Raw genomic sequence first — 110,199 nt, 5'->3', positions numbered from 1 at the left:
CGACGCCGCGCTTCACCTGATCGATCATCCGGATGCACCCGTCACCAAGCTGATGGACTTCGTGCAAGGTCCGGATTTCCCGACCGGCGGCATCATCGTCGACAGCCGAGCCTCGATCCTCGAAGCCTACGAAACGGGACGCGGCGGCTTTCGCGTCAGGGCGAAATGGAGCCAGGAGGACCAGGGCAGGGGCACCTGGAACATAGTCGTCACCGAGATCCCCTACGGCGTCCAGAAGGCCAGGCTGATCGAAAAGATCGCCGAGCTCTTGATGGCGCGCAAGCTTCCGTTGCTCGAGGATATCCGCGACGAGAGCGCCGAGGACATCCGCGTTGTGCTGGTGCCGAAGAGCCGCTCGGTCGATCCCGGCATCATGATGGAATCGCTATTCAAGCTGACCGAGCTCGAAAGCCGCTTTCCGCTCAACATGAACGTGTTGTCGCGCGGCAAGGTACCGAACGTGCTGTCGCTGAAAGGCGTGCTCAAGGAATGGCTGGAGCACCGCCGCGACGTCTTGATCCGCCGCTCCAAGCACCGTCTCGGCGAGATCGAGAGGCGGCTGGAGATCCTCGCCGGCTATCTGATCGCCTATCTCAACATCGACGAGGTGATCAGGATCATCCGCGAGGAGGACGAGCCCAAGCAGGTGATGATGGCCCGCTGGTCACTCACCGACACGCAGGCCGAAGCCATCCTCAACATGCGGCTGAGGGCGCTGCGCAAGCTCGAGGAATTCGAGATCCGCGAGGAATTCAACGGCCTGACCGGCGAGAAGAAGCAGATCGAGGCATTGCTTGCGTCCGACGCCAAGCAGTGGGCGACGATCAAGTGGGAAGTCGCCAATGTTCGCCAGAAATACGGGCCCGAGACCGAGATCGGCAAGCGCCGGACCGAGTTCGCGGACGCGCCCGAACATGACCTGACCGATATCGCCCATGCCATGATCGAGCGCGAGCCGGTCACCGTCGTCGTTTCGGAAAAAGGCTGGCTGCGGGCCATGAAAGGTCATCTGACCGACCATTCGGCCCTGACCTTCAAGGAAGGCGACAGCCTCAAGCTCGCCTTCCACGCTCAGACGACCGACAAGGTGCTGGTCTTCACCACCGGCGGCAAGTTCTACACGATCGGCGCCGACCGGCTGCCGGGCGGGCGTGGCCATGGTGAGCCGATCCGCATCATCGTCGACATGGACAACGACCAGGATATCGTCACCGCCTTCGTCCATGACCCCAAGCGCAAGCTGCTGCTGGTTTCGCATGACGGCAACGGTTTCATCGTGCCGGAAGAGGAGGTCGTCGCCAACACCCGCAAGGGCAAGCAGGTGATGAACGTCAAGGCGCCCGACGAGGCCCAGCGCTGCGTGAGCGTCGCCGGCGACCATCTCGCCATTGTCGGCGAGAACCGCAAGATGCTTGTGTTTCCGCTGGCCGAGATCCCGGAGATGGGACGCGGCAAGGGCGTGCGCCTGCAGAAATACAAGGATGGCGGTGTCCTCGACCTCAAGACCTTCACGCTCGCAAGCGGCCTATCCTGGCAGGATTCGGCAGATCGCACCTTCACCAAATCGCGTGACGAGCTTGCCGAATGGATCGGCGCCCGCGCCTCGGCCGGTCGCATGGTGCCGAAGGGGTTCCCGCGCACGGGCAAGTTCGGGTAGCGCGCGAAGGAGCGTGACCTTTCGGGGGCGGTCAGGCGAGGTGGTGAAAGGGAATTCGTGTTTTCGCGCCTGGCGGCGCATTTTGTTCTTGCTTTGTGCCGGCAGCTATGCTACTAATTTCGCTATGGTGCTGATTCGCACCGACGACCCGCCCGCCAAGGCGGGTTTTTTGTTTCGGGCTCCTTTCGACCAAATTGGAATGCCGTCACGATTGCTGCACTATATCAGTGCATAGGCTTCGCCATGGGAAAGCGCGGGGATAACGCATCTGGACGACACGGGGCGTTGGGGAGGTAGTCGCTTGAAGGAAGTCAGGATCCAGAAGCCGGAGCGGCAGCAGCGCCTGTTTGGCCTGTCGACGCCGCTCAGGGCCGCTGTCATTCCGCCGCTGTCGGCGGCGCGCTGGCTCCTGGTGCTGATCGTCGCCGCCGGAGTTTATTTCTTCCACGGCTTCCTGTTCCCGGTCCTTGCCGCCCTGGTTATCGCTTTCGCCAGCTGGCCGCTCTATCGGCGGCTGCTCGCCGGCGTCGGCGGCAACCGCACGATTGCCGCGACGCTTGCGATCCTGTTCATCCTGACCTTCCTGGTGGTGCCGATCGCGCTTGCCGGCACCTATGCCATCAACGAGGTGCGCGAATGGGTCGGCTGGGCGATCGAGACCAACCGCTACGGCGCGCCGACGCCGCACTGGATCGCCACGCTGCCTGTGGTAGGCGAATGGCTCAATGAACAATGGACGGTCAACGTTGGCCACCCAGGCGGTATCGGCGAACTGATCCAGCTGATCAGCGGCGCCAATATCGGCAGCATCTATCGCGGCGTGCTTGCCGCCGGCGGCAGCGCCTTCGGCCTTTTGCTGACGCTGCTGTTCATGATGATCGCGCTGTTCTTCGCCTATCGCGACGGCGAGCATTTCGCCGGGCAGGTCGATCGCCTCGGCGAACGCATCCTGCCGGCCAGATGGGAACGGATCTCACGCGTGGTGCCGGCGACGATCTCCTCCACCGTCACCGGCATGACCGTTATCGCCATCGGCGAAGGGCTGGTGCTGGGCATCGCTTACTGGTTGGCCGGCGTGCCGTCGCCGGTGACGCTCGGCGCACTGACCGGCATCATGGCGCTGATCCCCGGCGGCGCGCCGCTGTCGTTCACGCTGGTCTCGATTTACCTCGCCGCCAGCGGCTCGCCGATGGCCGGGCTGGCGCTGTTCATCTGGGGCGCCGTCGAACTCTTCGTCGTCGACAAGACATTGCGCCCGAAGCTGGTTGGCGGACCGATAAAGCTGCCCTTCCTGCCGACTTTCTTCGGCCTGATCGGCGGCGTCAAGACAATGGGTTTTCTCGGCCTGTTCATCGGCCCGGTGCTGATGGCCCTGCTGGTCGCGATCTGGCGCGAATGGCTGCGCGAGGTGGAACTGACCGATGAACTCGCTGCCGCCGAACCGGCGGAGCAGGAAGATGCACCGCCGCAGATCGAAATTGTCGCCGAACGCGCCGCCGCGAAAAAGAATCAGGCCGGGTGACTGACGGCGAGCGTGGCGCGGCGCTTACGCCCCTCGTGCAACTGCCAGAGCGAATGGCCGATCAAGGTGACGATGAGGATCGTGCCGCCGATCAGGCTGTTGCGCGACGGGGTCTCGGCGAAGATCATCCACACCCAGACCGGCGCCAGCACGGTTTCTAACAGGTAGAACATCGCCACTTCCGGCCCGGAAATGTATTTCGGACCGTTGGCGAGGCAGAAGAACGAGATCGGCATGATGACGGCGCCGTTGAAGACGATCCACCACGGTGCGTTGACGTGAAAACCCACCTTGGAAACCATCAGGGCGGCGATGGCCAGTGGCAGCACGACTCCGATCAGCGCGGTGAAGCCCATATCCTTGCCGCTGGCGCGCGAGATGGTGATGGCCGCGGCGATCATGAAGGCGGAGCATAGTGCCATCAGGTCGCCGAAGAGATGCCCGGTTCCGACGGAATCACCGACAATCATCACGACGCCGGCGATCATCAATGTCAGCGCTGCGACCGTCAGGGGCTGTGGCCTCTCCTTCAGGAATAGCCACGACAAAAGGGCCGCGAACATGGTGGTGAAGGCCAGGATGAAAACGAGGTTGGCGGTCGAGGTGTTGTAGACGCCGGTGATGAAGGCGATCGAGCCGAGTCCGTAGAGGGCGGCAACGATGAGCCCTGACCAGCCCGGGATAAGCTGCGGTGCCTTTGCGCTCAGCGAGCGCCAGATGGCCCAGATGACGAGCGTGGCGACGAAGGTCGTGCCGGTGCGCAAGAGCAGGATCGTCCATGCCTCGCCGTCGGCGAGCCGGATCAGCGGAATGTCGACGGTCAGCGTCAACCCGCCGATGGCGGTGATCAGAAGGCCTCTCTGGTGGTCGTTGTGGGAAGACATGCAGCAATTCTCGCGATAGGCCTGGAGGCGCAAATTGACCCACCCGGTCTTCCAGCCGATCGGCCGGAAGTCCAGCGGCATCCTCCTCGAAACAATTTAAGGGTGAATACCGAAAGCGGAAATCAGCGCAAAACCGCTTCGTGATTGTAGCGTTCCCAGCCTTTCGGGCCGAGATGCTCCTGCGGCTGGAAGCGCATCTTATAATTCATCTTGCGCGAGCCGTTGACCCAGTAGCCCAGGTAGACATGGGGCAGCCCCATCGCCCTGGCGCGGGCGATGTGGTCGAGGATCATGAAGGTGCCGAGGGAACGGTCCTCGAAGTCCGGGTTGAAGTAGGAATAGACCATCGACAGGCCATCGGCCATCTTGTCGGTGAGGGCCACGGCGATCAGTTCGCCCTGGCCCTTGCCGGTGATGAAGCTATCAGGTCCGCGGCGACGGTATTCGATGACCTTGGTGTCGACATGGGTATCCTCGACCATCATGGCGTAGTCGAGCACGGTCATGTCGGACATGCCGCCACGGCGGTGGCGGGCGTCGAGATAGCTGCGGAACAGCGAATACTGCTCGGTGGAGGGTTCGGCGTCGTGCATGGCGCCGACCAGATCCGAATTATGCTGTATGACGCGTTTCATGTTGCGGCTGGCGGTGAATTCCTGCGCCAGGATGCGCACCGACACGCAGGCGCGGCAGGTCTCGCAGGCCGGCCTGTAGGCGATGTTCTGCGACCGCCTGAAACCGCCCTGCGTCAACAGATCGTTCATCTCGGGGGCCTTGTCGCCGACCAGGTGAGTGAACACCTTGCGCTCGAACTGCCCCTCGAGATAGGGACACGGCGAGGGCGCGGTCAGAAAGAACTGTGGCGACTGGGTCGGGTGCTGCGTCATCGAGCCTTGGAAACACTCCTGCGAATCGCTCTACCTTTGGCGCGGACGCCGAAAAATTCAACAGGATTGTGAAAGCCTGGGTGATTGGACGTCTTCACTTTTGCGCGCAAAGGCCGCGGCCGCGCTTCAAAGCCGCTCAGCGGCCGCTGCGGCTGACGACCGTGCCGAGCAGCAGGTCGTGCAGCGTGCGCTTGCGGTCGGAAAACAGGCTCACCAGCAGGACCAGCGGCGAGAGGATGACATTGCCGGCCCAAAACAACACCGAATGGACGACGGCGGTCAACCCGTCGATGCGGCTGCCGTCTAGCCGGTCGAGCCGGATGCCCATCATCTTCATGCCGGTGGTGGCCTGATCTTTACTGCCGAGCGTGTTCCAGATGTAGAGGATCGCGACGGCCGGCACGAGAATGGAAAACAGCATCCAGCCGAGGCCGAGCGTCAACAGCCCGAACAAGAACACCAGGATCGCGAATGGAATAGTGAGCAGCGCGACGATGAAATAATCGATGACGAAGGCGAGAATGCGCCGCGTGCGCACGCCCTCATAGGCGCGAACGTCTTCGAGCCTGCTGGTGATGATTTCGCCGTCGAGAACGCGAGCGTTCATGTCATTTCCTCGTAATCGAACCCGGGTTAATGCACGGGCCGCGTATTGATGAAATGGTGAAGGTTCGCGGTGGAATCAAGATCGAACCGTTCGCCACCGTAGATGGTGACGGAGTGCCCGGCGCCGTCTGACTTGTTGAATTCATGGCGCGGATAGCGTTAGCTTGCTGCGGCGCAACAAAAGGTGCCGAGCCGAGGGGACGGGGCGACATGGACTACGACATGCTGGTCATCGGCAGCGGCCCATCCGGGCGCCGCGCCGCGGTGCAGTCGGCCAAGCTCGGCAAGTCGGTGCTGGTGGTCGACAGAGGTCGTCGTCTTGGCGGCGTGTCGGTACACACTGGCACCATACCGTCGAAGACGTTGCGCGAGACGGTGCTCAACCTCTCGGGCTGGCGTGAGCGCGGCTTTTATGGACGCGGCTACCGGGTCAAGCAGGACATTTCGGTCGGCGATCTGGTCGAGCGCCTGCACAAGACGCTCGACCATGAGGTCGAGGTGCTGCAGCACCAGTTCATGCGCAACACGGTCAAGAGCGCTCGCGCCGCGGTAAAATTCCTTGGCCCCAACAAGGTGAGCCTGACCACCGACACCGGCGACTACAGCGAGGTTGGCTTCGCCCATGCGCTGATCGCGGTCGGCACACGGCCGCACCGGCCGCGCGACGTGCCGTTCGACAAGGCACGGATATTCGACAGTGACGAGATGCTGGAGCTCGACCGGCTGCCGCGCACGCTGACGGTGATCGGCGCCGGCGTCATCGGCGTCGAATATGCGACGATCTTTTCGGCGCTCGACGTTCCGGTGACGCTGGTCGAGCCGCGCAATACCATATTGGATTTCGTCGACCGCGAGATCGTCGACGACTTCATCCATCAGATGCGCGACCGCGGCATGACCATCCGCTTAGGCAGCGCCGTCAAGGAGATCGCCTCCAAACCCGATTATGCCGAGGTGATGCTGGCAGACGGCCGCACCATACGTTCCGAGATGGTGCTTTATGCTGCCGGGCGTACCGGCAATGTCGGCAGCCTGGGCTTGGAAGCGGTCGGCATCGAGTCCGATTCCAGAGGCCGCATCAAGGTCGATCCGCAGACCTTCCAGACCAGCGCGTCCAACATCTATGCCGCCGGCGACGTCATCGGTTTTCCGAGCCTGGCCTCGACCTCGATGGAGCAGGGCAGGGTGGCCGCTTGCCACGCGTTTGGCGTGCCGTTGCCGCCGCCGCCCGAAACCTTTCCCTACGGCATCTACGCCGTGCCGGAAATCTCCACCGTCGGCCAGTCGGAGGAGCAGGTGCGCGAGAGTGGTGCTGCCTACGAGGTCGGCGTGGCGCGGTTTCGCGAGACATCGCGCGGCCACATCATGGGCGTCAATACCGGCTTCCTGAAGCTTCTGTTCTCGATCGAAACACGCCGTCTGCTCGGCGCCCATATCGTCGGCGAGGGCGCGACCGAACTCATCCACATTGGCCAGGCGGTCATCAATCTCGGCGGCACCGTCGACTTCTTCGTCAACAACACCTTCAACTATCCGACGCTGGCCGAAGCCTACAAGATCGCCGGGCTGGACGCCTGGAACCGCATGGGGCGAGGATAGCTTCGAGGCTCATCGATCTGACGTTGCAACGGCGACCGCAGGATCCGCCAGCCATTGCCTGACGATCTCGGCGTCCGGATCGCCGATTTCATGGCCGGAGGCAATGGTGTGGGTCTCGACCTTGGCGCCATGCGAACTCAGCAGGGCGGCCAACACCGGCGCGAATGGCGCATAGGTCAGGTCGGCGGCGCCGGCGATGATCAACGCCCGCGCCTTCGACAGGTCGGCCGGCGGCACCTCGTCAAGCACCGGCATCGGACGCAGCAATGCGGCGCGCTCGATCAGGCCCGGATGCAGCAGCATGACGCTTGAGACCAGATTGGCGCCGTTCGAATAACCGACAAAGGTCGCGCGGCTGAGATCGAAGCGGTGGCGCTTCGCGATGCCGTCGACGAAGCCCGCGAATGCGTCCGCCTCCGCACGGATGCTCGTCTGTTCGAAACGCGTCGGGGTGATTCGTGTGAACCAGCGGAACCCGCCCTCCTGAGGGATGCGGCCACGGACCGCAACCAGCGCCGCATGCGGCGCGATTTGCCGACCAAGCGGCAGCAAGGTCGTCTCATCGACTCCCGATCCATGCTGCAGGAACAGCCAGTCACCGGGTAAATTGGCGGGTCGATGGAGCCGGTAGAAAAAGCCTGAATTTTCCTGCAAAATACCGTCTTCGAGGCTCTCCTCGGCCATAGTCACATCCTTTTGATTTCGCGTTACTTTCGTTAATTTGCCGGCTTCAAAACGAAATATTTTCAAGCTCCGCGAAAGTTGATTGAACCGGGCGCATTTCAGTCCGTTTCTTTGCCGATATAATCCCCCCGCGGGAGGGATCGAAGCAGTGTGCGCCGGGTGGTCGCATGCCGGCATGAACAACCAGCTTTAAGGCCTTTTATCGATGACCATGCCAGTTTCGCCGGAACGCGATACGCGTATTGACGTGTTCCGGGCTCTCGCCCTCCTGACCATATTCATCGACCATGTGCCGGGCACCGTTTTCGAAACCCTGACCTACAAGAATTTCGGGTTTTCGGATGCGGCCGAGGCCTTCGTGCTGATCTCCGGCATGTCCGTCGCTCTCGCCTACGGCACCAAATTCCAGCCGGGAAACCGGCTGATTGCAACGCTGAAAATGTGGCGCCGCGCCGGCGTGCTCTATGTCACCCACATCGTCACGACGATGGTGGTCATGGCTATCTTCTGCGCGGCGGCGGTGTTTGCGAAACGGCCGGACCTTCTGACGCTGATCAACATCGAGCCGCTCGTCAGAAACCCGCCACAAGTCCTGGTCGGCATCGTCACGCTCGGCCATCAGCTCGGTTACAACAACATACTGCCGGTCTATGCAGCGCTGCTGTTGATGGCGCCGGCCTTCCTGCTGTTCATCAGCTATCGGCCACTGGCGGCGCTTGCCGTATCCGCAGCCCTTTGGCTGCTTGCCGGAATCTACCAGATCGCGCCACCGAACTACCCGGAGCCCGGGTTCTGGTTCCTCAATCCGCTGTCATGGCAATTGCTGTTCAATATCGGCATGGCCAGCGTGTTGCATGTGCGGCGCGGCGGCACCATCCCGGTCAATCGCTGGCTGGTCGGCGCCGCCGCCGCCTATGTGCTCACGGCGCTCGTCTGGGTGCACAGCCCACTGTGGGGGCATGTGTCATGGCTCGACCTGCCGGTGGTGCTGACCGGTTTCGACAAGACATTCCTGTCGTTGCCGCGACTGCTGCACATCCTGGCGATGAGCTACCTGGTCGTCGCCTTGCCTTCCGTCTCGAACCTGTTCCGCACCGGTCGTGACAATCCGCTCGCCATATTGGGCAAACGCTCGTTGCCGGTTTTCATTGCCGGAACGGTGATTGCCATGGCGGCGCAAGTGATGAAGCTGATCAACCCGGGCGGCATTGCCTATGACAGTCTGCTGCTCGCCGCCGGCATCGCCATGCAGTTCGCGCTCGCCTTCTATCTGGAGTGGCTGTCTGCCATCGGCTGGTCCGGAAAGGGCAAGCCGGTCCGCAACGAGGCGGCCCGCTCGTCCTTTGAAATTGGGCCGATGGCCGCGCAAGCGAACCGATAAACCTGGACGCTCGATCTGCCGGCCTCAAGCTATGCTCGGCGGCGGTCCGGACGATGCCCTGACGACAAGTTCGACGTCGAGCGTTTCTCGCCGCACCGTGCCGTCGAAGTCGAGGATTCTTCGCGCTGCCCGGCGGCCGATCTCGGCGATCGGCTGGGCGATGGTGGTGAGCGGAGGCTCGCAAATTGCGGCTTCAGGCACGCCGTCGAAGCCGACGACGGAAACATCGCGGGGAACCGCGATGCCCCATGCGTTGAGCCATTCCAATGCCACCATTGCGATCCGGTCCGACATCGCCAGGATGGCGGTCGGCGGTTCCGCCGAGGCGAAGATGGTTTCGAGACCAGCCCTTGTGCTCGCCTTGTCGTTTTCGGTCTCGTAGACCGGCACCTTGGCGGTGTCGACACCGAACCTGGAAAGCTCTTCGAAATAGCCGAGGAGGCGGTCACGGGTTCCGGTATACGACGCTGTCCGGACCTGCTCGGGCGAGACAAGACCGGTGCTGTCGTCGGCGAAGGCCAGCGACAACACGGCGAAGCGGCGATGTCCAAGTACCGCCAGATGGTGCGCCGCCAGCCGGCCGCCGGCAACATTGTCGATACTGATCGCCGAGACCGTGTCGTCCTGCGAGCCGAACTCGAGCGCAACGAAGGGCAGCTTTCGTTCGCGCGTCAGCTCGACGAGACGCGGACCGCCCTCGATGCAGAACAGGATGAAGCCGTCGACCAGGGCGCTCTGGATGTTCCAGGCAAGTTTTTCCTCGTTGCCAGCCGACACCAGAGCAATTCCCGCGCCGGTGGCGTCGCAGGCCTCCGAAATGCCGGCCATCATCACGCGGGCAAAGGGGTCGTCAAAGAAATAGGACAGCGGCTCGGTGGTGGCGACGCCGATCGCATTGACCTTGCCGGCACGCAGCAGGCGGCCCTTGGGATCGGGGCCGGCATAGCCCAGCGCCTCGGCCGCCGCCTTGACCCGCTCGCGGACTTCCTCGCGCACGATTTCGGGACGGCTGAAGACATTGGAGGCAGTGCCGTGTGATACGCCCGCGGCTTTGGCGATGTCGGCCAGCCGGATGGGCCTCCTGCTGCCTTCGGTGAGTGATGCCATGTGTTTGTCTCCGGGATTCCGGTCCAACAGTATCGCCGATTACCTAACACCTTCCTTGGATCGATTCAAATTTTTGCTTGACATTTATGGTGCGGCGCGTATTCTTTGAATCGATCCAAGAGCGTTTTTCGTTTTACCGATTGGATCGATACAAGAGGAGAGTGCCATGCACCCCGTCAATTATCTGTTCGAGGACATTTACCGGAACGACTGGAGCATCCGCTCGAGCGCGGAGGCCCGGAAGCGGCGCGACAGGACCGGTCCGTGGATTCGCGACCTGCGTTTCCTGAAGCGACGCGAGTGGAGCTGATTGGCAGCGCATTTTTTCGCCTGCTGATTGGATCGATTCAAATAAGCTAGAGGAGATTAAGCCATGCACCCGGTCAAGCATCTGTTCGAAGACATCTATCGCAATTATTGGGGCATCTCGCCGGCTACCGAACGGCCGGAGCGACGGCGTGTGGTCAAGACGACCAAGCGCGACGGGCAAGTCCGGCTCGAACGTCCGCGAGACTGAGCTGGCAAGACAGAGCTCGTGGATCGAGCGCGGCTGGTGAAAGAGCAGCGGCCGCCATTGGTTGTCGCATCAATGGCGGCGCGGGCGCACCAGCGCCGAGGCGGCCATCACCAGCCAGCCGCCGATCAGCAAGGTGCCGCCGATCGGCGCCGACATCGGGAACAGCCGCGAGCCGAGGAAGTCGCGAGCGAGGAGATCTCCCGAGAACAGCAGAAGCCCGACGAGGAGGATGAGGCTTCCGCTTCGCAGGATGGTATTGCCACCGAGCAGCCCGACGGCAAGCAAAACCGGCGCATGCATGAGCAGGAAGGATGCGGCCGTACCGACGAAAGCGCCGCCGAGATGCGCCGACGCCGCCGAAAGCGCCACGCCGGTTGCGCCGCATAGGCCGCCGGCAAAAATCAGAATGCGGCTGCCTGCCGCGTGTTCATCCGTGCTCATTTTCCAGGCCTCCGTAATTGCTGGCGACCGCCTGAGATAGCGCTGCGCGAACCGTGTCAGGATTTGCCGGCTTCCGCCAGCATGTCGCGTTCGCGGCGCGACTGGACCAGCCAGTTATAGGCCGCTCCGCCCGCCATGAGCACGGATGTGCCGAGAAACACCGCGCGCATGCCGAAATGGCCACCAACGAAGCCGCCGAGCAACGGTCCGGCGACCTGCCCGACATATTGCGCCGAGATCGACAAGCCCAGCACATTGCCGCCGACGCCGTCAGGCACATTGTGGCGGATGACGCTGGTGATGCAGGGCAAAAGACCGCCAAGCGCCAGGCCCATCAGGAAACGCAGGCCGACGAGCTGCCAGCCTTGCGTGACGAAGGCCTGCGGGATCAGGAGCAGCGCCGAGACTGCGAGCGCGGCAACGATGACGTTCCAGTGGCCGATACGGTCGGCGAGCTTGCCGAGCCGCGACGCCGACAGGATGGCGCCGAGCGCTGCCGCCGACATGACGATGCCGGAGACCAGCGTGACCTGGCTCGGATCTTCGATGAGCTGCTGGACATAGACGGTGATGATCGGCTCGATCGACATGGTGGCGAAACTCAACAGCGTCCCGGTCGCCAGCATGGCGACGACGGGGCGCTTGTCGGGAATTTGCGACCAGCCGCCTTTCGCCTTTTCTTCTGACGCGGCCTTGGCGGCAACCGGGCGAGGGGCCTCCTTGATCAGCAAGGTGGTTGCCAGAAAGGCCAGGAAAATGACGCCGCCGGCGAGCAGGAATGTGGCGCGGATGCCAATCAGCGGCGGCAGCGCGCCGCCGAGCAGCGGGCCGACCAGGGCACCGGCCGTGATTCCGGCTGACAGCACGCCCAGCGCCCAGCCGGAGCGATCCTTCGGCGTCTGCATGGCAACGAGGATGGTCGAGCCCGAAGAATAGCCGCCGGCAAAGCCGATCAGCAGGCGCAAGAACACCAATTGCCAGACAGTCTGCACCATGCCGGTCAGCGACATGCACAGCGCCATGCCGAAACTGGCGCGCACCAGCATCAGTTTGCGGCCGTAGCGGTCGCCTAACCGCCCCCACAGGGGTGCGACCAGCGCGGCAGCAAGGAAAGTGGCGCCGTAGGCGATGCCCGACCACTGCACGATCGCCGCATGGCCCTCGGCGCCCAGCTGTTCGACGTAGAGCGGCAGGAACGGCAACAGCAGCGTCATCGCTGCGAGCGTGCTGAACGAGCCGGCAAAACACACGGCGAGATTGCGGCGCCAGTGGACGTTATGCGTGCCTTGCACGGCGAGGGTGGCGTCTTGCGGCATGTCAGAGACTGCTGTGGTTGGGTTGCTGCGGATACCATTTTGGGATACCAAACTGGTATCCGTCATGGACGCAAGGCTGGTCGCTGTCAATGCGGTCCCTGCAAAGTGATCGCCAGTAATGGCCGGTGAGCAGAGGGCTAATGAACCGGCTCCAACAAACGGAACGCCAATGTCGCAGATGCAGAACGTCGAAAAGCAGCTTCGCGAGATGATCCTCGGGCTCGAGATCGGTCCCGGCGAGCGGCTGACGGAGCGCTGGGTCGAAAGCCGCTTCGGCGCCTCGCGCACGCCGGTCAGGGCGGCGTTACTGCGGCTCGAGACCGAAGGCCTGATCTGCCGCGACGGCCGCGGCTGGACGGTCTCGCCCATCAATCTTGCCGAGCTGGAGCAGATCGCCGTCTATCGCGAGGCGGTCGAGGTCGCGGCAGTCAGGCTGACTTGTGCCTTGCAGGACAGGGGTGCCGTCGAAATCATCGAGGCGATGCTCGATTCCTGCGACGACCAGACGCCGCGCGAGGAATGGCATCGTGTCGGCATGGATTTTCATATCGAGCTGGCGCGCCTGTCAGGCAACGAGTTCCTGTTCAGAGCGGTTCGTGATGCGATGACGCGCCTGTCGCGCGCCCGCTGGCTCGAGGTTCGCGACGAGGCAGCGCTTGGCCGTGCCTGGGCCGAACACCATGACATTCTGTCGGCGGTGCGGGCCGGCGATGCCGACGGGGCCGCCTGCCTGCTTTCATCTCATATCGACGGTAGCCGCGACCGGCTGGTGACGTCGTTGCGCAACGACCGGCGCGGCCTGCGCGCCAGGGGATTTGCCGTCGTCGCTTGAGTGAGGATCGGCGGCCATTGATCACGAAAAAGGCAGATGAGCGAAGAAAGCTACTTTCGGTCTCGCTTCGCAAATGCCGATGGCGTAAGAGCGGCGATGGAAAACAACCGATTTGACACACCCGTGACCGTCAAGGGCGCGGCGGGAAGCAATCAGCTCTTGCGTACGGCCCGCGAGGCTTCCGACTACCTCCTCAACAATTGGCCCGGCAAGCGCAGCCCCAAGCACCGCGAAGCGCTGCAAGCCTGTCATGATGCGCTGGCCGGCGACAAGCCGGCCATGAACGCAAGACGGGCCTTCATTGCCGCCGCCCGCGAAGTGAACGTCTTCGTCAGCGACAAGGCGCCGGCCTGAGGCATAGCGGGGACTTGATCGAGACCCGGGCCGCCTGACAGGCCTGATATCATCACTCGGCCGTTTCGGTGTTGGTTTGGGACTCGCTTTCGCCCTCGGGCTTCGAGCGCTCCTTGGCCGCGACCTTGGCAGCCTGCTTTTCCGCCTTCTTGGCAGCCTTCTGCCGGTCGCGTTCCTTGCGTTCCTGACCGTAGTTCGGTGCTCGTGCCATATCGTTTCCTTTCATTGTGCTTGGCCTTTGCCTAGGAGCATTGGGCCACAAACACAACACCGCAAGGCACGATCGGCTCCATATCTCGTCGCAGTCCGGGGAGCCCCGCTTCAGGGCGTTTTTTCAGGCGCCGTCCCGGTCGAGGACGAGATCGGCGGGCCCGAACCGGTCCTTTGCCGTGAATTGCTGGTGCCAGTAGGGATAGAGCACGGGCGGCCCGCTGACCACGTCGAGGCGTGTGCGCTCCTCATCGCCGAGCACCAGGCTTGCAGCAGCGATATTGTCCTTGAAATGCGCTTCGGTTCGTCCGCCGATCACCAGCGAACTGACGGCGGGCCGGCCAAGCAGCCAGGCAAGCGCCACCTGCGCCGCCGACACGCCGTGGTTGTTGCCGATATCGATCAGCACGTCGACGATCCGCCACAGCCGGTCCTCGTCGCGGATCGGCGGTTCCGACCAGCCACTGAGCTGGCGGGCGGTCGGCTGGTCACGGTGGTATTTGCCGGACAGCAATCCGCCGGCGAGCGGGCTCCAGACCAGCACGCCGAGCCCTTGGTCGACCGAGATCGGCAACAATTCATACTCGGCCTCGCGGGCTTCCAGCGTGTAGTGGATCTGCTGGGTGACGAAGCGCGGCTGGTGATGACGGTCACTGATACCGAGCCCCTTCATCACCTGCCAGCCGGAATAATTGGAACAGCCGACATAGCGGACCTTGCCCTGCGCGACCAGCGTGTCGAGCGCGGCGATGGTTTCCTCGAGCGGTGTCAGGCCATCCCACTCGTGCAGGAAATAGATGTCGATGACATCGGTCCTGAGGCGCTTCAGGCTCCTCTCGCATTCGCGGATCAGATGATAGCGCGACAGGCCTTCATCATTGGGGCCTTTGCCGATCCGCATGCGCGCCTTGGAGGCGATCAACACGTCGCCCTTGCGCTTGCCGCCGAGCGCCTCGCCGATGATCTCCTCCGACACCCCGTCCGAATAAACGTTGGCGGTGTCGATGACGTTGATGCCGGCATCGATGCAAAGGTCGATCATCCGGCGCGCCTCGTCGAGGTCGGTCTTGCCGACCGCCGAAAACGCGCCGCCGCCGCCGAACGTCATGGTGCCCATGGTCAGCGTCGAAACCTTCAGCCCGGAACGGCCGAGAGTGCGGTATTCCATGTCGTATCCTCATGATTTTATCGGGAAAGGGCGTTTCAAACGACAGCCCTGAATGAACCGGGCATTTGTAGGATAATTCGTTCCGCTTGTCGCCCGTGTTGCAGGGCAACATCGATCACATCTTACGGATTGGACGCGCAGCCAGCGCAACAGCGGCTGCAATAAAACCGTCATTGCCGGCCTATACTAACATCGGTTCAGCGCTTCGATTTCCGGCCGCCGGGCCGGGCGGCAGAGCGCCTGACAGCGGCCGACACGGCCTGTAAGCGGAGCAGCGCAAATGACCGAGATAAAACAGAATTCCCCGGCCAGGGACTGGCTGGAAGCGGAACTCGCCGACACGCTCGACGAAGATTACGAGCTGGAAATCTCTGAGCCGGCGCTGTCGATGGAGATCGCCAAGATCTATAAGAATGCGCATCCGCCATCGATCGACCGCCTGCAATATTTTCGCGATCTGATCACGCTGCAATCCGAATTGATCAAGCTGCAGTCCTGGGTCGCCTATCACAAGAAGAAGCTCGTCGTGGTATTCGAGGGCCGCGACTCGGCGGGCAAGGGTGGCGTCATAAAGCGCATCACCCAGCGGCTCAATCCGCGCATCTGCCGCGTCGTAGCACTACCGGCGCCGACCGAGCGCGAGAAGTCGCAATGGTATTTCCAGCGCTACGTTCCGCATCTGCCGGCCGGCGGTGAGATCGTGCTGTTCGACCGCTCCTGGTACAACCGCTCCGGCGTCGAGCGGGTGATGGGCTTTGCCCAGCCGGATCAGGTCGAGGAGTTCTTTCGCGACGTGCCGGATTTCGAACGCATGCTCCTCCGCTCAGGCATTACGCTTGTCAAATACTGGTTTTCGATCACCGATGAGGAGCAGCAGATGCGCTTTTTGATGCGCATCCACGACCCGATGAAGCAATGGAAATTGTCGCCGATGGACCTCCAGTCGCGCGTGCGCTGGGAGCAGTACACCAAGGCCAAGGAAGAAACCTTCGCCCGCACCAACATCCCGGAAGCTCCCTGGTTCATCGTCGAGGGCAACGACAAGAAGCGGGCGCGGCTGAATTGCATCGACCATCTCCTCAAGCAAATGCCCTATGAGGAGGTGCCGCACGAGGAGATCACACTACCGGAGCGCGTCTTCAATCCCGAATACGAACGTCAGGTGCTGCCGCGCGAACTGTATGTGCCGGAGAAATACTGACTAAAGCAGCGAGGAGGGGCGCTGCCTCCGTGGGCAGCGCCCTGCAACAAGCTAGGCGCGCTCGATGATGACATGCGTGGCCTTCGGCGTCGCGACCTGCTCGCTGCAGCGGTAGCCGAGCTTGGGCATGTCGATGCCGGCAAAAAGGCTCTCGCCTGCGCCGAGCAGGACAGGTGAGATCGCCAGATGCATCTCGTCGATGAGCTTTTCCTTGAGATACTGCCGGATCGTAGAAACGCCACCGCCCAGCCGTACATCCTTGCCGTCAGCCGCTGCTTTCGCCTTCTCCAGCGCTGAGTGGATGCCGTCGGTCACGAAATAGAAGGTCGTGCCGCCCTCCATGACAATGGGATCCCGCTGATGGTGCGTCAGCACGAAGACCGGCACGTGGTATGGCGGATTGTCTCCCCACCAGCCTTTCCAGCTCTCGTCAGGCCACTCGCCGCGGATCGGCCCGAACATGTTGCGGCCGAGGATCCAGGCGCCGACATTCTCGAAGCTGCGCGCGGCGAACGCCTCGTCAGTGTCCGTGGTCCCGCCATCCTTGCCGAGAACCATCTTGCGGAAGGTGCGGGTGCCGAACATCCATTCGTGCAGGGCTTCCCCGCCAACACCCAGCGGGTTCTTCAGGTCTTGGTCGGGACCGGCGCCGAAGCCGTCGATCGACAAGGTGAAAGCGCTGACGCGAAGTTTGGACATGAGAGCCTCCTTGATAACCAATTGTGAGATGCAAGCAGTTATCGGGTAGCTTAACTGATTGCATTTTGCAAGCGGTTTTTTGAATCGCCGGGGCCAATCGCTTCCAAATCATGTTGGAATGACCAATCTCAATGTTGGCGCCGCCCCTCATCCGCCTGCCGGCACCTTCTCCCCGTATAGTGACGGGGCGAAGGGGCTGGCCGCAACCTCGGCGATGGTTTTGCAACGCTGGAGATTGGCGAAATCTTTTGCGAACGCGTCTTTCTCCCCGTCACTATACGGGGAGAAATGCCCGGCAGGGCAATGAGGGGCAGCGCAAACCTGAAGCGATTGCCTGCGGTGGCCATGTCGCGCTTTGGACGAAGGAACGTTACTCGATGTGGGCGCTACGGAGGCGCATCACCCCTTCAGCATCTCAGCCACTTCCGGCGCGAAATAGGTCAGGATGCCGTCGCAGCCGGCGCGCTTGAAGGCCAGCAGCGATTCAAGCATCGCCTTTTCCCCGTCGATCCAGCCATTGGCGGCGGCGGCCTTGATCATCGAATATTCGCCCGACACTTGATAGGCGAAGGTCGGCATCTGCAACTCGTCCTTCAGCCGGCGGATGATGTCGAGATAGGGCAGGCCGGGCTTGACCATCAGCATGTCGGCGCCCTCGGCGAGATCCTGCTCGGCCTCGCGCACCGCTTCGTCGGAATTGGCGTGATCGATGTAATAGGTCTTCTTGTCGCCCTTGAGCAGGCCGGCGGTGCCGACCGCCTCGCGGTAGGGGCCGTAAAAGGCGGATGCGAACTTGGTCGCATAGGACATGATCGCTACATCCTGAAACCCATTGGCGTCCAGCGCATCGCGGATGGCACCGATCCGGCCGTCCATCATGTCCGAGGGGGCGATGATGTCGGCCCCTGCCGCCGCCTGGATGACGGCTGCTGCCGTCACCTGCTCCACCGTTTCATCATTGACGATAATGCCGTCGCGCAAGATGCCGTCATGGCCATGCGAGGTGAACGGGTCCAGCGCCGCGTCGGTGATGATGCCGATCTCCGGCACCGCGCGCTTGATGGCGCGGGTGGCGCGGTTGATGATGTTTTCCGGATCGAGGATGTGCGAACCGGTCTGATCGCGCAGGCCGAGCTCGACATTGGGGAAAGTGGCGATCGCCGGAATGCCAAGCTTAGCCGCGCGCTCAGCCTCCTTGACGGCGAGGTCGAGCGACAGGCGGAAGACGCCGGGCATGGCGGCGATCGGTTCGCGCACTTGTCTGCCGTCGACGACAAAGATCGGCCAGATCAGATCGTCGACCGAGAGCCGGTTCTCCTGGACAAGGCGGCGCGACCAATCGGCCTTGCGCATGCGCCGCAGCCGCCGGCTGCCGGTGATCTCGTCGACGCTGCGCGCGCCGGCAGGCTTTGCAGGGGTGAATTTGTTCATCGCCAAAACTCCGGATCGGGCGACTTTTACCACGAGCCTCCGCTGCTGACCAATGCGACACGATTGTGCCAGCGGTCCTGTCGGGCGCTATTCTGGTTGGCCATTGCCTGACAGGATCTGCGCAGCACCCCGCATGGCGACGCGGAATGCCTCGTCGAAGTTGACGCCGCGCACTTGCCACTTGTAGGTCTTGCCGGCCATGGCAAGCCGCCAATCGGCGATCCAGCCCAACTCCTTGTCGCTCCAGACTAGGCTGCCGGCCAAGAGCTCTTGGTTGCCGACAGTTCTCGCCAGCAATTCGGGTGAGAGCGCACGCACCTGTTCGAAAATCGCCCCGGTTTTTACCAGAGCGGCCTTGCTTGGAATGACGATCTTCATCGCCAACGGTCCGGCTGCCGATTGAAAGGACTCTGCCATATAGGGGCGTTCGTCTCCGTCGCTCGCCAAGACAAAATGCTGGCGTGCATCTTGCACAGCCAGCAGTACCGAGATGATCGGCCGCTCGCCGAGCCACGGCTTGCTGCCGAGCTCAGCAAGCACTTTATCGATCACCGGCGGCGTGTACTGGCAAGTGAGATCGTGCGGCCGGTCGTACGTGCCTTGATCATCATGATTGGGGATACCTTCCATGCGATCGCGATAGCGGAAGCTGCGGACGAAGCTGCCGGCCTTGTCGCGCAGTGCTGTCATCTGAGGTTTCGCCGGCAGGCGCTGGTCGCCGGATACCCGCACCAGCACTTTGTCGAGGCAGACCTTGAAGCCGGCCTGACGATGTTCTTCTCCCTGGCCATTGACGATGGTTTGCGACTGGTAGAGTTCTGCGAGGCTTGTCGCCAAGGCTGGATGGCCAGCCAGGCAGGTGCAGACTAACCCGATTGCCACCAGTGCAAGGCGCGAAAATCGAATCATAGACGACGTCCCCGTCGGTGCCGCGTTGCAACGCGCCTGCCATGACTTTTTCGTCATTACTGCCTGTAGCCGTCGATTGTTAGCACCGGCTTCCGGTCCGGGCCAGAGGCTGCGCTGGCGTGCCCGCCATTGACGCGGCCATGCGCCACGCTTTAGCACTTCACTCCCGGCGGGCGGGGAGGGATTCTCTGGCGATGGATTTTGGCGGAGGCGACGAGATTCGCTTCGAAAGATTGGGCAGGGCCGGCGTCGTCACGCTGACGCGGCCGCAGGCGCTCAATGCCGTGACCCACCGCATGGTCAAAGCGCTGGACAAGGCGCTGCGCAGCTGGGAGCGTGACGACGGCGTTGACGTCGTTGTCGTCAAGGCCGAGGGCAGGGCGTTTTCGGCAGGCGGCGACATCCTTCATATCTACGAGGCCGGCCGGGCAGGAAAGCCTCCGGTCGATTTCTTCGCCGACGAATACCGGCTGAACGCCCGTATCGCCCGTTTCAAAAAACCCTATGTCGCGCTGATCGACGGCATCGTCATGGGCGGCGGCGTCGGCATCTCCTTCCATGGCTCGCAGCGGGTGCTGACCGAGAACGCCCAGTTCGCCATGCCCGAGGTCGGCATTGGCTTTTTCCCGGATGTCGGCGCCAGCCATCTGTTGCCGGATCTCGGCGGCAGCTTCGGCATGTATCTGGCGCTGACCGGCAACCGCATCCGCCATGGCGATGCTTTGTGGTCGGGCCTGGCCACGCATACGATCAGGGCGGAGGATCAAGCTGGCTTTCTCGACCGGCTGGCGGCAAGCGGCGACCCGGAATCGGTGCTGCGCGGCTGCTTCGTCCCGGCCAAACGCGAGACCGACAGGCCGACGCTCGAAGTCATCGCCAGGCATTTCGCGCAGCCGTCGCTGGCCGATATCGTCGCCAGCCTGGAGCGGGCAGCCACTGCCGACGAGTTCGCGGCAAAGACGCTGGCCACCATCCGCACCCGGTCGCCGACCAGCCTGCATGTCGCCTGGCGCCAGATCAGAGCCGGGCAGACGTTGTCGATGGACGAGTGCATGAAAATGGAGTTCCGTATCCTCAACCGCATGCTTGCCGGGCACGACTTCTATGAAGGCATCCGTGCTGCCATCATCGACAAGGGCTCGACGCCGCAATGGCGGCCGACAGGCATCGATAAGGTCAGCGCCGTCGACGTCGATGCCTATTTCGCACCGCTCGGCGAACGGGAACTGAAGCTGTGAGCGAGGTCGCCTCGAGACGCGTGGTGCTGCAGCCCTCGACGGTCGAGGTCATCTTCGCCTGGTTCCAGCGCGTCATCGCCGGCTACTGCCTGCTGTTCGGCATCTTGTACTGGATCCGGCTGATCGGCTTTTACCCCGGCCCGTTGTGGCGCTTCGACCTGATGCCGGTGCACTGGCAGGTGGCGGCGGTGGTGCTGGCGGTGTTTTTTCCATTCGCCGCCGCCGGCCTGTGGATGCTGGCGTCCTGGGGGCCGGTGATCTGGTTCATCTGCGCGGTGACCGAGACGGTCATGTATGCCGGCTTCCCCGAGCTGTTCGGCCACCGGCTGCTGATCGTCGCCTCGCATCTTGCGGTGGCGCTGCTCTACATCGTATTCCGCGTGGTGATCTGGATCCAGAAGCGGCAGGCCCGGCGATAGCAATTCCGGTCAAGGATCGGTGGCTAAATCTTTAGGTTAATTATCCTTGCTCGGGTGACCGTCCGTTAAGCCTCTTTCGAAACCCCTTACCGGTAAGCTCTTGTTAGCCTTGGCGTTTAAGTCGAATTTTATGAGTATTCGATAGTGTCGTGATCAAGGTGAAGAACAAAAAATCACCGGGCGACAAACGAGAGGCAAAGACAATGATCAATTCGCGTCCGGCGGCGAAGACCGCCAACGTATCCGATGACCGCCGCGAGGCGATCCGTTCGCTGTACATGGAATCGCTGCAGTTGGTCGAACGGCTGCATCGCCGTCTGCTTGACGTGATCAAGGACGAATTCGACCGCAACGGCCGCTCCGACATCAACGCCATCCAGGCGCTGCTCCTGTTCAACATTGGCAATTCGGAGCTGACCGCCGGCGAACTGCGCTCGCGCGGCTACTATCTCGGCTCGAATGTCTCCTACAATCTGAAGAAGCTGGTCGATCTCGGCTTCATCAATCACCAGCGCTCGCGCATCGACCGCCGTTCTGTGCGGGTTTCGCTGACGCCGAAGGGCAATGAGGTGGCGGAGGTCGTCGCCGGCCTATATGAGCGCCATGTCGGCTCGATCGAGCAGGTCGGCGGCATCAACACCGAAGAGTTCAAGCAGATGAACCGCGCCCTCCAGCGGCTGGACCGGTTCTGGAACGATACCATCGCATACCGGATGTAATCGCACCCGCTGCATCAAGATCTGAAGCTGGACCACGGAAGCGCTCCCGCGGAGCGGACCAAAGGCCGATGCCGAAAAGCACCGGTCTTTCCGTTTCGTCAGGCCGGCCGATCCAAATTCGAGCAACAGCCACGTTGCCGCCATATTCCAGTGGAACCGAAGATGCGGGTGATGCTGGGGCCAAAGCCGTGCATTTGTCCTGTGCTCAAATCACTTCCATGTGTTTTTACACCGAAGTGATGCGGGCCATGGTTGGCTAATTGTTAAGAAGCCAACTCTAGAGTGCGGGCGAGACCGCCCGGTAGGTTGAATTGTAGCAAGAATGTCTGGACCGCCCATGAGAACCAGCCGCCGTTTCTTCCTTTCAGGAGCCTCCGCGCTCGCTGCCGCTATGGTCGCCGGCCGCGCCAGTGCGCAGGATGTGATCGGGGATATCCTGAAATCCTCGGCCCGCGGCAATTGGGACGACCAGTTCGACGCCCGCCCCAGCCAGGGCGGCAAGGTGGCCTCGACGCTGCCGATCTTCAGCCTGCAGACCGTTTCGTTCACCGAGCAGGCGGTCGCGCAATACCAGAACATTGTCGCCCAGGGCGGCTGGGAGCCGGTTCCCGACACCAAGAAATTGCAGCTCGGCGTCGACGATCCGGACGTGGTCCCGCTGCGCAAGCGTCTGATGATTGCGGGCGATCTGGCGCAGAGCGCCGGCATTTCGACAGCCTTCGATTCCTATGTCGACTCCGCGGTCAAGCGCTTCCAGGCGCGCCATGGCCTGCCTGCCGACGGGACGCTGGGCCAATATTCTTATGCCGCGATGAATGTTTCGGCGCCAATTCGGCTCGGCCAGTTGCAGACCAATCTGCAGCGGCTGCGCGAGCGCGCCGGCACGCTGGGCAACCGTTACGTGCTGGTCGACATCCCGGGCGCCCAGATCGAAGCCGTTGAGAACGATCGCGTCGTGCTGCGCCATACCGCAATCGTCGGCAAAATCGACCGGCAGACGCCGATCGTCAATTCCAAGATCAACGAGATCATCGTCAATCCCTACTGGAACGCGCCGGTCTCGATCGTGCGCAAGGACATCATTCCGCTGATGCGGAAGGACCCCAACTATCTCAAGGACAGCCACATCCGTCTGTTCGCGCCGGATGGCAGCGAGGTTGATCCGCTGACCGTCGACTGGTCGACCGACGACGCCGAGAAGTACCGCTTCCGCCAGGATCCGGGCGCTGGCAACGCCATGGCCTCGGTCAAGATCAATTTCCCCAGCCCGGACGGCGTCTACATGCACGACACGCCGCAGCAGAGCCTGTTCGGCAAGATGATGCGCTTCGATTCCTCGGGCTGCGTGCGCGTCCAGAACGTGCGCGACCTCGTCACCTGGATTCTGCGCGATACGCCGGGCTGGAATCGCCAGCACTTCGAGGCGGCGATCAAGAGCGGCGAGAACGTCCCGGTGCAGGTCACCAATCCGGTGGCGGTCTATTTCCTCTACATCTCGGCCTGGTCGACGGGGCCGGGCGTGGTGCAGTTCCGCGACGACATTTACGGCCTTGACGGGGCCAACGAGCTGCAGATCACATCCGCGCTCTAAGCAGCTGAGCTCATTTGCAAAAGGCCGCCGCAAGGGCGGCCTTTTTTATTGTCGTCGTCGTTCTCTGAGCTTTGCGCATGATTCCGAAAATCGGCTCGCCACGGATCACATGCAAACCATGCGGCGCTGTTCAGGAAATCACGCGAAGCCCTGCTGTCGGCCGGCAGGCGAGGAAATAATGTGCTTTCAGGGCGCTGGCGCAATCCGGCCAGCAAATTTCGCGCAGCAAACGTGGCGGGCCGAAAGCAACTGTGTTAATGGCGCGACAGACCCCGAACCTTGAGGATTTCAGCCCATGGCAACAGCAGCGGCAGTGTCGAACAAATTCGAATCCTTCTTCGAAACCACGCTTGCCGATGCCGACCCCGAGATTTTCGGCGCCATCCGCAACGAACTCGGCCGCCAGCGCCACGAGATCGAGCTGATTGCCTCGGAAAACATTGTCTCGCGCGCCGTGCTTGAGGCGCAAGGGTCGATCATGACCAACAAATATGCCGAGGGCTATCCGGGCAAGCGCTACTATGGCGGCTGCCAATTCGTCGATGTCGCCGAGGAACTGGCCATTGAACGCGCGAAAAAGCTGTTCGGCTGCAACTTCGCCAACGTCCAGCCGAATTCCGGCAGCCAGATGAACCAGGCGGTGTTCCTGGCGCTGCTGCAGCCCGGCGACACCTTCATGGGCCTCGACCTCAATTCCGGCGGGCACCTGACGCATGGCTCGCCGGTCAATATGAGCGGCAAATGGTTCAAGGTTGTCTCCTATGGCGTGCGCAGGGATGATCATCTGCTCGACATGGATGCGATCGAGAAGACCGCCCATGAGACCAAGCCGAAATTGATCCTGGCCGGCGGCACCGCCTATTCACGCATCTGGGACTGGAAGCGTTTTCGCGAGATTGCCGATTCGATCGGTGCCTATCTGATGGTCGACATGGCCCACATCGCCGGCCTGGTCGCCGGCGGCGTGCATCCTTCGCCGCTGCCGCATGCTCATGTGGTGACCACCACGACGCACAAATCGCTGCGTGGGCCGCGCGGTGGCATGATCCTTTGCAATGACGAGGAGATTGCCAAGAAGATGAATTCGGCCGTCTTCCCCGGCCTGCAGGGCGGACCGCTGATGCATGTCATCGCCGCCAAGGCGGTGGCTCTGGGCGAAGCGCTGAACCCGAGCTTCAAGATATATGCGGAGAGCGTCGTCGCAAATGCCAAGGCGCTGGCCTCCAGCCTGCAGGAAACCGGTCTCGACATCGTCTCCGGCGGTACCGACAACCATCTGATGCTGGTCGATCTGCGTCCCAAGAACGCCACCGGCAAGCGCGCCGAAGCTGCCCTTGGCCGCGCTAACATCACCTGCAACAAGAACGGCATCCCCTTCGATCCGGAAAAGCCCTTCGTCACCTCGGGCGTTCGGCTCGGCACGCCGGCCGGCACCACGCGCGGCTTCGGCCAGGCCGAGTTCCGTGAGATCGGCAAGCTGATCGCCGAAGTGCTGGATGGACTGAAAGTCGCCAATTCCGACGAGGGCAATGCTGCCGTCGAGGCAGCCGTGAAGGCCAAGGTAGCGGTATTGACGGATCGTTTTCCGCTTTATCCGTATCTTGGTTGACGCAGGGCGTCGTTCCCCAACTGTGACGGCGCCGATCAACTGGACACGGCGGCATCTCGGAGAGGCTTGATGATGATGCGAATTTTCCGTTTCGCCAGCGTTGGCGCCTTGCTCACCTTAGCCATCTCGCACCAGTCCGGCCTCGCTTTGGCACAGACCGAGCTGACCCCGGCAGCACCCAAGACAGAGACCTTCGGCAGATGGTCCACCACGGTGGACGTGGTCAACACCGGTGAGGATGTGCGCAAGACCTGCGCCGCCTCGACGGTCTTTTTCGACGCAAACGGCACCAGCGGCACCCTTACGCTAGCCATCTCGAATGGCGACGTACTGCCGCCCGAGGGCTATCCGAGCCTCATCATCGCCGTGAGAAACGGTGACTTGCCTAAGGGCGACAACATCCCGGCGGTGTTCCGCGACGTCAACGACAAGATCAAGGCTGGTTTTCATCTTATCGCCGACGGCCAGTGGATAGTGAACAACAAGCCCGAGACAACGCTCGCCATACTGCGTGCCATGCGCCGTACCAGCGCCCTCGATGTCAGCTTCGCCGACAAGCCGGTTGCGACCATATCGATGGACGGCTTCACCAAGGCCTATCGCTATCTCGGCACGTCCTGCGGCTTCCCGACCGGCGACGTCGCTCCCTGATTGGCGTATTGCCGTCCAACTGATTGCCGCTCTCGCAATTTTCCTCGTGCCTCGCTATCTCTGAGGCGCGATCGGTCATCGGCCATACTTTGCCATCGTGGCAAAAACCTCTAAGCCTTTCGCTCCACGAGAATCGCGAACCGAAGGCTCTCCATGCGCTGCCCTTATTGCCAGTCCGAAGATACGCAGGTGAAGGATTCGCGCCCTGCCGAAGACGGCGCGGCGATCCGCAGGCGGCGCGTCTGCCCAGATTGCGGCGGCCGCTTCACCACTTTCGAGCGGGTACAGCTGCGCGACCTCGTCGTGGTGAAGAAGTCGGGACGCAAGGTGCCGTTCGACCGCGACAAGCTGCTGCGTTCGGTCGAGATTGCGGTACGCAAGCGCAACGTCGACCCGGAGCGCATCGACCGCGCGGTGACCGGCATAGTGCGCCAGCTGGAGAGCTCGGGCGAGACCGAGGTCGCCTCCGGCGAAGTCGGCCGGCTGGTCATGGAGGCGCTTAAGTCGCTCGACGATGTCGCCTATGTGCGCTTTGCCTCCGTTTACCGCAATTTCCGCGAGGCCAAGGATTTCCACGACGTGTTGGGCGAGCTCAAAGGCGACGAGCTCAAAAGTGACGAGCCCAGGGGCGGAGAGCTGAAGAGCGAAGAGGACGCCGGCTGAGCATGGCAGGGTCCGAGCGCAGCACGGCGAAGCAAGAGGTCCTCGATCGCCGCTATATGGCGGCAGCCCTCAGGCTGTCGCGCAAAAATGCCGGCCGGACGTCGACCAATCCTTCCGTCGGCACGCTCATCGTACGCGATGACGGCGACGGGCCAATGATCGTCGGCAGCGGCGTCACGGCCGTCGGCGGCCGGCCGCATGCCGAAACCGAGGCGCTGGCCGAGGCCGGTGAGCTGGCGCAAGGCGCCACCGCCTATGTAACGCTGGAGCCTTGCGCCCATCACGGCCGCACGCCGCCTTGCGCCAATGCGCTGGTCAGCGCCGGCGTGGCGCGGGTGGTTGGCGCTGCCAGCGATCCGGACCCGCGTGTTTCCGGCAAGGGCTACGCCATCTTGCGTGCCGCGGGCGTCGAGGTGATGGAAAAAGTGCTGGCGGCCGAGGCCGCGGAGCAGATGGCCGGCTATTTGATTCGATCTCTGAAAAAACGCCCGGAAGTGATTCTGAAGCTTGCGCTTTCGAGCGACAATAAGATCGGCGTGAAAGGCGAGGGGCAGGTCTCCATTACCGGCGATATCGCGCGGCGCGAAGTCTATCTGATGCGCGCCGAAGCGGACGGCATATTGATCGGCATCGGCACCGCGCTGGAGGACGATCCGGCGCTGACGGTGCGGCTGCCGGGACTTGAGAACCGTTCGCCGGCGCGCATCGTGCTCGACCGCCAGATCAGGCTGCCGGAGACCTCGAAGCTGGTTTCCGGCGTCGACCGGGTCCCGCTCTATGTCGCCGCGTGTGCCGAGGCCGATCCACGTCGGCGGGCCGCGCTCGAACGCACCGGAGTGCGCTTCATCGGCACTGAGACGTATGAAGGCGATATTGCGCTGCCGGAACTGCTCGAGGATCTGGCGGCGCTGGGCATGGCGAGCGTGCTGGTCGAGGGCGGCGCCAAGGTGGCCAAGGCGTTCCTCGACGAACAACTCGTCGATCGCATCGTGCTGTTTCAGGGGCCGGATGCGATCGGCGAGGACGGCATTGCATCGCCGATAGATGCCAACCATATCCCGCCGGGATTTCGCAAATTGCGCGACATGCGTTTCGGCGAAGACACATATGCCGAATGGACAAGAGACATTTAGGACCGAACTGATGTTCACTGGGCCAAAGTAATGTTCACTGGAATCGTCACCGATGTCGGCACCGTCGCCGCCGTGAAGCCGCTCAGGGAAGGCGTCGGTTTGCGCATCGACACCGCCTACGATCCGCAGACCATTGCCATTGGCGCTTCAATTTCGTGCGGCGGCGTCTGCCTGACGGTAACGGGATTGCCGGAAGACGGTGCGAACGCACGCTGGTTCGAAGTCGAGGCCTGGGAAGAAGCACTCAGGCTGACGACCGCGATGGGCTGGAAATCCGGCACGCGCATCAACCTGGAGCGGGCGCTGAAGATCGGCGACGAGCTTGGCGGCCATATCGTGTCAGGCCATGTCGACGGAATGGCCGAGATCGTGGCCCGCAAGGAAGAGGGTGACGCCGTTCGCTTTACCCTGGAAGCACCGCGCGAGCTTGCCAAATTCATCGCCCCCAAGGGTTCCGTCGCGCTCGACGGCACTTCGCTCACCGTCAACAAGGTCGAAGGCACCCGCTTCGACGTGCTATTGATCCACCACTCGCTGACGGTCACCACCTGGGGCGAACGCCAGGTCGGCGACCGCGTCAACCTCGAGATCGACACCATGGCCCGCTACGCGGCGCGACTGGTGGAGGCGGCCAAAGAGGGACTTTGAGGCGATCGCCCATAAAGTCCATTCCCTGATGCGGCCGCCACCGGGTTGGCCTTGAACGTTCCTTCAGCAATCTTCCGCTTGCGATCAAACCGGCTTCGGCCTAAGTCACCGGCGATCCCCGGAGACATCTATGGCTGGCACATCCCAACACGGCAAAGCGTTCATCCGTCCGAAGAAGAAGGCCCACCTTCTTGTCATCGAGGCGCGCTTTCACGACGACCTTGCGGACGCATTGCTCGAAGGCGCGACCAGCGCGCTCGACGAAGCGGGCGCGACATACGATGTCGTCACCGTTCCGGGCTCGCTCGAAATCCCGGCGGTGATTTCCTTCGCGCTCGACGGTGCTTCCGAAGGCGGGACGAGCTATGACGGTTTCGTCGCCCTCGGCACGGTGGTCCGCGGCGACACCTATCATTTCGATATCGTCGCCAATGAATCCAGCCGTGCCCTGATGGACCTGTCCGTGCAGGATTCAGTCTGCATCGGCAATGGCATCCTGACCACCGAAAACGACGAACAGGCCTGGACACGGGCCAGGCGCTCCGAAGGCGACAAGGGCGGCTTTGCGGCGCGTGCGGCGCTGACCATGATCGCCCTAAAGGAACAACTGGGAGAGCGAACGTGAGCGAACCCGCTTCGCCCGGCCAGCCTGCGGTTCGCCATGCCAACAAGCGCGGTGCTGCCCGCCTGGCGGCTGTGCAGGCGCTCTACCAGATGGATGTCGCCGGCAGCGGCGTGTTTGAGATCACCGCCGAATACGAGGCGTTCAGGCTCGGCAAGGAAGTCGACGGCGCGCTCTATCGCGAGGCCGATGCGCAATGGTTTCGCGCCATTCTTGCCGGCGTTGTCGAGCACCAGAAGACCATCGATCCGATTATCCGCCAGGCGCTGACCGAGGACTGGCCGCTGTCGAGGCTCGATTCGACGTTGCGCGCCATATTGCGTGCCGGCGTCTACGAATTGATGAAACGCGAGGACGTGCCGGTGGCGGTCATCGTCTCCGAATATGTCGACATCGCCAAGGCATTTTACGAAGAAGACGAGCCGAAACTGGTCAATGCGGTGCTTGATCGCGTGTCGCGCCGCGTGCGTGGCGAGGGCCGCGGCAAGGACGCCTCATGACTGCTATCGTCGTCGTTGAGGCCGGCAAGGAAGCGCGTCGCACCGCTTTCATCCTCGCAGCCTCGCAGGCGATCATCGGTTCGGCGGCACCCATCGCCATTTCCATGGGCGGACTGGCCGGGCAGTACCTCCTCGAAGCCGACAAGTCGCTGGCAACCGCGCCGATCACCGGCTTCAATGTCGGCGTGGCGCTCGGTTCCCTGCCGGCCGCGGCGATCATCCGCCGGCTCGGCCAGCGCGACGGCTTCATGACCGGCACTGCGGTCACAGCGCTTGGCGGGCTGGTCGCTACGTTGGCGCTGTTTCATGCCAGCTTCTGGCTGTTCGCTTTCGGCCTTGCCGTGATCGGGATCGGCGGTGCCTTTGTCCAGCAATTCCGCTTTGCCGCCGCCGACAATGCTCCGCCTGAATTCAAGGCGCGCGCCATCTCCTTCGTGCTGGCCGGCGGCATCGTCACCGCCATACTTGGGCCGCAGATCGTCATTTTCACCGGCGACCTGTTCTCGCCGGTGAAGTTTGCCGGCTCGTTTGCGTCCATCCTGGTGCTGGCGGCGGTTGGCGCCGCCATCCTCTCTTTATTGCGCATCCCAGCCAAGGCAACCGAGAAGGTGGAAATCGCCGACAGCGACGCCCGGCCGCTCTTAGAAATCGTCACCAGGCCGCGCTTCGTCGCGGCGCTGTTTTGCGCCATCGGCAGCTACGCGCTGATGAGCTTCGTCATGACCGGCGCGCCACTGGCCATGGTCGGCTGCGGCCTTTCGACCGACGACGCCACGCTCGGCATTTCCTGGCATGTGATGGCGATGTTCGCGCCGAGCTTCTTCACGGGGTCGCTGATTTATCGTTTTGGCGCGGAGCGGATCGTGGCCATCGGCCTGGTGCTGCTCATTGGCTGCGGTATAGTCGCGCTGTCGGGGTTGGCACTGTGGCAGTTCTGGACAACGCTGATCCTGCTCGGCCTCGGCTGGAACTTCAGCTTCATCGGCGCCACCGCCATGGTGGCTGACAGCTACCAGCCATCCGAAAAAGGCAAGGTCCAGGGGTTCCACGATTTCGTCCTGTTCGGCTCCGTCGCCTTCGCCTCGCTGATGTCGGGCGCAGTCTACAATGCCTGGGGCTGGGAGATGCTGAACTGGATGATTTTTCCGGTCGTCGCGCTGTGCTTCGTGGCACTGGGCGTGTTGAAGATGACGGGCTTGCGTGCGGCCAGCTGACGCCACGCTGTCGGGACGAGACAACAGCGGATTCACCCAAATCCGAACAAAATTATTGCGTCCATCACCCTTCTTATGAAACCGTGTACCCCGACGGGGCATCGAAGCCATGCTCATATGCGGCAGCCATATTCCGGTTCACAGCAAGGGATTTGTGAGATGTTTTCAATCAAGGTTCTGGCCGGCACCGTGCTGGCGCTCGGCATCACGGTGGCCTCGGCGAGTGCCCAGGTGGTGGTGTCGTCGAAGATCGACACCGAGGGCGGCGTGCTCGGCAACATCATCCAGCTGGTGCTGAACGCCAATAATATCCAGACCACCGACCGCATCCAACTCGGCGGCACGCCTGTGGTACGCAAGGCAATTACGGCCGGCGAGATCGACATCTATCCGGAATACACCGGCAACGCCGCATTCTTCTTCGAGAAGGCCGACGATCCGGTGTGGAAGGATGCCGCTAAGGCCTACGAGACTGCCAAGAAGCTCGATTACGACGCCAACAAGATCGTCTGGCTGTCCCCGTCACCGGCTAACAACTCCTGGGCGATCGCCCTGCGTAAGGAGGTCGCCGATACCAACAAGCTCGTCACCCTTTCCGACTTCGGCAAATATGTCTCGGGCGGCGGCAAGGTGGTGCTGGCGGCGTCCGCCGAGTTCGTCAATTCGGCGGCCGCGCTGCCCGCTTTCCAGAAGACCTATGGCTTTACGCTGAAGCCGGACCAGTTGATCACGCTGTCGGGCGGCGATACGGCGGCGACCATTGCCGCTGCGGCCAACCAGACCAACGGCGCCAACGCGGCCATGGTCTACGGCACCGACGGCGGCATCGCGCCCTCCGGCCTCGTCGTGCTTGAGGACGACAAGGGTGTGCAGCCGGTCTACCAGCCGGCGCCGATCATCCGCGAGGCGGTGCTGAAGGAGCACCCGGAAATCGAGACGCTGCTGAAGCCGGTCTTCGCCAAGCTCGATCTCGTCACGCTGCAGGAGTTGAATGGCCGCGTCCAGGTTGGCGGCGAACCGGTCAAGGGCGTCGCCGAAGGCTTTTTGAAAAAGAACGGCTTCCTCAAGTAAGGCGATTCCGGCGCGCCGCTTTCGAGGTGCGCGGATCGGCCGATGGGGGAGGGCGTGCGCATCCGGTTTGACAAGCTCGGCGTGGTTATCGCGGCGATATCAGCCTATGCGGCTTTTGCGGCACCATTCGCCACGTTCCGCGCCAATCGCATCGTACCCGGCGAGGCGCGCTCGATCCTCGAATCTTTGCCTGCGGCGGTCGGTCCGCTATTGATGGCGATTGTTGTCGCAGCGGCGCTCATTGCATTGCTGAAAACGCCGCTTGCTCTGCGCCTCGCCGCCAGTGTGGTTCCACTTGCAGCGCTGGCGCTGCTGATCGGCGTTGCTGGCAGCTTCCTGACGCCCGCCGGCAACACCTTCGCCCGTATCTCGCCGGCTTCGGGCTTCTGGCTGTTTATCTTCGCCTTCACGCTTCTGCTCGCCGACGTGCTTACAAGGCTAAACCTGTCGCCGCAGGCACGCGTCGGCGTGCTTGTTGTCGCCGCAGCGGCGATCGGCCTGCTGCTGGTCTCGGGGAGCTGGAACAGCCTGTCGATCCTCAAGGAATATTTCAATCGCGCCGATAGTTTTTGGGCGGAAGGCTCCAAGCACGTGACGCTGGCGCTGGGTTCGCTGGCGGCAGCAGTGATTATCGGCCTGCCGCTCGGCATCCTCTGCCACCGCGTCGAGAAATTGCGGGCCGGCGTGCTCCACGTGCTGAACATCATTCAGACCATTCCTTCGATCGCGCTGTTCGGCCTCTTGATAGCACCGCTCGGCTGGGTCGCTTCGCATGTGCCGGGTGCTGCCGCGCTCGGCATTCGCGGCATCGGCACGGCGCCGGCTTTCGTCGCCCTGTTCCTCTATTCACTGCTGCCGGTGGTGGCCAACACCGTGGTCGGCCTTGCCGGTGTGCCGCGTGCCGCCAACGACGCAGCGCGCGGCATGGGCATGACCGACCGCCAGCGGCTGTTCGGCGTCGAGTTTCCGCTGGCTTTCCCGGTGATCCTCACCGGCATTCGCATCGTGCTGGTGCAGAATATCGGCCTCGCCACCATTGCCGCGCTGATCGGCGGCGGCGGCTTTGGCGTATTCGTATTCCAGGGAGTCGGCCAGACGGCGATGGACCTGGTGCTGCTCGGTGCCGTGCCGACGGTGGCGCTGGCCTTCGCCGCCGCCATCATCCTCGATGCAGTGATCGAAATGAGCGCCAGCAAGCGCAGGGTTTAAACGGCATGATCGAGATCGAAGGCATCACCAAGCGCTACGGCGAGACGACAGTGGTCGACGACGTGTCGATAGTAATCGAGCCGCGCAGCATCGCCGTCATCGTCGGCACCTCCGGCTCCGGCAAGACGACGCTGCTTCGCATGATCAACCGGCTGGTCGAGCCGACATCGGGCGTGATCAAGCTCGACGGCGTCGACAACCGCTCGGTGCCTGATTATGAGCTGCGTCGCAGCATCGGCTATGCCATCCAGGGCCACGGTCTGTTTCCGCATCGCACGGTGGCACAGAACATCGCCACTGTGCCGGTATTGCTCGGCTGGGACGCCAACCGCATCAAAGCCCGCGTCGACGAGCTGATGACGCTATATCAGCTCGACCCGCAAGCCTACGGGCCACGCTATCCGCATGAGCTTTCCGGCGGCCAGCAGCAGCGCGTCGGCGTCGCCCGGGCGCTTGCCGCGGAACCCAACGTGCTGTTGATGGATGAGCCGTTCGGCGCGCTCGATCCAATCATCCGCAACAAGGCGCAGGACGATCTGCTGGCGATCCAGAAGCGCTTCGGCACCACCATCATCCTAGTCACCCATGACATGGAAGAGGCCGTTCACATGGGCGACAAGATCGCGGTGATGGATGGCGGCAAAGTAGTGCAATATGCCGCGCCGGCCGAGATACTGGCGAAACCGGCCAGCGCGTTTGTCGAGACCCTGGTTGGCGCCAGCGAAAAACCGTTCCGGCTGTTATCGCTTGGCCGGGTGCGCGACGCGGTGGAAAAAGGCACGGCCGAAGGCGAGGCGATCCCCGGTGATGCCAGCCAACGCGACGCGTTGGCCGAACTCCTGTGGTGGGGCCGCCCGGCACTGCCCGTGAAAGATACTGATGGCAAATCGCTTGGCCGCGTCACTGTGGATGGACTGGTTAAACGCGCGGCGAGGCCGGCATGAAAGCCTGGCTTCCATCACTGCTCAGGCTTGCCCTGGTGGTGCTGCTTATTGCCTTCGTCACCAATCCCGGCTGGTTCGAACCGCTGCTGAAGCCGCTGACAGAGAACAACGCGCCGGTAATCTACAATCAGGGCAGCCTTTTGACGTTGACGCTGCTGCATCTGCGGACCGTCCTGATCGCAACGGTTGCCGCGACGATCGTTGCGGTCGCGCTCGCCATTCTGGTCACCAGGCCAGCCGGCGCCGAATTCCTGCCGCTGTCGCGCAGCCTGGTCAATATCGGCCAGACCTTTCCGCCGGTGGCGGTGCTGGCGCTTGCCGTGCCGGCCGTCGGCTTCGGCGAAAAGCCGACGCTGATTGCGTTGTTTCTCTATGGCCTGCTGCCGATCTTCGAGAACGCGCTGACCGGCCTGACGACGCTGCCGGCCAATGTCGTCGAGGCGGCGCGTGGCGCCGGCATGACCGGCTGGCAAAGGCTGGTCAAGGTCGAACTGCCGCTCAGCGCGCCGATCATCCTCGGCGGTATCCGGCTGTCGGTGGTGATCAGCCTCGCCACCGCGACCATCGGCTCGACAGTGGCGGCGAGGACATTGGGCGAGGTGATCATCGCCGGCCTGCTGTCGAACAACCTCGCCTTCATCCTGCAGGGCGGTCTGATCGTCGCCGCCCTTGCCGTGCTGATCTATGACGGGCTGTCGGCGATCGAGCGCTACACGGGCCGGCGCATGGGGCGCGAGGTGGAGTAGCCCCTCGGGGCAAAGCTCGCTTCTTTCAACGGCCACTCGAACGCGCCGGATGATCGAGCGTCAGTTCGAGCGTGGTGCCCGTCTCGCTGGCGATCCAGCGGCGGCGGATGATGGCGAAATCGTGCTGTGTGCCGGCTCTAACCACAGAGACTAAGTCGCCCACCGCGCAATAGCTGTCGAGATCGAGGGTTTCGAGAATCGCGGCAATGTCTTGCTTCCCGGCGTAATGTCTCGCGACAGTCGTGAGCACTATGATCACTGGTCCCCCCGTTGCGCGATCTTCGGGACTCGGCGATTGATGAGTGCGATGCCCCGATCTTTCAGCAGGAGTTCTTGCCATGACCGCGCGTTTCTCCAAGATCGTCATGTGTTTGTATCTGGCGGCTTTCGCCTTCCTTGTCGCCTTCGGCAACATCACCGATTACGGCTCAAACTTCGCCTTTGTCCAGCATGTGCTGAGCATGGACACGACCTTTCCCGGCAACGCCCTGATGTACCGCTCGATCACCAACCCGTCGCTGTGGACGGCGGGCTACTGGCTGATCATCATTGGCGAGGCGCTGACCTGCTTGCTCTACCTAGTCGCCGCCTGGCGACTCTGGCAGGCGCGCAACGCCAGCGGACAGGCATTCAACGATGCCAAGAAGTTCGCCATCATAGCCGCCACCATGGGTTTCCTCGTTTGGTATTTCGGCTTCATGGTCGTTGGCGGCGAGTGGTTTGCCATGTGGCAGTCTTCGACATGGAATGGTCAGGAGGCGGCGTTCAAATTCTACATGACAATGCTGGTGGTGCTGATCTTCGTCGTCCAGCCGGACGGCGACCCGCGCAAAGTTTGACGGCCGTTCGCCGATTTCAATCGATCTAATCGGATGGCAGTGTCGAAAGGCGCGCTGCCGTCCAGCCTTTTGGATGAAACCCGGGATGTTTTGAGCGAAAACCGGACAAAAACCGAACAATATCTTGACGTTCCGAGCCCTGTTTCGCATAAGCCGCTGCGAAGGGACGGATTCCGGTTGCGGAAAATTCGTCCCCTGTCTCAACGGCCCGGGGAGGGGTTCTTTTGGGCCACCAATCGAGGAAAATTCGGCAATGACCATACTTTCAGCTGTCATCGCCTGCGGTCTGCTTTCAGTCCTTTACGCCATCTGGGCGACACGTTCGGTCCTCGCGGCCGATCAGGGCAATGCACGCATGCAGGAAATTTCCGCGGCCATCCGCGAAGGCGCGCAAGCCTATCTGGCGCGCCAGTACACCACAATCGCCATCGTCGGCGTCGTGGTCCTGCTGCTCGCCTGGTGGCTGCTTTCGATCACCGCCGCCATCGGCTTCCTGATCGGCGCCGTTCTATCGGGCGCCGCTGGCTTCATCGGCATGCACGTCTCGGTGCGCGCCAATGTGCGCACCGCGCAGGCGGCTTCCAACAGCCTCGCTGCCGGCCTCGAGATCGCCTTCAAGTCTGGGGCTATCACTGGCATGCTGGTTGCTGGCCTGGCCCTGCTTGGCGTCTCGATCTATTACCTGATCCTGACCCAGTTCATGGGCCTTCAGCCCGATGACCGTGTCGTCATCGACTCGTTGGTTTCGCTTGGCTTCGGCGCCTCGCTGATTTCGATCTTCGCTCGTCTCGGCGGCGGCATCTTCACCAAGGGCGCCGACGTCGGCGGCGATCTCGTCGGCAAGGTTGAAGCCGGCATTCCCGAAGACGATCCACGCAATCCGGCCACCATCGCCGACAATGTCGGCGACAATGTCGGCGATTGCGCCGGCATGGCCGCCGATCTGTTCGAGACCTATGCGGTGACCGTGGTCGCCACCATGGTCCTTGCCGCCATCTTTTTCGGTGGCACCGCCGTTCTCGGCGCGACCATGCTCTATCCGCTGGCCATCTGCGGCGCCTGCATTCTCACCTCGATCGCCGGCACCTTCTTCGTCAAGCTCGGTTCCAGCGGCTCGATCATGGGCGCTCTCTACAAGGGCCTGATCGTCACCGGCCTGCTGTCAATTGTCGGCCTTGCCGTCGCCACTTCGGCATGCATCGGCTGGGGTGAGATCGGCACCGTCGCCGGCATGGCCATCACCGGCACGAACCTGTTCATCTGCGGCCTGGTCGGCCTTGTGGTGACAGGCCTCATCGTGGTGATCACCGAATATTATACCGGCACCAACAAGCGTCCGGTGAACTCCATCGCCCAGGCCTCGGTCACCGGTCACGGCACCAACGTCATCCAGGGCCTGGCGGTCTCGCTCGAAGCGACGGCGTTGCCGGCGATCGTCATCGTCGGCGGCATCATCTCGACATACCAGCTCGCCGGCCTCTACGGCACGGCGATCGCGGTGACGACGATGCTTGGCCTCGCCGGCATGATCGTCGCGCTCGATGCCTTCGGCCCAGTCACCGACAATGCCGGCGGCATTGCCGAAATGGCCGGCCTGCCCAAGGAAGTGCGCCAGTCCACCGACGCGCTCGACGCTGTCGGCAACACCACCAAAGCGGTAACCAAGGGCTACGCCATCGGGTCGGCCGGCCTCGGCGCGCTGGTGCTGTTTGCGGCCTACTCTAACGACCTGAAGTTCTTTGCCGCCAATAGCGACAAATACCCCTACTTCCAGGGCATGGGCGACGTCTCCTTCGACCTCTCCAATCCTTATGTCGTCGCCGGCCTGATCTTCGGCGGCCTGATCCCGTATCTGTTCGGCGGCATCGCCATGACCGCCGTCGGCCGCGCCGCCGGTGCTATCGTCGAGGAGGTGCGCAAGCAGTTCCGCGAGGATCCGGGCATCATGGCCGGCACCTCGAAGCCGAACTATGCGCGCGCCGTCGACCTTCTGACCAAGGCAGCGATCCGGGAGATGATCGTTCCATCACTGCTGCCGGTGCTGGCGCCGCTGGTGGTCTATTTCGGTGTCCTCCTGATCTCCGGTTCGAAGGCATCCGCCTTTGCCGCGCTCGGCGCCTCGCTGCTCGGCGTCATCGTCAACGGCCTTTTCGTTGCCATCTCGATGACCTCCGGCGGCGGTGCCTGGGACAACGCCAAGAAGTCGTTCGAAGATGGTTTCGTCGACAAGGACGGCCTCAAGCACCTCAAGGGCTCCGAAGCACACAAGGCCTCTGTGACCGGCGACACGGTCGGCGATCCCTATAAGGATACTGCTGGGCCGGCGGTCAACCCGGCGATCAAGATCACGAACATCGTCGCGCTGCTGCTATTGGCCGTGCTCGCGCACGGCTAAGCTCGGTCGCCACGGCTCAAGACAAAAACCCGCGGGATCGCTCCCGCGGGTTTTCATTGCCTGAGATGTGCCGCCGCTTACAGGGAAGCGAAAAGAAAAGAAGCCGACACCGTCGAGTGGATCAGGTGCCGCCGAGCGTACTGCCGCCGCTGGCGCCCGGAACACCAGGCGTCAGCTTGCTGGCGCCACTGATGATCTGGCTGAGGAAGTTCTGGTCCTTGCCGCCGGTCGGCGTGGTGCGCGAGATGAAGTCGAACACCTTGCCGTCCTTCAGGCCGTAATTGGCGATCTGGGTGACGCGCCCGTCATCGCCAAAATAGACCGCCAGCACATGCTGGTCGACTAGCCGCGGCTTGTCGAAGGCGACATAGCGCTTGCGCGTCTGCGAAATGTAATAAAAGGCCTCGTTGTCGAAGGTCGCCTTCGTCGAGGGAGTGCCGAGCGCCAGCAGCACCTGTTCGCGGCTCGAGCCGACCGGCACCAGGTCGATCGCCTGCTGGTCGATGACGTAGCCCTGCGTCAGCGTCTCGCTCGGATTGAGATCGCCGATCATCTTGGACGAATTGCAGGCGGAAAGCGCCGCAGCGATCACCAGCAGCGAAACCGCACCGGCGGGCCTAGGCAGGAAAGTCGACTTGAATTTCAGCGCGCGCAACTACAACTCCATAAGCTGGCCGCAACTTGCGCTGGGCCGCAAAACCGGTAAACCAGCTTGCTTGCCGATGCAACAAGGCCACTTCAACAAACGGTCCCGGGAGACCACCCTCAAATGTTCCAGCGCCTCTTTGGCCGCGAACGTCACGCCAACCGCGCCATCACCGAGGCGCTTTACGCACAAATCGTGGCGGCGGCGCGGCAACCGGTGTTTTATTCCGCCTGGAACGTGCCGGACACGCCGCTCGGCCGCTTCGAGATGCTGTCGTTGCACATGTTCCTGTTCCAGCACCGGTTGCGCGGCGAGGGCGGTGCTGCGGCAGAGGTTGCGCAGGTGCTGATCGACGAGTTCTTCATGGATGTCGAACATTCGTTGCGGGAATTGGGCATTGGCGACGTCGGCGTGCCGAAGCGAATGCGGAAACTGGCGAAGATGTTCTATGGCCGTACCGCCGCCTATGACGATGCGCTGAAACGAAATGACCATGATGCGCTTGCCGCCGCCCTTTCCCGCAATGTCAGGCCGGATGCCGGCGCCTGGCCGCAAGCGTCGCAACTGGCACTCTATGCCGCCGATGCATCAAGGCAACTCACGCAACAGCCGACCGAATCGATCGTTTCCGGCACGGTGGCATTTCCAGTGGCCAACTCTGAGCGAAGGCAGGCCGAATGAAGGCGGCGAAGTGGAGGCGAAGATGAAACATCCTGATACCCACAGCCCAGTGTCATTCCTGGCAAATGTCGCCCGGATGCCGCAAAAAGGGCTGCCGGTGGTGATCGATGCCGACGCCGGGCAGCGCGCCATACTGGCCGTCGAGCATGAGCTGCTTTCGGTCGAGAACTATCGCGCCGAACTTCTGATCGAGCCGTGGAAGCGCAATGGGGTGAAAGTCAGCGGCCATGTCGAGGCCGATATAACGCAGGCCTGCATCGTCACTCTCGACCCGGTCGAGGCGCATATCGACGAGCCGGTCGAGGCGCTGTTCCTGCCGGAACAATCCAAGCTCGGGCGGCAAGGTTTCGACGGTGGCGGTGAGATCCTGCTCGACGCCGAAGGGCCGGACAGCCCGGAAACCTTTTCCGGCGACGCGATCGACGTCGGGGCGCTTGCCGAACAGTTCTTTGGCTTGGCGATCGATCCCTATCCGCGCAAGCCGGGTGTGTCGCTGGAGGCCGCCGGCGATGCCGAGCCTGTGGAGAATGAATTCCAGCAAAAGCTCAGATCACTGCTGGGAAAATCCTGATGGCTGACCCAATTTGAGAAAAGTTGGTTGTGCGGCAGCCCAAAACCGTTATTTTCGCCGAACCTTCGCGAGCCCCGTACCTTGGCAAGCCCGCTGGCCAAGCAACCGTGAGATGAACACCGCGTGATCAGGATTTCCATCGATGCCATGGGCGGCGATCACGGGCCAAGCGTGGTCATCCCGGCGCTCATGACTGTCGCCACCCGCCGTCCGGACATACGCTTCGTCATCTATGGGCGCGAAGAAGCGGTAAGGCCTGAACTCGCCAAATTCCCCAAGCTAGCGGAGGTGAGCGAGTTCATCCACTGCGAGATCGCAGTCCGGATGGACGACAAGCCGAGCCAGGCACTGCGCCATGGCCGCTGGAAGTCATCGATGTGGAAAGCCGTCGAAGCGGTCAAGGCAGGCACGGCGGACGCCTGCATCTCGGCTGGCAATACCGGCGCACTGATGGCGATGTCCAGATTCTGCCTTCGCACCATGGCGACCATCGACCGCCCGGCGATTGCGGCGCTCTGGCCGACATTGCGCGGCGAAAGCGTGGTGCTGGACGTCGGCGCAACCATCGGTGCGGATGCGCATCAACTGGTTGATTTTGCCATTCTGGGTACCGGCATGGCGCGCTCGGTTTTCGGCATCGAACGGCCGAGCGTCGGCCTGCTCAATGTCGGCGTCGAGGAGATCAAGGGTCAGGAGGAGGTCAAGGAAGCAGGCCGTATGCTGCGCGAGGCCAACATGGCCTCGATGAACTACCATGGCTTTGTCGAGGGTGACGACATCGGCAAGGGCAGTGTCGACGTCGTCGTTACCGAAGGATTTGCCGGCAATATCGCGCTCAAGACGGCGGAAGGCACGGTCAGGCAGATCGCCGGCTACCTGCGCGCCGCGATGAACCGGACACTGATGGCCAGGATCGGCTATATCTTCGCCAAGACCGCCTTCGATCGCCTGCGCGAGAAGATGGATGTCGGCCGCTCCAATGGCGGCGTCTTCCTGGGATTGAACGGCATCGTGGTGAAAAGCCATGGCGGGGCTGATTCGGATGGCTTCGCTGCGGCGATCGAGCTCGGCTACGACATGGTGCGCAACAATCTGCTTGACCGCATCGAGGCCGATCTCGACCTGTTCCATGCCCGCAATCCGAATGCCCAGACAATCCGGAAATCCGACGTCGTCATCGACGCAAAGGAATAGGAAAGAGCATTGATCAGATCAGTCGTGCGCGGCACGGGCGCCGCGCTGCCCCGCCGCATTATGAAGAATGCCGATTTTGAAGGCATGGTCGAGACCTCGGACGAATGGATCGTCCAGCGTACCGGTATTCGCCAGCGCCACATTGCGGCCGACGACGAGACGACGGCCTCTCTGGGTGAGGCGGCAGCGCGCGCAGCCCTCGACAGCGCCGGCCTGACGGCTGACGACATCGACCTGATCGTGCTGGCGACCTCGACGCCCAACAACACCTTTCCCGCGACCGCAGTCGAGATCCAGAACCGGCTCGGCATGCACCACGGTTTTGCCTTCGACCTGCAGGCGGTCTGCTCGGGTTTTGTCTATGCGGTGACGACCGCCGACCTCTATATCCGCGGCGGCTTGGCCAGACGGGTGCTGGTGATCGGCTCGGAAACGTTTTCGCGCATTCTCGACTGGAACGACCGCTCGACCTGCGTTTTGTTCGGCGACGGCGCCGGCGCGATAGTGCTGGAAGCAGGCACGGGGGCAGGCGGCATCGCCGACCGAGGCGTTCTGGCGGCCAGCCTGCGCTCCGACGGCATCCACAAGGACAAGCTTTTTGTCGACGGTGGGCCGTCGACTACCGGAACGGTCGGGCACCTCAGGATGGAAGGCCGCGAAGTGTTCAAGCATGCGGTCGGCATGATCACCGACGTCATCGAGGCGACGTTCGCACAGGCCGGCATCAGCGCCGCTGATCTCGACTGGTTCGTGCCGCATCAAGCCAATAAACGAATTATTGATGCTTCGGCCAAAAAGCTCGGGATAGAGGAGCGGAAGGTGGTGGTGACCGTCGATTTGCACGGTAACACATCGGCTGCTTCCGTGCCGCTGGCACTATCCGCGGCCGTCGCCGACGGCCGCATCAAAAAGGGTGACCTGGTGCTGCTTGAGGCGATGGGCGGCGGCTTCACCTGGGGCGCCGTCCTGCTGCGTTGGTAAGTGCCGAACTAACGGGTTCGGGTCCTTGACCTTGACGGATCAATTACTTAGGTTCTGCCGTTGCTTGTATCGATTTTATTTTTTGAGCTGATGGGACGGTTCGTATGGGGGGAAAGACACTTACGCGCGCCGACCTCGCCGAAGCCGTTTACCGCAAGGTTGGGCTGTCGCGTACTGAATCGGCCGAGCTTGTCGAGGCGGTGCTGAATGAGATCTGCGAGGCGATCGTTCGCGGTGAGACGGTGAAACTGTCGTCCTTCGCGACCTTCCATGTCCGTTCCAAGAACGAACGCATCGGGCGCAATCCCAAGACCGGTGAGGAAGTGCCGATCCTGCCGCGCCGGGTGATGACCTTCAAGTCATCGAACGTGCTGAAGAACCGCATCCTGCGCTCCCATCAAAACAGCAAGGCCAAGGGCAGCAAGTAGATTCCCGATCTCCCTTGCCGAGAATCCATGCTTCAGGCTTCGGTTGAAAAACGAAGCCTGCTTTTACGCCGGGCTTGAATATTGTTTCATAAACCGCTGAAATAAGATGCGATTCGGCAGGCCGGATCGGTATTTGGGTGTGATCCGCCCCGGTGGACGGAAAAGATGCTCTCTTTGTTTTACCGTGATGTTGCCCAAAAACCGGTCCCCGCCTTTCGCGATCATGCTCTAGCGTGAGGATTCGCCCATGGACAAGAGCCCCGATGCTTTCCGCACCATCAGCGAGGTCGCGGAGGATCTGGATTTGCCGCAGCACGTGCTGCGCTTCTGGGAGACGCGTTTCAACCAGATCAAGCCGATGAAGCGCGGCGGCGGCCGCCGCTACTACCGGCCGCAGGACGTCGAGCTGATCAAGGGCATTCGCCACATGCTCTACGATCAGGGCTATACGATCAAGGGCGTACAGAAGCTGTTGCGCGAGAACGGCAACCAGTTTTTGATCGCCGTCGGCAATGGCGACATGGCGGCGGTCGAGGCGATCTCGCAGCGCCGGCAGGCTGACGCGGTACCGCTGACGCAAGCGGCGCAGCCGCGCGGCCCGGACGACGAGATGCTGGTCGGCCAACCGAGGGTGAAACCCAGCCGTCGTTTTTTCGGCATCGGCAAGACCGACGAGGAAGGCCCGGTTCCGCCGGACACGTCAAAACTTTCCCGTGATAATCGCGCATTGCTGCAGGAGGCGCTGTTCGACCTGCTCGAATGCAAGCGCCTGCTCGATCAGGTTCGCTAAAGCCCGCCGGGGCTGGCCGGAACGGTCTTCGGGGTCATGCGTTAGGCTTCCTTCTGCAGATGAAGGAACCACGTCATGGCATCGCTTTCGAGCATCTCCGACACCGATCTGAACAAGCAGGTCGCGGCCCTGACCAGGGAACTGGCCACTTTGAAGAAAGCCGTGTTGAAGCGGGGCGGCGCCTATTACGAAGACGGTCGCGATACCGCGTCGGACTATTATTCGGATATCGCCGAGCGTCTCGGCGACACCTTGCCGGCAATCAGAAGGCAAGGTCGGGCGATCGAGAAGACCGCCCGTGATCACCCGGCGACGGCGGCCGCTGTCGGGCTGGTTCTGGTCGGGCTGGTCGCCAGTCTCTTCCTCGGTGGCCGGCAGCAAAAAGCGCCGCGAGCGCGTTCAAGGTAGAGGAAATGCGGTGGTCAGCGGGACCGCCGCCATTTCGTCGACGCGGCAAACCCGGCAAGCTGGCCGCCCTTGATCAAAGACCAAGAACGCCTGCTTGCCGGCTGTCTGTCCCAAGGCGTTTTCAGTACTTCTTCGCCACGACCTTCTTGTGATGATGGCGATAGTGGTGGACGCGGTGATGGTAGTGATGGCGGTGATGCTTCTTGACGGTGGTGTGCATCGTCGCTGCACTCGCGCTGCTCGCGCCGATGATCGGCATCGAAAGGGCAAGTGCGATTGCAAGTCCAAGGGCGGAGAGAAGAGACTTCTTCATGACATCGTTTCCTTTTTGCGCAGGGCGAATTTGAGCGTCACCGATTCAGGTCGGTGACTCGAGCACTGCGGTCAGGACTATCGCCTTGGAGTTTTTCGGCAGTTTTTCCGGCCTGTAGAATTTTGTTTCCGAACTGTGTCTGCCGACGATCAAGCCAGATATGAGCGCGCCGGCATCCGCCATTCATTCCGGCGTCGGTTCACGATGCCGTGACGCTATCTTTGATGCTTGGCAAATCACCGGCGAGCGGGCATTCTCCCGATCGTCTCAGGCAACAACATGATTTGATCTAACTCTTTCATCCCACGGAGTTGCCAATGCCCCAAATAGCAAAACGCGAACCTTACTCCGAATTGGCGGCGAGCGCGGTTACGCCTGAACGCAGTGCCGTCCGAACCGCCCGGGAAGCCCGTGGATACAGCATCGAAGAGCTGTCCCTGGCGTGCGGGCTGGCAGCCTATGAGATTGCCGACATCGAAAGCGGCAAGGATGCCGATCCTTCGAAACGTCGGCGTATTGCCTCCGCGCTTCAGCTTCCGGAAAGCGCTCTGTTCGACGAAGCCGTGTTGCCTGCGAAAAGGCGGTCCGTGTCGTAGCGGCGTGCCATGCGTTTATTCGACGAGCTCGCCATGGGTTGCCCTGGCGAGCTTCGTTTTCCGGCCACGTAGCGGACTTGCCGGCCGCCACGGCGACGCGAGACGGAAATCGCCGGAGATGAGCCTCGAATCCGTTCGCGCTTTCTTCGTCGCCCACGCGCCCGAAATCGACGTCATCGTTACGCAAGCCAGCTCGGCGACGGTGCCTCTGGCTGCCGAAGCGCATGGCGTAGCGCCGGCGCAGATTGCCAAGACGATCTGCCTGCGCGCCGGCGACCAGACGATGCTGATCGTGGCCAGCGGCATCTCCAGGCTGGACAATCGCAAATTCAAGGACCGGTTCGGCGGCAAGGCGCGAATGCTGGATGCCGAGCAGGTGCTCGCCGCGACCGGTCATCCCGTCGGTGGGGTGTGCCCGTTCGGCCTACCGGCACCGCTCCCGGTGTACTGCGACGTCTCGCTGCGCGCCTTTGACGAGGTCGTCCCCGCCGCAGGCGCGACGAACGCCGCCGTCCGGCTCAGCCCGCAACGCATGGCCGAACTCGTCGACGCCGAGTGGGTGGATGTCTGCCAGTAGCCCTTTATCCGGGTCGTGGGATCCGGTGAGCGTTACCGCTATTCGGTCTTCTGTGGCTCTTCTTTCTTGATCGTCTGAGCGTCCGCGGCTGTCGACATATCGGCCTTCTCGACGCTCGCTGTCCTCGTCTGCGTGTCGACCGATGCCTGGACCTTTGAATGCGCGGGGCAATCCGCAGAGGCAGCGGATATGGACAGGGTCAGTGCGGCGGCTGTTGCGAGGAATGTCTTCATGATCATTCTCCTCTTTCATTGGATATTCGTTGGGAAGATTAGCCCGTCTGGCACCGACCGCAAAATCACATTTGTTCACGCGCGCCCTTGCGTGCACGGAAGCCTACGCTGGACCAATAGTTCAAATGGTTGCGCGGATAGCCGCTTGCCGTATCAAAACCCACTGCCTCCGGCCGGAGGATTTTTGGCGTAAAAAATCTCGCCGCTCAGGGCCAGTCTCAAATCTTCGGCGCTGAGCTGACCACTTTCGAACAAATCCATCACCCTGCGGCCGAGCACTTCTCTGCCTGGATCGCCGTCAGCGAGGCCTAGTTCACGGCATCGGGCATCAAGTGCTTTGGCCAACATGGTCAGCTCGGCAGGACAGGTAGCTCCTTGAAGCGACATTGCATCTCTCCCGAAAAGGCCGAAAGGGCGTGTCATCTTCGAAGCGTCCGCTCGCCCTTACAACTGCGGACGACGGCAATTCAACTAGAGCCAACCTTTTTCGAACTCAACATTCGAACGTATTAAAAACGCCGCCCGCGCTCCAATGGGAGGATCCTGCTACAATACGGTATGGCCGTCCGTATAGCGGTTGTCCTAATGCTTCTTTTCGCCTTCGCCTACGGTTTCGCAAAACTCGTGGAACATTATGGCAGCGTTGGCGACAGGCCCTCTCCGTGTGAAGAATTGCCCTATCCTGATTGTCCTGACCCAAAAGCTCCGGGAAGAAACTAAGCCTTGAGCAGGTGCTTGTTTGTAGGCGGCCTCATGGCCATGGCACCGGAGTTCGCCCACCGCCAGCGGAACAACAAGTCTTTCGGCTCGTTTAGGTAAGTAGCCCCGCACGGAAGCATCAAGCACCGTAGCGGAAGGTTGCCTCGCTGGAGGATTGCTATATGGGAAAGCAACTTTTATCTGCTGCGACAGGAATCTTTCTTTTCGTAGGTATCGGAACCGCCGCTGCTCAGGACGTCATCATTCAGCCTGAGCAAGACACGGTGATCCGGGAGTATGTAAAGAAGAAGCCGGTAGCATCCCTGAGCCTTCCCGGTGTTGAGCTCAACATTGGCACCGCTCTGCCCGACACAGTCGAGCTTTACGAAGTGCCGGACGTTCAGTACCGCTATGTAGTCGTCGAGGGACGAACCGTCCTGGTTGATCCAGGTACCCGCAAAATTGTTAAGATCTACGATTGATTTTCTGCCTGAAGCCCGCCGTGCCGAAAAAGCGGCGGGCTTGTTTGCGTTCAGCCGCCAATCGCGGTAGCGGACGATGCGCTCGCGTCCTCACGGAAACCGGCGGGGTGAGCTGCCACGTTTCGTTCCCAGGCCGCCAGCATCCAGGTTGGGTTCTTCATGCTTGCTGCCATTGATCCTTCCGGCATTCCCGCAAGCAACGAGGGCCGGGCACGTTGCGCTTGCTCGACTTTCCTGACCCCGTCGCTGCCGCCCTGAAAAAGTTTCAGGCCAAGCCGGCCGCCGGCGTTGAACCAGTTCGTTCCAACCGCCGGTTGGTGGACGCGCTACCGCTCATGCGCCTAATGTCGACTTGATCCGCGCGCACCTGGCAAGCCCGCCCACCCGAGTCCCCCGCCTGGTGCAACAGCGCTTGATCGGCCCCGCCGTACTTCATGTGCGGCGGGTTTTTATTTACTCGATGGAACAACCCGGCCGGCGCGACGGTTCATCTCAACGCAGCAAGTCCCTCCTCATAAGAATTGCGGCCAGATCGGGTTGCACCGATCTGCCCGCGTCCTTCTCCCGGAAGGCGCGAGCTTTTTGCATGCTGGTTTGGGCTATTCCACATTGACCTGGCGAGCGAAGCCCTTGGTCGAAATCGTGTTGCGCTGGCTGCAATGCGGCTATTCTGTATGGCCAGTTGGGGGAACTGGCTAAGCCTTTGGATTTAATGGTCGGAGTGGCCGGATTCGAACCGACGACCCCTTGACCCCCAGTCAAGTGCGCTACCGGGCTGCGCTACACTCCGGACCGGTCGCGATGTATCGTGATAGACTGGGTCCGGTCAACCGAATTCGGCTGCTGTCCGGCCTGAAGCAACAGCAACGGAGGTTGCGGGCGCCGCGCCGCCCGCAACTGCCACTGATGGCGGTATTCCAGCGCGATGGCGCCCCAGATCAGGCCGAGCAGCAGGTAGACATGCCGCCAGTGGTCGATGTCGATGAAGGTGCCGAGCCCGATATTGCCGATGAAGGCGACATAGGCGCATAGTAGATAAGGCTGCCAGGGCCGGTCGCGCAGCAGAATGAGGAAGCCGGCGGCGATCGTCCAGCACGTCAGCGTCAGGAACGACACGAAGCCGAGCCACCCGTAATCCATCAGCATCTTCAGCCAGATGTCGTGCGTGTCCTCGCCGAACATCTTGCCGAATACGAGCGGGCCGATGCCGAACGGATGCTCCAGCGCCATCTGAAAGCCGATCGTGTAGCGGGCGAAGCGGCCGAGGCGGGCGGTGTCGTAGCTTTGTTCGAGTTGCGCGCGATTCGAGAACATCTCCGCCACGCCAGGCAGTTGCAGGATGACGATCATCGCAATGACCAGCAGTCCGACGGCGGCGATGGTCATGACGACGACGCGCAGCCGGAATTTGCCGCTGGCGCTCTGCAGGAACAAGGCCCCGGTCAGCAGGATCGCCGAAACGGCGAACATGCCCCAGGCGCCGCGCGAAAAAGAAAAGAAGATGCCGGCGGTGATGATCAGCAGCGGCACCGCCAATAGAGGCATGCGCGCGATCGAGCCGGTAAGCAGCAGATAGAGCAGGTAGATGCCCGGCAGCACCAGGAACGGCCCGAACACGTTCGGGTCCTGGAAGGCGCCGGCGGCACGGTCGTATTTGGTGAAGATCTCCGCTCCTGGAAAGGCATGGAAATAGCCGGCTATGCCGACCAGCGAAGTCAGCACTGCCGACACGACATAAGCGACGAAGATCACGCGGTAGAGACTGGGCTGGACGGCCGTTACGGAAGCGAAGAAAACCGCAGTGAGGGTCAGGAACAGCGAGACGGCGAGATAGAGCGGCGTGGCGGCGAGGTCCGGCATCTGCGTCATCGAGATCATTCCGCCGATGTTCATGATCATCAGCAGCACCAGAAGTGGCACCGCCGCGCGCTGTATGCGCATGCCGAACAAGGGCCACACCACGATCAGCCCGATCATATAGAGGTCGTATGGCGCCGGCTCGGCAATAACGAAACCGGACAGGAAGACGCCGAGGAAAACTGCCCCTGACGCAATCAGCGCAATGAGCTTGGCGTTGACCGCCGCCGCCGGCAATTCGTAGGCCGTCGCGCTCAATACGCATTTTCCGTGTTGAGCAGGCGGATCGGCGTCAGGAACAGGATTCTCAGGTCGAACAACAGCGACCAGTTCTCGATGTAATAGAGGTCGTATTCCGTGCGCATGCGGATCTTCTCGTTGGTGTCCATCTCGCCGCGCCAGCCATTGATCTGAGCCCAGCCGGTCACGCCGGGCTTGACCTTGTGTCGGGCGAAATAGCCGTCGACCACCTCATTGTAGAGAAGGTTGTGCGACTGCGCGGCAATGGCGTGCGGGCGCGGCCCGACCAGCGACAGCGAACCGAACAGCGAATTGAAGAACTGCGGCAATTCGTCGATCGAGGTCTTGCGGATGAAGCGGCCGACGCGGGTGACGCGCGGATCGTTCTTGGTCACGGTCTGCTTCGCCGTCGGGTCCGCCTTGTCGGTGTACATCGAACGGAACTTATAGACGTCGATGATTTCGTTGTTGAAGCCGTGCCGCTTCTGGTGGAACAGCACCGGGCCCTTGCTGTCGAGTTTGATCGCGATCGCGGTCGCCAGCATCACCGGCGAGAACACGATGATGCCGATGATCGAAAAGACGATGTCAAAGGCGCGTTTCGCGACCGAATCCCAGTCGTTGATAGGCTTGTCGAAGATATCGAGCATCGGCACCGAGCCGATGTAGGAATAGGCGCGCGGCCTGAACTGCAGCGCATTCGAATGCGCCGACAGCCGGATGTCGACCGGCAGCACCCACAGCTTCTTCAACAGTTGCAGCACGCGCGATTCGGCGGTCAGCGGCAGCGAAACGATCAGCATGTCGATGCGTGCGATGCGGGCAAATTCAATGAGCTCGGAAATCGTGCCGAGCTTGGGATAGCCGGCGACAACCGGCGGCGAACGCTTGTCACCACGATCGTCGAAGATGCCGCAGATGCGGATGTCGTTGTAGGGCTGCTTTTCGACCGAGCGGATCAGCACCTCCGCCGCCTTGCCGCCGCCGACGATGACGGCGCGGCGCTCCATCCGCCCGTCGCGCGCCCAGCGCCGGATCAGCTTCGACATCACCAGCCGGAGACCCAGGATCAGCACGAAGCCAATAACGAACCACGTGCCGAAGAGCAGGCGCGAATAGTCTTCCGACATTTTCATGGTGAAGGCGGTGAGCGCCATCAAGGCGAAGGTTCCAGCCCAGACCAGTAGGAGGCGGCCGAAATTGGCGATCGGCCGCATCAGCGCGACGATCTGGTAGCAGTCGGTGACGTCGAGCAAAACGACCGCGAGGAACGAGGTGGCGGCGATCGTCAGCGAGTATTGCCAGGCAAGATAGCTGAAAAAGCCGACATAGTAGAAATAGACGGCAAGACCCGACACCAACAGCAGCGCGAATTCCGCCATGCGCAGGACGCCGCTGACCATGATCGGCGACATCGTATCGCGCCGGTATTGCGAGGCGACCTGGCGGGCAACGTCGTTCATGCCGCCGGCCGTGTTGTTCTCGGCAGGGGCGTCGAATTTGCGCACCGCGTCTAGCGAAAAACGGCGCGCGGGGTCGATTTCGTTCATGGGGCGTCCGTAGGTTTCCCTCAGGTGAATAGCAAAAGAGAGCTAAGAAACCCTTGAAACAACAGATGGCTTTGGAGACGCTTTCACCGGGGGCCTTTTGCAGCCGAGTGGATATCAGTTGCTCTACTGTTTGAGCGCGGCGAAATAGGCCTTTTCGATTTCGGCGGCCATTACATCCGCGCCGAACCGTGCTTTGAGGTCGGCGGCACCGGGCATCAGGCCTTTGTAGGCGTCGAGATCGGCCAGAGCGGCGCTTATCTTGTCGCCAAGTTCGCGCGGGTCGGGCCGGATCAGCGCAGGGGAGCCGGTGTCGAAGATTTCCGGTATGCCCCCGACCGACGTCGCGATTAGCGGCTTGCCGGCGGCAAGCGTTTCCAGAACGATATAAGGCATGGCTTCCGCGCGCGAGGGAACGACGACCAGCTTGGCCAGCGTGAAGGCGAGCCTGGCTGGCATCGGCGGCAGGAAGCTGACCTCGAGGCCGAGCTGATCTACCTTGGCGCGATAGCGCGGCAGGTCGTCGCCGTCGCCGACCATCAGCGCTTTCAATGGGCGACCGAGCCGTGTTGCGGCTCGCCCCAGCGCATCGATGAAGATGTCCGGGCCCTTGAGGTCGCGCATCATGCCGATATAGAGGAGGTCGACGGCATTGTGCTCGGTCTGCACCGGCTCGAACTCGGCGGCGCGCAGGCCGTTGTGTACGAGAGCGTTCGGAATGGGCGGCTCGCCGACCTTCCTGCGATAAGTCCGCCGCTCATAATCGGAAACAAATAGCAGGCAATCGGTGAAGCGAGCCATGAAGCGTTCGAGCGCGAAGAACAGCTTCCCCATCGCCGTGGTTTCGTCATAGTGCAGTGAGCCGCCATGCGGCGAATAAAGGCGGGCTACGCGAGACCTGGATACCCGCAACAATGAGCCGAACAGACGGGCATAGGCGCCACCTTTGGCGCCATGCCCGTGCAGCACGTCCGGCCGCAATTCTTTTATGATCCTATAGGTGCGTCGGGCCGAAGCGAGATCGCCTGGCCCGACATGCCGCTGCATCGGTGTGCGATGAATGCCGAGCGCCAGGCTGCCTTTCATCTGTTCGAACAGCCGTTCCTCGAAATCGCCGCCAGTCGTCGAATCGCAGACGATGCCGACGGCATGGCCGGCGGCGACCTGAGCCTCGGTCAGGTCGCGCACATGCCGGAAGATGCCTCCGACGGGTGAGCGAAAGCAGTGGACGATCCTGAGTGTGTCCGCCACTTGGTCAGCACATCAAAACAGGCGTTCGCGAACATAGACTGTGTCGCCGGGCAACAGCGGGTCGGAGGTCACCACGCGTCCGGTTATAACCTTGCCGTTGATGTCGCGGGTAATGTCGACGCTTTCCTGGTTGGCGCGTGGCGTGAAGCCGCCGGCGATGGCGATGGCTTTCTGCACGGTCAGGCCCGGAACGTAGGAATATTGGCCCGCCGCGCCCACTTCACCCATGACGAAGATCGGCCGGTAGCGATCGATTTCGACCGAAACGTCAGGATCGCGCAAATAGCCCTGGCGCAGTTTCTCGGCGATCTCGCCCTCGAGTTGCTGGGCGGTGTGGCCGCGCGCCGGCACGTTGCCGACGAGCGGCAGCGAGAGATAGCCGGATTGGTCGACGCTGTAGGTGTTGGTCAATCCTTCCTGCTCGAACACGGTGACGCGGACGCGGTCGCCGGCACCGAGGCGATAGGGCTGGTCGAGCACTTCATGGAAGGCGGCCGGCGTCGGCCGGTAGCTTGAGCAGCCCGAAAGCATCGATACGGCAAGCAGCGCGCGGAAAAGGGGAGCAGTGCTTTTCATGAGCGGACACGTACCTTTGAATAGCCGGCGACTCTGCGGCAAACCTTAACGATCGAGCTCGGTTATCATCCTGTTAGGGTTAATGGCCGGTAAAGGCGCGCGGCCGATGCGGGCCCGATCGACAAATGCAGATGGTTTTCAGCCTCTTGTTTGCGGCTTGTTAGCAGAGCCTAACAGGTGCTTACCGCGTTATTAACGGCTGAGTTACCATAGTTGTTTACGGTGCATGCTGACTCAGTACCGGAGCAGGGATGCATGTCCGTTCAATCCGCGGCCGCAGATGTCGACGTCGATCTCAGGCAGCTTTTCGCCAGCCTGGCGCGAAACTGGCTGCGCATCCTTGTCGTCGCGCTGGCTGTAACCGGCCTGGCCTTTGCGCTCGCCTGGCTTGCAACGCCCGAATACAAGGCGGCAGCCAAGCTGGAGATCGGGCCTCGAGAATCGGAGTTCACGCGGCCAGCCGGTGCCAACGGCAACGAGCGGTCGATTCCCGACGAAGAGGCTGTGGCCACCGAGGTCCAGATCATTTCGTCCCCTGACATCCTCAAACAGGTGGCGGCGAAGCTCAACCTCGCGAAATTGCCCGAATTCGACGAGGCGCTGAAGATGTCGGCGCTGAGCCGCACCCTTGTCCTCGTTGGCTTGAAAAGCGATCCCTTCGAGATTCCGCTGGAAGAGCGCGTGCTGGACGCAATGCATGACAAGCTCAACGTCTATGGCGTTGAAAAAACCCGCGCGATCGCTATCGAGTTCTCGTCAGAGGATCCACAGCTTGCCGCCGCAATCCCGAACGCCATCGCAAACGCCTATATCGCCTCCAAGGGCAACGCCAAGCTCGAATCGAATTCCGCCGCCACCGACTTTCTGGCGCCGGAAATCGCGGACCTGCAGAACCGGGTGAAGGAGGCGGAGGCCAAGGTTGCCGCATTCCGTGCGCAGTCCGATCTTTTGATGGGCGGCAACAATTCGGTGCTTGCCACCCAGCAGCTGTCCGAATTGTCGAGCGAACTGTCACGGGTACGCGCCAACCGCGCTTCGGCGGAAGCGACCGCCGACAGTGTGCGCAGGGCGTTGCGCAATGGCGGCTCGCTGGATGCCGTTCCAGAGGTGTTGTCTTCCGACCTGATCCAGCGCCTGCGCGAGCGGCAAGTCGAACTCAAGAACAACATCGCCGACCTTTCCACCACCTTGCTCGACAATCATCCGCGCATCCGTGCGCTGAAGTCGCAGCTCGCCGATCTCGACCGCCAGATCCGCAACGAAGCGGAAAAGATCATGAAGGGTCTGATGGCGCAGGCCGAGACGGCGAAGGCACGAGAGGCTCAACTCGTGGCCGACGTCAACACCCTGAAGGCGGCGTCCGCCCGCGCCGGCGAAGAGCAGGTGGAACTCGATGCCCTGCAGCGCGATGCCGCGACCAAGCGCCAGCAACTCGATCTCTACTCGTCCAGCTATCTCCAGGCGGCCGCACGCAAGGATCGTAACTACCTGCCTGTCGACGCTCGCCTATTTTCGGAGGCCCGGGCGCCGACCGAACCCTATTTCCCCAAGATTGGTCCGATTGTCGGTGCGGCCTTTGTCGGCTCGTTGCTCCTCATGGCGATCGTCACGTTGCTGCAGGAACTGTTTTCCGGCCGCGCCATGCGTCCGGCCGCCGGTGCCCATTTCGAACGCATCGAGCAGGTTGCGATGCCGGCTGTCCAGGCCGAACGCGTAGTGGCCGAGCCCGGCCCGCCGGTTGCCCGGCCCGAACCGACAGTCGCCGTGATCGACCAGCTCGGTGAGTCCGACAACAGTGTCACTGAAACCAAACTGGAGCCGGAACCCGTCGCCGTGGCGGAAGCGGCTGCCGAGAAAATCGAACCGGAGTACTCTGAGATGGCTGCTGCAGACATTGAACCGGCACGTTCCACCCTCGGTGAGGTCGACATCGACAAGGCCGCGGAAAAACTGATCGCCACCGGTGCCGCCCGCGCCATATTCGTGTCGCCGGAAGGCGACGAGGCGGCTGCCTCGGCGGTGCTGGTGGCGCGCGCAGTCTCTGACGCCGGGCTACGCGTGCTGCTGCTTGATCTCACCGCTTCGGGTGCTGCCTCGCGGCCGATGCTGGACAGCGGGCTGTTTCCGGGCATCACCGATCTGCTCGCCTCGCAAGCGCAGTTCAGCGATGTGATCCACCCCGATCTCTATTCGGACTGCCACGTGATTCCCGTCGGCACAGCCGATCCGGTCCGTGCCATGCGCGCCGCCGACCGGCTGCCGATCATCATGCAGTCGCTGACCACCGCCTATGACCTGGTCGTTGTCGAATGCGGGCCAGCGGACGCGCAAGGCATCAGCCGCCTAGTGGGCGAGGGCACCGAGGTGCTGCTCTCCATGCTGGAGCCGGACGACGAGGTGACGCAAGCCGCAGTCGCGCTCATCGAGAGCGGCTATCCCGACCTGACGCTGGTCACGCCAATCGGCCATGTGGCGCCGGGGCCAATGCCGGGGCGGCGCTCGGCCGCCTGAGGCAGTTTTCTCAAATCGAAATCAGCTGTCGTCTTCGCCTGCGGCCGGTGCTGTCTGTCCCACAGCCTTGCGGCGCAGCAGCTTGGTCAGCTTCCAGACCATTGGGCTGTGCTTGATGAATGCTTTCAGGCTTGCGCCGTGCCTGAGCGCAAGCGCCAGCGCGCGGCCCTTCAGCGTCAGCGGAACCAGCACCTCGAAATGCTGCGTTTCGACATCGCACCACAATCGCTTATAGGGTTCGTCGCCGACTGAGAAATCATAGATTTCAAAACCCGTCTCGCAGGCTTCCTGGATGTTCTCGAAGAACAGGAAGTCGCCGGGGCTGGTGTGTGCGAGGTCGTCCTCGGCGATCGCCCCGAATTCGCAGATCAGCCGCTTGCCCGAGCGGCTCGACCCGGTGACCGCACGAAGCTTGCCGGCGACTTCCAGCCCATGCAGCACGAAGCACGGGTTTTCCTCTTGAAGCGCTTCGGCAAACAGCGAGCGGAAAAAAGCGCGCACCTCCGCTTCACCGAAAACATTGACGATGCCCATCTTGCGGAAGCGGAATTCCTTCATCTCGAAAAAGGCGTCGAGCAGCCTGTTCACCTCGTCCGCAGTCCTCGCCTCGATGCGACGATAGCTGCCGACGGCCTCGAACTTGCGCGCCTGCGAGCGATGCTTCTTGCGCCTGCGCTTGCCGCTCACGCGGGTGAGCAGTGCATCAAACCCTCCGACAAGACCGGCGGCCAGCGACAGATTGGGGCTCGAAAAACGCGGCAAGGCGGAGAGCGGGTTGGCAACGCCGTCGAGATCAGGCAGCAGCCGCTCTAGCGCGACAAGATCGATGTCGCGCCGCGCCTTGGCAATCGCGGCCAGCATCGAACGGATCGCCGCGATATCGGCATTCGCCAGCCATTGCAGGTCGGCAGCGGCAAAATTGCCGTTGGCATGGCGCCCGCCCATGAAGCGCGCAACGCGGAATGCTCCGCTGCGGGTGACCTCCAGCGCCAGCGAGAAAACCGGCCTGTCGTCGGCGCGCAGCGTCGCAACGACAACGTCGGCGCCGGTATGTGCGGCCCAGTTCAGGATCCAGCCTGCGCTCTGCGCCGGGGCAAAAAGCGCCGAACGGCAGAATTCGGCGTACGCCGCCAGCGCCGCACTATCGGCAACCGAGGTCGACAGGCCGGCTTTGCCGGCCGGCAAGGCACACGGCGACGCCTCGCTGCTTGCCAGCCGATTGCCGTCAAATGACGCGGTGGCGTCAACCATACCTCAATCCTTAGGGCGTATTCGTCGCGATTGGGGGTCCGCGCAGGCGCATTCCATGCTTGATGAGCTTAGGCGCAAAAGGTGAATGAATGATCGACGGGGGCGAGGCAATCCGCAAACTGGCGCTCAATCTCGCCCGCTATTCCGGTCTTGCGCCGCTGGCCAAGCCGTTCATCGGCGGCCTTGGCGCCATCCTGATGCTGCATCGGGTCACCGCGACGCCGGAAAAGCCGAACGGCGTCAACCGCCACTTGAACATCGCGCCTGGGTTCCTCGACATCGTGATCGCCGACATGAAGGCGAACGGCTACACGTTCGTTACTCTGGACGAGGCAATCGAGCGCATCAAGGCTGGCGACAAGGACGGCCAGTTCGCGACGATCACCGCCGACGACGCCTATCGAGACAACATGACCGAGGCGCTGCCCGTGCTGGAGAAGCACGGCGCGCCGATCACCATCTACGTCGCGCCGGGACTGATCGATGGCGCTGCCGATTTGTGGTGGGACGTGGTCGAGGACATCGTCAATGCGCGCGATCGCCTGACGCTGACGACGCCGGACGGCCCGGTGACGATCGATTGCTCGAACCCAGGAAAAAAGGTCCAGGCCAATGCGCGTCTGCACGCTCATCTGACGCTGAAGGTGCGCGAGCAGGACCAGCGTGCGGTATTGCGCGATCTGGCGCGTTCGAACGGCATCGAGTTGGGCGGTTCGCGCCCGAACACGCTGATGAACTGGGACGAGCTCCGCACCATGGCCGCGCACCCGCTGGTGACGATCGGAGCGCATAGCGTCAATCATTGCAATCTGAAGCGGCTTTCCGAGAGCGACGCGCGGCATGAGATCGGCGACGTCAAGCGCATATTGCAGGCCAAACTCGGCGAGGAGCCGCGCCATTTCGCCTATCCCTACGGTTATGCCAGCGCCGTCGGCCGTCGCGAGGTGGGCCTTGTCCGCGATGCCGGCTATGCCTCGGCCGTGACGACCCGCCACGGCATACTCCGCGCCGAGCATGCCGGGTTCCTGCATGCCCTGCCGCGCATTTCGGTCAATGGCCGCTATCAGAGCGTCGCCCACATCCGAACAATGTTGTCGGGCGTGACGACGCCGCTGGCCAATGCCGGCAAGACGGTGGTGACGATCTAACTGTTGCCTCGGCCCTTCGGCCGCGGCTCCAGGATCAGCCATTTGATGATGCCCATCGCCGGCAGCACCCACAAAAGCCCGCTCAGCAGGAAGAAGATGAAGTGCGCCAGCGGCCCGGACTGTGACAATTGGGCGACTGCCACGATCGAGGCGACCATCGCATAGACGACGACCAGCAGTACCAGCAGGAAGCTTCCGATCAGCTTTTTCAGGCGAATGGGCATAACGCGATCTCGTTGATCGCTATCGCTTAAGCCGAACAGCCAATACGCGCAACCCGCCAGAAACGGCGCGACGGCGTGCCGCGCTGTCCGGTCTTGCAAGCCGGGTTGCGATGGTTCACCAATCCGCGACTTCAACTGCCGGGACAAAGCCATGGCTGCTGCCATATCCGATGCCGTGCCTTTCGCAGCCCGCGATCGCGACCTTCGCAACCGCGCGCTGGTACGTGGTTGGCTCTATGTCGTGCTCCTCGTGCTGTTTGCGCTGGTGGTGGTCGGCGGCGCTACGAGGCTCACCGATTCGGGCCTGTCGATCACCGAATGGCAGCCGATTCACGGCGTCATCCCGCCACTCAATGATGCCGAGTGGCAGGAGGAGTTCCTGCGCTACCAGCAGATCCCGCAATATGCCGAACTCAACAAGGGCATGAGCATCGAGGCGTTCAAGTCGATCTTCTGGTGGGAGTGGGTGCACCGCATCCTGGCGCGTAGTGTCGGCGTGGTCTTCGCCCTGCCGTTGCTGTTCTTCTGGGCGACGCGCCGCATCGAGCGCGGCCTCGGCACGAAATTGTCGGGCATCCTCCTTCTCGGCGCCCTGCAGGGCGCGATAGGCTGGTGGATGGTGGCGTCCGGGTTGGCCGACCGGGTTTCGGTCAGCCAATACCGGCTGGCGACGCATCTGACGCTGGCGGCGCTGATCTTCACGGCGACCATGGTGGTCGCGCGCGGACTGGCCCCACACTCCGAACCGGCCGCCGACCGATCGACGCAACGTCTGGCCGGCTTTCTGGTGCTGCTGGCGCTGGTCCAGATCTATCTCGGCGGGCTGGTCGCAGGGCTCGATGCCGGCTTGAGCTACAACACCTGGCCGCTGATGGACGGCAAACTGGTCCCCGGCGACCTGCTGCTGCTCGAGCCGGCATGGCGCAATTTCTTCGAAAACCCGAAGACGGTGCAGTTCATCCACCGGGTCGGCGCCTACACGATCTTCGCGGTCGCGCTCTGGCACATGATTGCGACACGCCGGCGTCTGCCGGGCACGACGCATGCCCGACGCGCGACGCTGCTGTTCCTGATTGTCGTGGTGCAGGCGTCGATCGGCATCGGCACCCTATTGATGCATGTGCCGCTGCACATGGCCCTGACGCATCAGGCATTCGCGCTGTTCCTGCTGGGTTTTGCCGCCGCGCACTGGCGCGGCACCAAGGGCGCTTATCCGCTGCCCCACGAGATTGCTCTCAGAGGCTGAGCCGCACCGTCCGGATCGCCATGGCGATCGCCAGCTCGCGGTCCTCGTCGACCGCATTGCGATCTTCATGATGCCATGCAGCCGACAGGCAGCCATAGGCGATGGCGTGGTCCAGTATCGCGGGCGGCGACTGGCCGAGCGTTGCGGCAAAGACTTGCGCCATATGCCGATCCGCCGCGTATCGAGGCAAAGATCGTCTCGGTCGAGTGGGTTGTAGAACATGTTGGCCGCGTCGAAGCCGGGGTCGCCGAGAACGCCCTTCGGGTCGATCGCCAGCCAGCCGCGCGGACCGTGCATGACGTTGTCGTGGTGCAGGTCGCCATGCAGCGGCCGCACGTCATGCGGATTGGACAGCAGCCGTTCCGCGATTTCGGCTGCTTCGACATACAGGCTCTTTTCGCCGGCGGCGCGATCGGCCTTGGCCTTTTTGAACAGGCTGGAGAACCGGGTCCGCAACGGCTGGAGATCCGGCGGGGCAGGGTGCTTCGACGGCGAGACCAGTCTTGCCATTACCTCGGCCGCGATCGCGGTGGCGGCATTGTCGCCTTGTTCGGCAAGATGGTGTGACAGCATCCTGTCGCCGGCGTATTCGAGCAGCATGCGGTGGCCGTCGCGGCCGAGCAGCCGCACCGCGCCTTCGCCGCGTCGCCAGGCGAGGAAATGCTCGCCACGCAACTCGTCCTCGACATCGTCGAAAGGCTTTAGATCCTTGACGATTGCCGGTGAGTCGTCCTCGCGAGCAACCTTCCAGAGGCGGCTGCTGAAGGTTTCGGCGATGAGTTCGGGCGCGCCGACCTTCCAGCGCTTCGGAAATGCCGGCGCATCCATTCAGAGGCCGAGCATCAGATCCATGTTCTGCACGGCTGCACCCGAGGCACCCTTGCCGAGATTGTCGTAGACGGCAAGCAGCAGCGCCTGCGCCCTGTCGTCATTGGCAAAGACATAGAGCTTCATCCGGTTGGTGCCGTTGTAGATCTCCGGATCGATGTCAGGCATGCGTTCCTGATGCAGATACGGCGCCACCTCGACCACGCCACGATCAATGGAAGCAAAATGGTCGGCGATCGCCGCGTGAAGCTCAGCGCCGGTCGGTACATGGTCGAGACCGCCGAGTTGCAGCGGCACTACCGTGATCATGCCTTGCGCGAAATTGCCGACTGCCGGCTGCATGATCGGATCCTGCGAAAGCCTGGCATAGGTCCTGAGCTCCGGCACGTGCTTGTGCTGCAGCGTCAGCCCGTAGGGCAGGAATTCCGACGCATCCTCGCCCTTGGCGACATAATCCTCGATCATTGGCCGGCCGCCGCCGGAATAGCCAGAAATGCCGTTGACGGTGACCGGAAAATCGGCTGGCAACAGCCCCGCCGCAACCAGCGGCCGCAGCGTCGCGATCGGTCCTTGCGGCCAGCAGCCCGGATTGGCGACGCGCTTCGCCGAAGCGATCTTCTTCGCCTGGTCCTTGTCCATTTCGGCGAAACCATATTCCCAGCCCTCGGCGACGCGATGTGCCGTCGAGGCGTCGATCACCTTGGTGGTGTCATTGGCGATCAGCGAAACGCTTTCCTTGGCTGCCGCGTCCGGTAGGCAGAGGATCGCGACATCGGCGGCATTGAGGAACTCGGCGCGCGCTGCCGTTTCCTTGCGGCGCTCAGTCGGGATGGAGATGATTTCCAGGTCGCCGCGCTCGGCAAGCAGCGCCCTGATCTGCAGACCGGTGGTGCCGTGCTCGCCGTCGATGAAGATTTTCGGTTTCATTGCCTGCCAAAATTCCTGTTAGCTATATGCCGCTTGCCTGATTCAATCCGGCAACGCTGTGATTGCCCTGGTTCATTTCCTCGAGCCGGGCCTTTCGTTCCGCCAGCAGCCCGAGATAGTGCATGGCCACCATCGAGCCGGCAATTGCCGTTATATCGGCGTGATCATAGGCTGGCGCAACCTCGACGACGTCGGCGCCGACGATATCGACCTGGTTGATCTGGCGCAGCACCGACAGGATCTTTGCCGAAGACGGGCCTCCCGCTACCGGCGTTCCGGTGCCGGGCGCAAAAGCCGGATCCAGGCAATCGATGTCGAAAGTGACGTAGGTCCTCTTGCCGCCCGTACGGTCGACGATGGCATAGGCGATGTCGGACGCCCGCATTTCCTCCACTTCATGGCCATACAGGATCTTGATGCCGAACGTATCGGGCGCGTGGGTGCGGATGCCGATCTGGATCGACCGGTCGGGGTCGATGATGCCCTCCTTGACCGCACGGCCGATGAAGGAGCCGTGATCGATGCGCTTGCCGTCGTCGGGCCAGGTGTCCTGATGAGCGTCGAACTGCACCAGGGCCAGCGGGCCGTAGATGGCGGCATGCGCCTTGAGCAGCGGCCAGGTGACGAAATGGTCACCGCCGAGCGATAGCAGAAAGGCGCCGGATTTCAGGATCCTCGCCGCTTCGCGTTCGATCGTGGCAGGGGTCTTCTGGTGATTGCCGCTGTCGAGCAGGCAATCGCCAAAATCGACCACGGCAAGCTGTTCGAACAGGTCGCGCGAAAACGGATATTGCGGATCGTTGTCGAGGATGGCCGACGCGCGGCGAATCGCCTGCGGTCCGAAACGCGCGCCCGGCCGATTGGTGACCGCCGCGTCGAAGGGAATGCCCCACACCACCGCATCGGCGCCCTTCACATCCTTCGAATATTTGCGCCGCATGAACGACAGCGCGCCGGCATAGGTCGGCTCGAACGACGCGCCCGTCCTGGAGCGGGTGGTGAAGGCGTGATCGATGGTCCTTGGCGGCATGAAGCGATCTCCTGTGCGTCGACGCGCAACCTTATTGGCCATAATTCTCAGAATTGCGACCCCTTCGGAAGAACATGGCTATTCGGCCCGGTCACAAATCCTTGCTTGCCAGGAGAGCCCCGCATGGCTGGCCCGGAGATTGCCTAGTTAGCAACCGAAAGTAGCCGCTACGGCCGTTTCGGCCGGCATTAACCTGATTTTCCAGCGTTTGCGAAGCCGGCTTCGTTCACTAGGCTGTCACGAGCGTCGCTTAACCGGGTGTCGATCCGGTACGGAGCGATTCTCATGCGAACGACCTGTCTCATGCGAACGACTTGGCTGAGCCTTCTGCTTTCCGCGGCGCTGGCGGCCTCCCTTGGCCATGCATCGGCAGGCGAAACGCGCGCCAGGCAGATTCTCGACCGGTTCGAGCACGCCAACCAATGGCGCGACCATGTGATGGTGGCCGCGCACCGCGCCGGCGGCATGCAGGCCGGCAAGACGCTCTATCCCGAAAATTCGATCGCCGCCGTCGAGGCGTCGATTGCAATGGGCGCCGAAATCGTCGAGGTCGATATCAGGCGCTCGAAGGACGGACAGTTCGTCGTCATGCATGACAGCTGGCTCGACCGCACCACGAACTGCAAGGGCGAGGTGGTCAAGCGCACGCTGGCCGAACTCAAGACGTGCCGGTTGGTGATCGAAGGCACCGGCGCCTTTACGGGCGAGACAGTCTCGACGTTGCGCGAAATGTTGATGGCGACCAGGGACAGGATCCTCATCAATCTCGACAATAAGCTCGATACCGAAAGCCTCGCCGGCATGGTCGCGGTCGCGCGCGACCTCGGCATGGCCGAACAGGTGATCGTCAAGGAGAACCTGTGGGATGCGGAGAGGATCGCCACGGTTGCGGCCGCCATGGACGCGATCGACGGCGGCTTCCAGTTCATGCCGATCATTGCCGACGATGCGGTTCACGACGCCATGTTTGCCGAAAAAGTCAGCCGGGCGTTCCCGGTGCGGGCGATCGAACTGATCAATTGGCGGGCTGGCGCCGAGACACTGACCGAGACCGGCGGCCCGCTGTTCAGCCCGCGCATGCGCGCGCTGGCGGTGAGGGGTGACTGGCACATCTGGGCCGACACCTATGCCATCGTCAACAAGCCGGGTGGCTTCCTCGCCGGTGGCCGCGGCGACGAGCTGGCGGTCGCGGCCAGCCTGCCGCGCGAGACTTATGGCTTCTGGGTCGAGCGCGGCGCCACCATCATCCAGACCGACGAACCGAAGGCCGCCATCGATTGGCTGGCGGCGAACGGTTTTCGCGTGCCCTATGCCGGCCCGGCCGAGCCGGCGAATACGGCCAGCATTAACTAGGAGCGGCGGTCGCGCTGCCAATCTCCCCCCTTGTGGGGGAGATGCCCGGCAGGGCAGAGGGGGGCGCTGTCCCTCCAGCCTATCGGGTCGATTGAGATTGCAATTGGCGTCAATTGTCACGCAGGGTTCAACAAGAGGCAGGCGATCCTTCGCGCCCCCCTCTGTCCTGCCGGACATCTCCCCCACGAGGGGGGAGATTGGCTCATCACCGCCTTCGCTAGTCTCCAACACCGGCTGGCGGCACCTCGCGCCTCGTGCGCAGGTCAAGCGGCCATCGCCACGCCCTCTAGCGCCTCGAGCGCATCCTCCGGCAGCGCGAGATCGCCTGCGGCGAGGTTCTCCCTGAGATGCGCAACTGAAGACGTGCCGGGGATCAGAAGAATGTTGGGCGCGCGGCGAAGCAGCCAGGCGAGCGCGACCTGCATGCGCGTGGCGCCGAGGCGTGCGGTGACCTTGGACAAGGTCGACGACTGCAGCGGGTTGAAGCCGCCAAGCGGGAAGAACGGCACATAGGCGATGCCGCCGTGGGCCAGATCGTCGATCAACGCATCGTCGCCCCGATGCGCCAGATTGTACTGGTTCTGCACGCAGACGATCTTGCAAATCCTGCGGCCTTCGGCGATTTGTGCAGCGGTGACGTTGCTCAGCCCGATGTGACGCACAAGGCCCTGTCGCTGAAGCTCGGTAAGCGTTGCAAGCGGGGCCTCGATCGACCCTTCGGCGGGGCCATGCGCGTCGAACATGACTCGAAGGTTGACCACCTCCAGCACGTCGAGCCCGAGATTGCGCAGATTGTCGTGCACCGCCTTGGTCAGCTCGTCGGCCGAGAAGGCCGGCAGCCATGCTCCGTCCCGGCCGCGCCGGGCGCCGATCTTGGTGACGATAACGAGGTCGTCGCGATAGGGTGCGAGCGCTTCGCGGATCAACAAATTGGTGACGTGTGGGCCATAGAAGTCGCTGGTGTCGATGTGATTGACGCCCTGCGCAACGGCTTCGCGCAGCACGGCCAATGCCGCATCGTGGTCCTTTGGTGGGCCGAAGACGCCGGACCCTGCGAGCTGCATGGCGCCGTAGCCGAGCCGTCTGACTTTGCGGTCGCCGAGGGTGAATGTGCCGGACTGGTCGACGCTGGACATAGTCTTTCTCCTTCAGGGAATGGTGCACAGATAGACGGTGTCCGATCTCGCGATAATTGGGTACAATTCGCACGGGCTGTGCGGAATGACGAACAATGCAGATTGATCTCGGGGATCTGAACGCCTTCGTGGCCGTAGCGCGCGCCAAAGGTTTTCGGGATGCGGCACGCGCCAGCGGCGGCAGTGCGTCCGGCTTGAGCGAGGCGGTGCGCCGCCTGGAGACGCAGCTCGGTGTCAGGCTGCTCAACCGGACGACGCGCAGCGTCGTCCTGACGGAGGCCGGCCAAGGCTTGCTGGCGCGGCTCGGTCCAGCCTTGACCGAGGTGGAGTCGGCGCTGGACGTGGTGAACGGCTTTCGCGACAGGCCGGCCGGCTCGCTGCGCCTCAATGTGCCGGTCAGCGCGGCGCGACTGGTCCTGCCCAGCATCGTGCCGCGGTTCCTTGCCGCCTATCCCGGTATCCGGCTGGAGGTGATCGCCGAGGAGAGCTTTGTCGACGTGCTGGCGGCCGGCTGCGATGCCGGCATCCGTTACGACGAGCGGCTGGAACAGGACATGATCGCCGTGCCGATCGGGCCGCGCGTGCAGCGCTTCGCCACCGCCGCCAGCCCGGCCTACCTGGATCGTCATGGCCGGCCGCAACACCCGCGCGACCTGCTCGGCCACGCCTGCCTGCGCGGCCGCTTTCCCAGCGGTGCGATAACGCCATGGGAGTTCGAGCGCGACGACGAGGTGGTGCGGGTCGATCCGACGGGGCCACTGATTGTGGGGATCGGCGGAGCAGCCGATTTAGCCGTTGATGCAGCGATCGCCGGCACCGGAATCGTGAAGCTGTTCGAGGACTGGCTTCGCCCGCATTTCGAGAGCGGTGCACTCGAACCCGTCCTCGAACCCTGGTGGCAGAGCTTCTCCGGGCCGTTCCTCTACTATCCCGGCCGGCGCCTCGTACCGGCGCCGCTGCGGGCGTTCGTCGACTTCATCAGGGACAGCCGGACCTGAGGTCTGCGCCAGGCCTGAACCCTGCCGCAGGCGCTGGTGAGGAGATGGCTCTGCACGAAAAGAAAAGGCCGCCCGGAGGCGGCCTTTCGATAGCGTGCAATTGCGCAGCGCTTAGCGCTTGGAGAACTGGAAGCTCCGGCGGGCCTTCGCCTTGCCGTACTTCTTGCGCTCGACCACGCGGCTGTCACGGGTCAGGAAGCCGCCCTTCTTGAGCACGGCGCGCAGCGCCGGCTCGTAATAGGTCAGCGCCTTGGAGATGCCGTGGCGCACCGCACCGGCCTGGCCGGAAAGGCCGCCGCCGATGACGGTGGCAACGATGTCGTACTGGCCGGCGCGGTTGGCAGCGATGATCGGCTGGTTGAGGATCATCTGCAGGACCGGGCGCGCGAAATATTCGGCGAACACCTTGTCGTTGACGACGATCTTGCCGGAGCCGGGCTTCACCCAGACACGGGCGATGGCGTTCTTGCGCTTGCCGGTGGCATAGGCGCGGCCCGATTTGTCGAGCTTCTGGACATGGACGGGTGCAGCCGGCTGGGTGTTGGTGTTGCCGGTGGCAGTTCCGAGTTCTGCGAGCGAGGAAAGCTCAGCCATCTTACGAAACCTTCTTGTTCTTGGCGTTCAGCTTGGCCACGTCGAGGACGACGGGCTGCTGGGCGACATGCGGATGTTCCGTGCCTGCATAGACGCGGAGATTCTTCATCTGGCGACGGCCGAGCGGGCCGCGCGGGATCATGCGTTCGACGGCCTTCTCAACGACACGCTCGGGAAAGCGGCCCTCGAGCAGCTGGCGCGCGGTGCGTTCCTTGACGCCACCGGGGTGACCGGTGTGCCAGTAATAGACCTTGTCGGTGAACTTCTTGCCGGTGAACACCACCTTGTCGGCATTGATGACGATGACGTTGTCGCCGTCGTCGACATGCGGGGTGAAAGTGGGCTTGTGCTTGCCGCGAAGATGATTGGCGATGACAGTGGCGAGACGGCCGACGACGAGACCCTCGGCGTCGATCAGCACCCACTTCTTCACCACATCCGCAGGCTTCTGCGAAAAGGTTGTCATGGATTGTTGCTTTCGGTTCGGACCTTCAAAAGAAGGCGTTTCTTGTTGCTTGGATTGGCGAAAGGCACTTGCCCGCCGCCAATAACAAAACGGCGGCCTTTGCGGGCCGCTGTTCCGTGAGGGCTTATAGGAGAGAGCGGCGACTACGTCAAGGCGCGTGAAAAGCCATCTCTGGGGTAAAATCAAGCAAAAACAATGATTTGAGCACAAGGTATTATTTTACCACATCTCCAATCCGCTTTGGCGGGATCGAATAGGTGCCCGTTGCGTGCGCTACCGTGTGTCCCTCCGGGCCGGCGACGATGTCGATATCGAACACCATCAGGCTCTTGCCGAGCTTGAGGATGCGGCAATGGCCGTCGATCGGCCCGGCCTCGGCCTTGCGGACAAAATTGATGTTGAGACTGGTGGTGACCGAAAGTGCATCCGGTCCGGCATGCGAGAGCACGCAGACATAACCGCCTATGTCGGCCAGCGTGAACAGCGCCGAACCCGATACGGTGCCGCCGGGACGCAAATGGCGCTCGTCAGCATTGAGCCGCACAACACAGCCGCCTGGAAACACCTCCAACGCCTCGTAGAAGGTGAACTGGTCGTTGAGCTGCGGGAAAACAGTCGCCACAAGCGCGTTGACGCCAGCAGCCGTCAGCACCGGCTTGAGATTGCTTTGAGCAGGCATGGCGGTCTCTCGTTGTGCCTGCCTGTTTGAGCGCAGCGTGCCGTTTCTGGCAACAGCCATTCATTATGGCAGAGGCGGGGTGTTGGACGAAGCGAGACCCGCATACTAGATTAGTCCATCACCGATCCGGAATCGCGGAGGAATGACCCATGGCCGAAATCGTCGCCATCAAGCCTGCCGTTGCTGAAGGGCCGGTCGCCGCCCGGCTGGATAAGGGCGTGTTGCGCCTGACGCTCGCCAATCCGCCGGCCAATGCTCTTTCGCTTTCAGTGATGGCGGCGCTGATGGCGGAACTCGACCGCGCCAAGGCCGACAAGTCCGTCCGCGTCATCGTCCTTGGGGCGGCCGGCAAAGTGTTCTGCGCCGGGCACGACCTCAAGGAGTTAAGCACGCACCGCGCCGATGCCGATCACGGCAGGGCCTTCTTCGAAAAGACGTTTTCCGCCTGCGCTTCACTCATGCAGGCGATCGTTCGCCATCCCAAGCCGGTGATCGCCGAAGTCGACGGCCTGGCGACGGCGGCCGGATTGCAACTGGTCGCCAGCTGCGATCTCGCCATCGCTTCGCACGAGGCGACCTTCTGCACGCCGGGCGTCAATATTGGACTGTTCTGCTCGACGCCGATGGTGGCGCTGTCGCGCAATGTCTCGCGCAAGCACGCCATGGAGATGCTTTTGACCGGCGAAACGATCGAAGCGGCAACCGCTAAGGAATTCGGCTTGGTCAACCGCGTCGTGCCGCGCGAATATCTGAATCAGATTGTCACCAAATACGCGCAAACCATTGCGTCCAAATCGTCCTTGGTCGTCAAGATCGGCAAGGAAGCCTTTTATGAGCAAGCGGAAATGGGGCTGGCCGAGGCCTATGATTACACCGGGCGCGTCATGGTCGAGAACATGCTGGCGCGCGATGCGGAAGAGGGCATTGGCGCCTTCATTGGCAAACGCAAGCCGGAATGGCCGGAGGAATAGGAGGCGGATATGGAACCGCGCATCTCCATCATCACCATCGCCACCGACGATCTCGACCGCGCCACGCGCTTTTATGAGGCGATGGGCCTGACCCGCCATGCCGGGATCACCGAGGGCGTTGCTTTCTTCCAGATGGGTGGCGCCATCCTTGCCCTGTTTCCGCGCCCAAGCGCCGAGGAGGATTCAGGCGTGACCTTCGGCAACGCGCCGTCGGCCGTCTACCTCGCCTACAACACCCGCTCCGACGCCGAGGTCGATGCAGTGTTGGCGCTGGCCAAGAAGGCCGGCGGCCGTATCGTCAAGCCGGCGCAACGGGCCTTCTGGGGTGGCTGGTACGGCTATTTCGCCGATGCGGACGGGCATGTCTGGGAAGTGGCGCACAATCCGGCTTTTCCGATCGCGGAAGACGGATCGATTTCGCTGCCGGCCTGACGAGGTTCCCCTCTGGCTCATCGCAAGCAACTGACGCGGCTGAAGGCACCCTATCTGAAGCGTATCCTGATCGAGCCCAGCCGGGTCGTCGATTGGGAAAAATATCCCTGGAACCTGCCGATCTTTCACCGCCATGAATTCGAGCTCGAATTCACCACGCCGATCACCATCATCGTCGGCGAGAACGGCACCGGTAAATCGACGCTGCTCGAAGCGATCGGCGCGCTGGCAGGCTACGATGAAGCCGGCGGCGGCAAGGGCTACATGCCGGTCGATCACTCCCGCGCCGTCGACAAGAGCGGCGCAGCGCTGGCGGCGACGTTGCGCGGCCACTGGCTGCCGAAGGTCACCGCCGGCTGGTTCTTTCGCGCCGAATCCTTCTATTCGGTTGCCCGCTATCTAGATCAGGCTGCCATCGACGCACATGAGGCGCCGCCCGACTTCCTGTCCTGGTCGCATGGCGAGGGTTTCATCAGATTCTTCGAGGAGCGCTGCCGCCGGCAAGGCATTTACATCCTCGACGAGCCCGAAAGCGCCTTGTCGCCGACGCGCCAGATCGAACTTCTCAAGATGCTGCGGCGGATGGACCAGTCCGGCACGGCGCAAGTGATCATGGCGACGCATTCGCCGCTGCTGATGGCCTGTCCCGGCGCGCGGCTGTTCCGCATCAGCCGGTCCGGGCTCGACCCGACCGATTTTCACGACACCGATCATTTCCGCATGATGCGCAATTTTTGCAACGATCCAGATGGTTTTTTCGCCGAAGCGCTGTATGAGGACGAGGCATGAACCACGACGCTTACGACAACGCCTATATCGCCGGCATCCTCAATTCGGTGAAGACCATCGCCATGGTCGGCGCGTCGGCTAATGACGTGCGGCCGAGCTATTTCGTGCTGAAATATCTGCTCGGCAAGGGCTTTTCGGTGTTCCCGATCAATCCCGGCCAGGCCGGCAAGGAGATCCTAGGCCAGATGACCTTAGCCAGGCTCGCCGACGTTCCGGGACCTGTCGACATGGTCGACGTGTTTCGCGCGTCCGCTGCCGTGCCGGGCATTGTCGACGAGGTGCTGCGGCTCGATCCGCTGCCGAAGGTCATCTGGATGCAGCTTGGCATACGCCATGACGAGGCGGCCACACGCGCCGAAGCCGCCGGCATCAAGGTGGTGATGAACCGTTGCCCCAAGATCGAATATGGCAAGCTGTCGGGCGAGATCGGCTGGACCGGCGTCAATTCCGGCGTGCTGTCGTCGAAGAAGCCGCTGATGCGGCCGGGTTTCCAGAGTTTCGGCGTTCGCCAGAAGTAGGTTCCCGCATCCGCATCTGGGAGAGCGGGAACCTCATCGTGCCGCCCGCCGATCGCTAGTACCGGGTCCACTGTCCGCCTTCGTACCAGAAGGCGGCCGAGATCCGTCCGCCGCCGTCGACCCACCACAGCTCCATGCTACTCGGGATACGGGAGACCGCGGCAATACCGCCATTGGTCGCGGCGCTGCCGTCCGGCGCGAGCTGATAACGGGTCCACTGTCCGCCCTCGTACCAGAACGCGGCCTCCATCGACCCATTCGGCCCCGTCCACCACACTTCCATACTGCCAGGGATGCGGGAAACTGCTGCAATGCCGCCATTGATCGCGGCGCTGCCGTTCGGCGCGAGCTGATAGCGGGTGGGCTGGCCGCCTTCATACCAGAAGTTGGCTTCGACCGATCCGTGCGGCCCGATCCACCAGAGCTCGAGGCTGTTCGGGATGCGCGACAGCGTGGCGATGGTGCCGCCGACGGCGGCGCTGCCGTCCGGTGAAAGCTGATACCGCGTCCATTGGCCGCCCTCATACCAGAAGGCGACTTCGATCGAGCCGTTGGGCCCGATCCACCAGACCTCCATGCTGTTCGGGATGCGCGAGACGGCTGCGATACTGCCGCCGCGCGCCGCGCTGCCGTCCGGTGCCAGCTGATAACGTGTCCACTGGCCCCCTTCGTACCAGAAGGCCGCCTCGATCGAGCCGTTGGGACCGATCCACCAGACCTCCATGCTGTTCGGGATGCGCGATACCGCTACGATGCCGCCATCGGGAGCGGCGCTGCCGTTCGGCGCCAGCTGATAGCGGGTCGGCTGGCCCCCCTCGTACCAGAAGTTGGCTTCGACCGATCCAGCTGGGCCGATCCACCATTCCTCCATGCTTTGCGGGATACGTGAGACGGCGGCGATGGCGGTGCCAGGCGCGGCACTTCCGTCCGGTGCCAGGCGATAGCGGTTCCAACGGCCACCGTCGTACCAGAAGCCGACCTCGATCGACCCGCTGGGGCTGGTCCACCAGATTTCCATGCTTCCCGGAATGCGGGCCAGCGATGCGATGCCCTTGACGCCGGGCACGTCGCGCAACGTCCCGACGAAGGTGATCCGGAAGATCAACTCGTAGGTTCCGCCGTCGCCTTCGATGATCATGCGCCGGTCCCTGACGCCGAAATCTATCAGGTCTGCCCCCTCCAGCCTGAGCTCCTGCGTGCCGAGATGGTCGTCGTCGAGCGCGAAGGGGATCGGCAGGTCGATGCCGTTCAACACGCTGCCGATGTCGCTGGTTAGCCGCGCCGCGCGATTGCGCGGGTCGGGGTCACCGAGCGACGCCGTAAGCGAGGCCGCCCCCCTGATGCTCACCAGGTTCCGGTATTGATTTGGCGAGCCGTTGTCCTGCTCCATCAGCGAGACGACAATTGCCACGTCGGCCGGATTCTGGATGGGCTGAGGGGTTCCGTTCGTGCCCCAGAACGGTTGCCCGTTCACGGTGACGGGATGCTCGTCATCGTCGTCCATGTCCTCGAAGATGCCGAAGCTGAAGACCTGGAGGTCCGGCACGGCGGGCAGTCCCGGCGCGGTGGGGCGCATGTTCGCCACGCTCACCAGGACGTAGACTTCGTCGGAAGCCGAAAGCTCGTTGGTCTCGTTGAGGCACTTGATGCTTTGCAGATTGATCAGCAGCGTCATTGAGATACTCCTTGAATAATCGCCTTTGTCCATCAGCGGATGCTTGGGAGTCCCATGGTTGTTGCCATGGTCGGAGGCAGTAAATTGCTGCCGACGCGCAGGCTGACAGAGCCGGACTTACGGATGGCTTATGGAAGAAGGCGGCGGCTTCGCGGGGTGGCGAGCCGGCGAAGCAGGCTTGTGGCGGGGAGCCACGCCGGCCCAATCTTTTGCGAGGCGCAAATCCATTCTCCTCAGCCCGCGATGCCCGAGCCGGTTGCACCGAAGGAACAAGTCGGCTGGAATTTTTCTCCTTTGCATTCGCGCCAATGATCGGCCAACAATGCCGGCCGTATCAGTGGGCAGGAGAGGAATATCGACATGGTTCAGCGCACGCCCGGGTTCAACACGCTCGCCGTCCATGCCGGCGCCAAGCCGGATCCGGCGACTGGGGCGCGAGCGACGCCGATCTATCAGACGACCTCCTTTGTCTTCGACGATGCCGACCACGCCGCCTCGCTGTTCGGGCTGAAGGCGTTCGGCAACATCTACACCCGCATCATGAACCCGACACAGGCGGTGCTGGAAGAGCGCATCGCGGCACTCGAAGGCGGCACGGCAGGCCTTGCGGTCGCCTCCGGCCATGCCGCGCAGGTGCTGGTCTTCCACAATCTGATGCAGCCCGGCGACAATTTCGTTTCAGCGACAAAGCTTTACGGCGGCTCGATCAACCAGTTCGGCCACGCCTTCAAGAATTTCGGTTGGCAGGTGCGCTGGGCCGACACCAATGACATCTCGACCTTCGAGAGCCAGATCGACGACAGGACCAAGGCGATCTTCATCGAAAGCCTGGCCAATCCGGGCGGCGTCTTCGTCGATATCGAGAAGATCGGCGACATTGCCCGCAAGCACGGCCTGCCGCTGATTGTCGACAACACGCTGGCCTCGCCCTACCTGCTGCGGCCAATCGAGCATGGCGCCGACATCGTCGTGCATTCGCTGACGAAGTTCATCGGCGGCCATGGCAATTCGATCGGCGGCGCCATTGTCGACGGCGGCACGTTCGACTGGTCGAAGTCGGGCAAATATCCGATGCTGTCGGTGCCGCGCCCCGAATATGGCGGCCTCGTCCTGCATGAGACCTTCGGCAATTTCGCCTTCGCCATCGCCGCGCGCGTGCTCGGCCTGCGCGACATCGGCGCGGCGATTTCGCCGTTCAATGCATTCCTTATCCTGACCGGTCTGGAAACCTTGCCGCTCAGGATGCAGCGCCACTGCGACAATGCGGCGGCGGTCGCCGGATGGCTTTCCAACCATCCCAAGGTCGCCTGGGTGTCCTATCCCGGCCTGCCCGACGACAAGAACAATGCGTTGCAGAAGAAGTACTCGCCGCTGGGCGCCGGCGCGGTGTTCACTTTCGGGCTGAAGGGCGGCTACGCGGCGGGCATCAAGTTCGTCGAGGCGCTCGAGCTGTTCTCGCACCTGGCCAATGTCGGCGACACCAAGTCGCTGGTCATCCACCCGGCATCGACCACGCATCGCCAGCTTTCCGACGAGCAGAAGATCAATGCCGGGGCAGGGCCGGACACGGTCAGGCTTTCGGTCGGCATCGAGGACGTCAACGACATCGTCGCCGATCTGGAACAGGCTCTCGCCAAGGTCTGATCGCCATGACCACGCCGAGATTTCTTTCCGTCGGCGTCGACACCGTCGCACCGGAACTTGGCGCACCCGCGCCGGATCGCCTGATTTCGGGCGATCCGAAATTCCGCACCTGGAATGTCGAGGAACAGGACGGCGGCCTCTATGCCGGCATTTGGGAAGCGACGCCAGGCAAATGGCGCATCGAATATGATGAATGGGAGTTCTGCCACATCCTGTCAGGGGTTTCGGTGATCGCCGAAGACGGCGGCAAGGCGCGCACCGTCAAAGCCGGCGATAGTTTCGTGCTGAGGCCGGGCTTCAAGGGGAGCTGGGAAGTGCTTGAAACGACTCGCAAGGAGTATGTGATCAAGCTTTGATCGCCTGTCGGCTGAGCCTATCGGATCGAATCCTCAAAAGCCCACGGCGAGCGTTTCCAGCCCATGGAAATGATAGCTGTCGCGAAAGCGTGGTTGTTCGGCAAGATGCAGCTGCGGCAGGCGTTCGAACAAGGTTTTCAGCGACACCTGCAATTCGAGCCGGGCGAGCGGCGCGCCGATGCAGAAATGAATGCCGGCGCCGAACGACAGGTTTTTCTGGTCGGCGCGGTCCGGCCTGAAGGCGAGGGGCTCGGTAAAGGCGACGGGATCGCGATTGGCCATGCCGAGCAGCAGACCGATCGTCTCGCCAGGGCCTACGATGATCCCAGGCCCAGCCTCGACCTCCTGATAGGCATAACGCGTGAACATGTGCAGCGGCGCGTCGAAGCGCAGGCACTCTTCGACCGTCGCGGCTGTTGCTTCCGGTGAGGCGAAGAAGCGGCGCGGGTCGCCGCCTTGCGCAAGGATCGAGCGCACCGCATTGCCGGTCTGGTGGACGGTTGCTTCATGGCCGGCATTGAGCAACAGGATCGCCGACGATACCAGCTCGTCCTCCGACAGTTTCTGGCCATCCTCCTGTGCCGCAATCAGCAGCGACAGAAGATCCTCGCCCGGCCTCTTTCGCCGCTCGGCGACGTAGCCGCGCAAAAAATTCGAAAAGTCGCGCGCGGCGCGATTGGCCGTGTCCTCCGTCTCGCGGGTGCGGCCATGCATGTACATGGCGACCATCCGATGCGACCAGTCGAGCAGCTGCGGACCCATGTCGACCCGTACGCCGAGCATCTCGGCAATGATGGTGATCGGCAAGGGAGCTGCGAACGCCGGCAGCAGGTCGACTTCCCCTGGTTCGAAACGGTCGATCAGTTCGTTGGCCAGCGCCTCGACGCGCGGCCTGAGCCGCTCGACCTGGCGCGAGACGAAGGCCCGGTTGACCAGCGTTCTGAGCCGTGTGTGGACGGGCGGTTCCAGCTCCAGCATCGAATTGGCCTCGATGCCGTCGAAGGCGCTGAGATGCGTGCGATCCTGGCCGATGCCCCGGCTGTCCGGAATGCCGGCCGGGTTCTGCCGGCCGAAGCGGCGATCGCGCAGCAGACGGTTGACGTCGTCGAAGCCGCCAAAGCACCAGAAACCAAATTCTTCCCAGAAGATGGCGCTCGATGCACCGTGCAGGTAAGCGTAGGCTTCGTAAGGGTCCTGAAAAAAAGCCGGCTCGTGCGGATCGAGCCGCAGTCGGCGGGTGGCTGGATCAAAGGCAAGGTAGGGCGGCTTCAATTCGGTCATGCCAGACCATTAGCGCATGACCCCGAAAACCGGAATCGGTTTTCGGAAAGGATCATGCGCAGATTCAAAGTGTTGGAGCGTCCTTTGCGCGTCGAAGGACGCGCGGCGCTCCAAGGCTTGCCAGTCTGGTGCCAGACCGTATGTTGGCCCTCCCGTGAGGTGAGCCACCAAAGCGGTTGTGGAAGGACGGTTTTCATGAATGTGATCGTGGTCGGTGCAGGCATTGCCGGGCTTTCCACGGCGTGGTCGCTGGTCAAGGCCGGTCACCTCGTCTCGATCGTCGAGCAGGGACCGATCCCCAATCCGCTCGCCGCCTCCGGCGACCACCATCGCATCATTCGCCGCGCCTATCGGGCCAGGACGGGCTACGGCCGGCTGATCACCAACGCCTATGAAGCCTGGGACGAAATGTGGGCCGATCTCGGCGAAAGCCATCTCGATCCGCGCGGCTTCATCTGTATTTCGCGCGAGCCGGGAGATGCGGCCGAGGAATACCGCGAAGGCATGGAAGCCGGGAACTACCCGTTCGAATTGTTCGAACCGGACGCCGCGGTCGACCGCTGGCCGTTCCTAGAACCCGGTTCATTCCGCTATGCATATTTTTCACCGGACGGTGGCGCCTTGCACTGCCGCAAGATCGCCTCGGGCCTCACCAGATGGCTGCGCGCGAACGGCGCCAATGTCTACGAAAACAGCAAGGTGGTCGAGATCGACGCCGACGCCGGACATGTCGTGCTTGCGAGGGGCGAAACGATGCAGGCCGACCGGATCGTCGTCGCTGCCGGCGCCTGGGTGCTAAAACTGTTCCCGGAGCTGGATGGCGAGCTGAAAACCTGGCGCACCGCGCTCGCCTATGTCGAGCCGCCGGTGGACCTGAAGGCAGCCTGGCAAGCAGCACCGGTTGTGCTCGACGTCGGTGGCTCCGTCGACGGCTACGTGATCCCGCCCTCCGGCGCCGCCGGCATGAAGTTCGGCTCAGGCCTGCACCGAGTACCGACCAGCGATGCCGACTGGAACCGTCAACCGGTACCGGGCGAGGGTGAGGCGATCCGCAACCTGTTTTCGCCGCCGATTGCCCGTATCGCGGAGTACAAGGTCACCGAGGTGGTCACCTGCGCCTACACCTTCACCGCCGACCAGAAATTTCTGGCCCACCAAAAGGGCAGATGCCTGGTCGTCTCGGCCTGCTCCGGCCACGGCTACAAGTTCGGCGCGGCAGTTGGCAGAAGGGTTGCGGCCTGCGTCGGCAATGGCGATGTCGACGGCCTGAAGAAATGGCTCAGGGCCGAGGCGGCCTGAGCGCCTAGTATCGGCAATGCCTCGGAATATGCACGCGCCGCCAGCTGGATGAGCCCTCCCTGACCACCACGCGGCGCGCCATTGTCTGATAAGACGCTGGAATGTCGATGATGCGCCGTTGCTCCGGCCGCACCTGCACCTCTTCGGCGACGCTCTCGTATTCGGCGGGGAGGACAACGCGCCGCCGGCGTTCCGGCTCAACCACGACGATCTCGGCCACACGTTCATAGCGCGCCTTGTGCCTGACCTTGCACAGGACCTTGCGACCATTGATGATGCGCCATTCCCAGGAATAGCCGCCGTCGTCGACCCTCACGGACCGGTAGATGGTGCGGGTGATGGCGGGCGCGATCTCGTAGCTGACGCGCGCCGGCGCGATCTGCACTACGCGCTCGCGCGTCCCGTAGATTGGCGCCTCGTATTCCACCTGCTGGCCGGCCGGACTGACGAGCACGTCCTCATAGACCGTGTCGTAGACGGCCGGCCGGTTGACCTTCTCGTAGCATTCAACCGCGCGTCCGCTGGCAGCCGTTTCGGATGCCATGCCGAGTACGGCGATGCCGGTAAGAGCCAAGGAAGCAGTTTTCCTGATCATCGCACTCCCCCTGTTTGAACTGCGTGAAGCGGGTTCAACGTTGGATTGTAGGGCAAGCCGCGGCTGGAAAAAGCGGTTTCACCGCTTTTCGTTAAGCGATGCGGTTAAGAAACTGCTAAACAACGGCCAAGCATGAGCGTCCCTTCCGGCGGCAGGAGAGGGCTGCCGGCACGGCGACGGGCGAAACTTGGTTTGGAAACCTTGATTCGACTTAACCGGATGGCTAGGAGAGGCGGCCTTGCGCTAGGGTGAGCCGGCATCCTATTTACACAATAACGATCCAGAACCGATTCTGCCCGATTGCAAATCTCCGGCGCCGGAATCCCATCCTCAAAAAGGGATAGTCCATGAAGAACCCCGTCGAAACCTACATGAACCTCGTTCCGATGGTGGTCGAACAGACCAATCGCGGCGAGCGGGCCTATGACATTTTCTCGCGGCTCCTCAAGGAGCGCATCATTTTCATCACCGGCCCGGTCGAGGACGGCATGGCGACGCTGGTCTGCGCGCAGCTGCTGTTCCTCGAGGCGGAGAATCCGAAGAAGGAAATCAACCTTTATATCAACTCGCCCGGCGGCGTCGTCACCTCCGGCATGGCGATCTACGACACCATGCAGTTCATCAAGCCTGCCGTGTCGACGCTGTGCATCGGCCAGGCCGCATCGATGGGATCGCTGCTCTTGACGGCGGGCCACAAGGACATGCGCTTTGCGACGCCGAACGCCCGCATCATGGTCCACCAGCCGTCCGGCGGCTTCCAGGGCCAGGCCTCCGATATCGAGCGCCATGCCCAGGACATCATCAAGCTGAAGCGCCGCCTCAACGAGGTTTACGTCAAGCACACCGGCAAGAGCTACGATGAGATTGAAAAAACGCTCGACCGTGACCATTTCATGACTGCCGACGAGGCCAGGGATTTCGGCCTCATCGACAAGGTCATTTCGTCACGTGAGCCGGTCGAAGGTATTGCCTTATAGGCACGCGGTGGCCCTGCGGTGGCAGTGAGTGGCGGGGATCACACGCTTTTGGCGCAGCTTGCGGCATTTCGGCCACAATTGGCTGTTCCCTCGACGGGTGCAATTGCCTACGTTAAGGCTATGTTGATTTTCGACGGCTTAGCTTTGCGTGGGGTTGTTCGAATCATTGCCCCGTTTTCCGATTTGTGTTTCGTACGGAATGCGTTGCGGGAGCCGGGGCACTGGCGGCGGCGGATTCCCGCGATAGATTGAATATGCGCCCTTTCAACCAGACCATCGGCGGGCGGCCATGAAAGGACATGAAAATGAGCAAGGTCGGCAACAACAGCGGTGATTCCAAGAACACGCTTTATTGCTCGTTTTGCGGCAAAAGCCAGCACGAAGTGCGCAAGCTGATCGCCGGGCCGACGGTGTTCATCTGCGACGAATGCGTCGAACTGTGCATGGACATCATCCGCGAGGAGAACAAGACCTCGATGGTGAAGTCGCGCGAGGGCGTGCCGACCCCGCAGGAAATCCTAAAGGTTCTCGACGACTATGTCATCGGCCAGCCCTACGCCAAGCGTGTGCTGTCGGTGGCCGTCCACAACCACTACAAGCGCCTCGCCCATGCCGGCAAGAACAACGACGTCGAGCTGGCGAAGTCGAACATCCTGCTGATCGGCCCTACCGGCTGCGGCAAGACGCTGCTGGCGCAGACGCTGGCCCGCATCATCGACGTCCCCTTCACCATGGCCGACGCGACGACGCTGACCGAGGCCGGCTATGTCGGCGAGGACGTCGAGAACATCATCCTGAAGCTGTTGCAGTCGGCCGACTACAATGTCGAGCGCGCCCAGCGCGGCATTGTCTACATCGACGAGATCGACAAGATCTCGCGCAAGTCGGACAATCCCTCGATCACCCGCGATGTGTCGGGCGAGGGCGTGCAGCAGGCACTGCTGAAGATCATGGAAGGCACTGTCGCCTCCGTGCCGCCGCAGGGCGGCCGGAAGCATCCGCAGCAGGAATTCCTGCAGGTCGACACCGCCAACATCCTGTTCATCTGCGGCGGCGCTTTCGCCGGCCTGGACAAGATCATCTCGGATCGTGGCAGGAAGACCTCGATCGGTTTCGGCGCCATCGTCGCTTCGCCCGAGGATCGGCGCACCGGCGATGTTTTCCGCCTGGTCGAGCCTGAGGATCTGTTGAAGTTCGGCCTCATTCCCGAGTTCGTCGGCCGTCTGCCTGTCCTGGCGACGCTGGAGGACCTCGACGAGCCGGCACTGATCCAGATCCTGACCGAGCCGAAGAACGCGCTGGTCAAGCAGTATCAGCGGCTGTTCGAGATGGAGAATGTTGACCTGACCTTCCACGAGAACGCGCTGTCGGCGATCGCCAAGCGCGCCATCGAGCGCAAGACCGGCGCGCGCGGCCTGCGTTCGATCATGGAAGCGATCCTCCTCGACACCATGTTCGAGCTGCCGGCGCTGGAAGGCGTGCGCGAAGTCGTTATTTCGGAAGAGGTGGTGTCAGGCAACGCCAGGCCGCTCTACATCTATTCCGAGCAGAAGGAAAAGAAGGGCAACGTCAGCGCCTGACGTGAGCCGGCAATGGATTTTTGTGAAACGGCGCCGCAGGGCGCCGTTTTGCTGTCGCACACTGCGTACGGCGCCGCGTAATGGCCGCGGATTGGAGGGACGGACCGTGTTGACCCTTGATCTTTACCCCCTGTGCCTCCAACTAATGGCAGAAGGCCGTGGTGCCGAATTCTGTGCTGTAAAACTCCCGTCACAAACGGTGGTAGGCGGAACGATCCCCGGTCGTTAATATGAGATTCGCGGTTGGCCGATTGGCGGCCGCGACATGAAAGGTTGGACAATGGCCAAATTATCCAAGGCTCCCAGCGACGGCGTCTTCGCAGTCCTCCCACTGCGCGACATCGTGGTGTTCCCGCACATGATCGTTCCGCTCTTCGTCGGGCGTGAAAAGTCGATCAAGGCGCTGGAAGAAGTGATGGGTCAGGAAAAGCAGATCCTGCTTGCGACCCAGATGAATGCCGCCGACGACGATCCGGAGCCCGATGCCATCTTTGACATCGGCACGCTCGCCAATGTGCTGCAATTGCTGAAACTGCCGGACGGCACCGTGAAGGTGCTGGTCGAAGGCGCCTCGCGCGCGAAAATCGTCGCGTTCACCGACCGTCCCGACTTCCATGAAGCCCGTGCTGCGGCGCTGGTCGAACCGGAGGAGGAAGAGGTCGAGGTCGAGGCGCTGGCCCGTTCCGTCGTCACCGACTTCGAGAACTACGTCAAGCTGAACAAGAAGATCTCGCCCGAAGTGGTGGGTGCCGCCAGCCAGATCGACGACTATTCCAAGCTCGCCGACACGGTCGCTTCGCATCTTGCCATCAAGATCCCCGAGAAGCAGGAGATGCTCGCCACGCTTTCCGTCAAGGAACGGCTGGAGAAGGCGATGGGCTTCATGGAAGCCGAAATCTCGGTGCTCCAGGTCGAGAAGCGCATCCGCTCGCGCGTCAAGCGCCAGATGGAGAAGACGCAGCGCGAATACTACCTCAACGAGCAGATGAAGGCGATCCAGAAGGAGCTCGGCGAAGGCGAGGACGGCCGCGACGAGGCCGCCGAGATCGAGGCGCGCATCAAGAAGACCAAGCTCTCCAAGGAGGCCCGCGAAAAGGCAGAAGCCGAACTGAAGAAGCTGCGGACGATGTCGCCGATGTCGGCTGAATCGACCGTCGTGCGCAACTATCTCGACTGGCTGCTGTCGATCCCGTGGGGCAGGAACTCCAAGGTCAAGCAGGATCTGGCCTTTGCCCAGAACGTGCTCGATACGGATCATTTCGGCCTCGACAAGGTCAAGGACCGCATCGTCGAATACCTCGCCGTGCAGAGCCGCCAGAAGAAGCTGAAGGGGCCGATCCTGTGCCTCGTCGGACCTCCCGGCGTCGGCAAGACCTCGCTCGGCAAGTCGATCGCCAAGGCGACCGGTCGTGAGTTCATCCGCATGGCGCTGGGCGGCGTGCGCGACGAGGCCGAGATCCGTGGTCACCGCCGCACCTATATCGGCTCGATGCCCGGCAAGGTCATCCAGTCGATGAAGAAGGCGAAGAAATCCAACCCGCTCTTCCTGCTCGACGAGATCGACAAGATGGGCCAGGATTTCCGCGGCGATCCGTCATCGGCTTTGCTCGAGGTGCTCGATCCCGAGCAGAACTCGACGTTCATGGACCATTACCTCGAGGTCGAATACGACCTGTCGAGCGTGATGTTCGTGACGACGGCGAACACGCTGAACATCCCTGCGCCCTTGATGGACCGCATGGAGATCATCCGTATCGCCGGTTACACCGAGGACGAGAAGATCGAAATCGCCAAGCGTCACCTGATGCCCAAGGTGATCCGCGACCACGCGTTGCAGCCGAAGGAGTTCTCCGTCGGCGAGGACGCGATCCGCGGCATCATCCAGACCTACACCCGTGAAGCGGGCGTCAGGAGCCTGGAGCGCGAGCTGATGAAGCTCGGGCGCAAGGCGGTGACCGAGATCCTGAAGACGAAGAAGAAGACGATCAACATCACGGCGGACAATCTTGCCGATTACCTTGGTGTTCCGCGCTTTCGCTTCGGCCAGGTCGAGAGCGACGATCAGGTCGGCGTGGTCACCGGGCTCGCCTGGACGGAAGTCGGCGGCGAGCTGTTGACGGTGGAAGGCGTCATGATGCCCGGCAAGGGCCGCATGACGGTGACCGGCAATCTGCGCGACGTGATGAAGGAATCGATCTCGGCGGCGGCCTCTTACGTCCGCTCGCGGGCCATCGATTTCGGCGTCGAGCCGCCGCTGTTCGACAAGCGCGATATCCACGTGCACGTGCCAGAAGGCGCAACGCCTAAGGACGGACCGTCGGCTGGCGTGGCGATGGCGACGGCGATCGTCTCGGTGTTGACCGGTATCCCGGTCAAGGCCGATGTGGCGATGACCGGCGAGATCACGCTGCGCGGCAGGGTGCTGCCGATCGGCGGCCTTAAGGAAAAGCTGCTTGCCGCACTGCGCGGCGGCATCAAGAAGGTGCTGATCCCGGAAGAGAACGCCAAGGATCTGGCGGAGATTCCGGAGAACGTGAAGAGCGGCATGGAGATCATTCCGGTCTCACGCGTTGGCGAAGTGTTGCGCCATGCGCTGGTGCGCATGCCGGAACCGATCCAGTGGGTCGAACCCGTCAATGCGCCGGCCGTGGTCGATGTCGGAGACGAGGCTGGTAAATCGCTGGCGCATTAGTTCTTGCTAAAGTTGCAATGCACAAAGAGAGAGCCGGGCCTTGAGCCCGGCTTTTTCATGTGAAGAACCCCGGATTTCCGGGCTTTTTTCGACTTTCTTGGCGCTTTTCGACTTGGTTGGCGGAGCGCTTCTTTCTAAAGTCCGTTTCCTGCCGGATGAGTCGAGTGTTCCGGTTTTCTCATGGAAGGGAATTTTTATGAACAAGAACGAACTGGTGTCCGCTGTCGCCGATGCCGCGAGTATTTCGAAGGGTGACGCGCAGTCGGCGGTTGATGCGGTGTTTTCCGTCATCACCGGCGAACTGAAAAAGGGCGGCGATGTCCGGCTTGTCGGCTTCGGAAATTTCACCGTGTCAAAACGCGCCGCGTCGACCGGCCGCAATCCGCAGACCGGTGCGGAAGTGAAGATCCCGGCGCGCACCGTGCCGAAGTTCTCGGCCGGCAAGGGCCTCAAGGACGCGGTCAACTAAGCGCCCTCCTAAAGTCTTTCAGAGAAAAGAAAAGCCGGCATATCCGGTTTTTCTTTTCTGTGCCCGCAGGTCGTTGGAAAGGCGGCGCTATGCCGTCGGCGCATCCGTGCGCATCAAGCCTTCTTTCTTGAGATCGGCCCACAGCGCCGATGGCAGTTTTGTGTCGAGCAGCGAGCGATTGCTTTCGACTTCGCCCGGCCGCTGGCCGCCCGGGACTACCGACACGACCGAAGGATGCAGCAGCGGGAACTGCAGTGCCGCCTCGATCAGGCGCACGCCGTGGCGCTTGCAGACGGCCTCGATGCGGGTGACGCGGTCGATGATATCCTGCGGCGCCTCCGAATAATTGTAGTAGGCGCCGGGCTTCGGCCCGGTTGCCAGGATGCCGGAATTGTACGGCCCGCCGAGAACGATGCCGATGCCGCGTTGCTGGCATAGAGGCAGGAAAGACTGCAGCGCCTCCTGCTCCAGCAGCGTATAGCGCCCGGCAAGCAGGAACAGGTCGAAATCGCCGCGCTCGGCCAGCGTCTGGGCAACCGGCCACTCATTGATGCCGCCGCCGAACGCCTTGATCACGCCCTGGTCGCGCAGTGCCAGCAATCCATAGTAGCCCGAGCTCATGAATTCCTGGATGCGCTGGTCCGAGGCTTCCTTGCTGCCATGGGTGAAGATGTCGACATCGTGCACGAAGAGGATGTCGATGCGGTCGACGCCGAGCCGTTCCAGCGAGGCTTCGAACGAGCGCATGACGCCGTCATAGCTGTAGTCGTAGGCCTCGCGGCGCGACGGCGTGTCGAAGAACTTGCCGATGCCGGTGCGCTGTTCCGGCGGGCAGGCGCGCATGATGCGCCCGACCTTGCTCGACAGCACGTAGTCGTCGCGCCTCTTCGAACGCAGGAACGGATTAAGCCGCGTTTCTGCGAGGCCGAGCCCATAGAGCGGTGCTGTGTCGTAGTAGCGGCAGCCGACCCGCCATGCCGCCTCCAGCGTGGCATTGGCATCCTCATCGGACACGGCGCGATAGAGATTGCCGAGCGGCGCGGTGCCGAAGCCGAGCTCGGTGAAGTTGATGCCGCCATTGCCGATGCGGTCGAAATGCCGTGTCTTCATATGCTGTCGTTTCCTCATTTGCGATTTGCCGTGACACTATCACGGCTGTAGCGCATCAAAAGCACTGCGTGCCGTTGGACACCAATTTTCGCGGTGATAGCATGAATGAAAACAAGCTGTTCGGGGCAAATGTGACTGAGATGTTCATGTGGTTCTCCGGTACCTGCAAGCTGGTGCAAATGTCATGACGGACGACGGCGAAAACCTGTTTGGGATTGCGCTGAGCGAGCTTGGCACCGTGCTGGAGCGTATCAACGAAAGCCGCATTGACGCGGCTTGCGCCATCTTGGCCGGCGCGAAAAAGATCGTCACCTATGGCTGCGGCCGCGAGGCGCTGCAGGTCCAGGGTTTTGCCATGCGGCTCTACCATCTCGGTCTGCCGGTGTCGGTCGTCGGCGACATGACCACGCCGCCGCTGGGCGCGGGCGATGTCTTCCTCGCCAGCTCCGGCCCGGGCGAGACATCGACGGTGCTGACCTTGATGCGGGTCGCGCGCGAGGCCGGTGCCGTCGTCCTGCTGCTCACCGCGCAAGCCGACAGCACTGCCGCGAAGCTGGCCGACTTCACGCTGCTTATCCCGGCTCAGACCATGGCCGACGACCAGGGTCCGGAAAAGACATCCGTCCTGCCGATGGGCTCGGTGTTCGAAGGCGCGCTGTTCGTCCTCTTCGAAGTGATGGTGCTGAAGCTCAGGGATCTGACCGGCGTCTCGCCGGAAGCGATGCGCGCCCGCCACACCAATATGGAGTAGGTGTCATGCGCTACGAACTGATGCTGCCGCACCAGATCCGCAAGGCGATCGCCGAGAACCGGCCGGTCGTGTTGCCGCTCGGTGTGCTCGAATATCACGGCGAGCACATGGCCGTCGGCATGGACACGCTGGCCGTGGTCAAGAGCCTGGAACTGTTCGAAACGGAGGCCGAAATCGTCATTCTGCCGCCCTTCTATTACGGCGCGGCAAGCTATGCCGTTGCGGCGCCGGAAGGCAGCGGCTCGGTGCAGGTCGGCGGCAATGTGCTGGCGCCATTTGCGGAAGAATTGTTCTACAGCTTGCTGCGCATTGGCTTCCGCAACATCCACGCCATCATTCACCACCAAACCGAGAATTTTGCTGCCGGCATGCCAACCGATCTCGCCTTCAAGGGCGCCGGCCGACAAGCGATCTTCCGCTTCCTGGAGAAAGAACGCGGCGAAGGCTGGTGGGGCTCTGCGGCGATGGCTGACTATTATGCCGAGCACGCCGAGGGCAGCAATTTCTTCAACTGGGTACAGGTGCATCCGCTGATGCCGGCTTCAATGCACAGCCAGTACCCGTTCGACCATGCCGGCACCGGCGAGACGTCACTGATGCTGGCGCTGTGCCCGGAAGCGGTGGATGCCGGCCGCTTCGCCGACAACACCGGCTGGTACACGGCAAGTGCGCCCGAAGCCTCGGCGGAACTGGGGCAAAAAGGGGTTGCCATGATCCTCGATCATTTGCGGGCAACACTTTTGGGTTAGTGCGGTTTTTCCTTCTCCCGGCGCAGTTATTTCACCGCGCCCGCGGTCATGCCCATGATCAGGTAACGCTCGAGCGCGATCCCGATGACGGCGAGCGGTGTGATGGCCGCGGTGGCAAGCGCTGCCATCGACCACCAGTTGATGCCTTGTGAGCCGGTCTGGCTCGCCACCATGACAGGAATGGTCTTGGCATCGGTCGAGGTCAAAAGCGCGGCGAAGAAATACTCGTTCCAGCACAGCACCATCGCCAGGATGAAGGCGGCGACCATGCCCGGCAGCGCGATCGGCATGACAATGCGCAAGAAGGCGCCCCAGATCGACAGGCCATCGACGAGTGCTGCCTCCTCCAGCTCGACAGGGATCGAATTGAACTGGTCGCGCATGATCCAGATGACGATCGGCAGCACCATCAGCGTGTAGAGCAGGATCAGCCCGACGCGCGTGTCGAGCAGGCCGACTTCCCGGTAGAGCACGAGGAAGGGCAGGGCCAGTACCACCGGCGGCAGGATCAGCTGCGACAGGAAGAAGAAGGAAATGTCCTCGTTCCTGAACCAGGCGAACTTGTAACGATAGCGGGTCAGCCCATAGGCGGCGAGGCTGCCGATGACGATGGCCAGGGTCGACGCGCCGACCGAAGTGATGACCGAATTCATGAAGCGCTTGATGAATTCGTCGCGCACCGTCGACGTCCGAAAGATCGAGTCCGGCGACAGGCCAAGCGAACGCCAGCCCTTCCAGTCGGGTTTGAAATCGACGAACGGGATCAGATGGCCCTGGGTGACGTCGACCGCGGTCTTGAACGAGGTGGTTATCGTCCAATAGATTGGGAACAGGCAGATGAAGGCCCAGAAGATGAGGGCACCGTAGATGAAGACGCGGTTGGCGAAGAACGCCGCCGGCGAGCGGATTTCGGAGGCGGCAAAGTCGGTGGTTTGAACGCTCATCTTGCCGGCCCGATCAGTTGACGTTGCGCACGAAGCGGCTGGCGAATTTCAGCAGCCAGGTCACGAAGACAATGATGATGACCAAATAGGCCATCGCCAGCATCGTGCCGTAGCCGACATTCGAGCGGTCGCGATATTCGCGGTAGATGAAGCTCGACACCGAATCAGTCGCGCCGCCCGGGCCGCCGGAGGTGACAGTGATGATGATATCGGCGAGCTTCAGCTTGAAGATGATGCGCAGGATGACCGCCGTCACCGACACCGGCAGCATCAGCGGGAAGGTGACTTGCCAGAAAGTCTGCCAGGCGGTGGCGCCATCGACACGCGCCGCCTCGAGCACCTCGCGCGACATCGCCTGCAGGCCGGCGAGCAGCATGATCATCATGAACGGGATGAACGTCCAGGCATCGAGCACCATGATCGAAATGCGGGCGGTGATCGGATTGGAGAAGAAGGCCGGGTTTTCCCAGCCGAGATGCCGCGCCAGCGTTGCGGCGGGCCCGAAGCGGTATTCCATCAGCGACTTGCCGATCATCCACGACACAGCCACCGGCGACAGCATCAGGGGCATGAGGAAGACGACGCGGAAGAATTTTCGCGCCCGGATCTGCGCGTTGAGCAGCAGCGCCAGGCCAAAGGCGATGACATATTCGACGAACACGGCCAGCACGTAGAGCACCATGTTGAACAGGGCGTTGCGATAATAGGCGTCGTTCAGCATCTGCCAGAAATTGTCGAGCCCGTTGAACTGCCGGCCGCTGAAGGAACTGAGGTTCCAGTCGGTCAGCGCGATGTAGAAGCCGAACAATGTCGGGAAGATCACCATGGCAATGGTGAACAGCAGCGCCGGCAGCAGGAACAACGCGCGCTGGCCATTCTCGCCGCGCGTCAGCACCTGGCCGATGCCGAGCGCGACACCCCACAGCACATAGGCGTAGACCACCGGCCGCCACGTCTCGAAGCCGATAGTGTCGACATCGCTCTTGTAAAGGATCTGCAGCGCAATCACCGCCAGAAGGCCTAGCGTTGCAGCAGCCATCAGCGCCCAGCCAAGCCGTTTGCGGCTCCGCGGTATCAGGTCGGATGGCACGGCGCCTGCCGGCCATTCACTTGTCGACAGAGTCTGGTCAGCCAGGGTCCGGTCAGCCACGCGTCTTGCCCGTTCACAGGAGGCTCGATGACCGGCCGAGCCGGTCGAGGCCAAGTCGGTCAAGGGGAGGTCCGGCGGCTGTACGCCGCCGGACCAAGTTTCACTATCTCAACCTACATGCCGAGTGAGGCCTTGTAGAGCTTGATCTGGTTGTCGCGGCCGATCTGGTCGGTCAGCTTCTCCCAGGCGGCTGCGATGGCGTCGGCGCCTTCCTGCGCCTTCATCTTGCCGGCAAAGGTGTTGGCCAAAATGTCCTCGGCGGCGCTGTAATACTGGAAGATGCCGGGGATACGCGGCTCGATCGCCGCGTTCGGATGGTTGTAGCTGTCGGCTTCCGACTTCAGATACGAGGTGATGAACGCCTCGTCGTAGCCCGCCGCCACCCATTCCGGAATGTTGAAATGCGAGTTGCGATAGGGCTGGAAACCCGACGGATAGGCCGCGCACCAGAGCGACAGGTCCTTGCCGCCGAGATGGGCGGCGGCAGACCAGGCCGCCTTCTTCTTCTTTTCGTCGCCGTCGACGCGGGCCATGACATAGACGCCCCAGCCGAGATAGGCGCAGTTCGGCGCATGGTTCGGCCCGCTGGCGAGCTTGTCCCACTGGCCGGTCTTGGAGTTGTAGACATCGTCCGAGCCCGGCAGGATCGAGAAGCCGGTGATGTCGCCGACGACCGAGGAATCGTTGGTCTTGACGTTCGAACCGACGTCGCCCCACCAGGTGACCATCGAACCGGTGCCTGCCAGGAATTGCTGGAAGGCGGTGGTATTCGGGTCGGCGTTGATCTGGTCGGCAGGTTCGGAGGGCAGGGCATCGATGACGTCCTGGATCGCCCGCACCCATGCCGGATTGTTGACGCGCGGCTTCATCGTGTCGGCATCGAACAGCCATGCCTTGTCATCGGGATGCTTGGCGTAGGCGCTGGCGCGGCTGCCGAGGAAATAGAAGCCGAAACCGCCCCAGGGCTTGGGCGCATCGAGGTAGCCAAAGACATCCTGGCCGTTCACCTGCTTGCCCTTGAGGAATTTCGTCACCGCCTGCACCTGCTGCCAGGTCTTCGGCACGCCCCATTCGCCTTCTCCGCCGCCGTCCTTCCAGGCTTTGGCGAGGTCGGCATCGGCGAACACGTCGGTGCGGTAGTTGAAGTTATGCGCGTCGCCGTCAACGGTGACGCGATATTGCTTGCCGTCCCAGGTGCCGACCGGCGGCTGCAGATAGGCCACGACGTCCTTCATGTCGATCTGGTCCTTGACCCAGTCCGGCATCTCGGAGGTGAGACCCTTGCCGCAGACGTCGCCTTCGAACGGTGCTCCCATTTCGATGATGTCGAAATCGACGGTGCCGGTCGCAATCGACTGCTGCAGGCGGGCGTTGTAGTCAGCCTGCGCCAGGTCGATCCAGTTGATCTTGGCGCCGGTATAGGTCTCCCACGGCTTCAGGAAGCCGCGAAACAGCACATTGTGCAGGTTCTGATTGTTGAGGCCCATGAAGGTGAGTTCGACACCGGCGAATTCGCCTTCCTTGACATTGGCCTTGGTGGCGCCCAGGCAAAGCTCGCCGACCTGCTGGAAATCGGCATCGGTCGGCTGACCCTTGCCGACGCCCGGGATCTGCAGGATCTGCGCGCGCAGGTCATCGGCGGCCGCAGCCGGGCGCGTCAGGGCACCAAGTCCGGCGCTTGAGGCCGCGGCGAGGGCGGCCATGCTGGCCGCTCCCTTCAGCACGTCGCGGCGGGTGGCCCCGGCGCGGACAAGTTGGTTAAAAAGGCTGACTTTCATCTCGTTCCTCCCAGAAGATCAATCGTGAATTGGTTCAGATGGTGGAGCGCCGATTATGTTCCCCAACGACAGCGACTCCCGTAAATAGCGGCCCGAATTCTCCCTCCCGCGACGCCTCGCATTGAGTGCCGGACAAGCGTACCGGTGCGCCCGTAACAGGGTCATAAGCCGGGCACTGTCACTATTCGCACAACGAAGTGCGGTGTCAACGTGAATGGGTTTTTTATCTATAAGAGACCGACTTGCCCTCGCCGTTTGCGTTGTTTAGCTTCACGGCAACTGAAGGGGGAATGATGGCTCAAGTCGCGATCCGCAATGTGGCCAAGGCGTTCGGAACCGTCAAGGTTCTGCACGATGTCAGCGTCGACATCGCCGACGGACAGTTCGTGGTGCTGGTCGGGCCTTCCGGCTGCGGCAAGTCCACGCTGCTGAGGATGGTGGCCGGGCTGGAAACGGTTTCCGGCGGCACCATCGCCATCGGCGAGCGCGTCGTCAACCATTTGCCGCCGGCCAAGCGCGACATCGCCATGGTGTTCCAGAACTACGCGCTCTATCCGCACAAGACGGTCGAGCAGAACATGGCCTTTGCTCTCAAGCTGCGCAAAACTGATCCGGCGGTGGTCACTGAGCGGGTCAAGCGCGCCGCCGACATCCTCGACCTCAACCCCTACCTCAAGCGCTATCCGCGCCAGCTCTCGGGTGGCCAGCGCCAGCGCGTCGCCATGGGTCGCGCCATCGTGCGCAACCCGCAGGTGTTCCTGTTCGACGAGCCGCTCTCCAATCTCGATGCCAAGCTGCGTGTCCAGATGCGCACCGAGATCAAGGAACTGCACCAACGACTGAAGACCACCACCATCTACGTCACCCACGACCAGATCGAGGCCATGACCATGGCCGACAAGATCGTGGTGATGCGCGACGGTCGCATCGAACAGGTCGGCGCGCCGCTGGAATTGTTCGACCGGCCGGCCAATCTGTTTGTCGCCGGCTTCATCGGCTCGCCCTCGATGAACCTGCTCAAGGGCGTCGTGCGCAAGGGCGACAAGCCCGTCGTCGAGATCGCCGGGACGCCGTTCCCGATCGCATCGAGCAATACCGTGGAAGATGGCCGCAATGTCGTCTACGGCGTGCGGCCCGAGCATCTCGAAATCCATCCAGATGGTGTCCCAGCGAAGATTTCGGTGGTCGAGCCGACCGGTTCCGAGACTCTCGTGTTCCTGCGCTTCGGCGAGGGCGAGATGGTGGCGCTGTTCCGTGAACGCCACGAGTTCAAGCCGGGCGACACACTGCACCTGAAACCGCGGCTCGACCAGGTGCATCTCTTCGACGCAGAGACCGGCAAGCGGCTCTGATTTCGCCCCAGCAAACCTCGCGAGGAATACCATGCTCAAAGGACTCAATCCCCTGCTCAATGCCGATGTGCTGCAGGCGCTGCGGGCGATGGGACACGGCGACGATCTGATTATCGCCGACACCAATTTCCCGTCCGATTCGGTGGCGCGCCAGACCGTGCTTGGCAAGCTGCTGCGCATCGACGCATCGGCAGCGGAGGTCGTCAAGGCGGTGCTGTCGCTTTATCCGCTGGACACCTTCGTCGACGATGCCGCCGCGCGCATGGAGATCGTCGGCAAGCCGGACGAGATTCCCGCCGTGCAGCAGGAAGTGCAAAAAGAGATCGATGCCGCCGAGGGCAAGGCCTGGCCGATGATCTCGGTCGAGCGCTATGCCTTCTACGAACGCGCCAAGAAGGCCTATTGCGTCATCCAGACCGGCGAGCGCCGCTTCTATGGCTGCTTCGCATTCCGCAAGGGCGTCGTGCCGCCGGATGCGGAGTAGCGACATGCCGGGCAGACCGATCGTTATGAAGCCTGTTGTCATATTGGGCGTCTTCGTCGCCGACACGGCCTACCGCGCCGCCCGCCAGCCGCGCATCGGCGAGACGATCCTGGGCACGTCCTTCACGCTCGGCCCCGGCGGCAAGGGCTCCAACCAGGCGGTGGCGGCCGGCCGGCTCGGCGCCGACGTCACCTTTCTGACCCGCCTCGGCGTCGATCCCTTTGCCGAGATGGCGAGACAGACCTGGAACGCGGCCGGCGTGAAGAGCGCTGTCATCGACACACCGGAAAGCTACACCGGTGCCGCCTATATCTTCATCGAGGAGACGAGCGGCAACAACGCCATTATCGTCAGTCCCGGTGCGGCCATGCTGATTTCGCCCGCCGATATCGAGGCAAATGCCGAACTGATCCGCGCGGCCGGGGTCTTCGTCAGCCAGCTCGAACAGCCGATCGAGGCGGCGATGCGGGCGCTGGAGATCGCGCGTGGGGCAGGGGTGACCACCATCCTCAACCCGGCGCCGGCGGCAAAGCTTCCAGACCGCATCTATACGCTTTGCGACTATGTCACGCCGAACGAAACCGAGGCCGAGGAACTGACCGGCATCAAGGTGTCCTCGATCGACGATGCCCGCCGTGCCGCCGACAGCCTGCTCGAGAAGGGCGTTGGCACGGTCATCGTGACGCTCGGCGAAAAGGGTGCGCTGCTGCACACGGCCGATCGTTCCGAGCATGTCGCAGCGGTCGCCGCCGGCCCGGTGGTCGAGACCACAGGCGCTGGCGACGCCTTCAACGGCGGCCTGGCTGCCGCGCTGTCGAGGGGGATCGAACCTCTGGAAGCGGTGCGCTTCGCCTGCGCCGTCGCCGGCATCTCGGTGACGCGCCCGGGCACCGCGCCGTCCATGCCGACGCTGCAGGAAGTCGAGGCGCTGCTCGCCGAGGGGTGAAGCCCGGCACTGCGGGATGAGACTGTAAGCGGGAGCGAATGGGTTAGACCCGACTCTTGTCCGAGAAGCTATTGTCTTCTGGCTCGACCACAAACAGGCGGGCAGGTCGATGGATGAGGATCAATGCCAGAATTCGAAAGGAATGGACCTAGACTGGGTCACGAAGAAGATGATTTTTGACAAATCAACGTCGACATTTCTCCGACATCAAGGGGACGTGACCCCAAAGGAGAAATGGCGCGAGTGACGGGGCTCGAACCCGCGACCTCCGGCGTGACAGGCCGGCACTCTAACCAACTGAGCTACACCCGCGCATGGACGAGCACGTGTCAGCCGTGTTCGTCGTTGGGGCGGGGGATAAGGGGTAACCCACCGGGTGTCAAGCGGACCCGGACAGCATAACAGCAAACAGGAGAAGGTTTTTTGACAAGCCGAACTTTGTTGCCGAAACCGGCTCCCGGCCAAGCCACTCGCCGCTCATTTGGCCTTGCGAAGCCGGCCCTAACTGCTTAAAGGTCCGGCCCGGGGCGGGCGATTAGCTCAGTTGGTAGAGCGCTTCGTTTACACCGAAGATGTCGGCGGTTCGAGCCCGTCATCGCCCACCATTTTCCTCGATGTGTTCAGTTTGGGCTACACCGCTCAAGCTGATCGCCCAGGTGAGACGCGTCCGACCACTGTGCTACTCGGACTTTGGTCTGATTCAAACTGTCTTTCCGCAGGGACTTAAGTCTGATCTGCTTGCCTCTCATGAGGGAAACGATTGCCGAAAGCTACAACTTGCAGTATCTCAATTGCGTATGGGCATGGGCGGGAGCGAAAATATTCCTGGATGGCTTGCGAGTCATCTTCCGGACGATCCCGTGATCGCAGGAGATCTCGCGGATAAGATATCGAAGGAAGCTGAAAAAAACCGGCTTCCAGGCGAACGGGTTGTGAAGACAACCCGTAACGAAGAAGACACCTTCAAAAAAGAACAAGTCGAAGCTTATCCCGACGCCGCGGTTGCAGGAGTCTTTGCCAGCGGTTCATTCCTCGCCCTGTTGGTATTAGCCATTTATCTGCTTTATGTGCTCTCGATTGTGGCCGGGGGAACGGTCGTGGATGTTCCCTTGCCGCCCATACTGAACTAGTAGACGCTCCGCCAACACTCGGATTAGCCCCGCACCGTGTTGATGCTGGTGACTTTCGTGTCTGCGGTGGAGCACGCGACGAAGGTTTCGTTCCCGCGGCAAAGGTGTTCACGCGGGCAACTGGCTGCTGCAGAACGGCAGCATTGTACTTCCATAGGCCTCCCGGTTCTTTGCAACTTGGGCGATTGGCTTGTCGCAGATCAGCCTGCAATCGCCGGAGCGTGAGCAATCCGTTTCGCCACATAAACACAACGCTTTGATGAATCAGCGTCCTGCACCACCTCAAATCCAATCGCCTTGTAGAACCTTAGCGCGCCATCGTTCTCCGGCATGACTTCGAGGTGGATGCCGGTCGAGCCGCTCGCGGCAAGCCCCTGCTCGAGGAAGGCCATCGCGCGCCGGCCGATGCCTTTCCCGCGCGCCTGCGGCAACAGGTCGATATGGCCATGCGACGGATAGGCGGTCAGCGCAGGCGGAACAGCGAAATCGGGATGATGGACCCGATGCCGCGCCCAGTCGCTGCCGCGCCAGCGCGAGCTGTCGGGTCCGGGGTCTGCCACGCGCCGCTGAAGGTCGGGATACCAGTCTGATGCCAGGCTGGCATTGAAAGCGCCCGTATCGGCCGCGCCAAGCAGGTAGCCGGCCGCACCTGCGGGACTATCGATAATGAAGGCCAGCTCGGGTTCGAGCACCTGGTAGGGAATGGTGTAGAGGAGGCCGAGCAGGTCCGGGTCGTCCTCGCGGCCGCTGGCGTCCTTGCCGGCATCGCCGGTCTTGAGACAGATCATCGCAAGCGCTGCATGATCGGCGGTGGTCGCCCGGCGCAGGAAGAAACCGCCGCCGAAATCGACGATCATGGCGGCAGCAGCCGGAAATCCTTGCCCTCGGGCAAAAGCTGCCCGCCGTCGACGATAATGGTCGTGCCGGTGATGTAGCTGGCGTCGTCGGAGGCCAGGAACAGGAAGGCATTGGCCACGTCGCGCGGGCTGCCGAGGCGGCCGAGCGGGATGGCGTCTTCCATGTTCTTGATGAAGGCCGCACCGCGATGCTGCTCTATGCCTTCGGTGAGGATGTTGCCGGGCTCGACGCCGTTGACGGTGATGCCGTAGCCGGAGAATTCGAGCGCAGCCGAACGGATCAGCCCGTTGATGCCGGCCTTGGTCGCCGAATAATGGCCGTGGCCGGGACTGGTGACATGCGGGCCGGTGATCGAGGAGGTGAACAGCATGCGGCCAAAACGCTGTGCCTTCATCGGCACCAGCGCCGCGCGTGCGGCGACAAAGCTGCCGCGCAAATTCACCGCCATGACCCGGTCCCAATCGTCGGGACTGGTGTTTTCCAGCAATTGCCAGGGATAGATGCCGGCATTCTGGACCATGATGTCGAGCCGGCCGTGATGCGCTAGCGCCAGCGCCACGGCGGCTTGCGCATCGGCCATCTGTGAAATGTCGGTGTGTATGAAGGCGGCGCCGAGCTCGTCCGCAGTCGCTTGCCCGGCCTCAACCTCGGTATCGGCCAGGACAAGCGTCGCGCCCTCTTCGGCAAAGCGTTGTGCGATGCCCTTGCCGATGCCGCGCGCACTTCCGACGATCAGCGCGACCTTACCTTCCAGACGGCCGGTCATGCGAGCCTCTGGCGGATGGTTTGCTTGAAGGCGTCGAGCAGCACGGCGGCGAGGACGAGCAGGCCGTGGATCACCTGGGTGAAGTTGGCCGGCAGGCCCATCAAATTAATCGCCGTATTGATGGCGGAGAGCAGCAGCACGCCGGCATAGACACCGGGCAAGGTGCCGACGCCGCCCTTCAGGCTGACGCCACCGATGACGACCGCGGCGAAGGCGTTGAACAACAGGCCGACGCCCAGATTGGCGGTGGCGCCGGAGGTACGGATTGCCAGCAGCCAGCCGGCAAGGCCGGCGATGGCACCGGCGAGAACAAAGGCTATGACCAGGTTGCGATTGACGCGGATGCCGGCGCGGAACGTCGCCGTCTCGTTGCCGCCGATCATGACCAGGTGCCTGCCAAAGGGCGTCTTGGCCATGATCAGCGAGAACACCACGAAGCACGCAATGGCGATCCAGGCCGTCAACGGCAGGCCGCCCAGGCGCTGGATGCCGAACCAGCGGATTGCCGGCGCAAGGTCTTGTGCCGAGCGGCCACCGGAGATGACCAGCACCAGGCCGCGTACCCAGATGTAGGAGGCCAGCGTGATGATGAAGGCGCTCATCTTCACCCTGACCACCAGATAGCCGTTGAAAGCGCCGATGAGGGCGCCGACGGCAAGCCCGATGAGCAGCGAAACCGGAACCATCAGCCATTGCGGCTGCAACTGGATGCCAAGGCCGATGCCCGACGAGCAGAACAGGATGCCGACCGCCATGGCGCTGAGCGCCGCCACCGATTCGACCGACAGGTCCATATGGCCGGCGATGATGACCAGCGCCAAGCCGATCGACATGACGCCGAGCACGCTCGAGGCCTCGATGATGTTGGCGAAGATGCCGAGCTGAAAATAGTTCGGGATGAGGATGGAAAAGACCACCAGCACGAAGACCAGCATGAACCAGACAAGATTGTCGAGGATGAACTCGAGGGTTTGGCGCGTGCGAGGGTTCATCTGCGGATCCGGTTGGCGCATGACCCGAAGAACCACTCGGTCGTCGGAAAGATCAGGCGCGGTTGAAAATTGCTGCAGCATTCCCGTGCGCGTCCGTTTGAACGCACCGGGCTGCAGGGCTGGGCTCCGGGCCTGCGTGGCCCGGAGCTTCTGGCGAGTTCGCTATTCGACCGGCTTTATGGTTTCGGCCGGCGGCTTCATGTTGCCCCAGAAGGCTGGGTTATCGACATTTTCCTTGGTGATCGCAGCGCCGGGGATCTTGATGTTCGGCCCCCACGCTTCCTTGGTCAGGGTCGATTTCAGGCCAAGCACATCATATTCGCCGGGCTTGATCTCCTGCTTGTTGACCACCTTGTCCATGAACATGGCGACCGCCGCGGCCTGGGCGTAGAGCGGCTGCTCGACTTCGACATTGAGCCAGCCCTTGCGGATCAGGTCGAGGCCGACCGGAGCGCCGTTCGAACTCATCAGCATGACGTCGCCCGGTTTCTTGCCGGCGGCCTCGAGCGAGGCGACGGCAGCGACCGAAAGATGCGCGGCGTGGCTGAAGATCAGGTCGATGTCGGGGTTGGCGAGCAGCTGGTCGTTGACGATGGTCCCGGCTGCATCCGCCGCCCATTGCATGGCCGGCAGCGAGATGATCATGACGTCCGGGAACGCCTTCATCTTCTCCTCGAAACCCTTCTGGATGTCGAGCGTGTAGGGGTCGCCCGGATCGCCGAGCACCTGCAGGATCTTGCCTTTCACCGAGCCGTTCTTCGCGGTCAGGAGTTTTTGCGCCTGATCGGCGGCGACGTAGCCGATCTCGACGGTTCCGGCCACCGAGGTGAAGTCGGAAGGCGTCGAGGTGATCTGGCGGTCGAACTCGACGACCGGGATGCCGGCGGCACGGGCGGCCTCGATCGACGGTTTCAGCGCATTGAAATCGACGGCGGCAAGGATGATCGCCGACGGCTTCAGCGCGATGACGTCGTTCATCTGCGATTGCTGAGCGTCGGTCTTGTTGTCGGCGTTCAGCGTCTTCATCTCGTAGCCGACCTGCTTCAGGAACAATTCCAGCGCGCTCACCGAGCCGGTCTGGAACTCATCGAGCAGTGTCGGCACCATGTAGTAGACGGTGCCCTTGGACTGAGCGAATGCCGGCGTGAGCGTGGCAAAGGCCAGTGCCAGGATACCGAAGACGGAAAGAAGTATTTTCTTCATGTCGTTCGCTCCTCTTGCGCCGGACCCCTCATTTGTCCCTCAGCTCGCCGGTCCGGCACCGGCAAGCGTCTCTCCGGTGATCATGTTGATCACCGCGTCGGGACTTGTTTTGCTGCGTGCGACATCGCCAGCCACGACGCCTTGCCGGATCACCACGATCCGGTCGGCAACCTGGAAGGCCTGTTGCATGATATGAGTGATGATGACGACGCCGATACCCTGGCTCGCCACCTGGCGGATCATGTCGAGGCCGCGCCGCGTCTGCTCGACGCCGAGCGCTGCGAACGGCTCGTCGAGAAGCACCAACTTGCCGCCAAAATGCACGAACCGGTTGAGCTCGATGGCCTGCCGCTGACCGCCGGAGAGGTGCTCGACATTGGTGCGAAGCGAGGGAATGCGGGTGCCGGCGCTGGCCAGCGCCTTTTGCACCACCTGCTCCATGGCGCGCTCGTCGAGCACCGGAATGCCGAGAACCTTCCTGGTGATCTCGCGGCCCATGAAGAAATTGGCGACCACGTCGACATTGGTGCAAAGCGACAGGTCCTGGTAGACGGTCTCGATCCCCGCGGCCTTGGCCTCGGCAGGGGATTTGGCGAGGAATTCCTTGCCTTCGAACAGCATGCGGCCGGAACTCGGCTCGAGCCCGCCGGCAATGATCTTGACCAGCGTCGATTTGCCGGCGCCGTTGTCGCCGAGCAGCGCCACCACTTCGCCCTTGCCGATCGAAAAGCTGATGCCTTTCAGTGCTTCGATGGCACCGTAATTCTTGGCAACGTTATCGAGCACCAGCAGCGGTTCGCTCATGCCGCGATCCCCTTGTTATGCAAGAGATCCCGCCCGCGTTCGCGTTCGGCGGTGAAGATCTGGCCGAAGCGTGGCGAAAGCACCCCTGAGACGGCAAGCGCTGCGGCGCCGCGCAACACCGCATGCTGGCCGCCGCGCGCGACGCTGACGCGGGGCGTCGTGCGGTCGCTTCGCGCCGAGACCGAGTTGGGCAGGTGCGCAGCTGCGCCGGCCAGCCTTTCGAGCAGGTCGGTGGAGGCCAGCCCGCCAAGGATGATGGTTTCGGGGTCGAACAGGTTTTCGATGATGGTGATGGCGTTGCGGAAGATCGGCGCGATCTCGCTCACCCAGTCGGCGTCGGCAATGTTGCGGCGCCGCAGCGCCTCGAGCGAGAGATACCGTTCGAGGCAGCCGCGATTGCCGCACGGGCAGGGCTCGCCGCCCGGCACAGCGGGAATGTGGCCGATTTCGCCGGCATTGCCCCAGGCGCCGCGCAATGCGGCTCCGTCATGCACCATGACGCCGCCGAGGCCGACACCGAAATAGAGATAGTAATATTCGGAATAGGCCGTGCCGAGGCCATAGAGGCGCTCGCCGATGGCAGCCGCCGCCATGTCGGTTTCGAAAAAGGCCGGCAGCCCGGTCGAGGCGGCCAGCCGCTCGCGCAGCGCCACATCCTTCCAGCCGGTCATGGTGGTCGGACCGACAAAGCTCATGGACTCCACGCCAAACGGCCCGGGCAACGCCATGCCGATGCCGAGGACGCGGCCACCGGGCCGCAGTGCTGTCAATTCGAGCACCATGGCGCCGATCAGCTCGAAGGCGTGGTCGGGCGTTGCATTTGGGGCCTCGCGGTAGCTGCTCTCGATGACATCGCCGCTGAGGTTGATCAGCGCGGCATTGATGCCGAGCGGGGTGACGTGAATGCCGACGGCATAGCCGCCTTCCGGATTGATCCGCAGCGTTGCCGGGGGCAGTCCGCGCCCCTTGGGCTCTTCGCGCAGCGACAACACGTAACTGTGCTCTTCCAGCTCGCGAACGATGGTCGACACCGTCTGCACGGTGAGCCCGACCCGCCTGGCAATGTCGCCGCGGGCGATCGGCCCGTGAAGGCGAATGGATTCGAGCACGATGCGCCGGTTGTACGGCCGCCCGAACTCCTGATTGGTTCCCCGCAGTGCCATGCCTTGCGCCCTCGAGAGAGGCCAGACTGGCACCGAAGATTTATTCAGTCAAATGGAATTCAAAAATAAATTTACAGCCCGCGCACAGCGAACCTGGCGGATGGCCGCTCGACGGAATGGTCAATAGCGGATGGCACGGCGCTCCAGCAGAACCACGATTGAGAACATCGCGATCGACAAGGACGACGACAGCACGATTGCCGCATAGAGCCGGTCCGACTGATAGTTAAAGGTCGCCTGGATGATGAGCGCGCCGAGGCCCTTATCCGACCCGATCCACTCGCCGACAATAGCGCCGATCACGGCCGTGGCCGAAGCAATTCTCAGCGAGGAGAACAGCATCGGCAATGCTCTTGGCAGGCGCAGGCTCCAGAAGATCTCCCAGCGCGTAGCCGATAGCACCCGGAACAGTTCGTGCTCGTTGTCGCTGGCCGAGTCCAGCCCGCGGATCATGTTGACCAGCGTCGGGAAGAAGCAGATCACCGCCGCGATCACGATCTTCGGCGTCATGCCGAGCCCGAAGATCAGGATGATAATCGGCGACAGCGCCAGGATGGGAATGGTGTTGAAGAACAGCACGACCGGAAAATAGGCCGCCTGCAGGATGCGGCTGTGCACGAACAGCACCGCCAGCAGCACACCGGCAAGATTGCCGATGACAAATCCCGCCAGCGCCTCGATCAGCGTCGGCCAGAGATTGCTGAGCAGCAAAGCAAGACTCTTCCGGAACACGCCTGATATGGCCGTCGGCGTCGGTACGATATAGGCCGGCACGCCGAGCCATGGCAGCAGGAACTGCCAGGCGAGCAGGATCGAGGCCGCGCCAAAAACGGGCAGGGCGACGGCCAGCGCCGATGGCAAGGGCGCCTGCCTCATGAGGCCTGTTCCAGCGCGCCGCGCAGTTCGGCCATCGCGGCAACGATCGCCGGATCCTCGCGCGAACAGCGGTTGCCTGCCTGCTTGAACGGCCGCATGTCGAGGTCTCTCGCCAGGCGGCCCGGATTGGCGGCGAGAACGATGACCCGTTCTCCGAGATAGGCGGCTTCGGCGATCGAATGAGTAACGAAAAGGATGGTCGCGCCGGTGCGCCGCCACAACGACAAAAGCTCGTCGTTGAGGCGGTCGCGGGTGATCTCGTCCAGCGCACCGAAGGGCTCGTCCATCAAAAGCAGCCTGGGTTGCCCGAGCAGTGACCGGGCGATCGCCACGCGCTGGCGCTGGCCGCCGGACAATTGGTGCGGCAGACGCTCACCGAACCCGGCAAGCCCCATCAGATCAAGCAGCTCGTCGGTTCGATCGTCTATTGTCCGGGTAAGCCGGCCTTGTCCGACATCGAGCGGCAGGTGGACGTTGTCGCGCACGGTGCGCCAGGGCAGCAGGGTCGAGTCCTGGAAGACGAAACCGACATCGCGCCGCGAACGGACAGCATGCGGTGTGTCGCCAAGCACGGTGATCGAGCCGCCGAGCGGATCGAGCAAGTCGGCCACCACCCTGAGGAACGTCGACTTGCCGCATCCCGAAGGTCCAAGGATCGACAGGAAGGAGCCGGCCTCGACCGACAGGTCGAGACCGGAGAGCACTTTCACCACCGGCTGCCGGCCGCTATAGCCGACATCCAGCCTGCGGGCCTCGATCGCCTTCGCCATCAAGCGGCGGGCGCGTCGAGCTTGGGTCGGTCGGCGGCCGACAATTCGAGTATCTTGGTGGTGTAGACATCGGCTGCCGCGGGCCGGCCGTTCGGGTATTGGCCGACCTTGTCCAGCAGCGCCAGCTGCTCCTCGATCGAGGCGGGATCGAAGGTTCCCCATCCGTCCTTGACGGTTGCACCGTCAAAGGAGAGTTTCAGCACCAGATTGATCGTCTTCTGCTCCCAGCCAAGGTCCATTTCCGGATAGGCTTCGACCATCTTCTTGACGGCTTCCTGCGGATTGGCGTGCACCCAGCCCCAGCCCTTGGCGACGGCGCCGATGAATTTCGCCAGCATTTCCGCATCCTGTTCGATCGCTGTGTCGGTAGCGAAATAGACGTCGGCATAGGAGTTCAGCCCGAGGTCGCGCACCAGAAGATCGATCCTGTCGTCGCCGACGACGCTCAGCGCCTGGGTGTTGGTGATCCATCCGCCAATCGCGTCGACGTCGCCGCGCACCAGCGGCGCCTTGTCGAAGCCGACATTGACGACGGTGACCTCGGACGGATCAATGCCGTTCTTGGCCAGGATCTCATCGATGACGAAGCGCGCCGTCGGCTGGATGCCGATCTTTTTGCCCTTGAGGTCGGCCACGCCGCGGATCGGCTTGGCAGGCTTCGAGGTGAAGGCATAGGGACCGGTGCGGAAGCCACAGGCGATGATCTTCACCGGCACGCCGCTGGCACGCGCCGCGTAGAGCTGCGGCGTTTCGGAAAACTGGCCGAGTTGTGCGGCGCCCGAAATCACCGGCGGCACCGTCGCCGCATTGGGACCGCCCGGGCTGAATTCCACCTCGAGGCCCACCTCCTTGAAATAGCCGTTGGCGACCGCGGCGATGTCGCCAATCTGTCCGTTGGACATCAGCCAATCATACTGGATGACGACCTTTCCGGCAGCCTTGGCGCCCGGCGTCAGCACGAGCTGCATTCCGGCCGAAGCTGCCGCGACAGCGGCGAAGCCGGCTTTCACGAAGCTGCGGCGGTTCATGTCGTAGTCTCTGTTCCCACTCATTTTTTGCTCCTGTTGCAAGACGTTCTCGTCTCTTCATTGCGCGCCGTTCCCGTGGCGCGGCGTCGTCTACGGCTGTTCGTCGTGATAGTCGCCGGGGCCGCCGTCGAGCCAGGCGTATAGTTCCCAAAGCGTGTCGTCGGGATCGGTGAAATATGCGCAGCGCGCGTTCCAGACATAATCCTCCGGCGGGCCGTAGAAGGGCACGCCCTTGGCTGCCAGTTCGCCATGGAGCCGGTCGATCTCGCCGGGCGCGTCTAGCCTGACCGCCACGCAGACCTTGTGCGCCTGGCGCGGCGACCTCAACTTCGAGACGCCGGTGTGCCGGTTGATGTGATCGATCTCCCACGCCGCCAGCGTGACGCCCTCGCCATGAAAGTCGGCAAAGCCCTCGGCGCGACGCCGCAGGCGGAAGCCGAGTTTTTCGACATAGAATTCAACCGTCCGCTCGATATTTTCGACGAGCAGGCAGACGTCCGAAATCGCATATGCGCCTCCGACCGGCATGGCTACCTCCCTGTGCTGTGCGCGGCGCGCGATGCTGGCAGTTTGACGCCGACGCGGTCGGCGGCGCCGACGATGTGGGCGCGCATCGCCGCCTCGGCGGCCGTGGGATCGCCCGCGACCAGCGCCTCGTAGATGCGCACATGCTCCCCGACATTGACTTCGACCAGGTCGTGCAGCGGATTGGTGAGGCGCGCGTAGTGGATCGAGCGGCGGATCTGCTCGCAAACGAAGGAGATAAAGGTGTGGATGTAATTGTTGCCGGTCGCCCGTGCGATCTCGCGATGGAACAAAAGGTCGGCGTCGATGCTGCCTTCTTCCCAGCGCTCCTCGCCGCTCATCCGGTCTAGCGCCGCCTTGATTGCGTCGAGGTGCTCCTGCCCGCGCCGTTCGGCGGCGAGCGCAGCTGACTCGGCTTCCAGTATGCAACGCAGCTCGAACAGCCGCTCCATATTCCCGGTCGCTTTCAGCGCCTCGCCATCGATCCGGATCGAGGCGCGCTGCTCCGGCGCCAGCACGAAGGCGCCGACGCCTTGCCGGGCTTCGATCATGCCATCGGCCCTGAGTTGAGCGATCGCCTCGCGCACCACATTGCGACTGACGCCGAATTTTTCCGAGAGCTGCTGCTCGGTCGGCAGCCGCGTGCCCGGATTGAGGTCGCCGGATTCGATCTCGCGGCTGAGGAATGCGGCGACGCGATGCGGCAGCGCCTCCACCGTGCCGATAGCGGCCAGTCTTTGCTTCATGGAAAGGTCTCCATTGGTGGCAGCAGGCAGCCGGGATTCATTGACCCCTGAGGGTCGATCGTTGTTTTGAGGGCCGTGATGAGCCGGCGATGGGCAGGCGCCAGGCCGGCCCAGAAAGTGCGATGACGGGTGCGGCCGATACCGTGCTCGGCGCTGATCGAGCCGCCAAGCGCGCCGACGATCTGGTAGAGTCCGGCGGTGATCTCCGCGCCCTGGGCACGAGCTTCACCCTCGGCGAGCCCAAGCGGTGGCAGCACGTTGAAATGGATGTTGCCGTCGCCGGCATGACCATAGGCCTGCGGCAGCCAACCAGGATGTTCCAGCGCCACCAATTGGCGGGCCTGATCGATGAGGGCAGGGATGTCCGATATCCTGACCGCAAGGTCGGTGCGCACATGGTAGCCGCGTCTTGCCTGGCCCTCGACCAGCCCTTCGCGGATCGCCCAGAAGGCCCTAGCCTGTGCGACGCTTTCAGCAAGGACGGCCTCGGCAACCAGACCGCTCTCAATGGCTCCGGCCAGGAAATCGACCAGCATGGAGCGCAGATCGACGGTAGCACTTGCGGAGAGTTCGATCAGCACGTGGACGGGAGCTTCGACCGGCGAAACGATGTTGGCATCGATCAAGCGCGCGAGCGCGATGCACTCCGATCCAATGATCTCGAAGGCCGAAATCAGATCGGATGAGGCCCGGCGAGCCTGCCGGAACAGGGTGATGGCCGCTTCGAACGAAACGAGACCGAGATAAGCGGTCTCGACCCGGGCCGGTTTCGGAAACAGCTTGAGCTCGACGCCGGTGATGATGCCGAGCGTTCCTTCGCTGCCGATGAAGAGCTGCTTCAGGTCGTAGCCTCGATTGTCCTTGCGCAGGCCGGAAAAGCCGCTCCACAACTCGCCATCGGGCAGGACGACTTCGAGGCCGAGGATGATATCGCGCGCCATGCCATAGCGCAGCACGTTGGTGCCGCCGGCATTGCTGGCCGCATTGCCGCCGATCTGGCAGCTTCCCTGCGCGCCGAGCGCCAGCGGAAACAGGCAATCCTCTGCTTCTGCCGCATCCTTGATGTGCTGCAGGATGCAGCCGGCATCGGCCTGCAGGACGAAATTGTCGGCGTCGACGAGACGGATGCCGTTCAACCGCTCCAGACTGACGACCACCGCGCCACGGGAGTCGATGTCGATTGCACCCGCCACCAGCCCCGTGTTCCCGCCCTGTGGGATGATTCCGAGCCCGAGCGTGCCGCAGAGCCGCGCCACAGCCTGGACTTCGCTGACGGAAGCAGGCTTCAGCACCGCAAGGGCTCCGCCGCGATGATCCCCGGACCAGTCCAAAAGGTATTTCGCCATGCCGGCAGCGTCGGCGGTCACGCCGCTTTGTCCGACAGCGCCCTCCAGAGCATTCAGAATTTCAGGCGGGATACCATGAACGGTCATTACAAGCCTGCTGGACTGAGGCATAGGCTTATACATATCATCCTACAACTGCGTCGGAGTCAACGCTGTGGGGCAGAGGCCCTCAAGGGCTGGAGCCGAATGTTTGCTGGGGAGAATAGAGCGAAGGGCGATCGCCCGAGGATACTTAGGTGAGGCCGCCTTGGCCTGGCTGCGCCGGCCCGATGCCGCTCAATTGCTGGGTCGTCTGAGGAGCAGCCCGGCTCCTAGAGATACCGCTCGACCTTCTTGCCGACGGTCAAAAACCGCAGCGGGTCGATCGCCTCGCCATTGTGGCGAACCTCGTAGTGCAGATGCGGGCCGGTCGAGCGGCCGCTGTTGCCGGTCTTGCCGATGATGTCCCCGGCATCGAGCTTCTGGCCGACGGCGACGTCGATTTTGCTGAGATGTCCGTAACGCGTCACAAAACCGTTGCCGTGGTCGACCTCGACCATGCGGCCGTAGCCGCCGTTCCAGCCGGCCTTGACGACGACGCCGGCTGCCGTGACCTTGGCCGGCATGCCGACCGGCGCCCTGAAATCCATGCCGGAATGCAAGGCGGCCGTGCCGAGGATGGGGTCGGTGCGCACGCCGAACGGGCTGGTGACGCTATGGCCGGGGGCGGGGTTGGCGAGCGGCAGCCGGCGCGCCTTCTTTTTCAGATGATCCAGCGCGTCAAGCGCCTCGTCCAACTCCTTGACCTTGCTGTCAAAGACCAACGAACTGTCGAGCGGTATCAGCGGGCCGCCGACATCGCTCTTTTCGAATTCGCTGTCGACCGGCAGGCCGGCGGCCTCGAGCGCCTGCGAGATCGCGTCGGCGCTCTTGTAGGCATTGTCGGCAAGTGCCGCGATGCGGGTGAGCTGCTGGCTCTCGATGGTCTTCAGCGAGTTGTTGATCGAAACGAAGAGCTTGTCTGCCCGGTCGGCCGCGCTTTCACTCGGCAGCGGATTGGCGCGGGTCGACCACAGCGAGAACGGCCTCGTGTCGTTGCTGGCAAGGGGCGCAGCAAGGCTGGCGACGGAATAGGCCATCGGCTGGATGCTGCCGGTCGCGTCGGCATGTTCGTCCGGCTTTGCCGTCGGCACGGGCGGCGTTGCGACCTCATTTTCTGCTCGTTCGAGGATCGGGGCGAGGCGGCCGTGACGCAGGCTGAGCTGGCTCTGCCGTTCCAGCAATTCGCTGACCTTGGTTTCCATCAACTGCTGATCGAGAAGCTGGCGGCTGGTGATGCGGTCGACCTGGCCGCGCAATGCCGAGATGCGGTCTTCATAGGCCTGCTGCATGCGCGCCTGCCGCGCCGTCGTGGCGCCGATCAGGTCGTCGCGCAGCACCAGATAAGAGGTCGCCAGCAGGTAGCCAATGACGATCGCCGCCAGCGCCGAGCCGCAAAATGCGGCCAGCCACGGACGTATGGTGAAATGCCTTATCTGGTCGCCCCGGGCGATGATGACGGTGTGGGGCTCTCTGCGTCTGCCGAAGACCGCTGACTGACTGGCTACGTTCACGGGACCAAGCTTTCGTTACGACACCAACGACGAGCCTGATTACACATTATTAGGGTTAACAAAGTTTTGCCGGACCGAACGACGGGCAAAGGTATTCGCGCAAAACGGGCATCGAATTGTAGCGGCGTGCCGCAGCTCTCAAAGGGCGCGAACCGCCTCCAGCACCGCTTCGGCGTGGCCTTTGACGCGGACGTTACGCCAGATCCTGGCGATGCGTCCGTCCCGGCCGACCAGGAACGTCGCCCGCTCGACGCCCATATAAATGCGGCCGTAGAGCTTCTTTTCGACCCACAAATGGTAGGCCTCGATCACCTTGCGCTCTTCGTCGGCGACCAGGTCGATGCTCAGATCGTATTTCGCCTTGAACTTGTCGTGCTTCTTGACGCTGTCCGGCGACAGCCCGATGACGACAGCGCCGGCCTTTTCGAATTCCGGCTTCAACTGCGAAAAGCCGATCGCCTCGCTGGTGCAGCTTGTGGTGTCGTCCTGTGGGTAGAAATAGAGTACGATGGGTTTTCCCAGCAGTGCGGCGAGGCTGAGTGAACCGCCGCCGTCGCGCGGAAGATCGAATTGCGGCGCAACATCGCCCACGTCGAGGTCAGCCATACCGATGCCCTTGTTTGAGGTTACGCGCCAGGCTGCATCGATATAATGTCGAGCGGGGATTCGTCCACGATCGAATTCGTTTCAACGGAAGATTGCGTGGATCAGGAGCTACCGCAGCACGAGAAGATCAGGTTCAGGCGTGACGAGATCACCGACCTGGGGACCTTTCCGTCCGCGTGCCGCGTCCCGCCGCTCGGCCAGGCGTCGATCGGTCGCGGCGTTCGTTTGATGGCGCGGCTGTTTGCCGGCCTCGTCGCCCTTGTGCTGCTGGCTGCGGCCGGTGTCTATGCGATCGGCGTGTCCGGTTTCGGCTCGGAGCGGCTTCGCGCGGAAGCCGAGACGGCAATCGAGAAATTGGCCGGCTTCGATGTCGACGTTGCCGTCGGGCCGGCCCGGCTGACGCTTGACGGGTCGAGCTTCATTGCGCTGCAGGTCAGCGACGTCAGCCTCAAGACCGCCGACGGCAAACCGATGGCCGATGCCGGCCGGGTCCGCTTCGGCATCCGGCTCATCCCGCTGCTTTCGGGCGAGGTGCGGCTGACCAGCGCCCGGATTTCCGACGCGCACATCGTCATGGCGGCGATGCCGTCCGGCGGCGACTGGACGGCCGGGCTGCGCAACCAGGATGGCCTCATCGATCCGGAAAAACTTTCCGCCGCCGTCTTCGCCAACGTCAACCGCGCGCTCGATGCGGTGCGCGAGGATTCGGTGCGCCAGATCGATCTGCGCAATGTCGAGCTGGCACTGCCCGAGACCGGATCGGTCAAGTCGGTCACCATCGCCGACGCCTCCGTATCGCAGTCGGGACCGGGAAGCATGGAGTTTTCATCCGACGCGGATGTCGACGGCAGGGCGCTCACCATCGCCGCTTCCGCCACCCGCGATCCGGCGACGCGACGCATCACCACGCTGGACGCCAGCATCCAGGCGGCCGACGCCGACACTGCGGCTGCAGGTGGCAAATTGGGCGCAATCGCCTTGAAGCTGGCGGGGTCGGAAGCGGCCGGCGACAACGGCTCGCGGCTGACCGCTGCCCTGTCGCTGACCGGATCGGTGCTCGATCTCGGTTCGCGCGGCCTGCTTCCGGCCGACGTCGATCTCGATGCAACGCTCGTCGCCGGTTCGAACAAGATCCAGGTCGACGGATTGCTGGTGAAGACCGGCCGCTCGACCTTCGATTTTGCCGGTTCGATCGGGCCGAAGCCGGCGACCGGCACAGCGGGCGAGGAGCCATCCTATCGCTACGACCTGACCAGCGACGGTTCGACCTTGGCGCCGTCGGATTCGCCGGAACCGGCGCTCAGCTTCATTGCCCGTATTGCCGGCATCTACCAGCCGACGAGCCAAAAGCTGGTCGCCGAGCAGATCGGCGTCCGGTCCGGACCGGGCAGCGAAGTGCTGGGCACGGCTTCGGTTTCATTCGTCGCCAACCAGGCGCCGGGCATTTCGGTGGCGCTCAATGTCCACGACATGCCGGTCTCGCACGTCAAGCAATTATGGCCGTGGTTTTCGGCGCGCAATGCCAGGCTGTGGGTGCTTAAGAACCTGTTCGGCGGCCGCGTCGTCGATGGCAGCCTGCAATTCCAGGTCGTACCCGGACGGCTCGGCAACGGCGTGCCGCTTTCCGCCGATGAAGTCTTCGGCCGATTCCAGGTTGAAGGATCGCGCTTCGACACGGCCGGCCGTATTCCGCCGATCCGCGATGCCGTCGGCGTCGTCGGCTTCCACGGCAACGACGTCGACGTCGCGCTGTCCTCGGGCAGCGTCTATATGCCGAGCGGCCGTACCGTGGCGGCAAGCAACGGCACGCTCACCGTCAAGGCGGCGAACCATCCGCCGGTGATCGGCGCGCTCGACATCGATGTCGCCGGCGAGGCGCCGGCGATCGCCGAACTGGCATCTTATGACCCGATCAACGCCATGCGCCATGTCGGCCTGCTGCCGGACGACCTGTCCGGCACGGTGACCGGCCACGTCAAGGCCGATATTCCGCTGCAGTCCGGCGTCGACTCCTCCAAACTCGATTGGCTGGTGGCGCTCGACTACAAGGACCTGTCGCTGGCCAAGCCGTTCGAGGGCCAGACGGTCAGCCATGCCGACGGCTCGATCACCGTCGCACCCGACCGGGCGGTGATCTCGGCCAAGGCGCTGCTCAACGGCATTCCGGCCGAGCTCGACCTGATCGAGCCGCTCAGGGATGGCGGCCCGCCGCGCAGTCGTAAAGTAGCGCTGGTGCTCGACGACAAGACCCGCGCCACCGCCATGCCTGGCCTGTCGACGCTGCTTTCCGGAACCATCAAGGTGGCGATCGACAAGAGCGGCACCGGCAACCAGAACGTGTCGGCCGACCTGACCAATGCCAGGCTGGACATTCCCTGGGCCGGCTGGAGCAAGGGCCCCGGCATCCCCGCCAAGGTCACCTTCGCCATGGCGAAGACCGGCGACACCACGACGCTGTCCAATTTCGAACTCGACGGCAAGACCTTCTCCATCGACGGCAGCGCGGTGCTGGTCAACGGCGCCTTGTCCTCGGCCCGGTTCAGCAAGGTCACGTTGAACAGGGGCGACGACGTCGCCGTCTCGGTGAAGCGGTCGGGCAAGGCCTATGCGGTCGAGGTTAGCGGCAGCGCGCTGGACGCACGCTCGCTGATCAAGCAATTCACGTCCGACGTCGACACCGCCACCAAGACCACCGGCGTCGATACGATCTCGGTCAGCGCCGACGTCAGTTCCCTGACCGGCTTCCATGACGAGGTGCTATCGAATCTGAAGCTCGACTACAGCGCCGCCGGCTCCAGGGTGAACGGGCTCAAGGTGAGCGCCACGGCAGATTCGGGAGCCGCTATCACCATCAGCAATACGACCGGCGGCGGCCTGCGCGCGCTCAACATGAAGTCGGCCGATGCCGGTGCCATACTGCGCTTCCTCAACATCTACGAGCACATGGAAGGCGGCTCGATCACGCTGGCACTCACCGGGGCCGGCGACGGGCCGATGAAAGGCCAGGTCGACGCCAAGAACTTCTTTATCGTCAACGAGCCGAAGCTCGCCTCGATCGTGTCGACGACGCCGGCTGGCGACAGCCGTAGCCTCAACGAGGCGGTCAAAGGCAATCTCGACACGTCGAGGGTGAAGTTCGAGCGCGGTTTCAGCGAAATCGAGAAGGGCAGCGGCTATCTGAAGCTGCGCAACGGCGTGCTGCGCGGCTCGCGCATCGGCACCACCTTCCAGGGCACGCTCTACGACCAGAACAACAATATGGACATCACCGGCACGTTCATGCCGGCCTACGGCGTAAACCGCATCTTCGGCGAACTGCCGCTGATCGGCGCGCTGCTCGGCAACGGTCGCGACCGCGGCCTGATCGGCGTCACCTACAGGCTCAAGGGCAACGCCAACAAGCCCAACCTGGAGGTAAATCCGCTATCCGTGATCGCGCCCGGGATATTCCGGTCGATCTTCGAGTATCGTTGAGGCGGCCAGGGTAGGCGGGCAGGGTAGGCGGGTGGACACCGACGCTCTGTAGTGATCCTTCGCGCCCCCCTCTGTCCTGCCGGACATCTCCCCCACAAGTGGGGAGATTGGCAGCTTCCACGCTGCGCTCTTCCTGCAACGTGTAGATTGGCGAAAGCCGGCGCGAAAGCCGATCTCCCCCCTTGTGGGGGAGATGTCCGGCAGGACAGAGGGGGGCGCTGTCCCCCCGGCACCAACGGTTGCGCGTCAAACCGGCCGCACCAGAACGTGCTTCTTCTTGCCGAGCGACAGCTTTGCGACATTTTCCAGGCCCATATCCTGCAGCGTCACCATCCTGCGATCGTCGGCAACGAGCTGGTCGTTGAGGCGCACGGCGCCGCCCTGGATATGCCGCCGCGCCTCGCCGTTTGACCCAGCCAGCCCGGCGGTGACGAACAACGACAATATTCCGACGCCGGCTTCGAGCTCGGCCCTGCCCACCTCGACGGTCGGCAGTGTTTCGGCGAGCGCGCCTTCCTCAAATGTCTTGCGCGCCGTTTCGCTGGCCTCCTCCGCCGCCTCGCGGCCATGCAGCATGGCGGTGATTTCGGTGGCGAGGATCTTCTTGGCCTCGTTGATCTCCGAGCCGCCGAGCCGTTCGAGGCGCGCGACCTCGGCGAGCGGCAAGGTCGTGTAGAGCTTCAGGAAACGGCCGACATCGGCATCCTCGGTATTGCGCCAATATTGCCAGAACTCGTACGGGCTCAACATCTCCGCATCGAGCCAGACCGCGCCCGAGGCCGACTTGCCCATCTTGGCGCCGGACGAAGTGGTGAGCAGCGGCGTCGTCAGCGCATAAAGCTGCGCGCCTTCCATGCGGTGGCCGAGATCGATGCCGTTGACGATGTTACCCCACTGGTCGGAGCCGCCCATCTGCAGCCGGCAGCCGAGGCGCTTGTAGAGCTCCACGAAGTCGTAGGCCTGCAAGATCATGTAGTTGAATTCGAGGAACGACAGCGACTGCTCGCGGTCCAGCCGGAGCTTGACCGAATCGAAGGCCAGCATGCGGTTGACCGAAAAATGCCTGCCGACATCGCGCAGGAAATTGACGTAGTTGATATCCATCAGCCAGTCGGCATTGTTGATCATGACGGCGTCGTTGGGGCCGCTGCCGAATTTGAGGTAGGGCATGAAGTTGCGGCGGATGCCGGCCAGATTGTCCTCGATGTCCTGCGGCGTCAAAAGCTTGCGCGCCTCGTCCTTGAACGACGGATCGCCGATCATTGAGGTGCCGCCGCCCATCAAAGCGATCGGCCGGTGGCCGGTCTGCTGCAGCCAGTAAAGCATCATGATCTGGATCAGCGACCCGGCATGCAGGCTCCTGGCGGTCGCGTCGAAGCCGATATAGGCGCTCACCGTGTCCGTGGCGAAAAGCTGGTCGAGGGCGGCATCGTCCGAGGTCTGGTGGATGAAACCGCGCTCGCTCATCGTGCGCAGGAAATCGGATTTGAAGGCGGACATTTTTCTTTCCTGAAAGGCTTCCGGCCGAACGTGGCTCGGCTATGCATGAAGGCGGGCGTTTAGCACTCAAGCGCGATCAGCAAAAGTGGAATCCGCCCTCTTCCTTCTCCCCCTGTGGGCCTGTTGCGTAATTCGCTGATTGTGATTCTCTGAGGTGGACGGTCTGAGGGAATCGCGATGGCAGTGAAGCAGACGGGCCAG

Annotated in this window: 111 protein-coding genes, 3 tRNA genes and 1 pseudogene (1 of these 115 only partly in view); 61 read left to right on the top strand and 54 right to left on the bottom strand. The window is 62.7% G+C overall.

Annotated elements, in window-relative coordinates:
• Both parC and NKI50_RS22065 read left to right on the top strand, forming a co-directional pair.
• A protein-coding gene (gene parC, locus NKI50_RS22070) for a DNA topoisomerase IV subunit A (RefSeq protein WP_352717559.1) crosses the window boundary here: on the top strand, nucleotides 1-1,657 show its 3' portion. 596 nt of this gene lie to the left of the window's left edge; only the last 1,657 of its 2,253 coding nucleotides appear in the window; the start codon falls outside the window, past its left edge; the stop codon is at nucleotides 1,655-1,657.
• 301 nt (nucleotides 1,658-1,958) lie between these two features.
• The gene (locus tag NKI50_RS22065) at nucleotides 1,959-3,179 is read left to right on the top strand and encodes an AI-2E family transporter (RefSeq protein ID WP_023717250.1); all 1,221 of its coding nucleotides are present in this window, start codon (nucleotides 1,959-1,961) and stop codon (nucleotides 3,177-3,179) included.
• Here NKI50_RS22065 and NKI50_RS22060 read toward each other — a convergent pair.
• The 3 genes from NKI50_RS22060 to NKI50_RS22050 form a co-directional block, all read right to left on the bottom strand.
• Nucleotides 3,167-4,063: a DMT family transporter gene (locus NKI50_RS22060; RefSeq protein WP_352640090.1), complete on the bottom strand. Its 897-nt coding sequence runs from the start codon at nucleotides 4,061-4,063 to the stop codon at nucleotides 3,167-3,169. The two genes, NKI50_RS22065 and NKI50_RS22060, sit on opposite strands and share 13 nt — an antisense overlap.
• Before the next feature lie 122 nt (nucleotides 4,064-4,185).
• Nucleotides 4,186-4,950 (bottom strand): arginyltransferase, encoded by a 765-nt coding sequence (locus NKI50_RS22055; protein ID WP_352621047.1) that lies wholly within the window; start codon nucleotides 4,948-4,950, stop codon nucleotides 4,186-4,188.
• Between the two features lie 136 nt (nucleotides 4,951-5,086).
• Nucleotides 5,087-5,557 carry an RDD family protein gene (locus NKI50_RS22050; RefSeq protein WP_023674465.1) on the bottom strand — a complete coding sequence of 157 codons (471 nt, stop codon included), beginning with the start codon at nucleotides 5,555-5,557 and terminating at the stop codon, nucleotides 5,087-5,089.
• Nucleotides 5,558-5,766: 209 nt separating this feature from the next.
• On the opposite strand from NKI50_RS22050, the gene sthA reads away from it, so the two are divergent.
• Nucleotides 5,767-7,155: a Si-specific NAD(P)(+) transhydrogenase gene (gene sthA / locus NKI50_RS22045; RefSeq protein ID WP_352640050.1), complete on the top strand. Its 1,389-nt coding sequence runs from the start codon at nucleotides 5,767-5,769 to the stop codon at nucleotides 7,153-7,155.
• Between the two features lie 9 nt (nucleotides 7,156-7,164).
• Here sthA and NKI50_RS22040 read toward each other — a convergent pair whose 3' ends face one another.
• The gene (locus NKI50_RS22040; protein WP_352717557.1) at nucleotides 7,165-8,016 is read right to left on the bottom strand and encodes an alpha/beta hydrolase; all 852 of its coding nucleotides are present in this window, start codon (nucleotides 8,014-8,016) and stop codon (nucleotides 7,165-7,167) included.
• 28 nt (nucleotides 8,017-8,044) lie between these two features.
• On the opposite strand from NKI50_RS22040, the gene NKI50_RS22035 reads away from it, so the two are divergent.
• Nucleotides 8,045-9,220, top strand: a complete 1,176-nt coding sequence (locus NKI50_RS22035) for an OpgC family protein (RefSeq protein ID WP_352640052.1) — start codon at nucleotides 8,045-8,047, stop codon at nucleotides 9,218-9,220.
• Nucleotides 9,221-9,244: 24 nt separating this feature from the next.
• On the opposite strand, the gene NKI50_RS22030 is transcribed toward NKI50_RS22035, so the two are convergent.
• Nucleotides 9,245-10,327, bottom strand: coding sequence for a LacI family DNA-binding transcriptional regulator (locus NKI50_RS22030; protein WP_352717555.1), 1,083 nt, complete (start codon nucleotides 10,325-10,327; stop codon nucleotides 9,245-9,247).
• A gap of 166 nt (nucleotides 10,328-10,493) precedes the next feature.
• Between NKI50_RS22030 and NKI50_RS22025 the strand changes: the two genes are divergently transcribed.
• On the top strand, nucleotides 10,494-10,637 hold the full coding sequence (locus tag NKI50_RS22025) for a hypothetical protein (protein ID WP_023717258.1): 144 nt from the start codon (nucleotides 10,494-10,496) through the stop codon (nucleotides 10,635-10,637).
• 63 nt (nucleotides 10,638-10,700) lie between these two features.
• A complete protein-coding gene (locus tag NKI50_RS22020; protein WP_023717259.1) occupies nucleotides 10,701-10,844 on the top strand; it encodes a hypothetical protein in 144 nt (47 codons plus the stop codon).
• Between the two features lie 69 nt (nucleotides 10,845-10,913).
• Here the strand turns inward: NKI50_RS22020 and NKI50_RS22015 are convergent, their stop codons facing one another.
• Both NKI50_RS22015 and NKI50_RS22010 read right to left on the bottom strand, forming a co-directional pair.
• Nucleotides 10,914-11,285 carry a DUF423 domain-containing protein gene (locus NKI50_RS22015; protein ID WP_023717260.1) on the bottom strand — a complete coding sequence of 124 codons (372 nt, stop codon included), beginning with the start codon at nucleotides 11,283-11,285 and terminating at the stop codon, nucleotides 10,914-10,916.
• Between the two features lie 56 nt (nucleotides 11,286-11,341).
• A complete protein-coding gene (locus tag NKI50_RS22010) occupies nucleotides 11,342-12,601 on the bottom strand; it encodes an MFS transporter (RefSeq protein ID WP_352640054.1) in 1,260 nt (419 codons plus the stop codon).
• A 169-nt stretch (nucleotides 12,602-12,770) separates the two neighbouring features.
• Between NKI50_RS22010 and NKI50_RS22005 the strand changes: the two genes are divergently transcribed.
• Together NKI50_RS22005 and NKI50_RS22000 are read left to right on the top strand one after the other, a co-directional pair.
• Nucleotides 12,771-13,433, top strand: a complete 663-nt coding sequence (locus NKI50_RS22005; protein WP_023717262.1) for a GntR family transcriptional regulator — start codon at nucleotides 12,771-12,773, stop codon at nucleotides 13,431-13,433.
• 96 nt (nucleotides 13,434-13,529) lie between these two features.
• Nucleotides 13,530-13,787, top strand: a complete 258-nt coding sequence (locus NKI50_RS22000; protein WP_023674477.1) for a DUF982 domain-containing protein — start codon at nucleotides 13,530-13,532, stop codon at nucleotides 13,785-13,787.
• A 52-nt stretch (nucleotides 13,788-13,839) separates the two neighbouring features.
• On the opposite strand, the gene NKI50_RS21995 is transcribed toward NKI50_RS22000, so the two are convergent.
• Together NKI50_RS21995 and NKI50_RS21990 are read right to left on the bottom strand one after the other, a co-directional pair.
• The gene (locus NKI50_RS21995) at nucleotides 13,840-13,998 is read right to left on the bottom strand and encodes a hypothetical protein (RefSeq protein WP_292656176.1); all 159 of its coding nucleotides are present in this window, start codon (nucleotides 13,996-13,998) and stop codon (nucleotides 13,840-13,842) included.
• Nucleotides 13,999-14,121: 123 nt separating this feature from the next.
• Nucleotides 14,122-15,165: an aldo/keto reductase gene (locus tag NKI50_RS21990; RefSeq protein ID WP_352717552.1), complete on the bottom strand. Its 1,044-nt coding sequence runs from the start codon at nucleotides 15,163-15,165 to the stop codon at nucleotides 14,122-14,124.
• Between the two features lie 280 nt (nucleotides 15,166-15,445).
• Between NKI50_RS21990 and ppk2 the strand changes: the two genes are divergently transcribed.
• Nucleotides 15,446-16,366, top strand: coding sequence for a polyphosphate kinase 2 (gene ppk2 / locus NKI50_RS21985; RefSeq protein ID WP_023717265.1), 921 nt, complete (start codon nucleotides 15,446-15,448; stop codon nucleotides 16,364-16,366).
• 51 nt (nucleotides 16,367-16,417) lie between these two features.
• Here ppk2 and NKI50_RS21980 read toward each other — a convergent pair whose 3' ends face one another.
• The 3 genes from NKI50_RS21980 to NKI50_RS21970 form a co-directional block, all read right to left on the bottom strand.
• On the bottom strand, nucleotides 16,418-17,065 hold the full coding sequence (locus tag NKI50_RS21980) for a dihydrofolate reductase family protein (RefSeq protein WP_023717266.1): 648 nt from the start codon (nucleotides 17,063-17,065) through the stop codon (nucleotides 16,418-16,420).
• A 399-nt stretch (nucleotides 17,066-17,464) separates the two neighbouring features.
• The gene (gene hemB / locus NKI50_RS21975) at nucleotides 17,465-18,496 is read right to left on the bottom strand and encodes a porphobilinogen synthase (protein WP_023717267.1); all 1,032 of its coding nucleotides are present in this window, start codon (nucleotides 18,494-18,496) and stop codon (nucleotides 17,465-17,467) included.
• Between the two features lie 87 nt (nucleotides 18,497-18,583).
• Nucleotides 18,584-19,405 (bottom strand): DUF2066 domain-containing protein, encoded by an 822-nt coding sequence (locus NKI50_RS21970; protein WP_352717550.1) that lies wholly within the window; start codon nucleotides 19,403-19,405, stop codon nucleotides 18,584-18,586.
• Nucleotides 19,406-19,599: 194 nt separating this feature from the next.
• Here NKI50_RS21970 and NKI50_RS21965 point away from each other — a divergent pair, with 194 nt between their 5' ends.
• The 16 genes from NKI50_RS21965 (at nucleotide 19,600) to NKI50_RS21890 (ending at nucleotide 34,382) form a co-directional block, all read left to right on the top strand.
• Nucleotides 19,600-20,643 carry an enoyl-CoA hydratase/isomerase family protein gene (locus NKI50_RS21965; RefSeq protein WP_352717548.1) on the top strand — a complete coding sequence of 348 codons (1,044 nt, stop codon included), beginning with the start codon at nucleotides 19,600-19,602 and terminating at the stop codon, nucleotides 20,641-20,643.
• Nucleotides 20,640-21,062 carry a DUF6163 family protein gene (locus NKI50_RS21960; protein ID WP_352640059.1) on the top strand — a complete coding sequence of 141 codons (423 nt, stop codon included), beginning with the start codon at nucleotides 20,640-20,642 and terminating at the stop codon, nucleotides 21,060-21,062. Before NKI50_RS21965 ends, NKI50_RS21960 begins: the two co-directional genes overlap by 4 nt.
• A 203-nt stretch (nucleotides 21,063-21,265) precedes the next feature.
• Nucleotides 21,266-21,781 (top strand): transcriptional regulator LdtR, encoded by a 516-nt coding sequence (gene ldtR / locus NKI50_RS21955; protein WP_023674486.1) that lies wholly within the window; start codon nucleotides 21,266-21,268, stop codon nucleotides 21,779-21,781.
• A 337-nt stretch (nucleotides 21,782-22,118) separates the two neighbouring features.
• A complete protein-coding gene (locus NKI50_RS21950) occupies nucleotides 22,119-23,372 on the top strand; it encodes a L,D-transpeptidase family protein (protein WP_023717271.1) in 1,254 nt (417 codons plus the stop codon).
• Between the two features lie 295 nt (nucleotides 23,373-23,667).
• On the top strand, nucleotides 23,668-24,981 hold the full coding sequence (gene glyA, locus NKI50_RS21945; protein WP_352640060.1) for a serine hydroxymethyltransferase: 1,314 nt from the start codon (nucleotides 23,668-23,670) through the stop codon (nucleotides 24,979-24,981).
• A gap of 69 nt (nucleotides 24,982-25,050) precedes the next feature.
• Nucleotides 25,051-25,632, top strand: coding sequence for an invasion associated locus B family protein (locus NKI50_RS21940; protein ID WP_502897822.1), 582 nt, complete (start codon nucleotides 25,051-25,053; stop codon nucleotides 25,630-25,632).
• Between the two features lie 153 nt (nucleotides 25,633-25,785).
• Complete coding sequence (nrdR, locus tag NKI50_RS21935) at nucleotides 25,786-26,295, top strand: transcriptional regulator NrdR (RefSeq protein ID WP_352481231.1); 510 nt, start codon at nucleotides 25,786-25,788, stop codon at nucleotides 26,293-26,295.
• A gap of 2 nt (nucleotides 26,296-26,297) precedes the next feature.
• Nucleotides 26,298-27,428, top strand: coding sequence for a bifunctional diaminohydroxyphosphoribosylaminopyrimidine deaminase/5-amino-6-(5-phosphoribosylamino)uracil reductase RibD (gene ribD, locus NKI50_RS21930; RefSeq protein WP_352640061.1), 1,131 nt, complete (start codon nucleotides 26,298-26,300; stop codon nucleotides 27,426-27,428).
• A 30-nt stretch (nucleotides 27,429-27,458) separates the two neighbouring features.
• Entirely contained in the window at nucleotides 27,459-28,076 is a 618-nt protein-coding gene (locus NKI50_RS21925) for a riboflavin synthase (protein ID WP_352449304.1), read from the top strand.
• A gap of 130 nt (nucleotides 28,077-28,206) precedes the next feature.
• Nucleotides 28,207-28,701, top strand: a complete 495-nt coding sequence (ribH, locus tag NKI50_RS21920; protein WP_023717278.1) for a 6,7-dimethyl-8-ribityllumazine synthase — start codon at nucleotides 28,207-28,209, stop codon at nucleotides 28,699-28,701.
• Nucleotides 28,698-29,198 carry a transcription antitermination factor NusB gene (gene nusB / locus NKI50_RS21915; RefSeq protein WP_023717279.1) on the top strand — a complete coding sequence of 167 codons (501 nt, stop codon included), beginning with the start codon at nucleotides 28,698-28,700 and terminating at the stop codon, nucleotides 29,196-29,198. Before ribH ends, nusB begins: the two co-directional genes overlap by 4 nt.
• Nucleotides 29,195-30,412 (top strand): MFS transporter, encoded by a 1,218-nt coding sequence (locus tag NKI50_RS21910; RefSeq protein ID WP_023717280.1) that lies wholly within the window; start codon nucleotides 29,195-29,197, stop codon nucleotides 30,410-30,412. Before nusB ends, NKI50_RS21910 begins: the two co-directional genes overlap by 4 nt.
• Nucleotides 30,413-30,571: 159 nt before the next feature.
• Entirely contained in the window at nucleotides 30,572-31,483 is a 912-nt protein-coding gene (gene osmF / locus NKI50_RS21905) for a glycine betaine ABC transporter substrate-binding protein OsmF (protein WP_352640062.1), read from the top strand.
• Between the two features lie 42 nt (nucleotides 31,484-31,525).
• Nucleotides 31,526-32,692, top strand: coding sequence for an ABC transporter permease (locus NKI50_RS21900; RefSeq protein ID WP_352640063.1), 1,167 nt, complete (start codon nucleotides 31,526-31,528; stop codon nucleotides 32,690-32,692).
• Nucleotides 32,693-32,697: 5 nt separating this feature from the next.
• On the top strand, nucleotides 32,698-33,636 hold the full coding sequence (locus NKI50_RS21895; RefSeq protein WP_352717544.1) for an ABC transporter ATP-binding protein: 939 nt from the start codon (nucleotides 32,698-32,700) through the stop codon (nucleotides 33,634-33,636).
• Entirely contained in the window at nucleotides 33,633-34,382 is a 750-nt protein-coding gene (locus NKI50_RS21890; RefSeq protein ID WP_023717283.1) for an ABC transporter permease, read from the top strand. Before NKI50_RS21895 ends, NKI50_RS21890 begins: the two co-directional genes overlap by 4 nt.
• Nucleotides 34,383-34,407: 25 nt before the next feature.
• On the opposite strand, the gene NKI50_RS21885 is transcribed toward NKI50_RS21890, so the two are convergent.
• Nucleotides 34,408-34,641 carry a hypothetical protein gene (locus NKI50_RS21885; protein ID WP_023717284.1) on the bottom strand — a complete coding sequence of 78 codons (234 nt, stop codon included), beginning with the start codon at nucleotides 34,639-34,641 and terminating at the stop codon, nucleotides 34,408-34,410.
• A 79-nt stretch (nucleotides 34,642-34,720) separates the two neighbouring features.
• Between NKI50_RS21885 and NKI50_RS21880 the strand changes: the two genes are divergently transcribed.
• Nucleotides 34,721-35,221, top strand: coding sequence for a DUF2165 family protein (locus NKI50_RS21880; protein WP_023717285.1), 501 nt, complete (start codon nucleotides 34,721-34,723; stop codon nucleotides 35,219-35,221).
• 253 nt (nucleotides 35,222-35,474) lie between these two features.
• A complete protein-coding gene (locus NKI50_RS21875; RefSeq protein ID WP_023717286.1) occupies nucleotides 35,475-37,616 on the top strand; it encodes a sodium-translocating pyrophosphatase in 2,142 nt (713 codons plus the stop codon).
• Between the two features lie 121 nt (nucleotides 37,617-37,737).
• On the opposite strand, the gene NKI50_RS21870 is transcribed toward NKI50_RS21875, so the two are convergent.
• The gene (locus NKI50_RS21870; RefSeq protein ID WP_023717287.1) at nucleotides 37,738-38,271 is read right to left on the bottom strand and encodes an outer membrane protein assembly factor BamE; all 534 of its coding nucleotides are present in this window, start codon (nucleotides 38,269-38,271) and stop codon (nucleotides 37,738-37,740) included.
• Between the two features lie 114 nt (nucleotides 38,272-38,385).
• Between NKI50_RS21870 and NKI50_RS21865 the strand changes: the two genes are divergently transcribed.
• From NKI50_RS21865 to NKI50_RS21835, 7 genes are all read left to right on the top strand, one after another.
• The gene (locus NKI50_RS21865) at nucleotides 38,386-38,943 is read left to right on the top strand and encodes a ubiquinol-cytochrome C chaperone family protein (RefSeq protein WP_023717288.1); all 558 of its coding nucleotides are present in this window, start codon (nucleotides 38,386-38,388) and stop codon (nucleotides 38,941-38,943) included.
• Between the two features lie 22 nt (nucleotides 38,944-38,965).
• Nucleotides 38,966-39,514 carry a YceD family protein gene (locus NKI50_RS21860; protein WP_023717289.1) on the top strand — a complete coding sequence of 183 codons (549 nt, stop codon included), beginning with the start codon at nucleotides 38,966-38,968 and terminating at the stop codon, nucleotides 39,512-39,514.
• 123 nt (nucleotides 39,515-39,637) lie between these two features.
• Entirely contained in the window at nucleotides 39,638-40,708 is a 1,071-nt protein-coding gene (gene plsX, locus NKI50_RS21855; protein ID WP_352481224.1) for a phosphate acyltransferase PlsX, read from the top strand.
• Between the two features lie 9 nt (nucleotides 40,709-40,717).
• Nucleotides 40,718-41,689 carry a beta-ketoacyl-ACP synthase III gene (locus tag NKI50_RS21850; RefSeq protein ID WP_023717291.1) on the top strand — a complete coding sequence of 324 codons (972 nt, stop codon included), beginning with the start codon at nucleotides 40,718-40,720 and terminating at the stop codon, nucleotides 41,687-41,689.
• Between the two features lie 104 nt (nucleotides 41,690-41,793).
• A complete protein-coding gene (locus NKI50_RS21845) occupies nucleotides 41,794-42,117 on the top strand; it encodes an integration host factor subunit alpha (protein WP_023717292.1) in 324 nt (107 codons plus the stop codon).
• Between the two features lie 247 nt (nucleotides 42,118-42,364).
• Complete coding sequence (locus NKI50_RS21840; protein WP_023717293.1) at nucleotides 42,365-42,907, top strand: MerR family transcriptional regulator; 543 nt, start codon at nucleotides 42,365-42,367, stop codon at nucleotides 42,905-42,907.
• Nucleotides 42,908-42,982: 75 nt separating this feature from the next.
• The gene (locus NKI50_RS21835) at nucleotides 42,983-43,315 is read left to right on the top strand and encodes a hypothetical protein (RefSeq protein WP_023717294.1); all 333 of its coding nucleotides are present in this window, start codon (nucleotides 42,983-42,985) and stop codon (nucleotides 43,313-43,315) included.
• A 121-nt stretch (nucleotides 43,316-43,436) separates the two neighbouring features.
• On the opposite strand, the gene NKI50_RS21830 is transcribed toward NKI50_RS21835, so the two are convergent.
• Nucleotides 43,437-43,628, bottom strand: a complete 192-nt coding sequence (locus NKI50_RS21830; protein ID WP_023717295.1) for a hypothetical protein — start codon at nucleotides 43,626-43,628, stop codon at nucleotides 43,437-43,439.
• A 317-nt stretch (nucleotides 43,629-43,945) separates the two neighbouring features.
• Here NKI50_RS21830 and NKI50_RS21825 point away from each other — a divergent pair, with 317 nt between their 5' ends.
• Nucleotides 43,946-44,224 (top strand): helix-turn-helix domain-containing protein, encoded by a 279-nt coding sequence (locus NKI50_RS21825; RefSeq protein ID WP_023674515.1) that lies wholly within the window; start codon nucleotides 43,946-43,948, stop codon nucleotides 44,222-44,224.
• A 118-nt stretch (nucleotides 44,225-44,342) separates the two neighbouring features.
• Complete coding sequence (locus NKI50_RS21820) at nucleotides 44,343-44,801, top strand: YbaK/EbsC family protein (protein WP_023717299.1); 459 nt, start codon at nucleotides 44,343-44,345, stop codon at nucleotides 44,799-44,801.
• A gap of 38 nt (nucleotides 44,802-44,839) precedes the next feature.
• Here NKI50_RS21820 and NKI50_RS21815 read toward each other — a convergent pair whose 3' ends face one another.
• Both NKI50_RS21815 and NKI50_RS21810 read right to left on the bottom strand, forming a co-directional pair.
• Nucleotides 44,840-45,034: a hypothetical protein gene (locus NKI50_RS21815; RefSeq protein WP_023717300.1), complete on the bottom strand. Its 195-nt coding sequence runs from the start codon at nucleotides 45,032-45,034 to the stop codon at nucleotides 44,840-44,842.
• 153 nt (nucleotides 45,035-45,187) lie between these two features.
• On the bottom strand, nucleotides 45,188-45,421 hold the full coding sequence (locus tag NKI50_RS21810; protein WP_031193496.1) for a hypothetical protein: 234 nt from the start codon (nucleotides 45,419-45,421) through the stop codon (nucleotides 45,188-45,190).
• Between the two features lie 494 nt (nucleotides 45,422-45,915).
• Between NKI50_RS21810 and NKI50_RS21805 the strand changes: the two genes are divergently transcribed.
• Nucleotides 45,916-46,215, top strand: coding sequence for a DUF1236 domain-containing protein (locus NKI50_RS21805; protein WP_023717301.1), 300 nt, complete (start codon nucleotides 45,916-45,918; stop codon nucleotides 46,213-46,215).
• Nucleotides 46,216-46,928: 713 nt separating this feature from the next.
• Here the strand turns inward: NKI50_RS21805 and NKI50_RS21800 are convergent.
• The 5 genes from NKI50_RS21800 to NKI50_RS21780 form a co-directional block, all read right to left on the bottom strand.
• Nucleotides 46,929-47,005 (bottom strand) — tRNA-Pro (locus NKI50_RS21800).
• Nucleotides 46,996-48,330, bottom strand: coding sequence for an O-antigen ligase family protein (locus NKI50_RS21795; protein ID WP_352640065.1), 1,335 nt, complete (start codon nucleotides 48,328-48,330; stop codon nucleotides 46,996-46,998). Before NKI50_RS21795 ends, NKI50_RS21800 begins: the two co-directional genes overlap by 10 nt.
• Complete coding sequence (locus NKI50_RS21790; RefSeq protein ID WP_352481219.1) at nucleotides 48,327-49,862, bottom strand: undecaprenyl-phosphate glucose phosphotransferase; 1,536 nt, start codon at nucleotides 49,860-49,862, stop codon at nucleotides 48,327-48,329. Before NKI50_RS21790 ends, NKI50_RS21795 begins: the two co-directional genes overlap by 4 nt.
• Before the next feature lie 123 nt (nucleotides 49,863-49,985).
• Complete coding sequence (locus tag NKI50_RS21785) at nucleotides 49,986-51,110, bottom strand: glycosyltransferase family 4 protein (RefSeq protein ID WP_352640066.1); 1,125 nt, start codon at nucleotides 51,108-51,110, stop codon at nucleotides 49,986-49,988.
• 12 nt (nucleotides 51,111-51,122) lie between these two features.
• A complete protein-coding gene (locus NKI50_RS21780) occupies nucleotides 51,123-51,686 on the bottom strand; it encodes a polysaccharide biosynthesis/export family protein (RefSeq protein WP_023717305.1) in 564 nt (187 codons plus the stop codon).
• Nucleotides 51,687-51,941: 255 nt separating this feature from the next.
• Here NKI50_RS21780 and NKI50_RS21775 point away from each other — a divergent pair, with 255 nt between their 5' ends.
• A complete protein-coding gene (locus NKI50_RS21775) occupies nucleotides 51,942-54,197 on the top strand; it encodes a GumC family protein (protein WP_352717539.1) in 2,256 nt (751 codons plus the stop codon).
• A 21-nt stretch (nucleotides 54,198-54,218) separates the two neighbouring features.
• On the opposite strand, the gene NKI50_RS21770 is transcribed toward NKI50_RS21775, so the two are convergent.
• Nucleotides 54,219-55,448: a GNAT family N-acetyltransferase gene (locus NKI50_RS21770; protein ID WP_352717537.1), complete on the bottom strand. Its 1,230-nt coding sequence runs from the start codon at nucleotides 55,446-55,448 to the stop codon at nucleotides 54,219-54,221.
• Nucleotides 55,449-55,537: 89 nt separating this feature from the next.
• Here NKI50_RS21770 and NKI50_RS21765 point away from each other — a divergent pair, with 89 nt between their 5' ends.
• Nucleotides 55,538-56,596: a polysaccharide deacetylase family protein gene (locus NKI50_RS21765; RefSeq protein WP_352495316.1), complete on the top strand. Its 1,059-nt coding sequence runs from the start codon at nucleotides 55,538-55,540 to the stop codon at nucleotides 56,594-56,596.
• Here the strand turns inward: NKI50_RS21765 and NKI50_RS21760 are convergent.
• Entirely contained in the window at nucleotides 56,593-56,820 is a 228-nt protein-coding gene (locus tag NKI50_RS21760) for a DUF2842 domain-containing protein (protein WP_023717309.1), read from the bottom strand. The genes NKI50_RS21765 and NKI50_RS21760 overlap by 4 nt on opposite strands.
• 151 nt (nucleotides 56,821-56,971) lie before the next feature.
• Here NKI50_RS21760 and NKI50_RS21755 point away from each other — a divergent pair, with 151 nt between their 5' ends.
• Nucleotides 56,972-58,066 carry a COX15/CtaA family protein gene (locus tag NKI50_RS21755; RefSeq protein WP_352495317.1) on the top strand — a complete coding sequence of 365 codons (1,095 nt, stop codon included), beginning with the start codon at nucleotides 56,972-56,974 and terminating at the stop codon, nucleotides 58,064-58,066.
• Here the strand turns inward: NKI50_RS21755 and NKI50_RS21750 are convergent.
• The 3 genes and pseudogenes from NKI50_RS21750 to speB all read right to left on the bottom strand — a co-directional run bounded on the left by NKI50_RS21750 (nucleotide 58,056) and on the right by speB (nucleotide 60,851).
• A pseudogene (locus tag NKI50_RS21750) lies at nucleotides 58,056-58,894 on the bottom strand (aminoglycoside phosphotransferase family protein). The gene NKI50_RS21755 and the pseudogene NKI50_RS21750 sit on opposite strands and share 11 nt — an antisense overlap.
• Nucleotides 58,895-59,821, bottom strand: coding sequence for an N-acetyl-gamma-glutamyl-phosphate reductase (gene argC, locus NKI50_RS21745; RefSeq protein ID WP_023717311.1), 927 nt, complete (start codon nucleotides 59,819-59,821; stop codon nucleotides 58,895-58,897).
• 22 nt (nucleotides 59,822-59,843) lie between these two features.
• Nucleotides 59,844-60,851, bottom strand: coding sequence for an agmatinase (gene speB / locus NKI50_RS21740; protein WP_352640069.1), 1,008 nt, complete (start codon nucleotides 60,849-60,851; stop codon nucleotides 59,844-59,846).
• Between the two features lie 303 nt (nucleotides 60,852-61,154).
• On the opposite strand from speB, the gene NKI50_RS21735 reads away from it, so the two are divergent.
• Nucleotides 61,155-62,204, top strand: a complete 1,050-nt coding sequence (locus tag NKI50_RS21735) for a glycerophosphodiester phosphodiesterase family protein (protein WP_023717313.1) — start codon at nucleotides 61,155-61,157, stop codon at nucleotides 62,202-62,204.
• Between the two features lie 263 nt (nucleotides 62,205-62,467).
• On the opposite strand, the gene NKI50_RS21730 is transcribed toward NKI50_RS21735, so the two are convergent.
• Nucleotides 62,468-63,340: an aldo/keto reductase family oxidoreductase gene (locus tag NKI50_RS21730; protein ID WP_352717534.1), complete on the bottom strand. Its 873-nt coding sequence runs from the start codon at nucleotides 63,338-63,340 to the stop codon at nucleotides 62,468-62,470.
• 95 nt (nucleotides 63,341-63,435) lie between these two features.
• On the opposite strand from NKI50_RS21730, the gene NKI50_RS21725 reads away from it, so the two are divergent.
• On the top strand, nucleotides 63,436-64,338 hold the full coding sequence (locus NKI50_RS21725) for a LysR family transcriptional regulator (RefSeq protein ID WP_352640070.1): 903 nt from the start codon (nucleotides 63,436-63,438) through the stop codon (nucleotides 64,336-64,338).
• Nucleotides 64,339-64,449: 111 nt separating this feature from the next.
• Here the strand turns inward: NKI50_RS21725 and rpsI are convergent, their stop codons facing one another.
• From rpsI to NKI50_RS21710, 3 genes are all read right to left on the bottom strand, one after another.
• Nucleotides 64,450-64,932 carry a 30S ribosomal protein S9 gene (gene rpsI, locus NKI50_RS21720; RefSeq protein ID WP_023717316.1) on the bottom strand — a complete coding sequence of 161 codons (483 nt, stop codon included), beginning with the start codon at nucleotides 64,930-64,932 and terminating at the stop codon, nucleotides 64,450-64,452.
• A 1-nt stretch (nucleotide 64,933) separates the two neighbouring features.
• Nucleotides 64,934-65,398, bottom strand: coding sequence for a 50S ribosomal protein L13 (gene rplM, locus NKI50_RS21715; RefSeq protein ID WP_023717317.1), 465 nt, complete (start codon nucleotides 65,396-65,398; stop codon nucleotides 64,934-64,936).
• A 214-nt stretch (nucleotides 65,399-65,612) separates the two neighbouring features.
• Nucleotides 65,613-66,077 (bottom strand): PaaI family thioesterase, encoded by a 465-nt coding sequence (locus NKI50_RS21710; RefSeq protein WP_352640071.1) that lies wholly within the window; start codon nucleotides 66,075-66,077, stop codon nucleotides 65,613-65,615.
• Between the two features lie 149 nt (nucleotides 66,078-66,226).
• Between NKI50_RS21710 and NKI50_RS21705 the strand changes: the two genes are divergently transcribed.
• From NKI50_RS21705 to NKI50_RS21690, 4 genes are read left to right on the top strand one after another with little or no spacing between them, the layout of a single operon-like run.
• The gene (locus NKI50_RS21705; protein ID WP_023717319.1) at nucleotides 66,227-67,048 is read left to right on the top strand and encodes an enoyl-CoA hydratase; all 822 of its coding nucleotides are present in this window, start codon (nucleotides 66,227-66,229) and stop codon (nucleotides 67,046-67,048) included.
• 9 nt (nucleotides 67,049-67,057) lie between these two features.
• Entirely contained in the window at nucleotides 67,058-67,480 is a 423-nt protein-coding gene (locus NKI50_RS21700; protein WP_023717320.1) for a VOC family protein, read from the top strand.
• A 12-nt stretch (nucleotides 67,481-67,492) separates the two neighbouring features.
• Entirely contained in the window at nucleotides 67,493-68,269 is a 777-nt protein-coding gene (locus NKI50_RS21695) for an AAA family ATPase (RefSeq protein ID WP_352481312.1), read from the top strand.
• Nucleotides 68,266-68,787 (top strand): CoA-binding protein, encoded by a 522-nt coding sequence (locus NKI50_RS21690; RefSeq protein ID WP_352717531.1) that lies wholly within the window; start codon nucleotides 68,266-68,268, stop codon nucleotides 68,785-68,787. The genes NKI50_RS21695 and NKI50_RS21690 overlap by 4 nt, the downstream gene beginning before the upstream one ends.
• 55 nt (nucleotides 68,788-68,842) lie before the next feature.
• Here the strand turns inward: NKI50_RS21690 and NKI50_RS21685 are convergent, their stop codons facing one another.
• Complete coding sequence (locus NKI50_RS21685; protein ID WP_352640072.1) at nucleotides 68,843-70,462, bottom strand: PLL family lectin; 1,620 nt, start codon at nucleotides 70,460-70,462, stop codon at nucleotides 68,843-68,845.
• A gap of 360 nt (nucleotides 70,463-70,822) precedes the next feature.
• Between NKI50_RS21685 and NKI50_RS21680 the strand changes: the two genes are divergently transcribed.
• Together NKI50_RS21680 and NKI50_RS21675 are read left to right on the top strand one after the other, a co-directional pair.
• Nucleotides 70,823-72,106: an O-acetylhomoserine aminocarboxypropyltransferase gene (locus NKI50_RS21680; RefSeq protein ID WP_352640073.1), complete on the top strand. Its 1,284-nt coding sequence runs from the start codon at nucleotides 70,823-70,825 to the stop codon at nucleotides 72,104-72,106.
• Nucleotides 72,107-72,111: 5 nt separating this feature from the next.
• Nucleotides 72,112-72,462, top strand: a complete 351-nt coding sequence (locus tag NKI50_RS21675; RefSeq protein WP_352640074.1) for a cupin domain-containing protein — start codon at nucleotides 72,112-72,114, stop codon at nucleotides 72,460-72,462.
• 33 nt (nucleotides 72,463-72,495) lie between these two features.
• On the opposite strand, the gene NKI50_RS21670 is transcribed toward NKI50_RS21675, so the two are convergent.
• Nucleotides 72,496-73,743, bottom strand: coding sequence for a cytochrome P450 (locus tag NKI50_RS21670; RefSeq protein WP_023717326.1), 1,248 nt, complete (start codon nucleotides 73,741-73,743; stop codon nucleotides 72,496-72,498).
• Between the two features lie 195 nt (nucleotides 73,744-73,938).
• Between NKI50_RS21670 and NKI50_RS21665 the strand changes: the two genes are divergently transcribed.
• Complete coding sequence (locus NKI50_RS21665) at nucleotides 73,939-75,042, top strand: NAD(P)/FAD-dependent oxidoreductase (protein ID WP_352717528.1); 1,104 nt, start codon at nucleotides 73,939-73,941, stop codon at nucleotides 75,040-75,042.
• A 4-nt stretch (nucleotides 75,043-75,046) separates the two neighbouring features.
• On the opposite strand, the gene NKI50_RS21660 is transcribed toward NKI50_RS21665, so the two are convergent.
• Nucleotides 75,047-75,637 carry a hypothetical protein gene (locus tag NKI50_RS21660; RefSeq protein ID WP_352717526.1) on the bottom strand — a complete coding sequence of 197 codons (591 nt, stop codon included), beginning with the start codon at nucleotides 75,635-75,637 and terminating at the stop codon, nucleotides 75,047-75,049.
• Between the two features lie 347 nt (nucleotides 75,638-75,984).
• On the opposite strand from NKI50_RS21660, the gene NKI50_RS21655 reads away from it, so the two are divergent.
• From NKI50_RS21655 to NKI50_RS21640, 4 genes are all read left to right on the top strand, one after another.
• The gene (locus NKI50_RS21655; RefSeq protein WP_023674655.1) at nucleotides 75,985-76,614 is read left to right on the top strand and encodes an ATP-dependent Clp protease proteolytic subunit; all 630 of its coding nucleotides are present in this window, start codon (nucleotides 75,985-75,987) and stop codon (nucleotides 76,612-76,614) included.
• A 305-nt stretch (nucleotides 76,615-76,919) separates the two neighbouring features.
• The gene (gene clpX / locus NKI50_RS21650; protein ID WP_006332719.1) at nucleotides 76,920-78,194 is read left to right on the top strand and encodes an ATP-dependent Clp protease ATP-binding subunit ClpX; all 1,275 of its coding nucleotides are present in this window, start codon (nucleotides 76,920-76,922) and stop codon (nucleotides 78,192-78,194) included.
• Between the two features lie 280 nt (nucleotides 78,195-78,474).
• Nucleotides 78,475-80,886 (top strand): endopeptidase La, encoded by a 2,412-nt coding sequence (gene lon, locus NKI50_RS21645; protein WP_023674656.1) that lies wholly within the window; start codon nucleotides 78,475-78,477, stop codon nucleotides 80,884-80,886.
• 196 nt (nucleotides 80,887-81,082) lie between these two features.
• Nucleotides 81,083-81,355 carry an HU family DNA-binding protein gene (locus tag NKI50_RS21640; RefSeq protein WP_006201846.1) on the top strand — a complete coding sequence of 91 codons (273 nt, stop codon included), beginning with the start codon at nucleotides 81,083-81,085 and terminating at the stop codon, nucleotides 81,353-81,355.
• Between the two features lie 87 nt (nucleotides 81,356-81,442).
• On the opposite strand, the gene NKI50_RS21635 is transcribed toward NKI50_RS21640, so the two are convergent.
• On the bottom strand, nucleotides 81,443-82,465 hold the full coding sequence (locus NKI50_RS21635) for an aldo/keto reductase (RefSeq protein WP_352640077.1): 1,023 nt from the start codon (nucleotides 82,463-82,465) through the stop codon (nucleotides 81,443-81,445).
• A 184-nt stretch (nucleotides 82,466-82,649) separates the two neighbouring features.
• Here NKI50_RS21635 and NKI50_RS21630 point away from each other — a divergent pair, with 184 nt between their 5' ends.
• Complete coding sequence (locus NKI50_RS21630; protein WP_023717330.1) at nucleotides 82,650-83,216, top strand: SIS domain-containing protein; 567 nt, start codon at nucleotides 82,650-82,652, stop codon at nucleotides 83,214-83,216.
• A gap of 5 nt (nucleotides 83,217-83,221) precedes the next feature.
• Entirely contained in the window at nucleotides 83,222-83,965 is a 744-nt protein-coding gene (locus tag NKI50_RS21625) for a creatininase family protein (RefSeq protein WP_352481199.1), read from the top strand.
• A gap of 26 nt (nucleotides 83,966-83,991) precedes the next feature.
• Here the strand turns inward: NKI50_RS21625 and NKI50_RS21620 are convergent, their stop codons facing one another.
• The 3 genes from NKI50_RS21620 to NKI50_RS21610 all read right to left on the bottom strand — a co-directional run bounded on the left by NKI50_RS21620 (nucleotide 83,992) and on the right by NKI50_RS21610 (nucleotide 87,837).
• Nucleotides 83,992-84,909 (bottom strand): carbohydrate ABC transporter permease, encoded by a 918-nt coding sequence (locus tag NKI50_RS21620; RefSeq protein ID WP_352456619.1) that lies wholly within the window; start codon nucleotides 84,907-84,909, stop codon nucleotides 83,992-83,994.
• A gap of 13 nt (nucleotides 84,910-84,922) precedes the next feature.
• The gene (locus tag NKI50_RS21615) at nucleotides 84,923-86,044 is read right to left on the bottom strand and encodes a carbohydrate ABC transporter permease (RefSeq protein ID WP_352640092.1); all 1,122 of its coding nucleotides are present in this window, start codon (nucleotides 86,042-86,044) and stop codon (nucleotides 84,923-84,925) included.
• Between the two features lie 128 nt (nucleotides 86,045-86,172).
• Nucleotides 86,173-87,837: an ABC transporter substrate-binding protein gene (locus tag NKI50_RS21610; RefSeq protein ID WP_352717523.1), complete on the bottom strand. Its 1,665-nt coding sequence runs from the start codon at nucleotides 87,835-87,837 to the stop codon at nucleotides 86,173-86,175.
• Between the two features lie 293 nt (nucleotides 87,838-88,130).
• Here NKI50_RS21610 and NKI50_RS21605 point away from each other — a divergent pair, with 293 nt between their 5' ends.
• The 3 genes from NKI50_RS21605 to rbsK are packed head-to-tail and all read left to right on the top strand — an operon-like array spanning nucleotide 88,131 to nucleotide 90,619.
• Entirely contained in the window at nucleotides 88,131-89,189 is a 1,059-nt protein-coding gene (locus tag NKI50_RS21605) for an ABC transporter ATP-binding protein (RefSeq protein ID WP_352640079.1), read from the top strand.
• Nucleotides 89,190-89,220: 31 nt separating this feature from the next.
• Complete coding sequence (locus tag NKI50_RS21600) at nucleotides 89,221-89,673, top strand: RbsD/FucU family protein (protein ID WP_352640080.1); 453 nt, start codon at nucleotides 89,221-89,223, stop codon at nucleotides 89,671-89,673.
• 4 nt (nucleotides 89,674-89,677) lie between these two features.
• Nucleotides 89,678-90,619, top strand: a complete 942-nt coding sequence (gene rbsK, locus NKI50_RS21595; protein ID WP_352640081.1) for a ribokinase — start codon at nucleotides 89,678-89,680, stop codon at nucleotides 90,617-90,619.
• Nucleotides 90,620-90,854: 235 nt separating this feature from the next.
• Here rbsK and NKI50_RS21590 read toward each other — a convergent pair.
• Nucleotides 90,855-90,931, bottom strand: a tRNA-Asp gene (locus NKI50_RS21590).
• 217 nt (nucleotides 90,932-91,148) lie between these two features.
• Between NKI50_RS21590 and NKI50_RS21585 the strand changes: the two genes are divergently transcribed.
• Together NKI50_RS21585 and NKI50_RS21580 are read left to right on the top strand one after the other, a co-directional pair.
• Nucleotides 91,149-91,224, top strand: a tRNA-Val gene (locus NKI50_RS21585).
• Between the two features lie 198 nt (nucleotides 91,225-91,422).
• Nucleotides 91,423-91,749, top strand: a complete 327-nt coding sequence (locus NKI50_RS21580) for a hypothetical protein (protein WP_352515772.1) — start codon at nucleotides 91,423-91,425, stop codon at nucleotides 91,747-91,749.
• Between the two features lie 200 nt (nucleotides 91,750-91,949).
• Here the strand turns inward: NKI50_RS21580 and NKI50_RS21575 are convergent, their stop codons facing one another.
• From NKI50_RS21575 to NKI50_RS21510, 14 genes are all read right to left on the bottom strand, one after another.
• Nucleotides 91,950-92,606 (bottom strand): GNAT family N-acetyltransferase, encoded by a 657-nt coding sequence (locus NKI50_RS21575; RefSeq protein WP_352495335.1) that lies wholly within the window; start codon nucleotides 92,604-92,606, stop codon nucleotides 91,950-91,952.
• Nucleotides 92,603-93,373: an SDR family oxidoreductase gene (locus tag NKI50_RS21570; protein ID WP_352495336.1), complete on the bottom strand. Its 771-nt coding sequence runs from the start codon at nucleotides 93,371-93,373 to the stop codon at nucleotides 92,603-92,605. Before NKI50_RS21570 ends, NKI50_RS21575 begins: the two co-directional genes overlap by 4 nt.
• Entirely contained in the window at nucleotides 93,370-94,365 is a 996-nt protein-coding gene (locus NKI50_RS21565) for an ABC transporter permease (RefSeq protein ID WP_352717520.1), read from the bottom strand. Before NKI50_RS21565 ends, NKI50_RS21570 begins: the two co-directional genes overlap by 4 nt.
• A gap of 162 nt (nucleotides 94,366-94,527) precedes the next feature.
• Nucleotides 94,528-95,568, bottom strand: a complete 1,041-nt coding sequence (locus NKI50_RS21560; RefSeq protein WP_352640082.1) for a sugar ABC transporter substrate-binding protein — start codon at nucleotides 95,566-95,568, stop codon at nucleotides 94,528-94,530.
• Between the two features lie 39 nt (nucleotides 95,569-95,607).
• Entirely contained in the window at nucleotides 95,608-96,372 is a 765-nt protein-coding gene (locus NKI50_RS21555; protein WP_352640083.1) for an ATP-binding cassette domain-containing protein, read from the bottom strand.
• Entirely contained in the window at nucleotides 96,369-97,535 is a 1,167-nt protein-coding gene (locus NKI50_RS21550) for an ROK family transcriptional regulator (protein ID WP_352640084.1), read from the bottom strand. Before NKI50_RS21550 ends, NKI50_RS21555 begins: the two co-directional genes overlap by 4 nt.
• A 120-nt stretch (nucleotides 97,536-97,655) precedes the next feature.
• Complete coding sequence (locus NKI50_RS21545; RefSeq protein WP_352481189.1) at nucleotides 97,656-98,411, bottom strand: ABC transporter permease; 756 nt, start codon at nucleotides 98,409-98,411, stop codon at nucleotides 97,656-97,658.
• A complete protein-coding gene (locus NKI50_RS21540) occupies nucleotides 98,408-99,181 on the bottom strand; it encodes an ABC transporter ATP-binding protein (RefSeq protein WP_352640085.1) in 774 nt (257 codons plus the stop codon). Before NKI50_RS21540 ends, NKI50_RS21545 begins: the two co-directional genes overlap by 4 nt.
• Nucleotides 99,181-100,209, bottom strand: a complete 1,029-nt coding sequence (locus tag NKI50_RS21535) for an ABC transporter substrate-binding protein (protein WP_352640093.1) — start codon at nucleotides 100,207-100,209, stop codon at nucleotides 99,181-99,183. Before NKI50_RS21535 ends, NKI50_RS21540 begins: the two co-directional genes overlap by 1 nt.
• Nucleotides 100,210-100,299: 90 nt before the next feature.
• A complete protein-coding gene (locus NKI50_RS21530; protein WP_023717347.1) occupies nucleotides 100,300-100,737 on the bottom strand; it encodes a VOC family protein in 438 nt (145 codons plus the stop codon).
• A 2-nt stretch (nucleotides 100,738-100,739) separates the two neighbouring features.
• Nucleotides 100,740-101,480: a FadR/GntR family transcriptional regulator gene (locus tag NKI50_RS21525; protein WP_352481187.1), complete on the bottom strand. Its 741-nt coding sequence runs from the start codon at nucleotides 101,478-101,480 to the stop codon at nucleotides 100,740-100,742.
• A complete protein-coding gene (locus tag NKI50_RS21520) occupies nucleotides 101,477-102,913 on the bottom strand; it encodes an FAD-binding oxidoreductase (protein ID WP_352640086.1) in 1,437 nt (478 codons plus the stop codon). The genes NKI50_RS21525 and NKI50_RS21520 overlap by 4 nt, the downstream gene beginning before the upstream one ends.
• A 224-nt stretch (nucleotides 102,914-103,137) precedes the next feature.
• The gene (locus NKI50_RS21515; RefSeq protein ID WP_352717516.1) at nucleotides 103,138-104,418 is read right to left on the bottom strand and encodes a M23 family metallopeptidase; all 1,281 of its coding nucleotides are present in this window, start codon (nucleotides 104,416-104,418) and stop codon (nucleotides 103,138-103,140) included.
• A gap of 138 nt (nucleotides 104,419-104,556) precedes the next feature.
• Nucleotides 104,557-105,024, bottom strand: coding sequence for a peroxiredoxin (locus NKI50_RS21510; protein WP_023717351.1), 468 nt, complete (start codon nucleotides 105,022-105,024; stop codon nucleotides 104,557-104,559).
• A 96-nt stretch (nucleotides 105,025-105,120) separates the two neighbouring features.
• Here NKI50_RS21510 and NKI50_RS21505 point away from each other — a divergent pair, with 96 nt between their 5' ends.
• Nucleotides 105,121-108,498, top strand: a complete 3,378-nt coding sequence (locus NKI50_RS21505; protein ID WP_352717514.1) for a hypothetical protein — start codon at nucleotides 105,121-105,123, stop codon at nucleotides 108,496-108,498.
• Between the two features lie 246 nt (nucleotides 108,499-108,744).
• Here NKI50_RS21505 and tyrS read toward each other — a convergent pair whose 3' ends face one another.
• Nucleotides 108,745-109,998: a tyrosine--tRNA ligase gene (tyrS, locus tag NKI50_RS21500; RefSeq protein ID WP_352640089.1), complete on the bottom strand. Its 1,254-nt coding sequence runs from the start codon at nucleotides 109,996-109,998 to the stop codon at nucleotides 108,745-108,747.
• Nucleotides 109,999-110,199 lie beyond the last annotated feature (201 nt).

Source organism: Mesorhizobium sp. M0563, assembly GCF_040321065.1.
Classification (GTDB): Bacteria; Pseudomonadota; Alphaproteobacteria; order Rhizobiales; family Rhizobiaceae; genus Mesorhizobium.
Note: the sequence above shows the minus strand (reverse complement) of the source record. Positions and strands in the feature narration are given on the sequence as shown.

What these genes read in the sequence shown, in the direction of transcription:
- NKI50_RS21890 (WP_023717283.1), top strand. Translation starts at nt 33,633, where the DNA reads ATGAAAGCCTGGCTTCCATCACTGCTCAGGCTTGCCCTGGTGGTGCTG.
- NKI50_RS21755 (WP_352495317.1), top strand. Translation starts at nt 56,972, where the DNA reads ATGGCTGCTGCCATATCCGATGCCGTGCCTTTCGCAGCCCGCGATCGC.
- NKI50_RS21845 (WP_023717292.1), top strand. Translation starts at nt 41,794, where the DNA reads ATGGGGGGAAAGACACTTACGCGCGCCGACCTCGCCGAAGCCGTTTAC.
- NKI50_RS22050 (WP_023674465.1), bottom strand. Translation starts at nt 5,557, where the DNA reads ATGAACGCTCGCGTTCTCGACGGCGAAATCATCACCAGCAGGCTCGAA.
- NKI50_RS22035 (WP_352640052.1), top strand. Translation starts at nt 8,045, where the DNA reads ATGACCATGCCAGTTTCGCCGGAACGCGATACGCGTATTGACGTGTTC.
- NKI50_RS22025 (WP_023717258.1), top strand. Translation starts at nt 10,494, where the DNA reads ATGCACCCCGTCAATTATCTGTTCGAGGACATTTACCGGAACGACTGG.
- speB (WP_352640069.1), bottom strand. Translation starts at nt 60,851, where the DNA reads ATGCCGCCAAGGACCATCGATCACGCCTTCACCACCCGCTCCAGGACG.
- NKI50_RS22020 (WP_023717259.1), top strand. Translation starts at nt 10,701, where the DNA reads ATGCACCCGGTCAAGCATCTGTTCGAAGACATCTATCGCAATTATTGG.
- glyA (WP_352640060.1), top strand. Translation starts at nt 23,668, where the DNA reads ATGGCAACAGCAGCGGCAGTGTCGAACAAATTCGAATCCTTCTTCGAA.
- NKI50_RS21610 (WP_352717523.1), bottom strand. Translation starts at nt 87,837, where the DNA reads ATGAAAGTCAGCCTTTTTAACCAACTTGTCCGCGCCGGGGCCACCCGC.
- clpX (WP_006332719.1), top strand. Translation starts at nt 76,920, where the DNA reads ATGAGCAAGGTCGGCAACAACAGCGGTGATTCCAAGAACACGCTTTAT.
- NKI50_RS21950 (WP_023717271.1), top strand. Translation starts at nt 22,119, where the DNA reads ATGAGAACCAGCCGCCGTTTCTTCCTTTCAGGAGCCTCCGCGCTCGCT.
- ribD (WP_352640061.1), top strand. Translation starts at nt 26,298, where the DNA reads ATGGCAGGGTCCGAGCGCAGCACGGCGAAGCAAGAGGTCCTCGATCGC.
- NKI50_RS21685 (WP_352640072.1), bottom strand. Translation starts at nt 70,462, where the DNA reads ATGACGCTGCTGATCAATCTGCAAAGCATCAAGTGCCTCAACGAGACC.
- NKI50_RS21700 (WP_023717320.1), top strand. Translation starts at nt 67,058, where the DNA reads ATGGAACCGCGCATCTCCATCATCACCATCGCCACCGACGATCTCGAC.
- NKI50_RS21770 (WP_352717537.1), bottom strand. Translation starts at nt 55,448, where the DNA reads ATGGTTGACGCCACCGCGTCATTTGACGGCAATCGGCTGGCAAGCAGC.
- NKI50_RS21665 (WP_352717528.1), top strand. Translation starts at nt 73,939, where the DNA reads ATGAATGTGATCGTGGTCGGTGCAGGCATTGCCGGGCTTTCCACGGCG.
- nrdR (WP_352481231.1), top strand. Translation starts at nt 25,786, where the DNA reads ATGCGCTGCCCTTATTGCCAGTCCGAAGATACGCAGGTGAAGGATTCG.
- NKI50_RS21735 (WP_023717313.1), top strand. Translation starts at nt 61,155, where the DNA reads ATGCGAACGACTTGGCTGAGCCTTCTGCTTTCCGCGGCGCTGGCGGCC.
- NKI50_RS21565 (WP_352717520.1), bottom strand. Translation starts at nt 94,365, where the DNA reads ATGAACCCTCGCACGCGCCAAACCCTCGAGTTCATCCTCGACAATCTT.
- NKI50_RS21535 (WP_352640093.1), bottom strand. Translation starts at nt 100,209, where the DNA reads ATGAACCGCCGCAGCTTCGTGAAAGCCGGCTTCGCCGCTGTCGCGGCA.
- NKI50_RS21820 (WP_023717299.1), top strand. Translation starts at nt 44,343, where the DNA reads ATGAGCCTCGAATCCGTTCGCGCTTTCTTCGTCGCCCACGCGCCCGAA.
- NKI50_RS21510 (WP_023717351.1), bottom strand. Translation starts at nt 105,024, where the DNA reads ATGGCTGACCTCGACGTGGGCGATGTTGCGCCGCAATTCGATCTTCCG.
- NKI50_RS21680 (WP_352640073.1), top strand. Translation starts at nt 70,823, where the DNA reads ATGGTTCAGCGCACGCCCGGGTTCAACACGCTCGCCGTCCATGCCGGC.
- NKI50_RS21605 (WP_352640079.1), top strand. Translation starts at nt 88,131, where the DNA reads ATGGCTCAAGTCGCGATCCGCAATGTGGCCAAGGCGTTCGGAACCGTC.
- NKI50_RS21625 (WP_352481199.1), top strand. Translation starts at nt 83,222, where the DNA reads ATGCGCTACGAACTGATGCTGCCGCACCAGATCCGCAAGGCGATCGCC.
- NKI50_RS21900 (WP_352640063.1), top strand. Translation starts at nt 31,526, where the DNA reads ATGGGGGAGGGCGTGCGCATCCGGTTTGACAAGCTCGGCGTGGTTATC.
- NKI50_RS21520 (WP_352640086.1), bottom strand. Translation starts at nt 102,913, where the DNA reads ATGACCGTTCATGGTATCCCGCCTGAAATTCTGAATGCTCTGGAGGGC.
- NKI50_RS22040 (WP_352717557.1), bottom strand. Translation starts at nt 8,016, where the DNA reads ATGCCGGCATGCGACCACCCGGCGCACACTGCTTCGATCCCTCCCGCG.
- NKI50_RS21670 (WP_023717326.1), bottom strand. Translation starts at nt 73,743, where the DNA reads ATGACCGAATTGAAGCCGCCCTACCTTGCCTTTGATCCAGCCACCCGC.
- NKI50_RS21760 (WP_023717309.1), bottom strand. Translation starts at nt 56,820, where the DNA reads ATGCCCATTCGCCTGAAAAAGCTGATCGGAAGCTTCCTGCTGGTACTG.
- NKI50_RS21910 (WP_023717280.1), top strand. Translation starts at nt 29,195, where the DNA reads ATGACTGCTATCGTCGTCGTTGAGGCCGGCAAGGAAGCGCGTCGCACC.
- NKI50_RS21705 (WP_023717319.1), top strand. Translation starts at nt 66,227, where the DNA reads ATGGCCGAAATCGTCGCCATCAAGCCTGCCGTTGCTGAAGGGCCGGTC.
- NKI50_RS21830 (WP_023717295.1), bottom strand. Translation starts at nt 43,628, where the DNA reads ATGAAGAAGTCTCTTCTCTCCGCCCTTGGACTTGCAATCGCACTTGCC.
- NKI50_RS21835 (WP_023717294.1), top strand. Translation starts at nt 42,983, where the DNA reads ATGGCATCGCTTTCGAGCATCTCCGACACCGATCTGAACAAGCAGGTC.
- NKI50_RS21730 (WP_352717534.1), bottom strand. Translation starts at nt 63,340, where the DNA reads ATGTCCAGCGTCGACCAGTCCGGCACATTCACCCTCGGCGACCGCAAA.
- NKI50_RS21995 (WP_292656176.1), bottom strand. Translation starts at nt 13,998, where the DNA reads ATGGCACGAGCACCGAACTACGGTCAGGAACGCAAGGAACGCGACCGG.
- NKI50_RS21865 (WP_023717288.1), top strand. Translation starts at nt 38,386, where the DNA reads ATGTTCCAGCGCCTCTTTGGCCGCGAACGTCACGCCAACCGCGCCATC.
- NKI50_RS21725 (WP_352640070.1), top strand. Translation starts at nt 63,436, where the DNA reads ATGCAGATTGATCTCGGGGATCTGAACGCCTTCGTGGCCGTAGCGCGC.
- NKI50_RS21630 (WP_023717330.1), top strand. Translation starts at nt 82,650, where the DNA reads ATGACGGACGACGGCGAAAACCTGTTTGGGATTGCGCTGAGCGAGCTT.
- NKI50_RS21780 (WP_023717305.1), bottom strand. Translation starts at nt 51,686, where the DNA reads ATGAAAAGCACTGCTCCCCTTTTCCGCGCGCTGCTTGCCGTATCGATG.
- hemB (WP_023717267.1), bottom strand. Translation starts at nt 18,496, where the DNA reads ATGAACAAATTCACCCCTGCAAAGCCTGCCGGCGCGCGCAGCGTCGAC.
- NKI50_RS21600 (WP_352640080.1), top strand. Translation starts at nt 89,221, where the DNA reads ATGCTCAAAGGACTCAATCCCCTGCTCAATGCCGATGTGCTGCAGGCG.
- NKI50_RS21640 (WP_006201846.1), top strand. Translation starts at nt 81,083, where the DNA reads ATGAACAAGAACGAACTGGTGTCCGCTGTCGCCGATGCCGCGAGTATT.
- tyrS (WP_352640089.1), bottom strand. Translation starts at nt 109,998, where the DNA reads ATGTCCGCCTTCAAATCCGATTTCCTGCGCACGATGAGCGAGCGCGGT.
- NKI50_RS21895 (WP_352717544.1), top strand. Translation starts at nt 32,698, where the DNA reads ATGATCGAGATCGAAGGCATCACCAAGCGCTACGGCGAGACGACAGTG.
- NKI50_RS21940 (WP_502897822.1), top strand. Translation starts at nt 25,051, where the DNA reads ATGATGATGCGAATTTTCCGTTTCGCCAGCGTTGGCGCCTTGCTCACC.
- NKI50_RS21980 (WP_023717266.1), bottom strand. Translation starts at nt 17,065, where the DNA reads ATGTCCAAACTTCGCGTCAGCGCTTTCACCTTGTCGATCGACGGCTTC.
- NKI50_RS22030 (WP_352717555.1), bottom strand. Translation starts at nt 10,327, where the DNA reads ATGGCATCACTCACCGAAGGCAGCAGGAGGCCCATCCGGCTGGCCGAC.
- NKI50_RS22060 (WP_352640090.1), bottom strand. Translation starts at nt 4,063, where the DNA reads ATGTCTTCCCACAACGACCACCAGAGAGGCCTTCTGATCACCGCCATC.
- osmF (WP_352640062.1), top strand. Translation starts at nt 30,572, where the DNA reads ATGTTTTCAATCAAGGTTCTGGCCGGCACCGTGCTGGCGCTCGGCATC.
- ldtR (WP_023674486.1), top strand. Translation starts at nt 21,266, where the DNA reads ATGATCAATTCGCGTCCGGCGGCGAAGACCGCCAACGTATCCGATGAC.
- rpsI (WP_023717316.1), bottom strand. Translation starts at nt 64,932, where the DNA reads ATGGCTGAGCTTTCCTCGCTCGCAGAACTCGGAACTGCCACCGGCAAC.
- rbsK (WP_352640081.1), top strand. Translation starts at nt 89,678, where the DNA reads ATGCCGGGCAGACCGATCGTTATGAAGCCTGTTGTCATATTGGGCGTC.
- NKI50_RS21540 (WP_352640085.1), bottom strand. Translation starts at nt 99,181, where the DNA reads ATGGCGAAGGCGATCGAGGCCCGCAGGCTGGATGTCGGCTATAGCGGC.
- NKI50_RS21875 (WP_023717286.1), top strand. Translation starts at nt 35,475, where the DNA reads ATGACCATACTTTCAGCTGTCATCGCCTGCGGTCTGCTTTCAGTCCTT.
- NKI50_RS21580 (WP_352515772.1), top strand. Translation starts at nt 91,423, where the DNA reads ATGGGCGGGAGCGAAAATATTCCTGGATGGCTTGCGAGTCATCTTCCG.
- NKI50_RS21655 (WP_023674655.1), top strand. Translation starts at nt 75,985, where the DNA reads ATGAAGAACCCCGTCGAAACCTACATGAACCTCGTTCCGATGGTGGTC.
- NKI50_RS21880 (WP_023717285.1), top strand. Translation starts at nt 34,721, where the DNA reads ATGACCGCGCGTTTCTCCAAGATCGTCATGTGTTTGTATCTGGCGGCT.
- sthA (WP_352640050.1), top strand. Translation starts at nt 5,767, where the DNA reads ATGGACTACGACATGCTGGTCATCGGCAGCGGCCCATCCGGGCGCCGC.
- NKI50_RS21710 (WP_352640071.1), bottom strand. Translation starts at nt 66,077, where the DNA reads ATGCCTGCTCAAAGCAATCTCAAGCCGGTGCTGACGGCTGCTGGCGTC.
- NKI50_RS21775 (WP_352717539.1), top strand. Translation starts at nt 51,942, where the DNA reads ATGTCCGTTCAATCCGCGGCCGCAGATGTCGACGTCGATCTCAGGCAG.
- NKI50_RS22010 (WP_352640054.1), bottom strand. Translation starts at nt 12,601, where the DNA reads ATGCCGCAAGACGCCACCCTCGCCGTGCAAGGCACGCATAACGTCCAC.
- NKI50_RS21765 (WP_352495316.1), top strand. Translation starts at nt 55,538, where the DNA reads ATGATCGACGGGGGCGAGGCAATCCGCAAACTGGCGCTCAATCTCGCC.
- NKI50_RS21790 (WP_352481219.1), bottom strand. Translation starts at nt 49,862, where the DNA reads ATGAACGAAATCGACCCCGCGCGCCGTTTTTCGCTAGACGCGGTGCGC.
- NKI50_RS21550 (WP_352640084.1), bottom strand. Translation starts at nt 97,535, where the DNA reads ATGGCACTGCGGGGAACCAATCAGGAGTTCGGGCGGCCGTACAACCGG.
- NKI50_RS21810 (WP_031193496.1), bottom strand. Translation starts at nt 45,421, where the DNA reads ATGTCGCTTCAAGGAGCTACCTGTCCTGCCGAGCTGACCATGTTGGCC.
- NKI50_RS21525 (WP_352481187.1), bottom strand. Translation starts at nt 101,480, where the DNA reads ATGAAGCAAAGACTGGCCGCTATCGGCACGGTGGAGGCGCTGCCGCAT.
- NKI50_RS22055 (WP_352621047.1), bottom strand. Translation starts at nt 4,950, where the DNA reads ATGACGCAGCACCCGACCCAGTCGCCACAGTTCTTTCTGACCGCGCCC.
- NKI50_RS21840 (WP_023717293.1), top strand. Translation starts at nt 42,365, where the DNA reads ATGGACAAGAGCCCCGATGCTTTCCGCACCATCAGCGAGGTCGCGGAG.
- NKI50_RS22005 (WP_023717262.1), top strand. Translation starts at nt 12,771, where the DNA reads ATGTCGCAGATGCAGAACGTCGAAAAGCAGCTTCGCGAGATGATCCTC.
- NKI50_RS21970 (WP_352717550.1), bottom strand. Translation starts at nt 19,405, where the DNA reads ATGATTCGATTTTCGCGCCTTGCACTGGTGGCAATCGGGTTAGTCTGC.
- lon (WP_023674656.1), top strand. Translation starts at nt 78,475, where the DNA reads ATGGCCAAATTATCCAAGGCTCCCAGCGACGGCGTCTTCGCAGTCCTC.
- NKI50_RS22000 (WP_023674477.1), top strand. Translation starts at nt 13,530, where the DNA reads ATGGAAAACAACCGATTTGACACACCCGTGACCGTCAAGGGCGCGGCG.
- NKI50_RS21530 (WP_023717347.1), bottom strand. Translation starts at nt 100,737, where the DNA reads ATGCCGGTCGGAGGCGCATATGCGATTTCGGACGTCTGCCTGCTCGTC.
- ppk2 (WP_023717265.1), top strand. Translation starts at nt 15,446, where the DNA reads ATGACCGAGATAAAACAGAATTCCCCGGCCAGGGACTGGCTGGAAGCG.
- NKI50_RS21555 (WP_352640083.1), bottom strand. Translation starts at nt 96,372, where the DNA reads ATGAGCGAACCGCTGCTGGTGCTCGATAACGTTGCCAAGAATTACGGT.
- NKI50_RS21825 (WP_023674515.1), top strand. Translation starts at nt 43,946, where the DNA reads ATGCCCCAAATAGCAAAACGCGAACCTTACTCCGAATTGGCGGCGAGC.
- NKI50_RS21660 (WP_352717526.1), bottom strand. Translation starts at nt 75,637, where the DNA reads ATGATCAGGAAAACTGCTTCCTTGGCTCTTACCGGCATCGCCGTACTC.
- ribH (WP_023717278.1), top strand. Translation starts at nt 28,207, where the DNA reads ATGGCTGGCACATCCCAACACGGCAAAGCGTTCATCCGTCCGAAGAAG.
- NKI50_RS21575 (WP_352495335.1), bottom strand. Translation starts at nt 92,606, where the DNA reads ATGATCGTCGATTTCGGCGGCGGTTTCTTCCTGCGCCGGGCGACCACC.
- NKI50_RS21545 (WP_352481189.1), bottom strand. Translation starts at nt 98,411, where the DNA reads ATGAGGCAGGCGCCCTTGCCATCGGCGCTGGCCGTCGCCCTGCCCGTT.
- NKI50_RS21925 (WP_352449304.1), top strand. Translation starts at nt 27,459, where the DNA reads ATGTTCACTGGAATCGTCACCGATGTCGGCACCGTCGCCGCCGTGAAG.
- NKI50_RS21690 (WP_352717531.1), top strand. Translation starts at nt 68,266, where the DNA reads ATGAACCACGACGCTTACGACAACGCCTATATCGCCGGCATCCTCAAT.
- NKI50_RS21965 (WP_352717548.1), top strand. Translation starts at nt 19,600, where the DNA reads ATGGATTTTGGCGGAGGCGACGAGATTCGCTTCGAAAGATTGGGCAGG.
- argC (WP_023717311.1), bottom strand. Translation starts at nt 59,821, where the DNA reads ATGAAACCGAAAATCTTCATCGACGGCGAGCACGGCACCACCGGTCTG.
- NKI50_RS21860 (WP_023717289.1), top strand. Translation starts at nt 38,966, where the DNA reads ATGAAACATCCTGATACCCACAGCCCAGTGTCATTCCTGGCAAATGTC.
- NKI50_RS21990 (WP_352717552.1), bottom strand. Translation starts at nt 15,165, where the DNA reads ATGGAATACCGCACTCTCGGCCGTTCCGGGCTGAAGGTTTCGACGCTG.
- NKI50_RS21675 (WP_352640074.1), top strand. Translation starts at nt 72,112, where the DNA reads ATGACCACGCCGAGATTTCTTTCCGTCGGCGTCGACACCGTCGCACCG.
- NKI50_RS21815 (WP_023717300.1), bottom strand. Translation starts at nt 45,034, where the DNA reads ATGAAGACATTCCTCGCAACAGCCGCCGCACTGACCCTGTCCATATCC.
- NKI50_RS21570 (WP_352495336.1), bottom strand. Translation starts at nt 93,373, where the DNA reads ATGACCGGCCGTCTGGAAGGTAAGGTCGCGCTGATCGTCGGAAGTGCG.
- NKI50_RS21635 (WP_352640077.1), bottom strand. Translation starts at nt 82,465, where the DNA reads ATGAAGACACGGCATTTCGACCGCATCGGCAATGGCGGCATCAACTTC.
- NKI50_RS21805 (WP_023717301.1), top strand. Translation starts at nt 45,916, where the DNA reads ATGGGAAAGCAACTTTTATCTGCTGCGACAGGAATCTTTCTTTTCGTA.
- NKI50_RS21620 (WP_352456619.1), bottom strand. Translation starts at nt 84,909, where the DNA reads ATGAGCGTTCAAACCACCGACTTTGCCGCCTCCGAAATCCGCTCGCCG.
- NKI50_RS22015 (WP_023717260.1), bottom strand. Translation starts at nt 11,285, where the DNA reads ATGAGCACGGATGAACACGCGGCAGGCAGCCGCATTCTGATTTTTGCC.
- NKI50_RS21560 (WP_352640082.1), bottom strand. Translation starts at nt 95,568, where the DNA reads ATGAAGAAAATACTTCTTTCCGTCTTCGGTATCCTGGCACTGGCCTTT.
- rplM (WP_023717317.1), bottom strand. Translation starts at nt 65,398, where the DNA reads ATGACAACCTTTTCGCAGAAGCCTGCGGATGTGGTGAAGAAGTGGGTG.